General features: G+C 43.0%; 101 protein-coding genes (1 of these 101 running past the window's edge). 55 read left to right on the forward strand and 46 right to left on the reverse strand.

Annotated features, from left to right (window positions below; translation table 11 throughout):
* Positions 1-998 precede the first annotated feature (998 nt).
* Entirely contained in the window at positions 999-2,075 is a 1,077-nt protein-coding gene (gene aroC / locus WJR50_RS02425) for a chorismate synthase (RefSeq protein ID WP_341291621.1), read from the reverse strand.
* A gap of 72 nt (positions 2,076-2,147) precedes the next feature.
* Positions 2,148-3,593, reverse strand: a complete 1,446-nt coding sequence (locus tag WJR50_RS02430; protein WP_341291622.1) for a BatD family protein — start codon at positions 3,591-3,593, stop codon at positions 2,148-2,150.
* Positions 3,594-3,770: 177 nt separating this feature from the next.
* Here WJR50_RS02430 and WJR50_RS02435 point away from each other — a divergent pair, with 177 nt between their 5' ends.
* Positions 3,771-4,010 (forward strand): hypothetical protein, encoded by a 240-nt coding sequence (locus tag WJR50_RS02435; RefSeq protein WP_341291623.1) that lies wholly within the window; start codon positions 3,771-3,773, stop codon positions 4,008-4,010.
* 35 nt (positions 4,011-4,045) lie between these two features.
* Here WJR50_RS02435 and queG read toward each other — a convergent pair whose 3' ends face one another.
* Positions 4,046-4,993 carry a tRNA epoxyqueuosine(34) reductase QueG gene (gene queG / locus WJR50_RS02440; protein WP_341291624.1) on the reverse strand — a complete coding sequence of 316 codons (948 nt, stop codon included), beginning with the start codon at positions 4,991-4,993 and terminating at the stop codon, positions 4,046-4,048.
* Between the two features lie 180 nt (positions 4,994-5,173).
* On the opposite strand from queG, the gene WJR50_RS02445 reads away from it, so the two are divergent.
* Together WJR50_RS02445 and WJR50_RS02450 are read left to right on the forward strand one after the other, a co-directional pair.
* Positions 5,174-5,599 carry a hypothetical protein gene (locus WJR50_RS02445; RefSeq protein WP_341291625.1) on the forward strand — a complete coding sequence of 142 codons (426 nt, stop codon included), beginning with the start codon at positions 5,174-5,176 and terminating at the stop codon, positions 5,597-5,599.
* A gap of 171 nt (positions 5,600-5,770) precedes the next feature.
* On the forward strand, positions 5,771-6,337 hold the full coding sequence (locus WJR50_RS02450; RefSeq protein ID WP_341291626.1) for a DUF4136 domain-containing protein: 567 nt from the start codon (positions 5,771-5,773) through the stop codon (positions 6,335-6,337).
* A 66-nt stretch (positions 6,338-6,403) separates the two neighbouring features.
* Here the strand turns inward: WJR50_RS02450 and ruvB are convergent, their stop codons facing one another.
* Entirely contained in the window at positions 6,404-7,432 is a 1,029-nt protein-coding gene (gene ruvB, locus WJR50_RS02455) for a Holliday junction branch migration DNA helicase RuvB (protein WP_341291627.1), read from the reverse strand.
* A 226-nt stretch (positions 7,433-7,658) separates the two neighbouring features.
* Between ruvB and WJR50_RS02460 the strand changes: the two genes are divergently transcribed.
* The 3 genes from WJR50_RS02460 (at position 7,659) to WJR50_RS02470 (ending at position 10,675) form a co-directional block, all read left to right on the forward strand.
* Positions 7,659-8,717, forward strand: a complete 1,059-nt coding sequence (locus WJR50_RS02460; protein ID WP_341291628.1) for an FAD:protein FMN transferase — start codon at positions 7,659-7,661, stop codon at positions 8,715-8,717.
* Positions 8,718-8,850: 133 nt separating this feature from the next.
* A complete protein-coding gene (locus WJR50_RS02465; RefSeq protein ID WP_341291629.1) occupies positions 8,851-9,969 on the forward strand; it encodes an anhydro-N-acetylmuramic acid kinase in 1,119 nt (372 codons plus the stop codon).
* Positions 9,926-10,675 carry a porin family protein gene (locus WJR50_RS02470; RefSeq protein ID WP_341291630.1) on the forward strand — a complete coding sequence of 250 codons (750 nt, stop codon included), beginning with the start codon at positions 9,926-9,928 and terminating at the stop codon, positions 10,673-10,675. The genes WJR50_RS02465 and WJR50_RS02470 overlap by 44 nt, the downstream gene beginning before the upstream one ends.
* 33 nt (positions 10,676-10,708) lie before the next feature.
* Here the strand turns inward: WJR50_RS02470 and WJR50_RS02475 are convergent, their stop codons facing one another.
* From WJR50_RS02475 to WJR50_RS02485, 3 genes are all read right to left on the reverse strand, one after another.
* Positions 10,709-11,947 carry a M16 family metallopeptidase gene (locus WJR50_RS02475; RefSeq protein ID WP_341291631.1) on the reverse strand — a complete coding sequence of 413 codons (1,239 nt, stop codon included), beginning with the start codon at positions 11,945-11,947 and terminating at the stop codon, positions 10,709-10,711.
* A gap of 115 nt (positions 11,948-12,062) precedes the next feature.
* The gene (locus tag WJR50_RS02480; protein ID WP_341291632.1) at positions 12,063-13,178 is read right to left on the reverse strand and encodes an NAD(P)/FAD-dependent oxidoreductase; all 1,116 of its coding nucleotides are present in this window, start codon (positions 13,176-13,178) and stop codon (positions 12,063-12,065) included.
* 210 nt (positions 13,179-13,388) lie between these two features.
* Entirely contained in the window at positions 13,389-14,891 is a 1,503-nt protein-coding gene (locus tag WJR50_RS02485) for an SDR family oxidoreductase (protein WP_341291633.1), read from the reverse strand.
* A 251-nt stretch (positions 14,892-15,142) separates the two neighbouring features.
* Between WJR50_RS02485 and WJR50_RS02490 the strand changes: the two genes are divergently transcribed.
* Positions 15,143-16,210, forward strand: coding sequence for an SMP-30/gluconolactonase/LRE family protein (locus WJR50_RS02490; protein WP_341291634.1), 1,068 nt, complete (start codon positions 15,143-15,145; stop codon positions 16,208-16,210).
* 42 nt (positions 16,211-16,252) lie between these two features.
* Entirely contained in the window at positions 16,253-16,693 is a 441-nt protein-coding gene (locus WJR50_RS02495) for a universal stress protein (protein ID WP_341291635.1), read from the forward strand.
* Positions 16,694-16,709: 16 nt separating this feature from the next.
* Here WJR50_RS02495 and WJR50_RS02500 read toward each other — a convergent pair whose 3' ends face one another.
* Positions 16,710-17,303: a TetR/AcrR family transcriptional regulator gene (locus WJR50_RS02500; RefSeq protein ID WP_341291636.1), complete on the reverse strand. Its 594-nt coding sequence runs from the start codon at positions 17,301-17,303 to the stop codon at positions 16,710-16,712.
* Positions 17,304-17,521: 218 nt separating this feature from the next.
* On the opposite strand from WJR50_RS02500, the gene WJR50_RS02505 reads away from it, so the two are divergent.
* Both WJR50_RS02505 and WJR50_RS02510 read left to right on the forward strand, forming a co-directional pair.
* Positions 17,522-19,213, forward strand: a complete 1,692-nt coding sequence (locus WJR50_RS02505) for a hypothetical protein (protein WP_341291637.1) — start codon at positions 17,522-17,524, stop codon at positions 19,211-19,213.
* Positions 19,214-19,346: 133 nt separating this feature from the next.
* On the forward strand, positions 19,347-21,815 hold the full coding sequence (locus WJR50_RS02510) for an ABC transporter permease (protein ID WP_341291638.1): 2,469 nt from the start codon (positions 19,347-19,349) through the stop codon (positions 21,813-21,815).
* Positions 21,816-21,849: 34 nt separating this feature from the next.
* Here the strand turns inward: WJR50_RS02510 and WJR50_RS02515 are convergent, their stop codons facing one another.
* Entirely contained in the window at positions 21,850-24,099 is a 2,250-nt protein-coding gene (locus tag WJR50_RS02515) for a metallophosphoesterase family protein (protein ID WP_341291639.1), read from the reverse strand.
* Between the two features lie 139 nt (positions 24,100-24,238).
* On the opposite strand from WJR50_RS02515, the gene WJR50_RS02520 reads away from it, so the two are divergent.
* The 3 genes from WJR50_RS02520 to WJR50_RS02530 all read left to right on the forward strand — a co-directional run bounded on the left by WJR50_RS02520 (position 24,239) and on the right by WJR50_RS02530 (position 28,192).
* Entirely contained in the window at positions 24,239-25,744 is a 1,506-nt protein-coding gene (locus WJR50_RS02520; protein WP_341291640.1) for a xylulokinase, read from the forward strand.
* A gap of 50 nt (positions 25,745-25,794) precedes the next feature.
* Positions 25,795-27,126, forward strand: a complete 1,332-nt coding sequence (xylA, locus tag WJR50_RS02525; protein WP_341291641.1) for a xylose isomerase — start codon at positions 25,795-25,797, stop codon at positions 27,124-27,126.
* A gap of 88 nt (positions 27,127-27,214) precedes the next feature.
* Positions 27,215-28,192 carry an ROK family protein gene (locus WJR50_RS02530; RefSeq protein WP_341291642.1) on the forward strand — a complete coding sequence of 326 codons (978 nt, stop codon included), beginning with the start codon at positions 27,215-27,217 and terminating at the stop codon, positions 28,190-28,192.
* A gap of 1 nt (position 28,193) precedes the next feature.
* On the opposite strand, the gene WJR50_RS02535 is transcribed toward WJR50_RS02530, so the two are convergent.
* The 3 genes from WJR50_RS02535 to WJR50_RS02545 form a co-directional block, all read right to left on the reverse strand.
* On the reverse strand, positions 28,194-28,592 hold the full coding sequence (locus WJR50_RS02535; protein ID WP_341291643.1) for a YccF domain-containing protein: 399 nt from the start codon (positions 28,590-28,592) through the stop codon (positions 28,194-28,196).
* A gap of 257 nt (positions 28,593-28,849) precedes the next feature.
* Complete coding sequence (locus WJR50_RS02540) at positions 28,850-29,302, reverse strand: DUF2383 domain-containing protein (RefSeq protein ID WP_341291644.1); 453 nt, start codon at positions 29,300-29,302, stop codon at positions 28,850-28,852.
* Between the two features lie 778 nt (positions 29,303-30,080).
* Positions 30,081-30,389 (reverse strand): PepSY-like domain-containing protein, encoded by a 309-nt coding sequence (locus WJR50_RS02545; RefSeq protein ID WP_341291645.1) that lies wholly within the window; start codon positions 30,387-30,389, stop codon positions 30,081-30,083.
* A gap of 320 nt (positions 30,390-30,709) precedes the next feature.
* On the opposite strand from WJR50_RS02545, the gene WJR50_RS02550 reads away from it, so the two are divergent.
* Complete coding sequence (locus WJR50_RS02550) at positions 30,710-31,300, forward strand: carbonic anhydrase (protein WP_341291646.1); 591 nt, start codon at positions 30,710-30,712, stop codon at positions 31,298-31,300.
* 52 nt (positions 31,301-31,352) lie between these two features.
* Here WJR50_RS02550 and WJR50_RS02555 read toward each other — a convergent pair whose 3' ends face one another.
* Genes WJR50_RS02555 through WJR50_RS02575 form a run of 5 tightly spaced genes read right to left on the reverse strand, consistent with a single transcriptional unit; the run spans position 31,353 to position 35,362 of the window.
* Entirely contained in the window at positions 31,353-31,967 is a 615-nt protein-coding gene (locus tag WJR50_RS02555) for an HAD family hydrolase (RefSeq protein WP_341291647.1), read from the reverse strand.
* A gap of 46 nt (positions 31,968-32,013) precedes the next feature.
* The gene (locus WJR50_RS02560) at positions 32,014-32,793 is read right to left on the reverse strand and encodes a TIGR02757 family protein (protein ID WP_341291648.1); all 780 of its coding nucleotides are present in this window, start codon (positions 32,791-32,793) and stop codon (positions 32,014-32,016) included.
* A gap of 3 nt (positions 32,794-32,796) precedes the next feature.
* Complete coding sequence (locus WJR50_RS02565) at positions 32,797-33,405, reverse strand: hypothetical protein (protein WP_341291649.1); 609 nt, start codon at positions 33,403-33,405, stop codon at positions 32,797-32,799.
* Positions 33,406-33,465: 60 nt separating this feature from the next.
* Entirely contained in the window at positions 33,466-34,623 is a 1,158-nt protein-coding gene (locus tag WJR50_RS02570) for a septal ring lytic transglycosylase RlpA family protein (protein WP_341291650.1), read from the reverse strand.
* A complete protein-coding gene (locus WJR50_RS02575) occupies positions 34,613-35,362 on the reverse strand; it encodes a DUF4905 domain-containing protein (RefSeq protein ID WP_341291651.1) in 750 nt (249 codons plus the stop codon). The genes WJR50_RS02570 and WJR50_RS02575 overlap by 11 nt, the downstream gene beginning before the upstream one ends.
* Positions 35,363-35,480: 118 nt before the next feature.
* On the opposite strand from WJR50_RS02575, the gene WJR50_RS02580 reads away from it, so the two are divergent.
* Entirely contained in the window at positions 35,481-36,887 is a 1,407-nt protein-coding gene (locus WJR50_RS02580) for an NfeD family protein (RefSeq protein WP_341291652.1), read from the forward strand.
* A gap of 127 nt (positions 36,888-37,014) precedes the next feature.
* Complete coding sequence (locus WJR50_RS02585) at positions 37,015-39,384, forward strand: S9 family peptidase (protein ID WP_341291653.1); 2,370 nt, start codon at positions 37,015-37,017, stop codon at positions 39,382-39,384.
* Between the two features lie 70 nt (positions 39,385-39,454).
* On the opposite strand, the gene WJR50_RS02590 is transcribed toward WJR50_RS02585, so the two are convergent.
* Positions 39,455-39,637, reverse strand: a complete 183-nt coding sequence (locus WJR50_RS02590; RefSeq protein ID WP_341291654.1) for a hypothetical protein — start codon at positions 39,635-39,637, stop codon at positions 39,455-39,457.
* 147 nt (positions 39,638-39,784) lie between these two features.
* On the opposite strand from WJR50_RS02590, the gene WJR50_RS02595 reads away from it, so the two are divergent.
* Complete coding sequence (locus WJR50_RS02595; RefSeq protein WP_341291655.1) at positions 39,785-40,225, forward strand: peptidylprolyl isomerase; 441 nt, start codon at positions 39,785-39,787, stop codon at positions 40,223-40,225.
* Between the two features lie 42 nt (positions 40,226-40,267).
* Here WJR50_RS02595 and WJR50_RS02600 read toward each other — a convergent pair whose 3' ends face one another.
* Both WJR50_RS02600 and dusB read right to left on the reverse strand, forming a co-directional pair.
* The gene (locus WJR50_RS02600; RefSeq protein WP_341291656.1) at positions 40,268-41,173 is read right to left on the reverse strand and encodes a DMT family transporter; all 906 of its coding nucleotides are present in this window, start codon (positions 41,171-41,173) and stop codon (positions 40,268-40,270) included.
* Positions 41,170-42,180, reverse strand: coding sequence for a tRNA dihydrouridine synthase DusB (dusB, locus tag WJR50_RS02605; protein WP_341291657.1), 1,011 nt, complete (start codon positions 42,178-42,180; stop codon positions 41,170-41,172). The genes WJR50_RS02600 and dusB overlap by 4 nt, the downstream gene beginning before the upstream one ends.
* Before the next feature lie 242 nt (positions 42,181-42,422).
* Between dusB and WJR50_RS02610 the strand changes: the two genes are divergently transcribed.
* The 5 genes from WJR50_RS02610 (at position 42,423) to WJR50_RS02630 (ending at position 46,508) form a co-directional block, all read left to right on the forward strand.
* Positions 42,423-43,370 carry a CPBP family intramembrane glutamic endopeptidase gene (locus WJR50_RS02610; protein ID WP_341291658.1) on the forward strand — a complete coding sequence of 316 codons (948 nt, stop codon included), beginning with the start codon at positions 42,423-42,425 and terminating at the stop codon, positions 43,368-43,370.
* Entirely contained in the window at positions 43,360-43,572 is a 213-nt protein-coding gene (locus WJR50_RS02615) for a putative signal transducing protein (RefSeq protein ID WP_341291659.1), read from the forward strand. The genes WJR50_RS02610 and WJR50_RS02615 overlap by 11 nt, the downstream gene beginning before the upstream one ends.
* Positions 43,553-44,383, forward strand: coding sequence for a phosphatidate cytidylyltransferase (locus WJR50_RS02620; RefSeq protein ID WP_341291660.1), 831 nt, complete (start codon positions 43,553-43,555; stop codon positions 44,381-44,383). Before WJR50_RS02615 ends, WJR50_RS02620 begins: the two co-directional genes overlap by 20 nt.
* A gap of 87 nt (positions 44,384-44,470) precedes the next feature.
* Positions 44,471-45,745 (forward strand): Glu/Leu/Phe/Val family dehydrogenase, encoded by a 1,275-nt coding sequence (locus WJR50_RS02625; protein WP_341291661.1) that lies wholly within the window; start codon positions 44,471-44,473, stop codon positions 45,743-45,745.
* Between the two features lie 94 nt (positions 45,746-45,839).
* Positions 45,840-46,508, forward strand: coding sequence for a phosphatidylserine decarboxylase family protein (locus tag WJR50_RS02630; RefSeq protein WP_341291662.1), 669 nt, complete (start codon positions 45,840-45,842; stop codon positions 46,506-46,508).
* Positions 46,509-46,569: 61 nt separating this feature from the next.
* Here WJR50_RS02630 and WJR50_RS02635 read toward each other — a convergent pair whose 3' ends face one another.
* From WJR50_RS02635 to porX, 4 genes are read right to left on the reverse strand one after another with little or no spacing between them, the layout of a single operon-like run.
* Positions 46,570-47,730, reverse strand: a complete 1,161-nt coding sequence (locus WJR50_RS02635; protein ID WP_341291663.1) for a serine hydrolase domain-containing protein — start codon at positions 47,728-47,730, stop codon at positions 46,570-46,572.
* A 14-nt stretch (positions 47,731-47,744) separates the two neighbouring features.
* Positions 47,745-48,971 (reverse strand): alanine dehydrogenase, encoded by a 1,227-nt coding sequence (locus WJR50_RS02640; protein WP_341291664.1) that lies wholly within the window; start codon positions 48,969-48,971, stop codon positions 47,745-47,747.
* Entirely contained in the window at positions 48,964-49,401 is a 438-nt protein-coding gene (tsaE, locus tag WJR50_RS02645; RefSeq protein ID WP_341291665.1) for a tRNA (adenosine(37)-N6)-threonylcarbamoyltransferase complex ATPase subunit type 1 TsaE, read from the reverse strand. The genes WJR50_RS02640 and tsaE overlap by 8 nt, the downstream gene beginning before the upstream one ends.
* Positions 49,394-50,953: a T9SS response regulator signal transducer PorX gene (gene porX / locus WJR50_RS02650; protein WP_341291666.1), complete on the reverse strand. Its 1,560-nt coding sequence runs from the start codon at positions 50,951-50,953 to the stop codon at positions 49,394-49,396. The genes tsaE and porX overlap by 8 nt, the downstream gene beginning before the upstream one ends.
* A 145-nt stretch (positions 50,954-51,098) precedes the next feature.
* On the opposite strand from porX, the gene WJR50_RS02655 reads away from it, so the two are divergent.
* From WJR50_RS02655 to WJR50_RS02680, 6 genes are all read left to right on the forward strand, one after another.
* Positions 51,099-52,352 (forward strand): HD domain-containing protein, encoded by a 1,254-nt coding sequence (locus WJR50_RS02655; RefSeq protein ID WP_341291667.1) that lies wholly within the window; start codon positions 51,099-51,101, stop codon positions 52,350-52,352.
* Positions 52,353-52,369: 17 nt separating this feature from the next.
* A complete protein-coding gene (lpxD, locus tag WJR50_RS02660; RefSeq protein WP_341291842.1) occupies positions 52,370-53,419 on the forward strand; it encodes a UDP-3-O-(3-hydroxymyristoyl)glucosamine N-acyltransferase in 1,050 nt (349 codons plus the stop codon).
* Positions 53,420-53,425: 6 nt separating this feature from the next.
* Positions 53,426-54,820: a bifunctional UDP-3-O-[3-hydroxymyristoyl] N-acetylglucosamine deacetylase/3-hydroxyacyl-ACP dehydratase gene (locus tag WJR50_RS02665; protein ID WP_341291843.1), complete on the forward strand. Its 1,395-nt coding sequence runs from the start codon at positions 53,426-53,428 to the stop codon at positions 54,818-54,820.
* The gene (gene lpxA / locus WJR50_RS02670; RefSeq protein WP_341291668.1) at positions 54,817-55,596 is read left to right on the forward strand and encodes an acyl-ACP--UDP-N-acetylglucosamine O-acyltransferase; all 780 of its coding nucleotides are present in this window, start codon (positions 54,817-54,819) and stop codon (positions 55,594-55,596) included. The genes WJR50_RS02665 and lpxA overlap by 4 nt, the downstream gene beginning before the upstream one ends.
* A 64-nt stretch (positions 55,597-55,660) precedes the next feature.
* Positions 55,661-56,290 (forward strand): ABC transporter ATP-binding protein, encoded by a 630-nt coding sequence (locus WJR50_RS02675; protein ID WP_341291669.1) that lies wholly within the window; start codon positions 55,661-55,663, stop codon positions 56,288-56,290.
* 104 nt (positions 56,291-56,394) lie between these two features.
* Positions 56,395-56,877, forward strand: a complete 483-nt coding sequence (locus WJR50_RS02680; RefSeq protein ID WP_341291670.1) for a hypothetical protein — start codon at positions 56,395-56,397, stop codon at positions 56,875-56,877.
* A 50-nt stretch (positions 56,878-56,927) separates the two neighbouring features.
* On the opposite strand, the gene WJR50_RS02685 is transcribed toward WJR50_RS02680, so the two are convergent.
* Positions 56,928-59,324, reverse strand: coding sequence for an endonuclease MutS2 (locus WJR50_RS02685; protein WP_341291671.1), 2,397 nt, complete (start codon positions 59,322-59,324; stop codon positions 56,928-56,930).
* 814 nt (positions 59,325-60,138) lie between these two features.
* Between WJR50_RS02685 and WJR50_RS02690 the strand changes: the two genes are divergently transcribed.
* The 5 genes from WJR50_RS02690 (at position 60,139) to WJR50_RS02710 (ending at position 64,597) form a co-directional block, all read left to right on the forward strand.
* The gene (locus WJR50_RS02690) at positions 60,139-60,831 is read left to right on the forward strand and encodes a glycosyltransferase family 2 protein (RefSeq protein ID WP_341291672.1); all 693 of its coding nucleotides are present in this window, start codon (positions 60,139-60,141) and stop codon (positions 60,829-60,831) included.
* Positions 60,832-61,020: 189 nt separating this feature from the next.
* Complete coding sequence (locus WJR50_RS02695; RefSeq protein WP_341291673.1) at positions 61,021-61,323, forward strand: DUF4160 domain-containing protein; 303 nt, start codon at positions 61,021-61,023, stop codon at positions 61,321-61,323.
* Between the two features lie 2 nt (positions 61,324-61,325).
* Positions 61,326-61,631, forward strand: coding sequence for a DUF2442 domain-containing protein (locus WJR50_RS02700; protein WP_341291674.1), 306 nt, complete (start codon positions 61,326-61,328; stop codon positions 61,629-61,631).
* Positions 61,632-61,797: 166 nt separating this feature from the next.
* Entirely contained in the window at positions 61,798-63,270 is a 1,473-nt protein-coding gene (locus tag WJR50_RS02705) for a cellulose synthase family protein (protein WP_341291675.1), read from the forward strand.
* Positions 63,263-64,597 carry an MptA/MptB family glycosyltransferase gene (locus WJR50_RS02710; RefSeq protein ID WP_341291676.1) on the forward strand — a complete coding sequence of 445 codons (1,335 nt, stop codon included), beginning with the start codon at positions 63,263-63,265 and terminating at the stop codon, positions 64,595-64,597. Before WJR50_RS02705 ends, WJR50_RS02710 begins: the two co-directional genes overlap by 8 nt.
* Here the strand turns inward: WJR50_RS02710 and WJR50_RS02715 are convergent.
* From WJR50_RS02715 to fbaA, 3 genes are all read right to left on the reverse strand, one after another.
* Positions 64,564-64,767, reverse strand: a complete 204-nt coding sequence (locus WJR50_RS02715) for a hypothetical protein (protein WP_341291677.1) — start codon at positions 64,765-64,767, stop codon at positions 64,564-64,566. The genes WJR50_RS02710 and WJR50_RS02715 overlap by 34 nt on opposite strands.
* Positions 64,755-65,519 (reverse strand): hypothetical protein, encoded by a 765-nt coding sequence (locus WJR50_RS02720; protein ID WP_341291678.1) that lies wholly within the window; start codon positions 65,517-65,519, stop codon positions 64,755-64,757. Before WJR50_RS02720 ends, WJR50_RS02715 begins: the two co-directional genes overlap by 13 nt.
* 243 nt (positions 65,520-65,762) lie before the next feature.
* Positions 65,763-66,836 (reverse strand): class II fructose-bisphosphate aldolase, encoded by a 1,074-nt coding sequence (gene fbaA / locus WJR50_RS02725; protein ID WP_341291679.1) that lies wholly within the window; start codon positions 66,834-66,836, stop codon positions 65,763-65,765.
* Between the two features lie 260 nt (positions 66,837-67,096).
* Here fbaA and WJR50_RS02730 point away from each other — a divergent pair, with 260 nt between their 5' ends.
* From WJR50_RS02730 to WJR50_RS02750, 5 genes are read left to right on the forward strand one after another with little or no spacing between them, the layout of a single operon-like run.
* Positions 67,097-68,956, forward strand: a complete 1,860-nt coding sequence (locus WJR50_RS02730; RefSeq protein WP_341291680.1) for a DUF5060 domain-containing protein — start codon at positions 67,097-67,099, stop codon at positions 68,954-68,956.
* A 10-nt stretch (positions 68,957-68,966) separates the two neighbouring features.
* Positions 68,967-69,401 carry a rhodanese-like domain-containing protein gene (locus WJR50_RS02735; RefSeq protein WP_341291681.1) on the forward strand — a complete coding sequence of 145 codons (435 nt, stop codon included), beginning with the start codon at positions 68,967-68,969 and terminating at the stop codon, positions 69,399-69,401.
* The gene (locus WJR50_RS02740; protein ID WP_341291682.1) at positions 69,394-69,981 is read left to right on the forward strand and encodes a TIGR04282 family arsenosugar biosynthesis glycosyltransferase; all 588 of its coding nucleotides are present in this window, start codon (positions 69,394-69,396) and stop codon (positions 69,979-69,981) included. The genes WJR50_RS02735 and WJR50_RS02740 overlap by 8 nt, the downstream gene beginning before the upstream one ends.
* Before the next feature lie 24 nt (positions 69,982-70,005).
* Positions 70,006-70,539, forward strand: coding sequence for a macro domain-containing protein (locus tag WJR50_RS02745; RefSeq protein ID WP_341291683.1), 534 nt, complete (start codon positions 70,006-70,008; stop codon positions 70,537-70,539).
* Positions 70,536-71,429, forward strand: coding sequence for a hypothetical protein (locus WJR50_RS02750; RefSeq protein WP_341291684.1), 894 nt, complete (start codon positions 70,536-70,538; stop codon positions 71,427-71,429). Before WJR50_RS02745 ends, WJR50_RS02750 begins: the two co-directional genes overlap by 4 nt.
* Here WJR50_RS02750 and WJR50_RS02755 read toward each other — a convergent pair.
* Genes WJR50_RS02755 through WJR50_RS02765 form a run of 3 tightly spaced genes read right to left on the reverse strand, consistent with a single transcriptional unit; the run spans position 71,426 to position 72,709 of the window.
* Positions 71,426-71,908 carry an LEA type 2 family protein gene (locus tag WJR50_RS02755; protein ID WP_341291685.1) on the reverse strand — a complete coding sequence of 161 codons (483 nt, stop codon included), beginning with the start codon at positions 71,906-71,908 and terminating at the stop codon, positions 71,426-71,428. The genes WJR50_RS02750 and WJR50_RS02755 overlap by 4 nt on opposite strands.
* A complete protein-coding gene (locus tag WJR50_RS02760; protein WP_341291686.1) occupies positions 71,883-72,320 on the reverse strand; it encodes an acyl-CoA thioesterase in 438 nt (145 codons plus the stop codon). The genes WJR50_RS02755 and WJR50_RS02760 overlap by 26 nt, the downstream gene beginning before the upstream one ends.
* On the reverse strand, positions 72,320-72,709 hold the full coding sequence (locus WJR50_RS02765) for a carboxypeptidase regulatory-like domain-containing protein (RefSeq protein ID WP_341291687.1): 390 nt from the start codon (positions 72,707-72,709) through the stop codon (positions 72,320-72,322). The genes WJR50_RS02760 and WJR50_RS02765 overlap by 1 nt, the downstream gene beginning before the upstream one ends.
* A gap of 97 nt (positions 72,710-72,806) precedes the next feature.
* On the opposite strand from WJR50_RS02765, the gene WJR50_RS02770 reads away from it, so the two are divergent.
* Positions 72,807-74,135, forward strand: coding sequence for an N-acetylmuramoyl-L-alanine amidase (locus WJR50_RS02770; RefSeq protein WP_341291688.1), 1,329 nt, complete (start codon positions 72,807-72,809; stop codon positions 74,133-74,135).
* Here the strand turns inward: WJR50_RS02770 and WJR50_RS02775 are convergent.
* Positions 74,129-74,728 carry a hypothetical protein gene (locus WJR50_RS02775; RefSeq protein ID WP_341291689.1) on the reverse strand — a complete coding sequence of 200 codons (600 nt, stop codon included), beginning with the start codon at positions 74,726-74,728 and terminating at the stop codon, positions 74,129-74,131. The genes WJR50_RS02770 and WJR50_RS02775 overlap by 7 nt on opposite strands.
* Positions 74,729-74,844: 116 nt before the next feature.
* Complete coding sequence (yaaA, locus tag WJR50_RS02780; RefSeq protein ID WP_341291690.1) at positions 74,845-75,618, reverse strand: peroxide stress protein YaaA; 774 nt, start codon at positions 75,616-75,618, stop codon at positions 74,845-74,847.
* A 237-nt stretch (positions 75,619-75,855) separates the two neighbouring features.
* Between yaaA and WJR50_RS02785 the strand changes: the two genes are divergently transcribed.
* Entirely contained in the window at positions 75,856-76,344 is a 489-nt protein-coding gene (locus WJR50_RS02785) for a DUF2062 domain-containing protein (RefSeq protein WP_341291691.1), read from the forward strand.
* Positions 76,345-76,374: 30 nt separating this feature from the next.
* On the opposite strand, the gene WJR50_RS02790 is transcribed toward WJR50_RS02785, so the two are convergent.
* The gene (locus WJR50_RS02790; protein ID WP_341291692.1) at positions 76,375-81,690 is read right to left on the reverse strand and encodes a T9SS type B sorting domain-containing protein; all 5,316 of its coding nucleotides are present in this window, start codon (positions 81,688-81,690) and stop codon (positions 76,375-76,377) included.
* Positions 81,691-82,119: 429 nt separating this feature from the next.
* Here WJR50_RS02790 and WJR50_RS02795 point away from each other — a divergent pair, with 429 nt between their 5' ends.
* From WJR50_RS02795 to WJR50_RS02805, 3 genes are all read left to right on the forward strand, one after another.
* Entirely contained in the window at positions 82,120-83,154 is a 1,035-nt protein-coding gene (locus WJR50_RS02795) for a PorP/SprF family type IX secretion system membrane protein (protein WP_341291693.1), read from the forward strand.
* Between the two features lie 89 nt (positions 83,155-83,243).
* Positions 83,244-84,494, forward strand: coding sequence for a M48 family metallopeptidase (locus WJR50_RS02800; RefSeq protein ID WP_341291694.1), 1,251 nt, complete (start codon positions 83,244-83,246; stop codon positions 84,492-84,494).
* Positions 84,495-84,666: 172 nt separating this feature from the next.
* Positions 84,667-87,069, forward strand: a complete 2,403-nt coding sequence (locus WJR50_RS02805; protein WP_341291695.1) for an OmpA family protein — start codon at positions 84,667-84,669, stop codon at positions 87,067-87,069.
* A 61-nt stretch (positions 87,070-87,130) separates the two neighbouring features.
* Here the strand turns inward: WJR50_RS02805 and WJR50_RS02810 are convergent, their stop codons facing one another.
* Positions 87,131-88,153, reverse strand: a complete 1,023-nt coding sequence (locus WJR50_RS02810; RefSeq protein WP_341291696.1) for an NAD(P)H-dependent glycerol-3-phosphate dehydrogenase — start codon at positions 88,151-88,153, stop codon at positions 87,131-87,133.
* On the reverse strand, positions 88,150-89,910 hold the full coding sequence (locus WJR50_RS02815; RefSeq protein ID WP_341291697.1) for a 1-acyl-sn-glycerol-3-phosphate acyltransferase: 1,761 nt from the start codon (positions 89,908-89,910) through the stop codon (positions 88,150-88,152). Before WJR50_RS02815 ends, WJR50_RS02810 begins: the two co-directional genes overlap by 4 nt.
* A gap of 221 nt (positions 89,911-90,131) precedes the next feature.
* Between WJR50_RS02815 and WJR50_RS02820 the strand changes: the two genes are divergently transcribed.
* On the forward strand, positions 90,132-92,105 hold the full coding sequence (locus WJR50_RS02820) for an aconitate hydratase (protein ID WP_341291698.1): 1,974 nt from the start codon (positions 90,132-90,134) through the stop codon (positions 92,103-92,105).
* A 616-nt stretch (positions 92,106-92,721) separates the two neighbouring features.
* On the opposite strand, the gene WJR50_RS02825 is transcribed toward WJR50_RS02820, so the two are convergent.
* The 4 genes from WJR50_RS02825 to WJR50_RS02840 all read right to left on the reverse strand — a co-directional run bounded on the left by WJR50_RS02825 (position 92,722) and on the right by WJR50_RS02840 (position 98,374).
* Complete coding sequence (locus tag WJR50_RS02825) at positions 92,722-95,691, reverse strand: serine hydrolase domain-containing protein (protein WP_341291699.1); 2,970 nt, start codon at positions 95,689-95,691, stop codon at positions 92,722-92,724.
* 208 nt (positions 95,692-95,899) lie between these two features.
* Positions 95,900-96,172: a hypothetical protein gene (locus tag WJR50_RS02830; RefSeq protein WP_341291700.1), complete on the reverse strand. Its 273-nt coding sequence runs from the start codon at positions 96,170-96,172 to the stop codon at positions 95,900-95,902.
* 77 nt (positions 96,173-96,249) lie between these two features.
* Positions 96,250-97,317, reverse strand: a complete 1,068-nt coding sequence (locus tag WJR50_RS02835) for a mandelate racemase/muconate lactonizing enzyme family protein (protein ID WP_341291701.1) — start codon at positions 97,315-97,317, stop codon at positions 96,250-96,252.
* Positions 97,307-98,374, reverse strand: coding sequence for an N-acetyltransferase DgcN family protein (locus tag WJR50_RS02840; RefSeq protein WP_341291702.1), 1,068 nt, complete (start codon positions 98,372-98,374; stop codon positions 97,307-97,309). The genes WJR50_RS02835 and WJR50_RS02840 overlap by 11 nt, the downstream gene beginning before the upstream one ends.
* A 129-nt stretch (positions 98,375-98,503) precedes the next feature.
* Between WJR50_RS02840 and WJR50_RS02845 the strand changes: the two genes are divergently transcribed.
* The 3 genes from WJR50_RS02845 to WJR50_RS02855 all read left to right on the forward strand — a co-directional run bounded on the left by WJR50_RS02845 (position 98,504) and on the right by WJR50_RS02855 (position 101,118).
* Positions 98,504-99,283: a M15 family metallopeptidase gene (locus WJR50_RS02845; protein ID WP_341291703.1), complete on the forward strand. Its 780-nt coding sequence runs from the start codon at positions 98,504-98,506 to the stop codon at positions 99,281-99,283.
* 26 nt (positions 99,284-99,309) lie between these two features.
* Positions 99,310-100,455 (forward strand): OmpA family protein, encoded by a 1,146-nt coding sequence (locus WJR50_RS02850; RefSeq protein WP_341291704.1) that lies wholly within the window; start codon positions 99,310-99,312, stop codon positions 100,453-100,455.
* Positions 100,456-100,656: 201 nt separating this feature from the next.
* Positions 100,657-101,118: a hypothetical protein gene (locus WJR50_RS02855; RefSeq protein ID WP_341291705.1), complete on the forward strand. Its 462-nt coding sequence runs from the start codon at positions 100,657-100,659 to the stop codon at positions 101,116-101,118.
* Between the two features lie 50 nt (positions 101,119-101,168).
* Here WJR50_RS02855 and WJR50_RS02860 read toward each other — a convergent pair whose 3' ends face one another.
* The 3 genes from WJR50_RS02860 to WJR50_RS02870 form a co-directional block, all read right to left on the reverse strand.
* A complete protein-coding gene (locus WJR50_RS02860) occupies positions 101,169-101,726 on the reverse strand; it encodes a hypothetical protein (RefSeq protein ID WP_341291706.1) in 558 nt (185 codons plus the stop codon).
* A complete protein-coding gene (locus WJR50_RS02865) occupies positions 101,723-102,205 on the reverse strand; it encodes an RNA polymerase sigma factor (RefSeq protein WP_341291707.1) in 483 nt (160 codons plus the stop codon). The genes WJR50_RS02860 and WJR50_RS02865 overlap by 4 nt, the downstream gene beginning before the upstream one ends.
* Positions 102,206-102,353: 148 nt before the next feature.
* Positions 102,354-103,220, reverse strand: coding sequence for a TraB/GumN family protein (locus WJR50_RS02870; protein ID WP_341291708.1), 867 nt, complete (start codon positions 103,218-103,220; stop codon positions 102,354-102,356).
* 148 nt (positions 103,221-103,368) lie between these two features.
* Between WJR50_RS02870 and WJR50_RS02875 the strand changes: the two genes are divergently transcribed.
* Entirely contained in the window at positions 103,369-104,316 is a 948-nt protein-coding gene (locus WJR50_RS02875; protein ID WP_341291709.1) for a helix-turn-helix transcriptional regulator, read from the forward strand.
* 76 nt (positions 104,317-104,392) lie between these two features.
* Positions 104,393-104,776 carry a VOC family protein gene (locus tag WJR50_RS02880; protein WP_341291710.1) on the forward strand — a complete coding sequence of 128 codons (384 nt, stop codon included), beginning with the start codon at positions 104,393-104,395 and terminating at the stop codon, positions 104,774-104,776.
* 147 nt (positions 104,777-104,923) lie between these two features.
* On the opposite strand, the gene WJR50_RS02885 is transcribed toward WJR50_RS02880, so the two are convergent.
* The 3 genes from WJR50_RS02885 to WJR50_RS02895 all read right to left on the reverse strand — a co-directional run bounded on the left by WJR50_RS02885 (position 104,924) and on the right by WJR50_RS02895 (position 108,028).
* Positions 104,924-106,351 (reverse strand): M14 family zinc carboxypeptidase, encoded by a 1,428-nt coding sequence (locus tag WJR50_RS02885; protein ID WP_341291711.1) that lies wholly within the window; start codon positions 106,349-106,351, stop codon positions 104,924-104,926.
* Positions 106,352-106,439: 88 nt separating this feature from the next.
* Positions 106,440-106,856 carry a DUF427 domain-containing protein gene (locus WJR50_RS02890; RefSeq protein ID WP_341291712.1) on the reverse strand — a complete coding sequence of 139 codons (417 nt, stop codon included), beginning with the start codon at positions 106,854-106,856 and terminating at the stop codon, positions 106,440-106,442.
* A gap of 50 nt (positions 106,857-106,906) precedes the next feature.
* Positions 106,907-108,028, reverse strand: coding sequence for a T9SS type A sorting domain-containing protein (locus tag WJR50_RS02895; RefSeq protein ID WP_341291713.1), 1,122 nt, complete (start codon positions 108,026-108,028; stop codon positions 106,907-106,909).
* A gap of 160 nt (positions 108,029-108,188) precedes the next feature.
* On the opposite strand from WJR50_RS02895, the gene WJR50_RS02900 reads away from it, so the two are divergent.
* The 6 genes from WJR50_RS02900 to WJR50_RS02925 form a co-directional block, all read left to right on the forward strand.
* Positions 108,189-110,663, forward strand: a complete 2,475-nt coding sequence (locus tag WJR50_RS02900; RefSeq protein ID WP_341291714.1) for a zinc-dependent metalloprotease — start codon at positions 108,189-108,191, stop codon at positions 110,661-110,663.
* A 910-nt stretch (positions 110,664-111,573) separates the two neighbouring features.
* Positions 111,574-112,320: a DUF6733 family protein gene (locus WJR50_RS02905; RefSeq protein WP_341291715.1), complete on the forward strand. Its 747-nt coding sequence runs from the start codon at positions 111,574-111,576 to the stop codon at positions 112,318-112,320.
* Between the two features lie 151 nt (positions 112,321-112,471).
* On the forward strand, positions 112,472-112,891 hold the full coding sequence (locus WJR50_RS02910) for a DUF4385 domain-containing protein (RefSeq protein WP_341291716.1): 420 nt from the start codon (positions 112,472-112,474) through the stop codon (positions 112,889-112,891).
* 789 nt (positions 112,892-113,680) lie between these two features.
* Positions 113,681-114,016, forward strand: a complete 336-nt coding sequence (locus tag WJR50_RS02915) for a nucleotidyltransferase family protein (protein ID WP_341291717.1) — start codon at positions 113,681-113,683, stop codon at positions 114,014-114,016.
* Positions 113,985-114,311, forward strand: coding sequence for a HepT-like ribonuclease domain-containing protein (locus tag WJR50_RS02920; protein WP_341291718.1), 327 nt, complete (start codon positions 113,985-113,987; stop codon positions 114,309-114,311). The genes WJR50_RS02915 and WJR50_RS02920 overlap by 32 nt, the downstream gene beginning before the upstream one ends.
* Before the next feature lie 191 nt (positions 114,312-114,502).
* Positions 114,503-115,343: the 5' portion of a glycerophosphodiester phosphodiesterase family protein gene (locus WJR50_RS02925; protein WP_341291719.1), read on the forward strand. 11 nt of this gene lie beyond the right edge of the window; only the first 841 of its 852 coding nucleotides appear in the window; it begins with the start codon at positions 114,503-114,505; its stop codon lies off the right edge, out of view.

Genomic DNA, 115,343 nt, shown 5'->3' on the forward strand with positions numbered 1-115,343 from the left:
TTTGGGAGGCATGGCACTATGATCAGGATTGATAAGATCTTCGCTACAGCTACTTACAGAGAAAGCGAAAGAGGTAAGTAGTGCTAAAGTGAGGAGGCTGAATTTGTTGATATACTTTTTCATGACTTTGTGGGATTATAATTTTTGATAAATTTCTACTTGATGTTTTAGTCTCCGAAAAGCTTCCGAAGACAACATTTCAAAGGTAGGATAGAGGTGAAGTGGAAGCAATGGGTTGTCAGATTCGGAGCTTATACCGCACTAATTTGACTCAAAAATGACTGCCTTTGAGGTAGTATTGTACTAGTGGCAGTAGTTTTTTATAACTACTGTTTATATGTATTTATCTTCTCACATTTGAAGTGTTTATGCTTACATCAGCACAGAAAAAAAAGAGGCTAAATCATAAAAATAAACACTTTGATACACTTATAAGTAAATTAATAACTATGTAAAGTGTGTTATTTGAATAGTAATAATTTTATTGCTATTAGTGATATTACTTCTGAGAAGGAACTAAGAGGTGCTTACAGAAATTCAAGCAATTGGGTGGATTGATTGTAATCAAATGCTCAAAATCAGTGCACTGTTGCCAATTTTACCACTCTTGTTTACGTGAGTGAGTATTTGAATGATATGCACATGAAATTTGCAGCCTTTTTCCAGCAGCCATTGGTAATATTGAGAAAGGATTTTAAAATTATTTAAAAATTTCCCTCCAAAATTATCTGAAACAGTCCAGCTATGTATCCTAACATTTTCTGTTCAACTATTTGAGGATAGTATTTTTGAAGAGTTGGGCTGAATAAAATTCAAAAACAAAGAATTCAGGTAAGAGGAAAGTTGAAAAAATATTCAAAAAAATAGCAGTAATTTTTTAAAAAATTGTACTTAATCACTTGCATGAAAATGCTATGTACACAGAGGTATGATATTATATAAAGGTTACTTCAGCGAAGTATGAATCAGGGCTTTAATAAGCTCTTTTTGAGAAAAAATTAAAACCTGGTAGTTTGGTTAAGAAGGTAATAGTCTGCGATCACCAATGCGGCCATAGCTTCTACGATAGGCACTGCGCGAGGTACTACGCAGGGATCATGACGACCTTTGCCGGAGACGGTCACTGTTTCTCCCGCCTCATTCAGGCTTTCCTGATCCTGCATCAGGGTAGCTACCGGCTTAAAGGCTACCCGGAAGTAAATATCTTCTCCATTGGAAATACCCCCCTGAATACCGCCGGAGTGATTGGTACGGGTACGTACTTTTTCTCCTTCTTTGTAATATGCATCATTATGCTGAGAGCCATTCAGCGCTACGCCCTCAAAGCCACTGCCATATTCAAACCCTTTAACCGCATTGATGCCTAGCATTGCTTTACCCAGTTCGGCATGCAGCTTATCAAAGACAGGTTCGCCTAAGCCTACGGGTACCCCGGTAATCACACAACTGACAATACCTCCGATCGTATCGCGGTTTTTACGGGTAGTGTCTATCAGTTCAATCATCTGCTCAGCCGTGGCCGGGTCAGGGCAGCGGACAATATTTTCTTCACTACGGCTCAGATCCAACTCATGGTAGCTTTTTTCCAGGCGGAGCGTGCCTACCTGAGATACGTAAGCGCTTACTTCAATACCTTTATGTTGCAAAAATTGCTTGGCTACAGCTCCTGCGGCCACACGGGCAGCAGTTTCACGGGCAGAACTTCTGCCGCCACCACGATAATCACGGATGCCATATTTATTCTGGTAAGTGTAGTCGGCATGTGAGGGACGAAATTTGTCGGCGATATGGGTGTAATCTTTACTTCGCTGATCTTCGTTGGGGATAAGAATCATGAGCGGAGTACCGGTAGTTTTACCATCAAACACCCCCGACTGAATATGAAAAGTATCGCTCTCCTTACGTTGAGTAGTAATTTTAGATTGACCGGGCTTGCGGCGGTCCATATCTTTCTGGATCAAAGCTTCGTCTAATGGCATGCCAGCAGGGCAGCCATCTATGATAACCCCGATGGACTTACCGTGTGACTCACCAAAAGTTGTGATCTTAAATAAATTACCGAACGAATTTCCCATGCCGCGTCTGCTAAGTAGAATAGATATGAAATAATATGGCAAATGTAGCAGCTAAGCTTCTAAAGCCCAAAGCTATTTTTTAAAGACTATCACCACGGTGAGTACGAGCATGCCTAATATGAGCATATTGGCCAGGAGCTGTAGCCAACCATCATTGTCAAGGCTTCTCAGCCGGTTATCGGCCCGCGAAGCAGCATCGTAGAAGGTACCCACATCCTGAGAGCTGATATAGTCGTTCTTACGGCTTTTTCCGCTTACCTTTATGGCTATTTCGGAGCGGAGTGTATCGTAGCGTTCAGTAGACGTATTGAAAAATACCCAGTTGAAATAATTGCCTAGCTGATATTCTCCCGGCTCATTGGGCACGGCATAGTAAGAAAAAGCTTTGGAGCCTGCTACCCGATTGTTCCTGCGACTGATGTTTTGCTCAATGCTGGGCGCGTACACATCAAAATTATCGCCATTACGGATATCAGGCTTTTCAATAGCTGAAATATTACCTTCTCCTACAATTTTGAAGGTGTAGTTGAAGCTGTTTCCGGTAGTGAGCTCACGATCACTGATCTCTTCCTCCAAGCGATAATCCCCTACGGCCACACTTTCCATGAGCGGGTGAGAGGGTAGCGCTTTGACAAAAACCTTTTTGGGTTGACTATAAAAAGTTTTGAAATCTTCCTGACGGCGTCTGCCAAAAAAAGAAGGATTTTTAGCTACTCTGTACTTAATCATTTGCAAGCCCACCTCGGGAAAAGTAATAGCATCTCTGTTGAGCGGGTAGAAAGTAGCCTGATAAATTTTGTACTGCGTATAATTTTCTCCCCCGATTGAGACCGGCTTACCATTGATGTTTTCTATATTAAAATTTTCCTCCCAGGCATTAGAAGGCCTGATCTTTTTAAGAATGTCGGTGAGCTGTTTCCCCAGGTCATAGAACTGTAGAGGGGCCTGGTTTTTTTCAGAGACATAAAAGGCCAGGGTTGTCGTAAACCCTTCACCCAGGTAGACGGTATCCTTATCGGTAGAAAGCGCGAGGAAAGCATCATCCTTTACATCCACAAATTCCTGAGACTTATTATCTCTTTCAAAAAAGTTATCAAAAGGATCATTGAAGTCAAAAGGGTTATTGCCTCTGCTATTTTGGCTGGCTGGACCCACAGTAATGCTGGTCCCTGAAGAGCTTACCTGGGTATCATTGACATTCATCCGGAAGGGAGAGAGTTTGAACGTACCTTCACGGGTAGGAAGATAAGTTTGGGTAACACTTTGAGAAGATGATACCTGTCCGTTGACGATATTGGTAGAGGAGGAAGTAGAGATACCTGCTTTTTCAAAGCCGGGTATTTCCGGAAAATCGTCATAGCGACGCAGGCGATCGTCTTGTATTTTTACAGTAATGGTAAACTGTTCATTGACTCCAATTTCATTAGGGCCTAATGCTACGGAAACCTCCTGAGCCTCAGCCTGTAAAGCCGCAAAAAGTGTAGCTACAACTAATATTAGCACATATTTATATTCCATGCGTTGAAATAATTTGGACCACAAATCCGTTACATAATCAACTTGCAAATTAAGAAGCTGGTATATATATTTATAACACTTTTTATAGAATAATACGTATACACAACTTGCCGAAAATTTTATAAGTGAAATGGTTTTTTAAACTTATTTTATTTTTTAACCCAAACTGAATCGGATATGCAAATTAAAAACAAGCAGGTAAATCCCAAGAGAATACATGCCCAACTGGATTATGTAAAGCTCATACTTGCTAAAGTAAGCTTTGACCAGGCCTTGTTCAAAAAAGAACTCAAAAAAGCAATAGGAATTTTACTCCCTCACGAGGTAGGTAGCCTTAAGGAGTGGTGCTATCAGCGCTTCGGTCGTATGTATGCCTCTGTGCTGAATGAGTGCTTTACGGTAGGATATGCCGGATAATAGCTTTTATGCATTTTAAATATTCAGAGCCGCATTTACTGCGGCTTTTTTTTGTCTGCTACAAAACGGATATTTCTCTGTAAACCTTTGAATTTCGTTCTTTTCACTGCCGACTTCCTGAAGATTTTGCGAAATACATCTTCAGTTAGCTCTTCCCAATCCCTTTTACTCATGTTTTCAAGTTCAGGATGCGGTAAGAAGTCTGGCTCCTGATGAGGTCTTGCGTGCCGGTTCCAGGGGCATACATCCTGACAAATGTCGCAGCCAAATATCCAGTTGTCAAATTTACCTTGGGCTTCCTGAGGGATTTCTTCCTTAAGCTCAATGGTATAGTAAGAAATACACTTGCTTCCATCTACCACATAGGGGGTAGCAATAGCATCCGTAGGGCAGGCATCTATACAGCGGGTACAGGTACCACAATAATCTTTAATGGGGCCATCAGGTGCCAGGTCCAGGTCGGTGATCAGTTCAGCCAGGAAAAAGAAGCTTCCTCTTTGTTTGGTCAGCAGCAAACTGTTTTTACCTACCCAGCCTACACCACTTCGCTTAGCCCAGGCTCTTTCCATTACCGGTGCGGAGTCTACAAACACTCGTCCGTTGATTTCTCCAATCTCTTCCTGTAGTAGTTGTACAAGCGACTTCAATTTGTCTTTGATCACAAAATGATAATCTTTGCCATAAGCGTACTTAGAAATTTTATAATTATCGCTTTGACTCAGGTCCTGCTCCGGGTAGTAATTGTATAGCAAGGTGACCACTGAGCGGGCTCCCTCTACCAGTTGGGTAGGGTCCAGCCTTTTGTCAAAGTGGTTTTCCATATACTGCATTTGTCCATGCATACCTTGCTTTAGCCATGCTTCCAGGCGAGGAGCCTCTTCTTCCAGAAACTCAGCTTTGGCAATTCCACAGAAATCAAAGCCTAATGTTTTTGCTTTTGCTTTTACGATTTCTGCTCTTTTTTCAGCTAACTGAGATGACATGCAATTCTTGTTTAGCGGAGCAATGTAATTCCCAAATAGATAGTTCCACGAAAGAAAAACGACGATTCAGGGTAATAAAGTAGGGTGTATCGGATAATTTCTTTGAAAATTGGGAGCTAGGTGTAATTTAGAGTAATTTATATTATCAAACACATAAGTATTTTTTAGACATAAGCCCGTATGGAAACACAAGACCGACTTGATCTACAACAAGAGTTTAAACACTGCGACCTATACCTGGTAGAAAACAAACCTGTACTCATCATCAAAGCTACGGACACTTATATTCCAATTGAAGAATTCAAACAGGTATTTGCTAAAGCCTCTGACTTGGTAAAAGAGCACAAAGTTAAAAAAGTAATCTTTGACAAAAGAAGAATGAGAGTTTTCCATCAGCCCTCTATGGAGTGGTACTATAAAGATTGGAAAGAAGGATTGCTGGCAGAAGGCATGAAGACCCACAGAAAACTGCTTCCTGATGATGAGGTGTTTAAAAAAAGTGTGGAATTGGGCAAAGCCAAAATTAATGAAAAGTATCCGGAACTACGCTTAGACGAAATGGATATACGCTACTTTGATGATCTTCAGAAGGCTATTGATCAGTAAATACTTAAATTTTGCAGATAATAAATAGGTAAAAAATATACTTTCATAACGAATATAAGGAAAAAATATGGTCATTTTTGAGTAAAAATGCACTAAACGATAAACACTTGATGATATTGCATGTTATTATATTGTGTATTAACCAAATTTTTTTAACTAAAAAAAATAACAATGAAACGATTATCAATATTTTTAGCATGCATCTTTATCTCAGCCACTGCTTTTGCTCAGCAAAATGATGAGGTAATATCCAAAGAAAATGAAGCTGCTGAGTTGGATGGTAAAGAATCTTACAACTTTGGTAACAACTTTATGAACCTGGAAGATGAACAATGGTATACCTTCAGCACCTTGCATACCAGCATGGTACAGAATGCTATTGTACACGAATTTGATACCTACGGATACGAATTAAATACTGAAAATCCTGAATTATTAATTAACTACATGATCTTTGATCAGAAGTACAATGATAAGTATGGATATTATAAAGATCCTTATACGGTGGATCAAAATGTAGGTCAGGATAATATTCTCGCACAATTAGAAGACGGAAGTTTAGTAGTGAGTGTAATTGACCCGGATAATGGTAAAGCACTTTGGGTAGGATATGTACCTGATGCTGTTGAGCCAGGTGATAGTTTGAGGAAGCAGCAAATAGATATTAGAAATTCTGTGGCTAACATTTTAGAGGTATTTATCGCAGCCACTAATTTTGACGACACTGCGTCTTACTAAAAAGTAAGTTATTAGAAATTAAAGAGAGCCAGCTTGTTGAGTTAAGCTGGCTTTTTTATTGGCCCATCAGTCAAATAAAGTCTTTGTTCTGCCAGGAGGAATCAGCCTGAGGTGCTTATAAGCCAGTTCAGTAGCTTCCCTTCCCCTGGATGTGCGTTTGATATAGCCTTCTTTGATCAGAAATGGTTCATATACTTCCTCTATGGTTTCCGCTTCTTCACCGCAGGCAGTGGCAATGGTACTGATTCCTACCGGTCCTCCCTTAAATTTCTCAATGATGGTAGATAATATGCGATTGTCCATATCATCCAGCCCGTTTTGGTCAACATCCAGAGCAGAGAGAGCCATTTCTGCAATCGACTTAGTAATAATTCCTTCTCCCTTAATTTCGGCAAAGTCCCGCGTACGGCGTAGTAGTGTATTAGCTATACGGGGCGTGCCTCTGCTTCTACGAGCGATTTCAAAAGCCGCCTCCTCATGTATAGGGGTATTCAGAATACCGGCTGAGCGCTTTACAATGCTGAGCAAAAGTTCGGCGTCGTAGTACTCCAGGCGGGCATTGATACCAAACCGTGCTCTTAAAGGAGAAGTAAGCAGCCCCGAACGGGTAGTAGCGCCCACAAGAGTAAAAGGGCTCAGGCTGATTTGCACGGTTCGGGCATTGGGGCCCGAATCCAGCATGATGTCAATTTTAAAGTCTTCCATCGCCGAATAGAGATATTCCTCTACGATAGGGTTGAGGCGATGAATTTCATCAATGAAGAGTACATTGCCTTCCTCCAGGTTGGTCAGCAGACCTGCCAGGTCGCTGGGTTTATCCAGTACGGGACCGGAGGTAATTTTAATCTGGGAGCCAAGCTCCTGAGCAATGATATGGGAAAGCGTCGTTTTTCCCAGCCCGGGAGGCCCATGCAAAAGCACATGGTCTAGCTGATCTCCTCGTTTTTTTGCAGCCAGCACAAAAACTTTGAGGTTCTCAATAATCTTATGTTGGCCGGTAAAGTCTTCAAAGCTCAGCGGTCGCAGTGCCTTCTCCAGATCGCGTTCGCCAGGACTCAGATGATCGGCATCACCTTTTAAATAGTCTTCTCTCATCTTCTGTAGCGTGATATTATTCTACAATAATTAATCATGGCTTATTCAAGCAGCTTCTGTCAGAATAAACCAATTTAATGAATTACGCCAAAACCAAATCAGCAAAGTCTTAGGCTTTTTCCAATCATATATGGGGAATCCACAAATTAAATCTAATTTTGCGGCGTTTAAAAACTCTTATGCTACTGAATAACGTTTTGATGAGCAGAATAACTCATTCTTTGACATGAATTCTTATCAGAAAAAAAATATAATTTATTCCATTGTACTATTGGGGCTGGTGGGCATCGTCTGGCTTTTTCGGCAGGCCAATGATGATAAAGAAGCAACACGCCCCCAGGTATCCTTTAGTGGGCAAACCATGGGTACAGTATACAATATCAAGTATCTGGATGATGAGGAAAGAAGCTTCAAAAGTGGCGTTGATTCATTGCTGGAAGTATTTAATTCCTCGCTGAATCATTATTTACCCGACTCAGAAATTTCCCGCTTTAACCACGGCGATACTTCAGACGTGGATACTCCCGGAGTGGACACGCTTTATTTTGAACTTCCTTACTTTTACCCGGTACTCCAAAAAAGCCAGGAAATTGTAGAAGCAACGAATGGAGCTTTTGACCCTACGGTAGCGCCCCTGGTTAATGCCTGGGGGTTTGGCCCGGAGAGCGGTGACCTGCCTGATAGCTCGGCGGTAGACTCCCTTTTGAACCTGGTAGGCTTTGAGAAAATTCAGTTTACCGAGGAGTACGTCACCAAAACCCAGCCTGAGGTACAACTTAATTTCAGTGCGGTAGCCAAAGGTTATGGAGTAGATATTATTGCTAACTATCTCAGCAGCAAAGGTATTGAGAATATGATGGTAGATATCGGGGGTGAAATTGTGTGTAAAGGAGTAAATAGCCGGGGAGAGACCTGGCGTATCGGTATAGATGATCCTATCCAGAGCGGTAATATGACACATGCACTTGCGATTGAAAATCAGGCGATCGCTACCTCGGGCGACTATCGTAATTTTTATGTACGCGGTGGTAAAAAATATTCTCATACTATTGATCCCAAAACAGGCTATCAGGTAGATCATTCGGTGCTTAGTGTATCGGTGATTGCGGATCATTGTATTACTGCAGATGCCTATGCCACCGCTTTTATGGTGCTGGGGCTGGAAGAAAGCAAAAAAGTGCTGGAAGCTGATCCTTCTCTGGAGGCATTGATTATTTATGATGATGCAGGTACCATAAAAACTTTTCAGACTCAGGGAGTGGAAGAAAATTTGCTAGAACTATAAGTGCTTTGTAGCTTAAACCTTTTGTCCCTTATCCCAAGCAAACAAATTTATAGGTAGCTACCTAGTTGAGTAGCCAAATATCAAAATACAGGCTGGAAATGATAAGTGCAGCTTGTGTAAAAAAACAGATGTATTGAAAGCAAGAAAATATAAAGTAATAGGGCTAATGTCAGGTACCTCGCTGGATGGGCTGGACATTGCTTACTGTCATTTTGGATGTATTGATGGCGTATGGCAGTTTGAGGTAATTGCCGCCAACACCTTTGAATATGAAGAAGCCTGGAAGAAACGGCTGGAAAACATCACCCAGGTAAGTGGAGAAGCGCTTACACAAACGCATCAGGAGTTGGGTGTGTGGATGGGGGATGCAGTTAAGCGTTTTATGAAAAAGCATGAAGTAGACCCTGAGTTTATTGCCTCACACGGACACACAGTGTTTCACCAGCCAGAGAAAGGTTTTACCCTACAGATTGGGAGTAGCTATGCCATGCATGCGCAGAGTGGCAAGCCGGTGATCAGTAATTTCAGAGATATGGACCTGGCACTGGGAGGGCAAGGTGCGCCCCTGGTTCCCATTGGCGACCGCCTGTTGTTTCCTCATCATGCGTTTTGTCTAAACATCGGAGGTATTGCCAATGTCTCTGCTGAAGTAAACGAAAAACGCCTGGCCTATGACATCAGCCCAGCTAATATGGTGCTTAATTATTTTGCCCAGAAGCTGGGGCAGGCGTATGATAAAGGTGGAGAACTAGCCCGTGCAGGTAAAGTCAATGAGGCTATCGTCAACAGATTGAATGATCTGGCATATTACAAGGCTCCTTATCCTAAATCTCTGGGCTATGAGTGGGTGCTGGAAAATGTCATCAGTCCGATGGAGAAGGAAGATATTGCTACGGAAGATATGCTGGCCACGCTTACCCATCATGTAGCGCAGCAGATTGCTGCCAATGTACATCTCTTGATGGATAAGCAACAGGAAAAACAAAACATTTCTTCTGATCAAGAAGCAAGCCTGATGGCTACCGGAGGAGGAGCCTTCAATGATTATCTGATTGAATGTATCAGAGAGTATAGCAAAGGGAGGTTTACTGTCGTTTTACCTAATGAACTGATTATTTCTTTTAAAGAAGCACTGATTTTTGCTTTCTTGGGAGTCTTACGCTTACGTAACGAAGTGAATTGCTTAAGCTCGGTAACCGGGGCCTCTTATGATCACAGTGCAGGAACTATTTATGGTAACATACAAATATAAACTCGTCTTTTTTAGTCTGTTATTATGCTTAGGTCTACAGGCTCAAGCTCAGGACTCATTAGAGGTAAAACCAAAAAAATGGTCTAGGCTGAGTATTGGTACCCGGCATGGCGGAGGAATCTCTTTTCTTTTAGTTCCTAATGAAAGCCTTACAACCACTCCTGATAACCCTCGTCCGAGATTAAACCCTGTAATTGGCTATAGTGGTGGTTTGTCTGTACAATATTATGCCCAACCCAATTTTAGCCTACAGGTTGGAATCAACTATACAGAAAAGGGATGGGAGCAGGAATTCCTTGATCAGGAATTAGGCGATTATACAGATAGCCTGTTCTTTCGCCAATACCTCAATTACATTGATGTTCCCATCATGGCACATGGTTATGTCGGGCAGAGAAATGTCCGTATTTATCTGGAAGCGGGTGTTTTTCTTAGCTATCTGCTTTCTCATAGCACCGAAAGAGAAGCCAGTATCACCGATGAGCAAATAAGATATCGGTATCAGGAAGGAAGAGATAACCGTTTTAATGTTGGGATATCCGGAGGGGGTGGCTTTGAAATTGTGACAGCCGTAGGCATGTTTCAGCTAGGAGGGCGCTATAGTCTGGGCTTTACCTCTGTATTGGATAAGAACATCACTCCCGTACCTAATCCTCTGCTCATGAACTCCGTTATGATCACGCTGGGATATTATGTACAGTTTTAGGCAATAATTGGAGCTTAAAATCTTTACTATCTACTATACTTTCTTAGGCACAAAGCTCAGCACAGAAAGGTCCTTTTCCTGCAACATTTCCTGGGCCACTGCCTGTATTTTTTTAGCGTCTGTAGCCCCTATCTTTTCATAGAGGGTTTCCAGGGTTTCCATTTCATACTCATCCAGAATGCTACGGGCCATGGCTAGCATCAGACTTTGGTTGTTTTCACTGCTCATGGCAAGTTGCCCCATCAGCTGTTCTTTGGTACGGTGCAATTGCATGCTTCCCAGCGGAACCTCCCGTAGCTTTTTTAACTCTTTCATCACATAAGCAGTGGCTTTTTCCAGTTGCCGGGGCTCGGTGCCAAAGTAGATGGAAAACATTCCGGTATCGGTATACGACTGATATTCGGCATCTACCGCATAGACCAGCCCGTGCTTCTCACGCAAGGCCATATTTAATCGGGTATTCATGCTTGGCCCGCCCAGTAAATTGGTCAGCATAAAAAAGGTCAGGCTATCCTCGTGCTGTACAGGATAAGCATCACGGCCAATAGCACATTGCGCCTGAGTAAGTGTGCGTTCAACCTGTAGCTGCTTGGATACATATTTTTTGAAAGGCTTTCTGCTTCTGCTAGAATGCTGAACAGGTATGTCTTTCAGGTATTTTTCGGCCAGACGAATCACCTTTTTCATAGGCAAATTGCCGACACAGGAGAATACCAGTTTGTCGGTGTCCAAATTTTCCTGTACAAAGCTCTTAAAATCCTCTCGGTGGAAACGACGGATGCTTTCGCTGGTGCCTAAAATATTCATGCCCAGCGGGTGTTTGCCAAAAACTACTTCATCAAAATCATCCTGAATGGCATCTTCCGGTGAGTCGTAGTACATCGCCATCTCTTCCAGAATGACATTACGTTCGCGCTCAATCTGCTTTTCCGGAAAAACGGAGTCAAAAGTAATGTCAGTAAGGAGTTCAAAAGCATTATCAAAGTGGCGGTCCAGCACAGAAGCGTAGAAGCAGATTTTCTCTTTGGTTGTATAGGCATTAAGCTCACCACCCACTGAGTCCAGCCGGTTCAGGATATGGAAAGCCTTGCGTTTTTTGGTGCCTTTGAAAGCCATATGCTCCCAAAAGTGCGCAATACCATGCTGATCAGGTTTTTCATCGCGGCTACCGATATCCAGTACAAAGCCGCAGTGAACTACTTTACTATGGGTAATTTGTTTATGTGCTATTCTGATCCCGTTAGGAAGGGTATAAAGTTCGTATTCTGTCATAAATTGTTTAAGATCTTAGCTACCTAAGATACTTCATGTTCAAAGAGGGATGCTAAAATAACAGAATTGAGACTAATGTTAGTTTGGAAAGTGTGATCTTATTTTAGAATAATTATCAAAAGGGCGTTCCGTGCGTAGCACGCATGATCTGACGGGCCAGCAGCTTTACATTTGAAATCATTCCCACACCAATTTCTGAAATGAATGCGCTGCCGAAGAGGCGCTGCACATTTCTTCCAACCCAAAGACGTTGGGCAAAAAGTTTGCTCCAGACGCTGCTGTAGGCTTTTTCCAGCACTTCCCGTTCAAAATGACTGCTTTTGTAGTGTTCAATAATCAGTTCGGAAAGCAGTTTGGCAGAATGGATAGCTAACGCCATACCATTGCCACAGAGCGGCGTGATCAGTCCGGCAGTATCGCCCGACATCAAAATATGGTTTTCTACCGGAAGCTTGGGGGCAAAAGAGATTTCATTGATCACCTCCGGTTTGTCAAACAGAAACTCTGATTCCGTAAAAAGCCTTTTGAGATACGGATTTTCGTACAATACGGCCTTTTCCATCGCCTCTATGCTGCCATACTTCCTCAAATCCTGACGGCTTCCCAGGTAGCACATATTGTATTTGTCACCTTCTACCCGGCTGATGCCACAGTAACCTCCCCTGAAGTTGTGCAGCGCAATCATATCTTCAGGAAAATCTGCGTGTAAATGGTATTTGACACCGATATAAGGAGAACTTTGGGTAGTAAATTTGCGCTTCAATTGCTTGTCCAGTCGCGAGCGCTTACCGTAGGCACCGATTACCAGCCTGCTTTGTACCTGTTTTCCCTGTGGCAGTGAAATGTTGAAATGATGCTTTTCAAAAGAGACTTCCTGCACGGCAGTATCCACCAAGCAGGCTGCACCAGCCTCCACAGCTTTTTGATAAAGAAAATGATCCAGGGCGTAACGGCTGATGCCAAATCCACCCAGGTCTAAAGGCATGATACTGCTCTTTCCTGAAACCGAAGTGAGCATAAAATTTCGGATAGCAACGGGCTGCAACTCCTTAGGAAAGAGGCTATTTTTATCAAGAAAAGGCAGAACTTCATTAGAAATATACTCGCCACAGACCTTATGAAAAGGATAATGCTTTTTTTCAATAAGCTGCACTTCCAGACCGGAATGGGCGAGCAAAATGGCATTGACCAGTCCTGCCAAACCTCCTCCAATAATCGTTACGTCTTTCAAATTTTGGATAGTGTTATGGTTCTAGGTATTAGGGTGTTATAGTTAGTAGTTATGCATTTATTGTTTATCTGTGAAATAAGTGAGTGAATTTATTGAATAACGTAACTCTTTTTAGAAGCAGTAGTTCGCACCCTAACACCCTAACACCCTAACACCCTAACACCCTAACACCCTAACACCCTAACACCCTAACACCCTAACACCCTAACATCACGCAGAAACTTCTTCTTTTTTCTTTTCTTCTTCCCGCTCTTTCTGGGCAATCTCTCGTTGCTTTTCCTCAAAGTTGATAATGCGCTTAGCCATCCCCGGAAAGATAAAACCATGAAAAGGATAGACAGCCCACCAATATGCCCTTCCCGCCAGTCCGTGAGGTCGGTAGGTAGCAGTTTGGAGTAGATAGGATTGTCCTTCTTCCTCAATGACATCAAACTCCAGCCAGGCATCACCGGGCAGCTTCATTTCAGCGTAGAGCAACAACCTGCCTTCTTCTTTGTCGGCTACCAGCACCCGCCAAAAATCCAAGGCGTCGCCGGGAACAAGCTGGCTGGGACTGCGACGCCCTCTTCTCAGCCCTACGCCCCCTACCATCTGATCCAGAAAGCCTCTGATCTTCCAGAGAAAACCCAGATAATACCAGCCCCGATCTCCTCCTATGCTCCAGATGTTTTTGATAATCTGTTCTTTAGGTTTATCAAAAGAGACCTTACGCACATCGCGATACACACCGTATTCTGGCACCTTCACATGGTCCATAAGGTTAATTTTTATCTTTGAGCTGTTGAAAGAGTCTTTCCAGCTGGAGATGACTTCATTCTGGGCAATGCGGTTAAAAGCTCTTTCTACCGCCTCTCTGTAGGAAAGCAGCTCTATCTGGACGATATCTTCTATACCCTTGTGCTGAATAATAACTTGGTTTTTCATACTATCTACTAAACCACGAGCCAGCTTAAAGGAGGTACTGGTAACAAAGTAAAGCCACAAAGAAGAAATGCGGGGGGAAAGTACAGGTACAGAGATAATATAACGTTTTAAGTTTCTGACTTCAGCAAACTGTAGCATCATTTCTTTATAAGAAAGCACTTCAGGACCACCAATATCATAAACTTTATTGTAAGCCTCATTTCTCAATAATACTCCATCAAGGTATTGTAAGACGTTACGGAGGGCAATGGGTTGACTTTTGGTACTTACCCACTTGGGAGCAATCATGACAGGCAGCTTCTCTACCAGGTCGCGGATAATCTCAAAAGAAGCGCCTCCTGAGCCGATGATAATCCCTGCACGCAGCACAGTGGTAGGGATCTGGCTCTGCATCAGGATATCTTCCACATTTTTACGCGAACGCAGGTGTTTGGATAAATTATCATCATTTACAATACCGGAAAGATAGATGATCTGCCGGCAAGAGGTTTTTTTGATGTTATCTACAAAATTATGGGCAGCTTTGGCTTCCAGTTTTTCATAGTCGGCAGAGGCACCGATAGAGTGTACCAGATAATAAGCAGCGTCAAGGTCCTGAGGCATATCTTTAAGCGTTTCCTCTTTGAGCAGGTCAGCCTCAAAATAAGATATATTCTCCTGAAGGGATTTGTCCACCTTCATTCTCCGCTTGTCCCGTACCAGGCATACTACATCATGTCCATTACGAACTAATACCGGCAGCAGGCGCATACCAATATAGCCGTTTGCTCCTGTCAATAATATTTTCATGCTAATCGTCTTTGTAGTCAGAATTATATATCCTAATAACTCCCTGACATACAATCTGTTCAGAAGAAACTAATAGCGGGTTATGGTTCTTAGTCTTATGGTGCAATGGTATTATAGTTTTTGGAGAGTAGTTAAGTTATACTTTCCAAATAACTATGATACTATAACACCATCACACCCTAACACTATAGAACTGCTATTTGCCTAAAAGCGAATTAAATGTAGCTTTACTAACAAATAACTTTAACGCTATGCAAAAATACACCAACCTACTTTTTGGATTTATGCTCTTCGCAGCCTGTAATTCTTCTACGCAGGAGCAATCTGCTACCCAGGAAAAAGAAGAAGAGGCACAAGCTGAAGCTACCAGCTATCAGACTACCGGTTCTATTGAACGTATTTCAGAAAAGCTGAATGAGGTCGTTCCCCCCGATGCCCAACTGGAAATACTGGCAGAAGGCTATGAGTGGACAGAAGGGCCGGTCTGGATTCCTCAGGGCAATTATCTGCTGTACTCAGATATTCCACCCAATAGTATTTTTAAGTGGAAAGAAGGAGAAGGGGCATCTCTCTACTTAAAACCTTCAGGCTTTACCGGAGAAAATTTTGAAGGAAGAGAACCGGGTTCTAATGGGCTTATACTGGATGATCAGGGAAGACTGGTGCTCTGTCAGCATGGTGATCGCCGCATTGCCCGCATGACTGCGCCTCTGGATGAACCTGCTCCTCAATTTGAAACTATAGTAGATAGCTATCAGGGCAAGCGGCTAAACAGTCCTAATGACCTGGCTTATCTGAGCAATGGCGATTTGTATTTCACCGATCCTCCCTATGGCCTGCCAGGGGGGGCAGATAGTGAAGCCAAAGAGCTTGATTTTCAGGGCGTATATCGTTATTCTGAAGATAATAATGAGCTGGTTTTACTTACCGATGAGCTAAGTCGCCCGAATGGGATCGGCTTTTCTCCGAATGGAGAAACTTTGTATGTAGCCAATTCTGATCCCGAACGCGCCATCTGGATGGCTTATGATGTGAATGAGGAAGGTAATATTGAGAATGGTAGGGTATTTTATGATGCCACAGATAAGACTGGCGATGAGCCTGGCTTGCCCGATGGTTTTGCAGTTCACAGCGGTGGTTATCTTTTTGCTACCGGTCCGGGTGGTGTATGGGTCTTTTCTCCTGAAGGGGAACACTTAGGCACTCTCAAGACCGGGCAGGCTACGGCCAACTGCACTTTCAATGCTGACGAATCTGTGCTTTATATCACTGCCGACATGTATCTGATGCGTATCGTGCTGAAAGGAGAAGCTTCGTAAACAAGAGAAGCGGTTGTGAGAATTACTAATATGCTTAACAAAATGAAAAACATACTGGTAGCCGTAGATTTTGACGAGAGAACTTTTGGCCTGGTAGACTATGCTGCCGAACTGGCCATAAAATTTGATGCCAAAATATGGATTGTACACATTGCAGCACCGGAGCCGGACTTTGTAGGCTATGATGTTGGTCCGCAGTATATCAGGGATAGCCGCGCTGATACTTTGAAAGCCGAACATAAAAATCTGAAGTTACTTACGGATAAATTGCATCAGCAGAGCATAGAGGCTGATGCACTACTTATTTCTGGCCCTACTGTACAGATGATTTTAGACGAAGCTAAAAAGTTGAAGGCTGACCTCATCATCACTGGTTCTCATGACCATAGCTTTCTCTACAATGCTTTTGTGGGCAGTGTTTCTTTAGAGCTTTTTAAAAAGTCTAAGATCCCCCTCCTGACAGTGCCTTTAGATGATGATTAAATATTAGGGGCAGTTTTTAGCTGAAGCGGTCTATCAGGTTTTGGAAAAGCCTGTTGATGGGATAAGAAGGTCCGTGCATCAGGTAAGCCATCGTAATGCCGCTACGCATGGCTTCAAACTGCTGCATCGTATCCGTAGCACTGAGGTAACCAAGCTGCTCAAAGAAGTGAATCAGGAATTTACGATGATCGTCAAAAGCACTGATCAGTTGCTGGGCAGTCTCCTTTTTGAGGTCGGGCTGGAAAATAAGCGAGTGGTACAACTGCCAGAATTCACGTTCCTCTACCAAAGACTGGCGAAATTTCCGGATGATCTGTTCCAGTTTTTTGGAGGCTGTCAGGCTGTTCTGGAGTTGAAGGTCATCAGTACTTAGTATTCCTGTGATCTTGTGTAGGCTAAAGTCTACAATAGCCTGTAGTAAGCCATCTTTGCTTCCGAAGTGATAAAATAGCAGCCCATGCGATATATTGCATGTTCGGGCAATAGTTGCCGCTGTGGTGGTGTGGAATCCATTTTTTGCAAATAACTGCATTGCAGTAAGCATGATTTTCTCTTTGCTAATCTCAGCCAGCGATTTCTCCGGGCTTGTTTGAAAAACGGAATCAGACATAAGCAGTTGTTTTATGACGGTCCAGAAGGCAATAAGTGGTTGAAAATAGATAATTAAGCTCTTACTTTCCGCGTAATTCTACCCACTAACATACACCTGCCAGATTCGGCGATAATGCCAATGCTGAGATTAAACAAAACTACGGTTGGCAGTGCGATTTCATTTTGTAAATTGAGGGATTGCATAAAAACAACCTAAAACCATCATTCCTCTTAGAAATGAGCACTAAAGTCCCCTTTTCAAGATGCTTCGCAGTATGTAAAATCCTTATGGGTAGCTTGGCTATCCTGAACTTTTCTGCCTGCCAACCGACCGAAAAAGATAGCACTTATGATTCACGGCTTTTTGAAAAAGCTGCTTCAAATGCTGAGCAGGCCCATGAGGGTTTTGTGCGAAGTGATGCTTACATGAGAGCCTGGCTTGAGCATGCTGACCCCCGGACTAAACTTATTCCCCGTAACCTTTACGATGACAGTACGATCTGGAATGGTAAAGATGCAGCGGCAGACAATTACCCTTTTATGGTACTTACCAGCTTTTTTACCGACCGGAATTCATATCAGGGGGTGATGCGAGAGATGCTGGAAAACGAAATGGAGCTTACTTCACGGGTAGCATCCATGCCGGATACCTACTCATTTGTAAAGCAGGACTTTGAAGATGAGGAAGTAGCCATGGAAAGAATACTTTTTGGTACTTCTGAGTACATCAAAGATGGTTTGTTGCCTCTTACGGAATGGCTGGGTACAAGCCCCTGGTCGGAGCGTATGGTCAATATGCTCAGTGATATGGATGAATATGTAGACGTAGCCGGAGGGTTTGGCGACGAATATTTCGGAAGTGCGCCTGAAGCTGAGGTAAATGGTGAGTTGCTACAGGTCTTATCGCGTGTCTACTGGATGACAGGAGAGCAAAAGTTTCTGGACTGGGCCATACAGATTGGCGACTATTACCTATTGGGCGAAAAATATCCTCTGACGGGTTTTGACTATCTTCGCCTGCGTGACCACGGCTGTGAGCTGATCTCCGGCTTGTGTGAGTTATACGTTACATTGCATTTTGCCGATCAGGAAAAGAAAGACGAATACCAGGAAAAGCTGCATCGTCTTTTGGATTATATCTTGGCACATGGCAGAAATGAAGACGGCTTATTTTATAATGCGATCAATCCTCAGAATGATGCGGTGGTGGATGCGCAGGCTGCCGACACCTGGGGCTATACCCTGAACGGATACTATGCTGTTTATATGATAGACAGTGTGAAAGCTTATAAAGAAGCAGTAGACAAAGTTTTTGCCCACCTGGGTAAGTACCAGAATTTTGACTGGGAAAGAGGAAGTGCTGATGGCTATGCCGATGCCATAGAAAGCGCACTTAATCTCTACAACAGAATTCCTGATGAACGAGCCGCAGATTGGATAGACAGTGAGGTCCAAGTGATGTGGGCGATGCAGGATTCCAGCCATCGGGAGGGTACAGAGCAATGGAAAGGCTCAGGCATTATAGAAGGCTGGCATGGAGATGGTAATTTTGCCCGTACCACCATCATGCATAATCTATGGAAATCTCAGGGAACTTATGTGCAGCCTTGGAGTAAAGAAGTTAAACTAGGTGCAGTGCAGCAAGGCGATACATTGTTCATTGCATTATCTTCATCGGTCCCTTGGGAAGGTAAACTTTATTTTGATCAGGCCCGCCACAGCACTTCCATGAACTTACCAATAGACTGGCCTCGTATCAACCAGTTTCCTGAATGGTTTACGGTTGATGCGGAGGATACTTATCAATGGATAGATGTGCAGGCAGAAACTTCTGAAGCGGTAGATGGAGAAAGTCTTCTGGAAGGAGTGCCTCTCAGCTTATCGGCTGGTGAGAAAAAGTTTTTGATAGTGGTCCCAACAACTGACTAATCTTTTAAGGAGACTCAATCCAATGCATTCCCTGAGAACCTGCTAGGAGTATTTTTTATCATATTCCCCCAAAATGGGGGAGCAAAAGATTGTGAAAAAATGAGCAATTTGGGAAGGAGAAAATGTATGTCATATGTTCTGGAATTATCTGAAGATCGCTTACCGCCATTTGGTAAATCATAAAGTATTTACACTGATCAATATACTGGGCTTGGGCATCGGTATGAGTTGCTGCCTTTTTATTTACCTTTTTGTACAGCATGAGCTGAGTTATGATACCTTTCATCTTAAAAAAGACCGCCTGTACAGAATTGTCTACCATGCCAATAATGACTATGATTATGCCCGTGTTCCTCCTCCCTTAGCACCTCTGGTGCAGGAAAATCTTTCGGGAGTAGAAGCTACTGCCCGGGCCTACGGACGAGATATGAGTGTGAGCGTTCCTGATCCTAACGGTATGAGTGAGCAGCAGGATTATGAGGAGACCAATGTGTTCATGGTAGACTCTACCTTTTTCCCGCTTTTTGATTTAGACTTTATAGCAGGCAGTGAGCAGGAAAATCTTGCCCTGGCGCAGCGGCTTATTCTTACTGAAACTCTGGCTGCAAAATACTATGGTGAGCAATGGCGACAGAATCCACCGATCGGTCGTACCATTATGGTAGAAGGTATTCATCCTTATCAGATTGCTGCGGTAGTCAGCGATTTCCCCGAAAACTCACACCTGGATTTTAGTATGCTGCTGCCTTATAATGATATGTTTGCGCTGATGGATGATGAAAGAAGGGAAGGCATGCGAGATAATTTATCCAAAAATTGGGTAATCTCTCACTCCCATGCTTATGTGCTTCTGGAAAAAGGAGCAGATCCGCAGGAAGTCAATCAGGGGATGGCACAGCTGTTGGAAACTTATGCTCCTGAGCCCTTGCGCGTAGGGCAGAGCTTTACTTTGCAGGCTGTACCGGATATTTATCTCAATCCTGATATTTATCTTAATCCCGGGCCGGTCAGTGACATTACCAATATCTACACTTTCACTGGCATAGCCCTGATTACTTTGCTGATCGCTTGCTTTAACTTCATCAATCTTTCCACAGCACAATCGCTTAAGCGGAGCAAAGAGGTGGGCATGCGGAAAGTACTGGGAGCCCGCAAACCACAGTTGTTTTTGCAGTTTTTGGGTGAATCTCTATTGATCAGCTTTTTTGCTTTGATACTAGCCGGCCTGATCATTGGCAGTACATTACCCGAATTCAACAGCCTTACCCAGAAGAGTTTTACCTTTGCTGATCTGACCCATACGCCTGTGCTGCTTATTTTCATCGGCGTATTCCTGCTGACTGGCTTACTGGGAGGAAGTTATCCGGCATTTTATACCACCAACATCCAATTGGCAAGTGTGCTGAAAAACAAAGCGCCCTTGAGAGCTAGCTTTCAGCGCTTTTCTCTGAGGCAGGTATTGGTATTGATACAGTTTACTATATCCATTGCTTTGATCGCCGGGACAGTGATCATTTATCAGCAGCTTCGCTACCTGCAAAACCAGTCCATGGGATTTCAGAAAGAGGCTATGCTAACCCTGCCTTTGTACAGTACCAACATGAACAATGTGTTTGGAGCAGGAGGTGTAGATATGCGACAGAAAATGAACTCCTTTGAAGAAAGGCTGCTGAGCGACGCGAATATTGAGGCTGTAACTCTTTCATCCGGAGCTCTGGGCACTACTGTGGTTGCCCGCCGGGTAGAACCGGAAGGATTAGAAACCGAAGGACGTTTGTTTGTACCAACCCTGGCGGTAGATTATGATTTTAGTGAAACCTATGGTCTGGAATTAGTTGCCGGTCGGGATTTTGACATAGAAGCAGGTTCTGATCATATAGATGCTTTTGTTGTCAACGAAACTAGCGTCAGAAACTTTGAGTGGGGTAGTCCGGAAGAAGCTTTGGGCAAGCAAATTGACCTGGAAGGAAAGCAGGGCAATGTGATCGGGGTTGTCAAAGACTTCCATTATACCTCATTGCACAGTGCTATTGGTTCTCTGATACTGGGAGTAGACGTTCCGCTTTTTAATACATTTACCATCAAAGTGAATAGTGAAAATCTGAGCGAAACGGTAGCTTATGTTGAAGACCAGTGGCAGGAATTTTTTCCTCATAAGGCTTTTGAGTACGATTTTCTGGACGAGCAACTGGAACGAGCCTATCAGGCAGAAGACCGGTTGGGTGATATTATCGCTATTTTCGCCCTTCTTGCCATATTTGTATCCTGTCTCGGCTCTTACGGTCTGGCTTTACTGCTGGCTAAGCAGAAAGAAAAAGAAATCAGCATCCGCAAAGTTTTGGGTGCGGAGATCGCTCAAATTCTGGGCATGCTTACCAGAGGGTACTTTACGTTGATATTGCTGGCGAGTCTCCTGGCCGTGCCTCTGGCATACTGGGGTATGACCCACTGGCTGGAAAATTTTGCTTACCGCACCGAAATGAGTTGGTGGCTCTTTGGCATCGCCATACTGATGGTACTCATTCTGGCTGCCATCACCATTAGCTACCAGACCATCAAAGCGGCAGTGGCCAACCCTGTGCATGCGCTCAAGGATGAGTAGTTTACAACATAAGCCGGAGAAAATTGAACAGCACTTAAGATGTTCTGTCTTCCGGACCCATTTTCTTGGTGGTAAAAGTATACCTGTGTTCACCAGCGATGTGGGTGAAGGGCATGTATTTACCCAGCCACCACACGCTATCGTCTGGCATCAGGTCTACTGTCATGTTCCCGACTTTGCTAATCAGTTGAGGGGGAGCATTTTTTTCTAGTTGAAGGTCGTCAAAATAGATGCTAAACGGATAATCATGTCCATCATTGATAGTCCACACACCTAAATTAATTACAATCCGGTCGGCTTGGAGATCTGCAAACTTTTGCCCGTTCTGTTGCTCAAAGTCCCGGGCGATATTAAGGTTAGCCTGATGCCATTGATCAGAATCGCTATCCAGTTTGAGATGGATGGAATCTGTCAATTCTTTTTCCTCTTTGCTTTCCATACCTGTGTAAGCTGTTCCTGTCCAGTAAAGCAGGCTCATCCGTTTGAAAGACCGGGCAAAGGCTTCTACCCATACAAAGGCGCCGCACCAGCCTTGCAAGTCGCTATTTTTGCTATCCACCTTATATCTCAACTTAAGTAGAGGAGACTGATTCGCTTGCCATTGTACTGCCTGACAAATCCGGTTGATAGTCTGGGGCAGGCGGTCTTGCCCGGGGATATCGTAGCCTCTTTTGCGACTATGCAGATAGAGAGCATGAAAACCACTGTTGTTATACAAAGGGCGGACTTCGCAAATATTAGAGGGGTTAAGATCCTCTGTGTAGACAAAGCGGGGCGTCCAGCCTGTGAGTCCTTGCTCAAAACCTCCATTGGTTAAGCTAGGCTGGGCAGATAGTTGCCATTTGTTGGTGAGCCAGAGGGCATATTTTTCTTCGTCAAACTCAGGCAAAGCTTCCGGGTAGGGAAATTCTTCTTCGGTTACCGTCTTAAATTTCACTTTGGCTTCCTTGCCTTTAACCTCTACAATAGCTACGCCCTGACAAGGGCCTCCGGCAAAATCTTCCTCTCCAAAAGCCCGCGGACGATAGCCCGCCGCAGGCAGATTGATCATCTTCATCCCCTTATAGGTCACTGCTGTTTTAAAAGAAGCTTTGATAGGAATATGCACATGCCCACTGAAAATGTAATGCACATTTCCATGGTTAGCCAATATATCCAGCAAAGTGCGTTTAACCGTCACTGATTCAGCATAATTGATTAGCGGATTGATACCGATAGGATGGCTGGGCACGTGTTGAAAAAAGAAGGTAGGACTGTCTTTGTTTTTTTCCAGGTCTCTTTCCAGCCAGTCAAAATAATGCGGATGAGTCTCCCAGAAATTAGGGCGGAGCGGATCAGGCCAGACAATAAAGTGCCATTCACCCAGGTCAAATGAATAGAGCATTAGTTCCATCCCGTTCATAGCCTTTTGCGCAGCAAAGTAGTTGCTAAAAGCTTCCATATTATAGCCGGGTGTAAATACAGATTGGTAGCGGGTCTCATGGTTGCCAATGGCGTAGAGAACGGGCGTTTTTAGCTTGCTAAAGAACTCCTGCATCTGCACAAAATTTGCCATCTGCCCCTGGCTGTCCACGATATCACCTAGTACCAGGGCAAACTGTGGTTGACTGCTTAGCTCATTGACCCGCTCTACACAATCTTCCACCCAGGCATTGTGTATTTTCATCCGGGTGGGATGATTGCCTTCCTCTTTGGGGTCTCCGCCCTGAGGGTCTGCCATAATTACGAAGCTAAAATTACTATCTGCCTCATCTCCACCTACATCTTTCAGGTTAATGGTTCCTATTTCTTTGTCCAGCAGTAGGTTAGCAGTAGTTTTACTGTCATTAATATTTGCGTTAATTTCATTTTGCTTTACAAGCTCAGCCAGTGTAAAGCTGAACTCCTGTATACCTTCTATAAGAATTGTACTACTTTCCTGCGCATCTTTGAGCCATAATACTATCACGTCAGTTTGCATCATGCTGGCAGAAGAGCTAAAGCTTTGGTTTTCAGAAGAGAAATCATCTTCTCCCGGCTCAAAAAAGTACGATTTGATTCTGTCAACTTTGGCTCCTTTTACTTTTACTCTACCCTCAAGATTACTAAACTTATTTTCATCGTTTGCGCTGAATGCAAGTCGTACAGCTATCTCTTCTTCCTTCGTTATCGCGTCTTGAAGGGTATTTACAGATGGATAATGGCAGGGAGTAAGGGAGAAAGTATTTTTGTACAAGCCTTCACGAGCCAACAATAAAGAAGAGCTGCCAGCGCCAAGGTTCTTGATAAAATTTCTTCTTTTCATAACTTGAGATAAGGTTCTGGGTTCACCTATGTTCACAAAACACAGGGAAGCTTATTCATCTAAACTACATAATTCTCAGATTTTTTTAATAATCTTGTAAAGATTGTAATTTAGACAACTGACCTTACTTTTTGAGTTTATGACTGATAGTTCTGAAGGCTTTTTGCTAGGATATGATTTAGGAAGCTCTTCCATCAAAGCGAGTTTGGTGAGCGTTGCGGATGGAGAAGTGTTGGCGAGTGCTACTTCGCCTCAACAGGAAATGGCTATGGCTGCTCCTCAGGAGGGCTGGGCTGAACAAGATCCGGAAATGTGGTGGGAACACATGATTAAGGCTACCCAAGCCCTAAAAGCCAAACATGGAGCCGCACTGGCACAGGTAAAAGCCATTGGCATTTCTTACCAGATGCATGGGTTGGTGCTGATTGATAAAGCGCTTAAAGTGCTTCGTCCTTCTATTATCTGGTGTGATAGCCGGGCGGTGTCTATCGGCCGTCAGGCATTTGAAGCCTTGGGAGAAGAGTACAGTCTGGGGCACCTGCTTAACAGCCCTGGTAATTTTACCGCCTCCAAGATAAAGTGGGTAAAGGAAAATGAACCGGACGTTTACGCCCGTATCCATAAGATGATGCTCCCCGGAGATTATGCTGCTATGAAGCTGACCGGAGAAATTTGTACTACAGTATCAGGGCTTTCCGAGGGTATCATGTGGGATTTTCGCGAGCAATCTCTTGCCTCAAAGCTGCTTGAGCATTATGGTATCAATCCTGACTTTATTCCTGAAGTAGTGCCTACCTTTGCCGAGCAGGGTAAGGTAACTGCTGATGTGGCTGAACAATTAGGACTTCCTGTAGGGATTCCGGTCGCATACAGAGCAGGAGACCAGCCGAATAATGCGTTATCCCTCAATGTGCTGGAGCCAGGAGAAGTGGCTACCACTGCCGGAACATCAGGGGTGATTTATGGGGTCAGTGATCAGCTGGATTATGATCCACAGTCCAGAGTGAATACTTTTGCCCATGTAAACTATAGCAGGGAGCATCCCCGCTACGGAATACTGGCTTGTGTGAACGGAACCGGAATCCAGAACAGCTGGCTGAAAAATAATATGGTAGGAAACAATGCTGATTATGAAGCCATGAACCTGCTGGCTGCACAGGCACCCATAGGTTCTGCCGGAGTAACAATTTTGCCTTTTGGCAATGGGGCGGAGCGTACACTAGCTAATGCGGATATAGATGCGCACATCCATGGATTAAAATTTAACACCCACAGCCAAAGCCATATACTACGGGCTGCTCAGGAAGGAATCGTTTTCGCCCTGAAATACAGTTTTGATATTATGCAGGGCATGGGCATGCAGATCAAAAAAGTGAAAGCTGGCCGTGCCAATATGTTTCTCAGTCCGATCTTTCGTGAGGCTTTTGCCAATATTACCGGAGCAGAAGTAGAACTATACAATACAGACGGTGCTGCCGGGGCAGCAAGAGGGGCTGGTGTAGGAGCCGGGGTATACACTGACTTTAAGGCTGCTTTTACTGGTCTGAAACAAGTAGGAGAAGCCGCTCCTGAGCCAGATAAACAGTCTGCCTATCAGGAAGCATATGAACGTTGGTATACTTTGCTTCAGCAACATCTGGCATAGTCACGATGCTGAATTAAATATATTTTAAACTTAACATACAAGACACAACCATGACAAAGGGAGTACAGACATCCGAATTTTTTCCAGAGATTGGTAAAATCAACTATGAAGGCAGAGAGTCTGATCATATTTTTTCATATAAGTTTTATGATGAAGACCGTGTAGTAGGTAACAAAACCATGAAAGAGCATCTGCGCTTTGCAGTGGCTTACTGGCATAGCTTCTGCAACGAAAACAGTGATCCTTTTGGCTCAGGCACACGTGATTTCCCCTGGAATACGAGCAAAGACCCAATGGATAATGCCAAATACAAACTGGAAGCTGCTTTTGAGTTTTTTACCAAACTTGGAGTGCCTTATTACTGCTTCCATGATGTAGACATTGCCCCCGAAGGAGATACAGTAGCCAAATCTGAGAAGAATCTTCAGGAGATTGTAAAGATGGCCAAAGATTACCAAAAATCTACCGGCGTTAAACTACTTTGGGGTACGGCAAACCTGTTCTCTAACCCTCGCTACATGAACGGAGCTTCTACCAATCCTGATTTTGAAGTGGTATGCCATGCCGGAGCACAGGTAAAAGCAGCCTTAGAGGCTACCGTTGAACTAGGTGGTGAAAACTACGTATTCTGGGGTGGCCGGGAAGGATATGCCGCCCTGATCAATACCAATATGAAGCGTGAACTGGATCACATGGGGCATTTTCTGCGTATGGCCCGTGACTACGGTCGTAAAATCGGCTTCAAAGGAAATTATCTTATTGAACCCAAGCCAGCAGAACCTTCCAAACATCAGTATGACTTTGACTCAGCCACTGTCATCGGCTTTTTGAGAAGCCAGGGATTGGCCGATGATTTTAAAATCAATGTGGAGCAAAACCATGCGATTCTGGCAGGGCACTCTTTTGCACATGACCTGCAAACTGCTTCTGACGCCGGTATGCTGGGTAGTATTGATGCCAATATGGGAGATGTGCAGAATGGTTGGGATACCGATTACTTTCCTACCGACCTCTATGACAGTATCCATGCTATGATGATTGTTTTACAACAGGGCGGAATAGCTCCCGGAGGGCTTAACTTTGACGCTAAAGTACGCCGTACCTCTTCAGATTTGGAAGACCTGTTCATTGCCCATATTGCAGGAATGGATACCTTTGCCCGTGGTTTGTTGATCGCACATGACATTATGGAAAATTCTAATTTCCTGAAGATGAAAAAAGAGCGCTATGCCTCTTTTGATTCAGGAAAGGGTGCAGAATACGAAGCAGGCAAACTTAAGCTGGAAGATCTGCGTAACCTGGCTGAGCAGAATGGCGAGCCTAAGAAAACCAGCGGTAAAATTGAGCTTTACGAAACGATCATCAACAATTATATCAAGTAAATAAAGGTCACGTATCATTGTAATCAATATTACAGAATACTCCTGAAGTTTATAATCTCAGGTGTATTTTGTTTCAACGTATAAAGATATGAAAGAAGTAGCCCTCGGTATAGACATTGGTGGAACCAATACCAAATTTGGTTTCGTGGATAAAGAAGGTAATATGTATGGTGAGACATCTGTTTCTACCGTCAAAACGCCTCCTGGTGATGTTGATGCTTACCTTAAATATATACACGAAGAAGTAGAAGCGCTTCGCAGACAAATAGCCGAGAAACTAAATATTGTAGGAGTAGGCATAGGAGCTCCCAACGGGAACTACTTTACGGGTACCATAGAATATGCACCTAATCTTACTTTCAGAGGAATAGTGCCTTTGGTAAAGCTTTTTCAGCAATATTATAATGTGCCAATGGTTATGACCAATGATGCCAACGCTGCTGCTATCGGTGAAATGATTTATGGCGGTGCCAAAGGCATGAAGAACTTTATCATGATTACACTGGGCACCGGTTTGGGAAGTGGTTTTGTAGCAAATGGTGAATTAATTTATGGTAATGATGGCTTTGCCGGAGAAATGGGGCATTTGCTGCAAGATCCGGGAGGCCGTGTGTGCGGTTTGGGTCGTAGAGGCTGCCTGGAAGGTTATGTGTCTGCTACAGGCATTAAAAGGACGGTTTTTACACTTTTGGGAGAAATGAATGATGATAGCCCTTTACGAGATGTAACCTTTAATCAGTTAACTGCCAGCATGATTACTGATCTTGCAAAAAAAGGTGATCCAATCGCTCTTGCTGCTTTTGATCAAACTTGCAACTTATTGGGTCAAAAACTGGCCGATGTCACTGCCATTTTTAGTCCGGAGGCAATCTTTCTCTTAGGAGGTTTAGCCAAAGCGGGTAAGGAGTTGCTTTTTGACCCTACAAAAAAATACATGGAACACTATATGTTTCAAGTGTTTAAAGATAAGGTAAAACTTCTTCCTTCTGCGCTGGAACATAGAAACGCTGCTGTACTCGGTGCAAGCGCTCTTGCCTGGAAGGAGATGGGAATAAACGTAGATTAGTTTATTTGCGTAAGCCTTCAGCCGGACGCACACCACCGAATTCATATCCGAATGGGGTGAAACTTAATTTCATGAGTTTGAAATGCTGTAACCCAAAAGGAATGCCAATGATTGAAATGCAAAGAGCTAAGCCAAGTACCAGATGGGTAAGGGTTATCCAAATACCTCCCAGTAAAATCCATAGCACATTCAAGATAGTAGACACACCTGAACCTGTATCGGGTGTGTTTTTTATTTCATTGCCAAAAGGCCATAAACTAGCCCCTGCCAGTTTGAAAGATTGAATCCCAAAAGGAATACCAATTATAGTAATACATAGCAATATCCCGGCAATTAGATACTCGATAGCAATGGCAAATCCTCCCAGGACAATCCATAGTATGTTTCCAATAAAATTCATATCAGAAAGTAAGCGTTTGATGAATTACTAATGAATAAGCTGAAATAGCAATTTATTTCTCTAAGAACAGCTTATTAAGAAAAGTGTTAGTAAAAAGTATTCTTGTAAAAAAAAAGGGTAATAATGGGGATGATATGATAAACCTGAAGATGTTCAGGGTGTATCAGGCTTACTTTACAGGCACGTAATTAATACTGATAAGAGAATATAAGAAAAAAGCCAGTTCAAATTAAGTTGAGCTGGCTTCCTGGAATAATTTATAATGCTAGCTTGGCAGAAGTGCGTAAACTCTTCAGGTCATGCAACGCTAACTTAACAGATTCACGCTGTCCGATAATAAGATTCTTGGTAGACTCCTCAGCATCTGCCATTCCTTCTTCATACTTGGCTAAGCTATTTAGCTCGTGTCTCAAGCAATTCTCCAAAGTCTGATCAACTGTATTAAGTAGGATTAGTAAATCAGGCTGTGCAAAAGCTTCCTGAACATAATCAGGATCTTGGGGTCCAGTATGAGGCTCACCGCCCAAGAAACGAATCTCTTCGCGGGTAGACTTACGGAAGTTTTCTCTTTGTTCTGCCAGACACATGAATAAACCTTTTATGGAAGGGTCATCGATTTCTTCAGCAGCTTTATGATATCCTTTTTTCGCATCAATGCTTTTAGCAAGCAAGCTATTCAATCGGCTTAATGTTTCTAATTTTTTGCTCATCACTACGGAGATATTCAAGTTTATTAATAGTCTAAAAAATGTTTTTCGTTACTATATACGCAAAGTTAATACCTTTAGTACAACTATTTTTAAAAAAATAATAAATTTTTTTATTCTTTCTAACAAGGTGTTAAAATAATATTATTGTAAGCGGTTATATGACAAAAATAAAATGGCTTCCCAATTCTATTGCAACATTTTATGTTGAAAGCATCAAGTATTGTGCAATAGAATATTGTGATACGTCATAAATACTTTAATGGTAAACAAAATCAATATTTTATTTTGTTTTTAAACCTAATTATTTATACAATATTTTGAAAATTTTGTTCTAATCAAAACATACATAGCTAAAATTACTTTTTATTAGTTATATATATTAGTAAAAACGCTATGCTCCCTCGTAACCATGCTTGTAGAAAGTATTACCCAGGTGTGGGTTTAATGACCAAACCGGGACAACAATATTTATAAAATCCATTAACTCAACGGCTATAGCAAAAAGTAGATACATTGCCCAGATTAAGAAAAAGTTAATTCTTTGACATAAAAAAGTACATTTAGGCCTGACTTAGGAGTCAGGGATGAATTTCATTGCAAGCAGAAAAAGACTTGAATACTCATGCTTTTAACATTAGGAGAGGAGTAACGCATGCTTGTTATACTTTACATTTATTCGTATGAGACACAAAAGAAAAACCTGCCTTCTATGAAGACAGGTTTAGTACTTCCGGTCGTCAGCATCCGGAAGTGTGCGCATATGTATTAAACAAATAAACTACTGAACAATATTTCCATCAACATCAAATGTCAGGGTTCCATTTTGTGACCCATCACTAATAGTGAGTTCATACTGCTTACCCTGATCGGTGGATACCTCAAATACTTCTGATACTTCCCATTGAGCGTACTGCGACTCTTCAAAAGCAGTGCTTACTGCTTCTGGCAATTCTTCATACTTAATTTCTGTACGCTGGTCCTGCATAAAAACTACTTCGCTTCCTTCAATTAAAGGTTGTGCTGTAGTATTTAAGCTTGCGAAGGAAAAAGTACCCAATGCTGCTATAGCGATGATTGTGCGTTTCATATCAAAAAATTTTAAAAAGCATTTAAAAAAATTATAGTATTATTACCTAAATAAGTATGCCAAATGTGTTAAATGATTGTTTTTCAGTTATTTATCAGAATAATTGGAGGAGGGCTTTTCCATTTAGGAAGTAGTTTTTTTAAACATTTAATACTCAAATTGGGTAAATACTCTACACCCAGAGGGCTATTTCAAGCTATGGATTGCAGGCGAAATGTCTACAGTCAATCTCATGAAGATTCCAGATTTAAGAAATTTCCTTTATATTCAGCATTACAGATTTTTTTAATTTTTTTAACATACAAGAAACACATAACCTTATGACATCTACTATTGTATCTGCTGATGAAGCGCTCAATCAGCTTATGGAAGGTAATCAGCGTTTTGTAACTGAAAAGATGAAGCATCCGCATGAGGATAAAGACTATCGTTTGTCGCTATCAGGAGGGCAAAATCCTTTTGCTGTAATACTTGCCTGTGCTGATTCAAGGGTGACACCTGAAATATTATTTGACCAGGGGCTGGGTGATCTTTTTGTGATCAGAGTTGCCGGTAATGTGGCAAAAGAGAAAGTTATCGGAAGTATTGAATATGCAGTAGCTCATTTAGGCGTACGCCTAGTAATGGTACTAGGGCACCAAAACTGCGGCGCAGTAAATGCGAGTATAGGTGTGGCAGAATTTTCTAAAAATCTACAAGCCATTATTGACGAAATTAAGCCCGCAGTGTATATGGCTAAAAAGAATGGAGAAAAAGACTTGCTGAATAATGCAGTACGTATCAATGCACAACTTGTGGCCGCAAAACTTGCTGAGTCTCAACCTACACTACATGAAGCTGTTGAAAAAGAAAATTTAAAAATAGTTCCTGCTTATTACGAGCTTGAAAGTGGAAAAGTAGAAATTTTGTAAAGCTTATTTTAACATCACATCACATAAAAAAGCCAATTTAGTTTGGCTTTTTTTATAGAGGAATGCCTAGCTTCCCGAACTCAACAAAAAGAATTGTATCAGGTTTTAGGTGAATACCAGATATTCCGAGCCGCTTAGCCCCTTCAATATTTTCCTCTACATCATCAATGAAAACACACTCTTCAGGTGACAAAGTATTTCGTTCCAACAGTAATTTGTAAATAGCTGCTTCAGGCTTCAGCAGTTTCTCAGTTCCTGATACCACAATATCTTTGAAATAATGTAAAAACGCATACTTTTTTAAAGCTATCGGAAAAGTCTCGTGCGACCAATTGGTGATTGCATAGAGGTCAACCAGCTTATTTTGATGTAGTTTTTCCAGGACTCTTACGTTTTCTTTGATAGCTCCTCCCAGCATCTCTTCCCAGCGGTCAAAATAACAACGGATTGCTGCTTCATATTCGGGATAGGCAGTAATCCGTTCTTCAGTAGCTTCAGCAAAAGTACGGCCTCCGTCCTGCGCACGGTTCCAGTCCGAATGGCAGATTTCTTTTAGAAAAAAATCAATTTCCTTTTCGTCTTTGAGAATACTGCGGTACAGATATTTAGGATTCCAGTCAATCAACACGCCACCCAGATCAAAAATTACAGTGTTAATATTGGCCATAATGTTTGCTTTAAGAAGAATCAGTGAACTTTATATACGCGCAATGTTACTTCATTCGCTCCTCAATTCCCAGACCGAAAAGCGCAAAGTCATACTTCACCGGATCGTTGGGGTCAAACTGGCGAAGGTGCTGCGTTAACTCTACCGCTGTGAGCCAATCAGTCTGTTTTCTTCTGATAAGGCCTAATCTCCGGGCTACACGATCCACATGCAGATCGCAGGGACAAATGAGTTGGGCAGGCTTGATTTTTTGCCACAAGCCAAAGTCCACTCCCTTATCATCTTGGCGCACCATCCAGCGGAGATACATATTCAGGCGTTTGCAGGCTGAGTTTCTTGCCGGAGTGGCTATATGTTTGCGGGTGCGTAGAGGAAAATCAGGAAGGCTGAAAAAATGCTCATGAAAGTGAACAAGGCCTTTTGCTACATCAGAATCTTCAGGCTCAATAGCTACGGCAAAAGCATCCTCCAAAGAGTCATGCTGTTGATAATAATGATGCAGAAATTCTATGAAGTACAGAGCATCAGTAGCATTAAAGGTGCGGTGCTTGAAATCCACAAAAGGTTTTAAATCATTCTCCTGATGGTGCAAAATAAAGTCATGTGGCGCATGATCCATCAGGGCAAAAAACTCCTGACATTTGAGGATGATGGTTTTTCGCTGGCCCCAGGCAAGTACCGCTGCGATTAGTCCACTAATCTCAATATCCTGCTTTTTTTGATAAGCGTGCGGAATACTAATGGGGTCGTCTTCAATAAAAGCCGGACGGTTAAACTTTTCTGCTTTGGTTTCAAGCAGTTCATATAAGCCTGGAAATGTAGACAAAACTTAAATCGCAGGCTTGAACTGCAAGTCTGTAGCTTGTATGATCAATTTGCCTTCTTCTTTTTTCTCGTCAAACCAAAGTATGATCTTGTCAGCTTCCTGCTCTACCTTCCAGCTAAAAGACTTGATGGTTTTGAGGTGATGTAAAGTGCCTGTTTTGGCATTCAGAAATACCAGGTCAAAGTCAGGAAGTTGCTTTGGTGTAAGGGTATTCCATTTCTGTAAAAGTACTCCATCAAAGCAAGGCACCTGAAAGTTGCCAAAGTAATGCTCAGAAAACTCCTTAATGGCTTTGTTTGCTTTAAGCTTGTAATAAGCCGGACCAAACATAATTTCATCTTCAAACTTGCTCTCAATCTTCAGAGGGCCAATATGTGCAAAGGGACTCCATGTAGAGGTTCCCTCAGTAACCTGTGTATCCTGTTCATGCTCAGCCTTATCTTTCCAGATGGGAAGCATAGAAATAAGACGAGAGAGCAATGAAAACAAATGGATCATCCCGATACATGCGAATGAAAAGAGCAGAATGAAGGGGTACATCAAAGTAAAGAGACCTGTCCAGATGATATTCAGCAGGGATTTTTTCTCAGAATTTGGTTTGTTTGTCGGCATATTCAGTGTTTATAGTAATACAAAGAAAACCTAAAATAAACGGTTTAGTTCGTATTGAGCTTACTGGATATAAGTGATTTCTACCGGAAAGCGTTCATTTATGCCTCCCAACTTTTCGTAAGCAGCCTGAGAGATACGTATAGAGACCTTATTATTGACTCCGGTATTCGGCAGTTTCCCCACCACCCGGACGAATACTGAAAGGTTATTCATCTCATTACGGATTTGCATAATGGTGCCTACCGGAGCTGAACGGTGCAAAGCGAGAAATTTTTTGGTTTCAATACCGCCTTCAATCGCTGCGGCAAAGCCCATTTCACTTTTCTTTTCATATTCAGAGAGCGCTTTCTTTTCTGAAGCCCTGATAGCGCTTATGCGCTCTTTTTCCTGTTCTATTGCTTCACTACGTGTCAGGCGGCGGTCATATATTTCTTCATCTTCCTCATCTTCTTCTTCTTCTCCTCTTTCTTCTACATTGCTGACATTGTTGTCAGGGAGAGGGTCTGGAATGGTAGCTGCGTTCACGGTAGAAGCAGAGACAGCCAACTCCGGGGCGTCCAGCACCTCACGATCACGTATAATCAGCTTCTGCCCAAAGTCAATGCTTTCGTTGGCAAGTTTGTTTCGCTGTTTGAGTTCATCTACAGACACTCCGTAGGCGCGGGAAATGGCATACAAAGTTTCTCCCGGCTGCACAGTATGTGTAACATACTTTTTCTCATCAATATTAGTCTGAAGCGCTGCTGGCTCGCTATCTTCAATGTCATAGATGACAATAGGCTGGCCGATTGATAAGGTCTGGTTGCCTAGTGCGTTCCAGCGTTGAATTTCATCTACCGATACATCATGTTCTCTGGAGATGCGGAACAGTGTTTCTCCTTCTTTGACGGTATGAATAGTTTTTTTACCCTGATGTAGGCGGGGAAACAAAGGCAGGCGCAAACTGTCGCCGATACCTAAATTATCTATATTGATAGCAGTATTGATTTTTCGGATGGCATCCACCTCTGTGTTATACTTACGAGATAGGGCAAAGAGCGTCTCTCCCTGGTCAACTATGTGAACGATATACACCTCACCTTCAATACGTTCAATACCAACAGAATCTTCAAAAACCGAAGAAGAGATATTTGACAGGTGAAAAGAGGTACTCCACCCTTCATGAGAGACACCAAACATACTTACCAAAGTGAATACTACCCAGATCTTAAATTGCATAACTAACCAGCTCTCTTTTTCGCTTAATAAATATCAGTTGATCACAGATAATCATAAAAGTCCCCAGACCTATCTGGGAAAGCTGATCATCCAGTTTTTCGTGCAGTTGTAGTGTACCCTCTTCATCTACTACCAACAAATAATTAGCCAAAGACTTATTCTCCTGAATATAATAGCTGATATAAATCAGTTGCTGGTATTCAAGATACTCACAACCTCTAATGGCCTGAAGATTTAGATATTCCAGAACAAATTTACGGACTATCTCAAAGTAAGTATCATTCTCTGTGTAATGAAACGGATGACGGATATATTTATTTTCAACAGAAAATTTTTGTAGCTCCGTTAAAGCCTCTTCTTTAGAAAGTTTTTTTTCAGTATTATCCTGAAGAGAAAAACATTTATATAAAGTGTTATCCTTTTCCTTCTCATAACCATAGATTTTCTGATCTTTTATATCCATGACCTGCAAACTTTCACTTTCCCAAATCACTTGCTGACTGTTTACATCAAGAGCGAAGAAAGATTTCTTTTCGGGGTTTTCGGAATCTTCAAAAGTATGCAGTATAAGCGTATCCTGATCAGCTACACTCATTCCTATCCACCAGTTTTCCTCAAATTCCAGATGTTGCCATAGCATTTCTTTTCCTGTCATCTGATAAGCCGCAAAGCTCACCTGATGTGCTTCTTCATCCCTTAATTCCAGATAAAGATGATGGGCCTCATGGTCTGTCAGCATATTCCAGATCTTGGCTGAAAAAGAAATAGAAAATGCGGGAATCAACTTTTTTGGCAAGGTGATGGTTTTTTAGTTATTATGTATTCTCTTTTTTGCTGGTCTAGGATAATTCAAATTTATGATACTCAAAAGCAATCGCAAGTGGCCCGTCGCTTTTTTATGGAGCATGTTCGCCCTACTAAGCTCAACCGCTTACGCACAAACAGATACTACTGCACAAGGAATGCCACAGGTACTGGTGATGGAATTGCGCTCGGAAATTGATGCCCGGACCAATCGCTACGTAGAGCTGGCTTTTGAAAAAGCGGAGGAAATAGAGGCAGACTATATCGTAATTGACATGGATACTTACGGCGGTGCACTATACGATGCAGATGATATCCGTACCCGCATGCTGGAGGCTGAAGTGCCCGTGTATGTATTTATCAACAAAGATGCCGCCTCGGCAGGGGCATTAATTTCCATTGCCTGCGATAGTATTTATATGGCACCCGGGGCCAGCATAGGTGCAGCAACGGTAGTAAATGGAGGGACGGGTGAAGCTGCTCCTGATAAATATCAGTCCTATATGCGCTCTATCATGCGAGCGACCGCTGAGGCTACCGGACGTGATCCGCGCATTGCTGAGGCGATGGTAGATCAGGAACTTGAGGTAGATAGCATTTCAGATGCGGGAGAAGTGATTACCTTCTCTACCTCTGAGGCGATCAAATATGGTTTTTGTGAAGCTCAGGTCACAAGCATAGAAGAACTATTAGAGCGGAGCGGTTTGGAGGAAGGTGAATATACCCTCACCGTTTTTGAGAAAGGAGTTACCGAAGAGATTATTGCTTTTTTTCTCAACCCCTTCATTAGCGGAATATTGATTCTAATTATGCTGGGGGGTGTATATTTTGAGTTGCAGACTCCCGGAGTAGGCTTCCCTATACTGGCTGCCGTTGTGGCTTTGGTACTTTATCTTATTCCTCATTACCTCAATGGTCTGGCTGAAAACTGGGAAATCGCTGCCTTTTTTGTAGGAGCAGTACTTATCATTCTGGAGGTACTGGTCATACCGGGCTTTGGAGTAGCGGGTATTGCCGGACTTACGCTGACCATAGGTTCACTCATCCTGGTGATGCTCAACAATAATGATTTTGACTTTTTCTTTGTGGATTCAGGCGAAGTACTTAGTGCGGTAGCTACTACCCTGGCAGGTATGCTGGGAGGTATCATCCTGATGTTCTTTGGAGGAGTGCGTCTCACAGACTCAGCCGCTTTTAAAAGAGTATCTCTGGAAACTACCCAGTCACGGAGTGATGGCTATACTTCCAGCACCAGGGAAGGAACCTTTATTGGTAAAGAAGGAGAAGCTTATACCGTACTGCGACCTAGTGGAAAAGTCATGATAGAAGATGAACTCTACGACGCCTACACCCGTGGCGACTATATATCTCGTGGGGAGAAAATTGTAGTGGTGAGTGAAGAAGGCACTTCCTTACGGGTAAAGCTGGCGAAAGATGTACCTAAGGAAGGATTAAGCTGATCAATTTTATCATAGCTCTTGTGAGATCCTAAATTCAGGCAAAAATCAGAATTGAGTGTGAAACTTGAGCTTTTGCATTCTAAATTCTGCTGCCGTAATTTTCTGGCTTCATTTTAACCTGACCTTTATGAAAAAGCTGTTTATGCTACTTTTCTGTGTAGCTTCTCTTTATACCTATGCCCAGGAAAGTAGTTCTTCCCTTTCCATTCCCCAGATCATGCAGGGCGAAAAATTTGTGGGTTATCTTCCCGAAGACATTCATTGGGGAGCGGATAGCCGTACTGTTTATTTCTCCTGGAATCCTAAGCAGGATACACTTCGCAGTCAATACAAGATTACCTTATCTGACAGAAATCCACAACTGGTAAGTCTGGAAGAGCAAAAAAACATGCCTGCTTTTGGTGGTACCTACAATGAGGACAAAAGTCTCAAATTGTATGAAAAAAATGGTGATATCTTTTTGCTGGATATGAAAGAACAATCGGTTCGGCAAATTACCAATACGGTAGAAAGAGAATACAACCCGCAGTTTTCCGGTGATGAGAGTCAGGTCATCTTCACCAGAAGCAGTAACCTCTTTGCCTGGGATAGGGAGGACGGAAGTACGAGGCAGCTTACCAATATCATGAAAGGAAAGAAGGAAGAAGATAAAGAGCCTCTGGCTTATAAAAAGTGGCTGGAAAAAGATCAATTGGAGCATTTTGATATCCTGGAGGAACGTAAAGCCACAGAAGAACTGGAAGAGGAAAGACAGGAAAAGCTGAAGCCGGAGCGTCCACTGGAAATTTATACCGGAGAGAAAAACGTATCTGACCTGCAGATAAGTCCGGACATGCGCTTTGTAACCTACCGTTTAACCAAAGCAGCCGAAGATGACCGTACAAATGTACCTGATTATGTAACCGAATCTGGTTTTGTGCAGAATATTTCTGCTCGTGAGAAGGTAGGCGCACCACAGGATACTTACGAAATGGGTATCTACGATATCCAGAAAGACACTACCTATATGGTAGATACCAAACAAATTCCCGGTATATACGACAAACCGGCTTTTCTGGAAGAATACCACCAGGGAGATTCTGCTTACAGCGAGCAGTACGATGAGCCGAGAGATGTGATCATGCATGGACCTTTCTATGCGGAAGATGGTAAGGCGGTAGTAGTAGTGCGTGCGTTGGATAATAAAGATCGCTGGATCATGAGTCTTAATCCGGCAGATGCTTCTCTCAGGCTGCTGGACCGACAGCATGATGAAGCCTGGATAGCCGGACCAGGTATTCCCTGGTACATCTTCGGTGAAGATAATCTGGGATGGCTGGACAATGAAAATATTTGGTTTCAATCGGAGGAGAGTGGTTACTCGCACCTTTACAGCCTCAATGTCAATAGTGGAGAAAAGAAAGCCTTGACCAGCGGTGAGTTTGAAGTTACGGATGTACAACTGTCTAAAGACAAGAAAAACTTTTACTTGGTCACTAGTGAAGAAAGTCCGTTTGTACGTCACCTTTATCGTATGCCCGCCAGAGGCGGAAAAATGACAAAATTGACCAGTCAGTCAGGAAATCATGAAGTTTATCTTTCACCTGATGAAAAATACTGGGCCATTCGTTATTCTTATAGCAATCAGCCCTGGGAACTGTATCTGATGGAGAATAAGCCGGGAGCGGAAATGTCGCGTATTACCAACTCTACTACTGATGAGTTTGAGACGTACGACTGGCGGGAGCCGGAAATTATTCGTTTTACTGCTCGCGATGGGGTAGAAGTACCTGCCCGGGTGTACCGGCCAGAAAACCCTAATGGTGCGGGAGTAATCTTTGTACACGGAGCAGGCTATCTGCAAAATGTGCATCAGTGGTGGAGCAGCTATTTCCGTGAGTACATGTTTCACAACTTTCTTACTGATCTGGGCTATACGGTAATGGACATAGATTATCGGGGAAGTAGCGGTTACGGTCGTTACTGGCGCACTGCGATTTATCGCCACATGAGTGGCAAAGATCTGACTGATCAGATAGATGGAGCAGCCTATATGATAGAAAAGCTGGGCGTGGATGAAGATCGCCTGGGAATTTATGGAGGCTCATACGGTGGGTTTATTACCATTGCTGCGCTCTTTAAGCATCCCGGAGTATTTGCCAGCGGAGCAGCATTACGCTCTGTTACCGACTGGGCGCATTATAATCATTCTTACACTTCCAATATTCTAAATACGCCGGTGGAAGATAGTATCGCTTACGCTCGTTCCTCGCCCATTTATTTTGCTGATGGCCTGGAAGACCGCCTGCTGATGCTGCACGGCATGGTAGATGATAATGTGCACTACCAGGATGTAGTACGTCTTTCCCAGCGTTTGATAGAATTGGGCAAAGACAATTGGGACCTGGCAGTATTTCCTATGGAGCCCCACGGCTTCAAAGAGCCCAGCAGCTGGAGCGATGAGTACAAAAGAATCTTTAAGCTGTTTGAGGAGACGATAGGAGAGGAAGAGGAATAAAAAACACCAGCAAAACTAGATGCTACTGGTGTCAAGTTCATGTAATATCTCTAAAGCTTTTATAGAAAATTCAGCTTCCGCAGCCAACGCAGTCAATGGAAGAATCCATAGGCTTAGTGCCATTCAGCTTCATTTTCAGGTTATGAATCTTATCGCGGATTTCCATATCCTGAAACATATCGCCAGTTAATTGCTCTTCCAGGCTTGCGATTTCCTGCTCAAGCGTTTCTTTTGTGGTTTGGGTGCTTTCCATAATTAACGGTTTTTGTTTAGCTAACGCGCTGAAGCTATAAAGGTTTCGATGAATTCACAACTGCTTTTTCTTACAAAAAAGAAAATTGTTTTCAATAGCCCGTAAGGAATGCTTAAACTTGCTTCCTAATTAGCAAGTTATACAACTATGAAAACAGCAGAAATTCACACCAATAAGGGAGTTATGAAGGTGGAGTTTTATGACAAAGACGCACCTAAGACCGTTGAAAATTTTATCAAACTAAGCAAAGAGGGCTTTTATGATGGCCTCACTTTCCATCGGGTAATCCCTAATTTTGTCATCCAGGGAGGTTGCCCCAAAGGTACAGGTGCCGGCGGACCTGGCTATACCATTAAGTGCGAACTGAGTGGAGATAATCAGTATCATGACAAAGGAGTGCTTTCTATGGCCCATGCCGGGCGTGATACTGGTGGCTCACAGTTTTTTATCTGCCACAATCGCGAAAACACCAAGCACCTGGACAGACAGCACACTGCTTTCGGCAAAGTAGTAGAAGGTCTGGATGTGATAGAGAAAATCCGTAAAGACGATACAATTGAAAAAATTGTGGTTAACGAGCAGGCTTAGTGCCTGCTTTTCTTTTTTTTAGCAAAACTTTCGAGCGCTGCGCTACAGCCGATTGGCTACATACACTCCGCACAGAATAGCGCCCATTCCCAGGAAGTGATATGCTGACAAAGCTTCTCCATCCAATACTCCCCACACTACCGCTACAATAGGAATGATATAGGTAACCGAACTGGCAAATACAGCAGTCTGCATCTGTACCAATTTATTAAATAGTATCAGTGCCAAAGCAGTACCTATTACGCCTAAAGCTACCACTGCCAGCAGTGGCCAGAGTGCAGTTGGTGCTTGCACATGTGATGTAAACTGAGTAAAGCTTAGCAAATAAGCCAGTGCCAGAGGCCCTACGAATAGTAAGGAAACACTAGTGATTACTACAGGATGTATTTCAGGAGTGTAATTTTTGATGATATTCAGGTTCAGCCCATAGCAGATAGTGGCTCCTATTACCAAAAGCGCATAAAGATTGATTTCTCCGATGTTGTTTCCTGTTCCTCCCAGGATTAGAATAAGGGAGCCAATAAAGCCAATGCCGAGCCCTGTGCCATTCTTGGCATTAATAGCCTGACCAAAAAAAGCAGCCCCTAACAGCAATGTACAAAGAGGAGTGAGAGCGTTGAGAATACCAGTAAGTGAACTGCTAATAGAAGTTTGAGCTGTGGCGAATAAAAAAGCGGGAATAAAGCTTCCTACAAAACCAATAATCAGCAAAATCCATTTTTGCCTAGTGCTGAGTGCCAGTATTTTTGGCGCAGCTATCGGAAGTAAAAAAAGTGCCGCCGAAACAATACGTAAGGCGCCCACTTCTCCGGCAGAAAAGGCGGTTAGCCCTTTCTTAATAAGAATAAACGAACTTCCCCACACCAGCGCTAATACGCCCAGTATCAACCAGGGTAGCCACTGAGGTGCTATTTTTAGAGATTTTCTATATCGTAAAGCCTGCTTCATCCGGCTACGATTGCCTCCTGACGGAAATAGCCATCGTACTCTTCGGCCACATGGTCCAGCAGATCGCTGATTTCTGCAGCAGAATCAGATTCTACCAACTGCATACGGTATTGCTTAAACCCGTGAATTCCCTTGAAGTAATTGGTATAATGGCGACGCATTTCAAAGATTCCTTTGCGTTCGCCTTTCCACTCTACAGAAAACTCCAGATGCTTTTTAGCGGTAGCTACTCTTTCTTTCATCGTAGGTGGGGGTAGTTTATCTCCTGTCTGCAGAAAATGTTTGATTTCCCTAAAAATCCAGGGATATCCAATAGCGGCCCGGCCTATCATGATGCCATCTACACCATATTTATTCTTGTATTCCAAGGCTTTTTCAGGCGAATCAATATCGCCATTTCCAAAAATAGGAATATGGATATCAGGATGATTTTTTACTTCTGCAATATAATCCCAATTGGCTACGCCTTTGTACATCTGCTTACGGGTACGGCCGTGTATAGTCAGCGCCTGAATCCCTACATCCTGCAGCCGCTTGGCGGCTTCCAGTATTTTGATGGAATTGTCATCCCATCCCAGACGAGTTTTTACAGTCACAGGCAATTGGACTTGCTTTACTATTTCAGCCGTCATAGCCTGCATTTTGGGAAGGTCCAGCAATATGCCTGCTCCGGCACCTTTACAGGCTACTTTCTTTACGGGGCAGCCATAATTAATATCTACCACTTCCGGCCCTGCTTCTTCGGCAATGGCCGCTGCCTGACGCATAGGTTCTATTTTATCTCCGAAGATCTGTATACCGATAGGGCGCTCATAATCGTAGATGTCGAGCTTCTCTACACTTTTTTCAGCATCACGAATTAAGCCGTCAGCAGAAATAAACTCAGTGTACATCATATCGGCACCGTTTTCTTTACAGACCGCTCTGAAAGGAGGGTCGCTTACATCTTCCATCGGAGCCAATAACAGGGGGAAATCTCCAAGTTCTAAATTACCAATCCGTACCAAAGTTCTGTTTTTTTGGAATTACAAATAGTGGGCAAAGATAATAAGAAGTATTAGCTATATTTTCTCAAAATTATCTTAGTAAGTACAAAATTTAGGAAGTTAATGTTTCTTTTTGCCATTAAATGGTTAAATAAGAACTCCGAAAGAGAAATCCCGTAACTTTAAGGGCAAAAGAAGCAGATTTTATTATGGCGTACTGGGTGATTACCTTATCATCATAGCTACCAAGACTGATTGAGTGAATGAATAAAGAATTTGAAGCATACTATGCAGAACCTAAGCGGAGTGTAATTGCGTCTGTATTCCTCCTGATAGGCTTTATCATGCTCGGCCTTATTTTGGGCAATATACTAGGCATGCTGATTTCACTACCACTTTTTGATGCTGATTATCAAAGCATGGCTTCGGCATTTTTAGATCCTACCTCTTCGCCCAATTCCCGGCGGGCACTACTTATTGTACAGGCCTGCAGTTCCTTATTAGGGTTTATCTTATTTCCCCTGATTTTTTGGAAGCTTGTGGAGAAGAAATCTCTCTCTACTCTCTTTAGCGATCATTACCTGGAAATTACTCTGATCTTCGTGGTTGGACTGATTGTAATAAGCTTCATGCTGGCAAACTCGGTAGTGATAGAGTGGAATATGAATATTGATTTTGGTCAGTTCTCAGCTGCTTTTGAGGAATGGGCCAGTGCCAAAGAGGAGCAGCTCAAAGAGTTGACAGAATATCTTACGCGTTTTGAGTCCATAGGTGGACTGTTGGTGGGTTTGATAGTAATTGCGGTATTACCTGCTATTGGCGAAGAAATAGTATTCAGAGGAATAGGGCAACGCATGTTCCAGTCGCTGACCAAAAATCCACATGCTGGCATCTGGATTGCCGCTTTTCTGTTTAGCTTTATCCACCTTCAGTTTTACGGCTTTTTTCCGCGCTTTCTACTGGGAGCGCTATTTGGTTACATTTATTACTGGTCAGGAAATCTGTGGTATCCTATTTTTGCCCACTTTGTTAATAATGGTTTTACTCTGATTATGCTTTACCTGTATCAGCAAGATGCTACAGAGCTCAATGTGGAAGCCACCGAGTCAGTACCTATAGGCACTGCATTATTAGCCCTGGTAGTAACAATAGGCCTGCTATACTATTTTAGAAAAAGAGTTTCTCAGTTAAGCATTCAGCATGATGAATAGTAAGTGGCAAAAAGTGTATACTACTCATATGATGTACCGGGCAGAGATCGTAAAGGCAGTACTGGAAGATCATCATTTAAATCCGGTATTGGTTGATAAGCAGGATACTTCTTATCATTTTGGAACAATAGAGTTATATGTAGCCCCTGATGAAGTCATAAATGCTATGAAAATCATTGAAGATGATATCAGTTTTAAATAAATACAACAACATTACCCAAAGGATAGTCACTGCCGTAGTGGGCATTTTGATCATTATTTTTTCGGTGTACTTCAGCATGTGGAGTTACTTTGCGCTTTTCTTTGGTATTTGTGTGCTCACCCAGCTAGAATTTTACAAGCTTACTGGCTTAGATGGTATGCTCCCCCTCAAGTCTACCGGTACTTTTGCCGGTGCTCTGATTTATTGTATTAGCTTTTTTGTAGAAAGCGGTCTGTTAGAAGCCAAATATTATTTGGCAATCTTTCCGGTAATAGCGAGTATCTTTTTCATCAAATTGTATAAAAAATCAGACAAAAAACCTTTTACCAATATTGCTTATACACTATGTGGGATTTTTTATGTTGCCGTACCTTTTGCACTTCTCAACGTGATTGCTTTCTCTGGAGGAGCTTATAGCTTTCAGATCGTACTGGGTATCTTATCTCTATTTTGGGCCAGCGATTCCGGAGCATATTTTGCCGGGGTTAAGTACGGAAAGACACAACTTTTTGCCAGAGTTTCTCCTAAAAAATCCTGGGAAGGAAGCATAGGAGGGGCTATTACGGCCTTATTGACCGCTAGTTTACTTTCTTTTTTTTATCAGGATTTAGGAGCGTGGCAATGGCTGATTGTTGGCGCTATTATTGTAGTAGCAGGCACCTATGGTGATCTAGTAGAGTCGCTATTCAAAAGAAGTATTGCTATCAAAGACTCAGGAACAAAACTTCCCGGTCATGGAGGTTTTCTTGACCGTTTTGATGGCTTATTGATATCCTCTCACTTCATAATGCTTTTTTTGAAAATTTTTTAATATTAGTATGTTTTTTGCGGCTTGTGAAAACTATTGTCACAAAATGTTTCGTTAATTTTACAAAATATTTAATCATTTGTTTTTTGTATGACTTACGTTGAACCGGCTCCTATAAAGGATAAAGAGAATCCTTTTGAGTCTATGATGTCGAGATTCCACATTGCTTCACAAGCTTTGGGACTGAATGATGAAGTGTATAACGTGTTAAAAACTCCGGTAAAGCAGGTGATCGTTTCTTTACCTATTACCATGGACGATGGCTCTATCAGAGTTTTTGAAGGATACCGGGTAATTCACTCCAATATTTTAGGACCCTCCAAAGGAGGCGTTCGCTATGATATGGGAGTAAACCTGGATGAAGTAAAGGCTTTGGCAGCCTGGATGACCTGGAAGTGTGCGGTGGTTGATATTCCTTATGGAGGAGCTAAAGGCGGCATACGCTGCAATCCCCGACAAATGTCTTCCGGTGAGATTGAACGTTTAACCCGTGCCTATACCCAGGAAATGATCAATATCTTCGGTCCGGATCGAGATATTCCAGCACCTGATATGGGCACAGGACCCAATGAAATGGCCTGGCTGATGGATGAATACTCTCGGGCACATGGTATGACAGTAAATGCTGTGGTAACCGGCAAACCCTTGGTATTAGGAGGATCACTAGGACGTACAGAAGCTACCGGCCGTGGCGTGATGGTGTCTGCTTTTGCGGCGATGGAAAGATTGAAAATTAATCCCTACAAGGCTACAGTAGCAGTACAGGGCTTTGGCAATGTGGGTTCTTTTGCTGCCCTGCTGATGGAAGAACGTGGCTGTAAGGTAGTCGCTATCAGCGATGTAACCGGGGCTTATTACAATGCAGAAGGTATTGACATCAAAGAGGCACTTAACTATCGTACAGCTAATAACGGTACCTTGGAAGGCTTCAGAGGAGGAGATAAAATTGAGGGAGAAGAATTGCTGACCTTAGATGTAGACATCTTAGTACCGGCAGCAATGGAAGATGTAATTACGGTACGCAATGCTGAACGTATTCAGGCAAAGCTGATCGTAGAAGGAGCAAACGGCCCTACGTCTGCCAAAGCTGACGATATCATTAATACCAAAGGTGTGCTGGTGGTACCGGATATTATGGCCAATGCGGGTGGTGTAACTGTATCTTATTTTGAGTGGGTGCAGAACAGGTTGGGGTATAAATGGACCCGCGATAGAGTAAATCGCCGTTCAGACCGGATCATGAAAGATGCATTTGAACGTGTGTATCAGACAGCGATCAAATATGGGGTCTCAATGCGGATTGCAGCCTATATTGTGGCGATTGATAAAGTGGCGAACACTTACAAATATCGCGGAGGCTTTTAGTATTTTATTATTTAAGCATTGGTTTGATAAACAAATCCTCTTATTTAGCAGTATCATTTGTTGTAGTTAACTTAAGATACTTGTTATACTCTCTATGAAGATTCATAAAGAAGGGCGTACGTTATTGATAGTACTGCTAATCATTTTAGTAGCTGCTAACTTGCTGATTATCAACTTATTTCCAGGAAGGTTTGAGTTGCACAGAGCTACTATGATTGCCAGCGCAATCTTTTATCTGCTTATCCTTCAGTTTTTCAGGAACCCCAGGATAATTGTTCAAGGTAGTGATGAGCTGGTACTGGCTCCAGCTGACGGAAAAGTGGTAGTGATTGAGGAAGTAGATGAACATGAGTACTTTCAGGGTGCGCGTCGTTTGCAGATTTCTATCTTCATGTCACCGCTCAATGTGCATATCAACCGCAATCCGGTTTCTGGTGTCATCAAATACTTTAAATATCATGCTGGTCAGTATCTGGTAGCCTGGCACCCCAAGTCCAGTACGGATAATGAACGGACAACGGTAGTGGTTGAATTACAGAATGGTCTGGAGGTAATGGTAAGGCAGATTGCCGGAGCTATGGCCAGAAGGATCAAGTGGTATGTAGATGAGGGAGATATGATCAAGCAGGGAGAGGAGTTTGGCTTTATCAAATTCGGGTCCAGGGTAGATGTTTTTTTACCGGTAGGTTCCCTAGTAAAAGTGAATATCGGGGACAAGACCAAAGCCGGACGTACTGTAATCGCAGAGCTTCCCGATCGTTAAATAGGTGAAATAAAGCCAATTGTACAAAAAGAAAGTGGAGCTATAAACTCCACTTTTTGTTTTATAAGGCGTCAGTAACCAGCTTCATCATCTCTCCGATCTGGGGTGGATTGAGCCATCGGGTTACTACTACCAGATCATTTTCTTGATCTACTACAATAAAATTTCCGCCAAAACCCGCCGCATAATAGACAGACTCATTCACCCCTTCCCACTTACGTTCTCCTTTGTTGAGCCACCACATATAGCCATAGCTCTCATTAGCGGCAGAAGATTGTTGTAGGTCTTCCACCCAACTTTCAGAAATAAGCTGCTGTCCGTCCCACTTACCATTTCTAAGAAAAAGCAAACCAAAGCGAGCATGGTCCAGGGTATTGATAAAAAGACCTCCTCCCGAATGTCCGCCCCCACTTACTGATTGCATCTTGATACCATCTACATTGACAAAAGAGTTTTCATAACCAAACCACCGCCAGGTAGAAGAAGCACCGATCGGGTCCATGATTTTTTCCTTAAGCACCATAGGTAAAGGCTTTCTCCAAACCTGCAGTAAAGCATAAGCCAGTACGTTTACCCGCACATCATTGTATTCAAAGTTTGTTCCTGGCTCCAGCAATGAGCGGTTTTTCCACTCATCAATTCCACCATTTGTCGGAGGACGGTCGGCCCAGTCGTACATGCCAAATAAACTGCCTGACCAGTCAGAAGACTGATTGAGCAGATGTTTCCACTGAATTTTGCTGTTATGCTCTCCTTTAAAAGTTCCATCCCACACATATGCTTCCACAGGATCATCCACGCTTCCAATGAGCCCTTCATCCATGGCAAGCCCGGCAACAGTGGAAAGGTAGCTTTTGGTAACACTGAAAGTCATATCAATCCTTTCCACATCGCCCCATTGGGCTACAATGTACCCATCTTTAATAATTAAGCCTGCCGGGCCTCCTCTTTCTTTTACTGGGCCTGCCAGCGTATGGTAAGGTTCTCTTTCAAAGCCTTTAAGAATAGCAATACGTAAATCTCTGGCTCCTTCATATTCATGTTCCTGGGCAAATTTTACGGCTTCATTGAGTTGATCAGCATTGATGCCTGCCTCATCCGGTGATTTTTCTTCCCACTTATTTTGATCTGGATAATAAACTTGCTGAGCGTGCAGCGGCTCAAAGTATATAAATAATGAAAGCAGTAAGAGTACTGCCTGATAAGGTAGTTTAATGATCATATAGCGTATTTGGTTTAGAAGCGAGCAGCCATCAGCAGATTAAGATCACGAAATTTAAGATTAAACTTCTTCCCAATCGCAGCATTAGTCAGGCTACCATGATAGGTATAGACCCCACGCATAAACCAGCGGTGGTGAAAGATCATTTCATTGATACCGCCTACGTCAGCAGTTTGAAGGAGTATGGGAGTAAATATGTTACTAAAAGCAGTGGTGGCGGTGCGTGCTACGCGGGAGGCAATATTAGGTACACAATAATGAATGACATTATACTTACGGAAAACCGGGTTTTTGAGTGAAGTAAGTTTTGAAGTTTCAATACAACCTCCCTGGTCAATACTTACATCTATGATTACCGACTCTTCCTTCATATTGGCTACCATCTCTTCGGTAACAATCATACGGTTGGCTCCTTTTTCTGCCCGGACGGCCCCTATCACTACATCAGCATTCTCAAGTGATTCACCCAGCGTCGAAATGTCCATGGTTGAAGTATACACCTGGTGTCCCAAAGTGTGCTTGATCCGCCGAAGCTTATAAAGTTGGTTATCAAATACCTGAACCTGAGCCCCTAAGCCAATAGCAGCACGTGCGGCATATTCTCCCACTGTACCTGCCCCCAATATGACAACTTTGGTAGGCGGTACTCCGGTGATCCCCCCCAAAATCATCCCTTTTCCGTTGGCTACACTGCTCAGATAATGGGAGGCGATAGACATAACAGTATTACCGGCAATTTCACTCATGGCCCTAACTACCGGCATACCCCCCACTTTATCCTCTAAAAATTCAAAAGCGATGGCAGTGATCTTTTTCTTGTTGAGCGCCTGTATATATTCGGGAGTTTGGTTGCCCAACTGTAAAGCGGAAATAAGAGTAGAACCTGGTTTTATTATCTCAATTTCATCCAGGGTAGGAGGCTCTACTTTAAGGATGATATTAGCTTCCAGAGCCTCTTTGGCAGAATATACGATTCTGGCACCAGCCTCGCTGAACTCATTATCAGTAAACTTTGAGGAAGCGCCAGCTTTGGTTTCCACCACAATCTCATGCCCATTGCTGGTAAGCACTGCGATAGCTTCGGGGGTAAGCATCAGGCGGTTTTCCTGCATAGAGATTTCGCAGGGAATCCCCATGTTTAGGGATTTACTACCTTCCTTTACTTTAAGTAGTTGTTCCTGAGGATATAAGGCCTGCTCTTTGGCCAATTCTTTAAAACCCGATTTGTATTGGTCACCCATGTTTTGATAAATAGATTCTTCTGCTTTGATCAGCCTCTGCCTGCATATCTATACGAATAAATTCTTCAGGAAGCAAACCCTCAATGCGTTCGGGCCATTCTACAAAGCAATAATTTCCCGAGTAAAAATAGTCTTCTGTACCGATATCCCAGGCTTCTTCTTCATCTTTTATTCTATAGAAGTCGAAATGATAGAATGTTTGCCCTTTTGAATTTTGATATTCATTCACCAGCCCAAAGGTCGGACTTGATACGGTGTCGGTAACCTCCCAATTTTTACAAATAGCTTTGATCAGGGTTGTTTTGCCTACCCCCATCTCACCATAAAATAACCATACGCTCACACCTTCAGCCAGTTCTCTCAGCTTTCTTGCTGCTTTTTGAGCCTCTTCAGGCCGCTTAAGCACTATTTCTCCTAATACTTCAGGCATTTTTACTGTTAAGCGTAATTACCGGTACGATCATCTCCTCAAGTGAAACTCCCCCATGCTGAAATGTGTCGCGATAATAATTCACATAATAGTTATAATTGTTAGGATAGGCAAAGAAATAGTCCTGGGTAGCAAAAGCATAGGTAGTGGATACGTTCAGGCGGGGAAGAAAGAGACTTTCGGGTTTCTTCACCGCGTAAATTTTGTTGTTGTCAAAGTTGAGATTTTTGCCCTGCTTATACCGTAAGTTGGTATTAGTGTTACGGTCACCAATGATCTTGGCAGGATGTTTTACTCTTATGGTTCCATGGTCGGTAGCTACTACAATCTTTGCTTTCTCCCGGGCAATACGCTTAAACAGGTCCAGCAAAGGAGAGTGTAGAAACCATGAGCGGGTGATAGAACGATAAGCAGATTCATCAGGGGCCAGCTCACGGATCATTTCCAGGTCAGTACGGGCGTGAGAGAGCATATCCACAAAATTGTACACAATCACGTTAAGGTCATTATTTAACAGGTTGGGTACTGTATCCACCAGTTGCCTTCCCTGCTGTGTCTGGGTGATTTTATGGTAACTGCTTTTGATATTCAGGTGACGTTTTTTCAGTTGGCGCTTCAGAAACTCATGCTCATGATTATTTTTTCCTTCTTCCTTATCATCTCCCACCCAGATGTCGCCATGATATTTTTCCATGTCAGCGGGCAGCATACCTGAAAAAATAGCGTTTCGTGAGTAAGCTGTGGTAGTAGGCAGAATGGAGTAAAAAGTATCCTCCTCTTCCATATTGAAATGAGTCAGCACCGTTGATTCTATAACTTTCCACTGGTCGTAGCGAAGGTTATCAATAACAATAAAGAATACAGGCCTTTCATCATTGATATGGGGAAATACCTTTTTCTGCATCAACTGATGGGAGAGCATAGGCTTATCGGCATTCACATCATTAAGCCATGACTCATAATTGTCAATCACGAAGCGGGCAAAATTATTATTAGCGTCCTCCTTCTGCATGTCCAGTACTTCCGACATACTTTTTTCCTCAGTGTTATCAATTTCCAGTTCCCAGTACACCAGCTTTTTGTAAACCTCTACCCACTCCTCATGATTCATATCCTCGCCAAAGGCCATACTGAGATTACGAAATTCCTGCTGATAGGTCAGATTGGTCTTTTCAGTTACCAAACGCTTATTTTCCAGAATTTTCTTGACAGAGAGTAATATCTGATTTGGATTAAGCGGCTTGATAAGGTAATCGCTGATCTTAGCGCCGATCGCCTGCTCCATAATCATCTCTTCCTCACTCTTGGTAATCATCACTACCGGAATATTAGGTTTAGAGGATTTGATATAGTCCAGCACTTCCAGGCCGGTCATGCCCGGCATATTTTCGTCCAGAAAAACAATATCAAAGTGACGCTTCTCAAATGCCTCAATGGCATCTGCACCACTATTAACTGTAACGACTTCGTATCCTTTATTCTCCAGAAAAAGGGTATGGGGTTTAAGCAGGTCAATTTCGTCATCAGCCCACAAAATGCTATATCTTTGCATAAAAAATTCCTGTTTACTTAGCTTTTTAAACTTAACCTAAGGTAGTGAAGTTTTGAGATAAAATATTATTAGCTACTTACTTAGGTGAAGGAACGACAAAGTAGCAAAAAATCATGTTGAGAATATTTAAAAATATATAAAAAAGTTGAACAAGAGAAAAGTATTTAATGACCCGGTATATGGCTTTATCAACATTCCCTCTGATCTCATTTTTGATGTCATAGAACATCCATACTTTCAAAGATTACGAAGAATCAGGCAAATGGGTTTAGCTGATTTCGTTTATCCGGGAGCATTGCATACCCGTTTTCATCATGCGCTGGGTGCTATGCATCTAATGCAAAATACGCTGAGCAGCTTACGTAACAAAGGACAGGAAATCTCCGAAGATGAGTTTGAAGCTACATTGATCGCGATACTGCTTCATGATATAGGCCATGGACCTTTTTCGCATGCTCTGGAGTATGTGCTTATTCCGGGCGTAGGACATGAGCAGATGTCGGAGCTGATTATCAGACGTTTGTGTGATGTTTTTGGCGGAAATATGCCTCTGGCGTACCGCATATTTACTGATCAGTACGAGCGTAAATTTTTTCATCAGCTTGTCTCCAGCCAACTGGATATTGACCGGCTTGATTACCTTAAACGTGACTGTTTTTATACAGGAGTATCGGAGGGGGAGATTGGGGCAGACCGTATCATCAAGATGCTTGATGTGCGTGATGATGAAATCGTAGTGGAGGAAAAAGGTATTTATAGTATAGAGAACTTTCTGAATGCACGGCGCCTCATGTACTGGCAGGTATATTTGCATAAGGCCAGTGTAAGTGCTGAAAAAATGATGATCTCTACGATGAAGAGAAGTATAGATTTAGCAGCACAGAAAGTAGATGTTCAGGCTAGTCCCGGTTTGGCGTTTTTCCTCAACCAAAAAGTAACCCTACAAGAGCTTGAGCAGGATCATGATTGCCTGAAGCATTACATGGCTCTTGACGATATTGATATCTGGGCAGCTATCAAACAGTGGGTGCATCATCCTGACCGGGTATTATCCGAGCTTAGCAGCCGTATGCTGGAACGAAGACTCTTCAGAATAAAATTGAGCAATGAGGTGAGTACTGAGGCACAATTAGAAGAGCTGGGAAGAAACATCTTGAACAAATTAAAGATCTCAGAGGATGAATTAAAGTATTTTTTGGTACATGGGAGCATCAGTAATGCTGCTTATGTCTCGAGTGGTCAAAAAATCAATATAATAACGAAAGAGGGCAAGATTTTTGACATAGCACAGGCATCAGACTTGCCTAATATTAAGGCTATGAGCAAAATTGTCAAAAAATACTACCTATGCTGGCCCAAAGATGTAAATTTGCGCCGCGACAGCATAGTATATTCCTAATAAAACCTACTTAAATGATAGAATTTAGTATTGATTACATTGCCAACTTACTGAATGGGAAAGTGGAGGGAGATAGTTCTATCAAGATCAATCAGCTGGGGAAAATAGAAGATGCTGGTGCAGGAGCAATTTCCTTCCTTTCCAATCCCAAATATGAATCTTCTATCTACTCAACAAATGCAAGTGCAGTAATTGTTAATAAAGATTTTCATCCCAAGAAAGCCTTACATACCACGCTGGTACGTGTAGAGGATCCATATTTGGCCTTTACTGCTCTTCTTGAAGAGTATCATAAGTTGATCAACTTTCAGAAAAAAGGGGTAGAGCAGCCTGCTTACATCAATAGCACAGCAGAAGTAGGCCAGGACATTTATCGGGGCGCTTTCTCATACATTGGTGCAAACTGTAAGATTGGCGATCATGTCAAAATTTATCCTCATGCCTATATCGGTGATAATGTGCAGATAGGCGATCATACAATCATTCACAGCGGAGTCAAGATTTATCCCGGTTGTGTCGTAGGCTCACATTGTGTAATTCATGCAGGTGCGGTAATAGGAAGTGATGGTTTTGGATTTGCGCCTCAGTCTGATGGAACCTATAAAACCATTCCACAGGTAGGTAATGTTGTAGTAGGGCATCATGTGGATATTGGCGCTAATACTACAATAGATTGTGCTACTTTGGAGTCTACAAAGATAGGGAATGGAGTGAAGCTTGATAATCTGATCCAGATTGCCCACAATGTTGAAATAGGAGAAAATACTGTGATTGCCGCTCAGACAGGAGTTTCTGGCTCTACTAAAATTGGGAAAAACTGTGTGCTGGCAGGACAGGTAGGAATAGTAGGTCACTTAAAAGTTGGAGATAATAGCAAAGTAGGAGCGCAGGCAGGAGTAGGGAAATCTATGGCTCCTGGTAGTATAGAGCTAGGTAGCCCCAGCTTTGATCGTAATAAATACTTAAGAGTATATGCTGCCTTTAAGAACCTCCCGGATTTAGTTACTCGTATTCAACAACTAGAGAAAAAAGTATTAACTTTGTCCGGAAGCGAAAGCGAGGAATAATTAATGATGAATATTAGACAACACACAATTAAGAAGTCTATTACAGTATCTGGCGTAGGTTTGCATACCGGCGTAAGAGCCAATATGACTTTTCTGCCTGCCAAACCTAACCATGGCATTAAGTTTCAAAGAATTGACATTGAAGGTCATCCTATTGTAGATGCAGATGTTGATAATGTGGTAGACCTTTCCAGAGGAACTACTATTGAGCAGAGTGGAGCCCGTATCAATACTGTAGAGCATACTTTGGCTGCACTGGTGGGTATGGAGATAGATAATGTGCTTATTCAACTGGATGGGCCAGAGCCCCCTATCATGGATGGTAGCTCCAAAATGTTTATTGATGCATTGATGGAAGCAGGTACTGAAGAGCAAAGCGCTTTGCGTAACTTCTTTGAAGTGAAGGAGGGAATTTTTCATCGTGAGCCCGCTCGTAATGTGGAAATTGCTGCTCTCCCGCTGGATGATTACCGTCTGACGGTTATGATAGATTATAATTCACCCGTATTAGGGAGTCAGCATGCTTCGCTTAATGATATCAGTCAGTTTGCCAAAGAAATATCAGCCTGCCGTACTTTCTGCTTCCTGCATGAGTTGGAGATGCTCTATCAGAATAACCTGATTAAAGGTGGAGATCTTAACAATGCTATTGTGGTTGTAGATCGTAAAGTGGAGGAAGGTGAATTAGATCATTTGGCCGGACTTTTTAATAAGCCCAGGGTAGAGGTGAAAAGTGAGGGAATACTCAATAATGTAGAGCTACGCTATAAGAATGAACCTGCCAGACATAAACTATTAGATATGGTGGGTGATCTTGCCTTGGTAGGCAGACCTATCAAAGCGCAAATTCTGGCGGCTCGCCCCGGCCATGCTGCTAATGTTGCTTTTGCCAAGAAGCTTAAAAAAGCTATGAAGGAAAGCAGCAACAATGCTGTCCCTCAGTATGACCCTAAATTACCTCCTGTATTAAATATTAATCAGGTGAGCCAAATGTTACCTCACCGTTATCCCTTCCTGATGATAGATAAAATTTATTATCTGGATGATACGGTGGTGTGTGGGATCAAAAACGTAACCATGAATGAACCCTTCTTTGAAGGGCATTTTCCGGGAAACCCCGTCATGCCGGGCGTACTTCAGGTAGAAGCTATGGTGCAGACTGGTGGCATACTGGTTTTGAGCACTGTTCCCGACCCTGAAAATTACTGGACATACTTCCTGGCTATAGAAAGTTGCAGGTTTAGGAAGATGGTATTGCCTGGCGATGTACTTACGATTAAATGTGAATTACTGGCACCTATCAAAAGAGGAATCGCTAAAATGCGCGGAGAAGCCTATGTAGGCAGCACCCTCGTATGTGAAGCAACCATGTCAGCAAGTATAGTAAGAAAAGACTCATGAATCAGCCTTTAGCATATATTCATCCTGAAGCTAAAATAGCAAACAATGTTGTGATAGAGCCATTCAGCACTATCCACAAAGATGTTATAATAGAAGAAGGAACCTGGATTGGTCCTAACGTTACCATCATGGAAGGTGCCAGAATTGGTAAAAACTGTAAAATCTTTCCCGGAGCAGTTATCGCAGCTGTCCCTCAGGATTTAAAGTTTGCGGGTGAAAAGACCGTGGCTATCATTGGCGATAATACTACAGTGCGTGAGTGTGCTACCATCAACCGTGGCACTGTGGATAAGTACAAGACTGAAGTTGGCAAAAATTGTCTGATTATGGCCTATGTGCATTTAGGACATGATTGTACCATAGGAGATCATTGTATTTTGGGGAACACTACCCAACTTGCCGGACATGTACAAATAGATGATTATGCAATTTTTGGAGGTGCATGCGCGGTTCAACAATTTACCAAAATTGGAGCACATACCTATATTGGAGGCGGCTCTCTGGTAAGGAAAGATATTCCTCCATTTACCAAAGCTGCTCGCGAACCAGTAAGCTATGTAGGGATTAATTCCATAGGATTGCGAAGAAGAGGTTTCACTACTGAAGCTATCAGTGAAATTCAGAATATCTATCGTATTATCTATCTAAGTGGTTTGAATAATTCTTCCGCCTTATCTGAAATAGAGATGCAGATGGCTCCCTCCAAAGAGCGCGATGAGATTATTCAGTTCATCCAAACTTCTACCCGCGGAATTATGAAAGGGCCAACCGAATAGCTATTGACAATAATTACTTAGTTAGCCTTTAATCATTGATATTGAGTATGCCAAACCATTTCTGATGCAGATCAAGCTAAATAGTCTGGGAAAGAAATTTCAGCGAGAATGGATATTCAGAAATGTAAACCTTACCTTAAAACAAGGGGAGTCTTATGTGTTGATAGGCCCCAATGGCAGTGGTAAATCTACCCTTATGTTAATTTTAAGTGGCTTGCTATCTGCTTCTGAAGGGACAGTAGAATATAAAAAGGATAATGGTGAAAATCTTCCCGAAGAACAATTTTACCTGTCCCAGAGCATTGTAGCACCTTATGAAGAAGTAGTAGAAGAATTTACCCTTACAGAATTACTGGACTTTCACTTTGCTTTTAAGCCTTCTCTGGACAATATGTCTAGTGCAGATATTATTGAAGCCTTATATCTGACTACAGCCCGAAATAAGTATATCAAACAGTTTTCTTCCGGGATGAAGCAAAGGCTAAAGCTAGGACTAGCTTTTTACTCAAAAAGTAAAGTTTTGTTTTTAGACGAACCCTGCTCAAACTTAGATGCCCGTGGGATTGAGTGGTATCAGCAGGAAGTGAAAAAAATATTGCACGAACGGCTTATCGTGATCTGCTCTAATCAGTCCTACGAATATGAATTTGTTGATCAAAGGATCAATATTGAACAGTATAAGCGACATGCTTAGTTTGTAAGTTTCATATACATTATTTATGATAATCTATGTATAGTTTGTGCATATTGCAATAAATTAAGTGTTTAAGCGTGCATAATTCAGGAAAAACAATGATTATGAAATCCCTAAATAAACTTTGTGCATTTGCAGCTATCGTAAGCCTGCTGTTGGGTAGCGCCTGCGGCGAAGATACTCCCAATCCTACGCCTGATCCGGTTCCCGGAGAAGATATTGCCGGTACCTGGATAGTAGCTGAGCCCGGTGATGTAACCGGACCTGCGGCAGATCAGTTCTCAGACTTTTCTATCAACATCACAACTACTTCTTCACAGGTAAACTACACAACTACCGGAAACGGAGATGCATTGGTTTTTCCTGATCAGGGTACTTTTGCTGTAGAAGAAAGTGATAATTTTGAAAGTGGTGCGGAAGTAATGCGTGGCCCGGATAATGTGCCTACTACCATTACCCTTAGCGAAGGAGGTAATGTGCTTACGATGAACTTTACCATTGATATAAATACAGATGCTGCAGTTAATGGAAGAGTGGCCAGCATTAATGGAGATTATACCTTTGTGCTTCAGAAACAGCAGCAATAGCAGTATTGATTGTTTAAATAGAAGCCGCTTCAAAAGAGCGGCTTTTTTGTTTACCTCAGCTTTACTATAGTGACCCCTGCCCCGCCTCTTTCTACATGCTCATCATGTACCTGGGCTACTCCATTATGTCGATGCAGATAGTCTCTTACTACTTCCCTAAGAATACCGTTGCCTTTGCCGTGAATGATGCGTAACTCCTGCATCCCAAACATACTAGCATCATCAACAAAGCTCTCTAAAGTAGGTAAAGCTTCTTCAGCCCGCTTACCACGAATGTCTAAATTGGTGCTGAATTCAACCTGTTTTTTGTTGATATCCAAGGTGGATGTAGTGAAACTTTTGTTATCAGGAAGTACCTTTTTCAGTGATTTACGCGATACTTTTTCCAGACGATTCAACTTAATGTTGGATTTAAGAGAGCCAATCAATATCTCAGCCTGCTTACCTTTTACCTGAAGTACTTCGCCCAATGCGCCATTATCTTTCACACGTATTGCATCTCCTTTTCGGATTTCACCTTCTTCTCGCTCTATGGTTTGTGCTCGTTTGGGAGAAGATTTAGTCGGTTGTACCTTGTCTTTCAGCTCTTCCAGTTCCTTACGTGCCTGCTTGGTAGCTTCTTTCTCCGCTTTATTCTCCTTAATGGAGCGTATGGTTGCCTCTATCCGTTGATTGGTATCACGCAGCATAGCTTGCGCTTCCCGCTTGGCTTCATTGATGATCTGCTTTTTCTGATCATCTATATAAGACTTCAGTTCTTCGTACTCTTTAGAAAGTGTATTGAGTCGCTTTTCTTTAGCGTTAAGTTCCTGATTAAGGCTGTTAAACTTGTTCTTTTCACTTTCCAGTTCACTCAGCATCTTATCAAATTCTACCTTTTCTACACCAATATGCTCTTTGGCACGATCAAGTACTTTCTTTGGCAGACCTATCTTCTGGGCGATTTCCAGCGCGAAGGAACTACCGGGCTTACCAATTTCCAGTTGGAATAGTGGCTCCAGTTTTTCCGAATCAAAGCGCATGGCTCCGTTGACGACTCCTTCAGCTTCATCAGCAAACTGCTTTAAGTTGGTATAGTGAGTAGTAATAACACCGAAAGTTTGCAAGGCATTTAGCTCTTCCAGTATAGCTTCGGCTATGGCTCCGCCAAATTGCGGTTCGGTACCCGTACCAAACTCATCAATCAGCACCAGCGAACGCTTATCGGTAAACTTCAGGAAATGCTCCATATTGGTGAGGTGCGAACTGTAGGTACTCAGGTCATTTTCCAGCGACTGTTCATCACCAATGTCAATGAAGATGTTTTTGAAAACACCGGCTTTGGAGTGATCAGCCATAGGAACCAGCAGGCCACACTGCAGCATGTATTGCAGTAATGCCACGGTTTTGAGACAGACCGACTTACCTCCTGCGTTGGGTCCGGAGATGATAAGAATACGTTGCTCCTCATCCAAACGGATGTTGAGCGGGACAATATTTCTGCCCTGCTGCTCCAAAGTCATCTGTAGCAGAGGGTGGCGGGCATTGTACCAGTCCAGTTTGTTCTTCTTTTCTACTACCGGACAGGAAGAGTCAAAGCGAAGCGCAAATCTGGCCTTGGCACGGATGAAGTCTATCATGCCCAGGAAATTATAGGCACTCTTGAGCGCACGAATATGCGGACGTACTTCATCGGTAAGGCTGATTAATATTCTTACAATCTCCCGCCGCTCTCTATATTCCAGATCACGGATTTCGTTGTTAATTTCCAGCACTTCCGCTGGTTCCAGAAATACGGTTTGCCCGGTAGAAGACTCGTCATGCACAAAACCTTTGATACGGCGCTTGTATTCGGCCAGTACCGGGATCACCATCCTTCCCCCACGGACAGTAAGCGTAGCATCATCCGGTGTAAAGCCCTGCTGCCGGGCCTGCCTAAGAATCTGGTCAAGCACCTTACGCAAACGTACCTGCTCGCTCTGCAACATGCGGCGGATATCCTGCAATTCTTTACTGGCATTGTTTCGCATTTGCCCTTTCTCATCTATGATGCGACGGATGCTGTTGAGTAGATTACTGTCCAATGAGATAAAATCGCCCAGTTTCTTTAGTTCGGGATACTCATCTTCTTCATCTTCCTCAAAAAACTTCAGGCAACGGAATATGGTATCCAGTGAGAGCTGCAGGTCGTGGAACTCTTCTTCTATCAGGAAAGTGCCGGGCGTTTTGGCTTTGTCCAGATGTGCGTTGACATCTATAAAGTTGGAAGCAGGAAAAGGCTCCTCCTGCACCAGTATTTTTCTGAATTCCTCTGTTTGCGCCAGTAATTTGGTGATCATGGCGAAGTCGTCAGAGAAATTCATTTTATCTACATAAGCCGTACCCAGTGTACTGCTGCAATGGCTTTTGAGCAACTCTCGGACGCTGTCAAAGCCTATTTTGTCTTCTAAATTCTTGGGATATAACAAATGCTTACTTCCTTTATTTCTTCTTTTTGTGGACTTATCATTATCATAAACTTAAGGCAGAAATTTTAGTTCGTCTTAGGCGTGCTTGCTGGTGTCTAGCCTTAAATTCCTGCAAAGATAAAGCTTTTTTCAGCGAAATGATGGGGCATAGACAAGTAAGAGCCTATTTAAAGTTTTAAGCTTTTGTGCGCTGGCCTGAATATCCGGCGGGCGTGCAAAGGCATGTGTGAAGAAGCGTTTGGAGATTTCCGGCCTGGAGGGCTAGACTTTTTTGGTTACTTTTTGTGGCAATGACAAAAAGTAACAAAGCAGCTAACTTAAGGGTAAAATGAATTGATAATATAGCTATAAGAAAAGAATAGAAACTTCAAATGCCTTATAGACAAGTGACTGTTCTTTAATATCGCAACCATTAACTCTTGAAATTTACCTAAGACAGGAAAAAAATGCTGAAGTATGGTATCCAAATTCCTGCTTAGCTTTTAAAGAAGTGTTGACAAGCACTTTTATAAAAGTTGAAGTACTTTTTTAAAAAGTAGAGCTACTTTTCCGAAACATAGAGCAACAATTTTTAAAAGTAGCTGACTATTTTTAGGCCTTTATACATAAAAAAAGCCTGTCCGATAGTAAGTCCGGGCAGGCTCTTTTACTTTTACCCTTTAATTTGCACTGAATTTTTCATTGATAAGAATGTAAGACCTGAGGAAGAGGTAATAAAGTATAGAATACCCCATCTCTTTCTCAGTAAATCTGCAAGCGTCAGGCAGATGACAATGATGAATCTGTCTGTTAAGTTTATTGCGTACACTCCAATATGAATAAAGATATTAAGGTGATTATCCCGGCCTTCAATGAGCAAAACTCTATTGGGAAAGTGCTCAGGGATATTCCTAAAGACTGGGTGAGTGAGGTTATTGTGGTCAATAACAACTCAAAAGATGATACAGAGGAAGTAGCGAGGAAGGCAGGAGTAACGGTACTTAAAGAAGAACGACAGGGGTATGGCTATGCCTGTCTAAAAGGGATGGACTATGTGAAAGCGCAAAATCCTCAGCCAGATATCATCGTTTTTATGGATGCTGACTACTCCGACCATCCTGAGCAATTGCCAGAAGTTGTAAAGCCCATATTGGAAAAAGATATGGATTTGGTTATTGGCTCCAGAGCTTTGGGTGAAAAAGAAAAAGGGGCGATGACGCCTCAGCAGGTATTTGGTAATTGGCTGGCGACGCGTCTGCTCCGCTTATCTTACGGCGCTAATTTTACCGACCTTGGCCCCTTCCGAGCAGTGACATGGGAAGCATTGCAGCGTATCAATATGCAGGACAAAACCTACGGCTGGACGGTAGAGATGCAGCTAAAAGCCGCTAAGCTGGGTTTGCGTTGTACCGAAGTGCCGGTAAAATACCGGAGGCGGAGGGAGGGCGTGTCCAAAGTTTCCGGTACACTCAAAGGTACACTGGGAGCGGGTTACAAGATCATCTGGACGATCTTCAGGTATAGGTAAGTGCAACTATGACTGGCCTTAAGAAGTTATAAAGAAGAAGAATATGTTATCGGGCTATTTGCTTTTACCTATTGAAAGCTAAAAATGAAGGCAAGTCTGTTGATGAATCTTTTATACTACAAGGTCCATTTAAAGAATGAAAGTTGTCCTTATGTACATGTATAACTCAAGAAAAGCATAAAGGTAAGAATGCCAAAGTTGTATGAATACCTCGGAATTATCCTTTTCTTTTACTCCAATGAACATGAGCCTATTCATGTACATGCCAGAAGTGGTGAATATGAGAGTAAAGCTGAGATCATAATCGTAAATAAGGAGGTAAAAGAAGTGATTATTACTAATGTAAAAGGGAAAAAGCCAATCAAAGGGAAGGAGCTAAACAATTTAAAGGTGTTTCTCAAGCACTATGCAGATGCAATTGTAGAGAAATGGATAGATTACTTTGTGTATCATAAAGAAATTGATTTTGAAAAGATTACTAAAAAACTTTAGATATGAAGATCACAGAAAGGTATACAGGCGAAGGGAGCCAAATTGCTGTTAAAGAAGCGCATTATATTGGTGATTATGCAATCCGCCTAGCCTTTAGTGATGGGAATCAAAAACTGGTTGATTTTAAGCCATTTCTTGAAAAAGCTAAACACCCTTCTGTTCAGAAGTACTTAGATGAAAGTCGGTTCAAAAACTTTGAGATCAAGGGAGGTAATCTTGACTGGAATGATTTTGAGCTATGCTTTCCCATTGAAGACCTTTATAACAACACTGTAATGAAAGAAGAAGGTAAAACTGCATTAACTTAATGTGAAAGCATGTTATGAAATAAGGAGCCTTTTGCTGTTTTCTTTACAGAAAAAAGTATGGGAAACGAACAAAAAGATTTAGGCTCGGCTACTATATACTAATTAGCCGAGTGTGGAAAGTGAACCTAATAGTTAGAAGCATGCCTTCTTTTGAATAAATGATTTTATGGAAATCCTGATTGCGATAGGATATTTACTCTGCTTACTTTTTATCTTTCTTTTTAGCCTGGGGCAATTGCACCTGACTTGGCATTATCTGCGCCGATTGAAAGAGAAGAAGGCGGCTATTCCTTTGGACTTAGAGGAATGGCCTGCCGTTACCATCCAACTACCAATCTATAACGAACTTTATGTAGTAGAGCGTCTTATTGATGCGGTTGCTAAAATCAGCTATCCTCGGGATAAACTGGAGATACAGGTTTTGGATGATTCTACTGACGAAACGGTAAGGCTTATTGCTGCTAAACTAACTGTCTATCAAAAGCAAGGGATAAATATCCGGTATATTCGCCGACCGGAGCGCAAAGGCTTTAAAGCAGGGGCTTTAGCCTATGGACTGAAAAAAGCAAAGGGAGAATTTATTGCCATATTTGATGCTGACTTTTTACCTTCACCGGACTTTTTAAAGAAAACTATCCCCCACTTCGTCAATGAGAAAATTGGTATGGTACAAACCCGTTGGGGACATATCAATAAGGACTATTCTTTACTTACCCGCCTGCAAGCTTTTGGCCTGGATGGGCATTTTACCATAGAACAAGGGGGGCGAAGCCATGCCGGGAGTTTTATCAATTTTAATGGCACCGGAGGGGTATGGAGAAAAGCCTGTATTGTTGATGCTGGCGGTTGGTCAGATGATACGCTTACTGAAGATCTTGACCTGAGCTATCGGGCACAGATGAAGGGTTGGGAGTTCACCTATCTGGAAGAAGTAGAGGCTCCGGCAGAGTTGCCTATCCTGATGCCGGCTATTAAGTCGCAGCAGTTTCGCTGGAACAAAGGCGCAGCGGAGTGCGCCCGTAAGCATCTCAGCCATGTTTTTGAAAATCACCCTCAACGGAAAATAGGCTGGGTCAATCGCATACATGCGATCATGCACCTTTTTAACTCTTCGGTATTTCTGTTTCTATTGCTGGGGGCTATCCTCAGTGTGCCTATGCTATTCATCAAACAACAGCATCCCTATCTGAATACTTTCTTTAAAATGGGGGCGGTGTTTGTAATCGGCTTTTTCTCTATCGGAGTGTTTTACTGGATTGCTACTAGCCGAGTAATTAAAGAACGTAAGCTTCGGTATTTTGTCAAGCACTATCCTCTCTTCCTGGCCATTACGATGGGGCTTTCACTGCATAATGCACTGGCAGTAGCAGAAGGACTTTTAGGTTTTAAATCTCCATTTCTGCGAACGCCCAAATTCAACGTGACCAATGTAAAAGGGCAGTGGAAGAAAAATGTTTATCTACACCGTAAGCTAAGTCCGATAACCTGGCTGGAAGTATTGCTGGCTTTTTACTTTATATTTGGAAGCTTCTCCGCCTTTTTTGTCGCTGACTATGGCCTGTTGCTGTTCCACACTATGCTGGCTTTTGGTTTTGGAGCGGTAGCCCTCTATTCTTTTAAGGCAGCCCGATATGCCTGAGAAGCGTACAATACTGCTGTACTTACTAGCAGGCGTACTATTTGCCTGTATAGTATACATCACTTATGGGCTGGAGCGCTTTCAAACTTTTCCGCTGCTGCTCACTTATTCTCTGGCCTTCGCTGCCTATGCGGGTATATACAAATTGACAGCGAATGATAAACAACTGTGGGTAATGCTGGGAGTGAGTGGCCTGGTACGTATTGTTTTAATGCCTGCTATTCCTAATCTGTCAGATGATATTTACCGCTTCATCTGGGATGGAAGATTGTTGGTACAGGGCATACATCCTTTTGCTTATCTGCCTTCAGAAATTATACAGCAGGGACTGCATGAGCAGTTACAGGGTATTGACGAGAGCCTCTTTCAGCAGCTCAACTCGCCCGGTTACTTTTCTATTTATCCCCCGGTCAATCAGGCGGTTTTTGCGCTGGCGGCCTGGGTTTACCCGGATTCTATTTTGGGAAGCATCGTTCTGATCAGGATATGTATACTGCTGGCCGAGGCAGGAAGCATCAGCCTACTCTTCCAGTTCGCCCGGAGACAGGATCTTCCTATCAAAAGAACTTTGCTGTATGCCCTCAACCCACTTATCATCCTTGAGCTAAGTGGCAACTTACACTTTGAAGCCCTGATGATTTTTTTCCTGCTGCTAAGCTATTTCTTTCTGAGAAGAGTACACTGGTTGCCCAGCGCGATTAGCTTTGCTTTGGCTGTAGCCACCAAACTACTACCGCTGATTTTATTACCCCTTTATATGCGTCGTCTGGGACTAAAAAAAGCCATTTGGTTTTATATAGTCACTGGGTTATTCACACTGCTTTTGTTTATACCTCTACTCAACATGGAATTGCTCAGAGGCATAGGAGAGAGCATTGGGCTATATTTTCAGAAGTTTGAGTTCAATGCCAGTATCTACTATATCGTACGGGAATTTGGTTATGTGCTAAAGGGGTACAATATCATTGGCACCGCAGGAAAATGGCTGGCAGCCAGTACCTTTTTAGGCATTGTTCTTTTTTCGGTACTGGAACGTAAAGAAAAACTTCCGGCTGCCTGGATATGGATATGGCTCATTTATCTGGCCTTGTCTACTACCGTTCATCCCTGGTACATCGCTCCTCTGATTGCTTTCAGCCTATTTACGCATTACCGTTTTATGATCGTCTGGTCGTGGCTGATCTTTTTCTCCTATGCAGGCTATAGCGCAGAAGGCTTTGAGGAAGTGATGCTCATTACTGTACTAGAATACAGTTTGGTACTGCTGGTATTGGCCTACGAACTTTGGAAGCATTATTCCTTGAGAACCGAATCCTCAAGAGGGTAGGTAGTGCTAAGGGTAGAGTCTGAGGGAGGGACTTCATCCTTTTGCTGAAGCGTATCCTGCGGAGGAGCAGGGATTTGCCGCATGGATCTTAAGGCAAGAAAACCTACGACCCCTGCGGCAATAATACATACATAAAAAGCGATGAGTAATACTTTTCTCAATATGTCCATTTCTGGTTCCAGTTGTAACGCGAGAAACGATGTCTCAGCTCATCAGGACTATCTCTGAAGGATGAATAATACATCCAGGCGATAAGGCCGGAGATAAGCAATGAAAGGGTTACGGCATTGCTAAGGCCATCTACCAGAAAGCCTAGTAAAATCATTGTTACCATAAAACTCATGACGAACCAGTGGCAGGTCATATTCCAGAGGTCACGCTTTTTCCAGGAAGAGATGTAGCGGAATACATTCAATTCTCCTCCCCACTGGTGGACCAGCTTGTAGAAATGATCATCTACACGATAGAGCAGGATAGGGTCAAGGTCTGCGAGCGGGCGCTGTCGTTCTTCCAGTTCAAAGGTTTCTCCGGGAGCAACGATAACAAAGTCTTCCGCTACTTCCTCATCCGAAAGATGATAAGTACGCTGAAAGTTTTTAACCCTGGGTGCAAATTGCGTGTCTATAGGCCCGCGATACAAATGGCTGGGTAGCATACGCATATTATAAGCCATACAAACCTGCCGTATGTCATCTACATGAAATACTTCTCCTTCATATTTTTGGTTAAGCAAAGCCTGCCGCAGCCAATGTTCCTTTTCGGGTTCAATTGTATTGGTAAAAAGTCCCATGTGTTGCAGAGCCTGCTTCTCCTGCTTACTTTCCCTCCGAAGTATCTCTTGTAATTCAGCAATGGAGTTGTCATTCAAAAAACGCTGCTGGCGTTTGCTGTCAGCGTAGATCAATTCATCTTGAAGATTCATAGCGCAAAAAATTAGGTATAACAAGATTTTTCCTTCTAATAATTTAGGGATTATTTTTTTATAAGGAAATAGCAGACACGATAAATATTGCTATAACTTTCTGATATGCAGCATGCTAGGGATGGATGTGAGGGCACTCAGGAAGGGTGTTACGAAAGATGAGCAGACTTGATGAACATAAAAAAGCGCATACTGACTACCAGCATGCGCTTTTTTTAACTTTTAAAAAAGCGTGAGCCTATTCTATTCCATAGAATTGATGGCATTCAGGTCGTCAAAAGCCTGCTTTAGTCTTTTTACGATTGACTCTTCTCCTTTGCGTAACCAAACACGTGGATCGTAGAATTTTTTGTTAGGAGAATCATCGCCTTCAGGATTACCGATTTGTGCCTGTAGGTAAGCTTCTTTACTCTGATAGTAATCTTTGATACCTTCCCAGAAAGCCCACTGTACGTCAGTGTCAATATTCATTTTCACTACGCCATAGCCCACTGCCTCGCGAATCTCAGCCTGGGTAGATCCTGAGCCTCCGTGAAACACGAAGTTCACAGGCTGATCTTCAGCAGTAGCCATCTCTTTTTTGATGTACTCCTGTGAATTGAGAAGAATCTTGGGCGTTAATTTTACATTACCGGGTTTATAAACACCATGCACATTACCAAAAGCGGCAGCGATGGTGAAGTTATCACCTACTTCAGAGAGTTCTTTGTACGCATAAGCAACTTCTTCCGGCTGAGTATACAGTTTGGAAGCATCTACGTCGCTATTATCTACGCCATCTTCTTCACCGCCGGTTACGCCCAGTTCTATTTCTATAGACATGCCCAGTTTGTACATACGCTCATAATACTCCTTGCAGGTAGCAATATTTTCTTCCATGTGCTCCTCCGAAAGGTCCAACATGTGAGAGCTAAACAAAGGCCTGCCGTGCTGTTTGTGGTAGGCTTCTCCGGCATCCAGTAAGCCATCAATCCAGGGAAGCAGCTTCCTTGCTGAGTGGTCGGTGTGTAAAATGACCGTCACGCCGTATTTTTTAGCCAGCTCGTGTACATGCATGGCCCCGGAAATGGCGCCTGCGATAGAGGCTTGTTGTCCGTCATTGCTTAGCCCTTTGCCAGCATAAAAAGAGGCTCCGGAATTAGAAAATTGTATGATTACGGCAGAGTTTACTTCACGAGCAGTTTCCAGTACCGCATTGATGGTGTTGGTTCCGGTTACATTAACAGCGGGAAGCGCAAAGCCTTTCTCATTTGCATATCTGTAAAAACGCTTCAGATCTTCGCCGTATAATACGCCAGGTTTAAAAGTTTCTTTCATGTCTTTTGTTGATTATTTAACGTTGCCGTGCCATGCTTGAAAAGCCTGAACACACTTAATGGAACTTATGAAAAAAAAAGCGATTTGCCTTGAGCAATTTTCTCCGCTTACTTTATAGTTCTTCAAATTGATTTAAGAGTTGGCAATATAGAGAATTCCCAACTGCGATACATGGGAGTAAATGGTATTTTTGCAGAAATACCAGTCAGAAATAGAGAAAAATGCTTATTTTTTCGCCATTACTTGAATATTTTTCATTGATGAAACACAACCTACTTACTACTTCATTTGTTCTTTTTCTATCAGGGTCAGTATTTTTCTACGCTTGTCAGGGACCGGCAGATACAGAAGAAGAAACCACTACTTATCAAAAATGGCATCCTCTCACCCTCAGTTTTGAAGGCCCCCAGACCAGCGAACAGGCAGAGGATAATCCTTTTCTCAACTATCGGATGATGGTCAGTTTTAGCCATGAGGATAAAACCTATAAAGTTCCTGGCTACTACGCTGCTGATGGAAATGCCGCCGAGAGCAGTGCCGATAGCGGTAATGTCTGGCAGGCACATTTCACACCTGATGCCGAAGGTCTGTGGGAGTATGAGGTTTCTTTTCGTAAAGGCGATAGTATCGCTGTCAGTGATGATCCTCAGGCCGGAGAGGCAGTCGCTTTTGATGGCAGCAGCGGTAGTTTTGAAGTGATTCCTTCTGATAAAAGTGGAAATGATTTTCGTGCCAAAGGTAAATTACGGTACGTGGGGGAGCGCTATCTTCAGTTTGCTGAAAGCGGAGAATATTATCTCAAAGGAGGAACGGACAGCCCGGAAAACCTGTTGGGTTACGAAGGTTTTGACGGTACTTATTTTGGTGGGCAAGAAGGACAGCGGAGTGGAGAGGCCGCCGCTGACAAAGACCTGCACCGTTACGAAGATCATGTACAGGACTGGAACGAAGGTGACCCCAGTTGGCAGGGGGGGAAAGGTAAGGGGCTTATAGGCGCATATAATTATCTGGCAGAAAAAGGGATGAACTCTTCTTATTTCCTGACGCTCAACATCGGAGGAGATGGGAAAGATGTGTGGCCTTATACCAGTTATGATGAACGCTATCGCTTTGATTGTAGCAAACTTGCGCAGTGGGATAAAGTATTTTCTCATGCTGATAGCCTGGGCATTATGCTGCATATTGTGACGCAGGAGACTGAAAATGAACTGCTGCTGGATGGCGGAGATACCGGTACACAGCGCAAACTTTATTACCGCGAACTCATTGCCCGTTTTGCCCATCACCTGGCAGTGACCTGGAATATGGGAGAAGAAAATGGTTATGCGGATTTTACGCCGGAGGCTCAGGATGATGCCCAGCGCAAAGCGATGATCTCTTATATCAAGCAGACTGACCCTTACCAGAACTTTGTGGTACTGCACACCCATGCTGCACCTACTCCCCGCTACGAAATTCTGGATGCTTTACTGGGATTTGAGTATCTGGACGGCCCTTCTTTACAAATCAGCCCAACTAGCGATGTACATGAAGATACGAAGCATTGGATTGAGGCTTCGGGCGAAGCTGGTAAGCAATGGGTAGTCAATCTGGATGAGATCGGCCCGCATTATCACGGCGTTTTGCCTGATGATATTGATCCTGATCATGATACAGTGCGCTATGAATCTTTGTGGGGCAACCTGATGGCGGGTGGCGGAGGGGCAGAATGGTATTTTGGCTACCGCTGTCCTAATGATGATCTGAATGCCGAGACCTTTCGCACCAGAAATAATATCTGGGACCAGACTCGCTATGCGCTAAACTTTTTTCATGAGCATCTGCCTTTCTGGGAAATGCAGTCTGCCAACGAACTGGTGAATGCAGAGGAAACTTACTGCTTTGCCAAGCCCGGAGAAGTATATGCCATTTATGCTCGCAAGGGTGCGGATGTGCAGCTTGACCTGGAAGAAAATGAAGCTACCTTTACAGTGCAATGGTACAACCCAAAAACTGGAGAAGGTTTACTACAGGGTTCGCAAACTGAAATTAATGGTCCCGGGCAAATATCGTTGGGAAATCCCCCCTCTACTCCGGATGAAGACTGGGTAATCCTTGTAAAACGATCAGAAACACAATAAAAGATAAACCATGAGTAAAAAACACATCCTTTTCAGCCTGAGTGCGGGAGTAAGCCTGGTAGTCGCCACACTCTTTGTTTTGGCTACGCCTAAGAAACAAATTCCTGAACAGGAGGTTGATAAAGTACCGACTATCAAAGCTGAAAACTTAAAGGAACGCCTTCAGGACAAGGAAGATGAATTCATCCTTCTGGATACCCGCTCGGTGGAAGAGTATGAAACCGGACATCTTAAAGACGCACGTTTCGTCAACTTTGAGACTTTTCAGTTGAAAGAGGTTGAAGATATTCCCAAAGACAAGGAAATTATTGTGTATTGTCTTTCCGGTGGTCGTAGCAATCGGGTAGGTACACAGCTGCTGGAAGCCGGTTACGAAAATGTACATAACCTTGAGGGAGGTATGCGTAACTGGAAAGCTAAAGGTTACCCTGTTTTTTATGACTGAAGCATCACTGATTATTTTTGTAAAAAAACCTGAATTAGGCAAAGTCAAAACACGGCTGGCTGATAGCATAGGCGGAGAAAAAGCACTGGAAGTTTACCGCAAACTGCTGGAACGTACCTACGCGATCACCCAGTTGCTAAAACAAGATAAAATTGTCTACTATACCCCTGAGATTGTTTACCATGATATCTGGGAAGAGGAGCGTTATCTGAAAGCCTTACAATCAGAAGGAGATTTGGGAGTGCGCATGCTCCAGGCTTTTAAAGAAAGACTGGAATCTGGCTATAAAAAAGTATGTATTATTGGTAGTGACTGCTATGAGCTGACAACCAAGATTATTGAACAGGCTTTTGCTGAGTTGGAGCAGCACGATATAGTTGTGGGCCCCTCTACTGATGGAGGCTATTATTTGTTAGGTATGAAAAAGCCATACCCCAATCTTTTTCGCGATAAAGACTGGAGTACTTCCAAAGTATTGGAGCAAACCATAGAATCCATCAAAAAAGAAGGATTAAACTGTTATATTCTGCCGGAGCTGACAGACGTAGACGAAGAGAAAGACTTAGAAACGATGCGTTAAGTTGAACAGCAAAATTTTGAGGATATGGATACGCAATTTTCAGGAGTAAAAGTAGAAATCATTCAAGGAGATATCAGTAATCAGGAGGGGATAGATGCAGTAGTGAATGCTGCCAATGCGCAGCTTATGAGTGGAGGAGGAGTAGCGGGAGCTATCCATCGTGCAGCGGGTCCTGAACTGGAAAAAGCCTGTAGACCACTGGCACCCATCACACCCGGGGAAGCCGTAATCACCGATGCTTTTCAGCTGCCCAATCAAAAAGTAATTCACTGTTTGGGACCGGTATATGGAAGAGATAAACCTGAAGACCGCTTACTGGCCAATTGTTATGAAAATGCTCTGCAACTGGCAGACGATCATCAATTGAAATCAATCGCTTTTCCCGCTATTTCTACCGGAATTTTTGGTTATCCTCTGAAAGAAGCTGCTCAGGTGATGTTGCAGACCATTCAAAAAGTAGCGGTGCAGCTATCCTCTGTGCAGCATATTCGTATAGTCTTGTATGGCGACAATGATCGTCAGTTAGTAAAACAAACTTTAGAACAAATGCTACCATGAAAAGCGCAATAGACGAAAACATAAGCATGCTGTTACTTTTTCTGGCTGCCATGACCAGCCTGTATGCCTGTACCGGAAGCAATGCCAAGAGTACTGTAAGCGCAGCCCAATATTTTAATCAGGACTGGGCTATGGATGCCAAATGGGATCAGGGCGAAGCTGAGGTAGCCAAATATGAGGCACAAAGAGTGGTTTACGGCAAGCCGCGTGATTTTGAGTATGTCTATATTCTTGTTAAAGAAACCTTTAATAAAGAATTTAAAGTCAAAACAGATGATTACGACCGTAATGACCTGTTTGATGTGATGAAAATCAATAAGTTTTGTCGTATCCCAACAGACAATTACCCTTATCATTATCTCACCAGTATTTTTTATAAAAGAGAACAACCTTCTACTGTTTACAAACTGACTAATACCTCCCAAGAATGGTGTGGCAATACTTCCAAATATTTCTTAGATCAGGGCAGAAATTATGAGTTTGGCTACAATAGTTACTGGGATGGACAAGGCATCGGCCAGATGACTGTAGAAGGTAATATTATGTTTGAAGACCAGCTTTCACATTCCCTGCGGGCGCTAAACTTTCAGGATGGCCTGAGCTTTCAGCAATCCGTAGCTGAATCACAGGTAAATAGCAAAGCTACCGAGCCTAAGGTTTATGAGGCGACATTTAATGTGAGCAAAGCTAATGGCTTACAACTGAACACCGCCTACGATATGAGTCAAGTATCCGATGTCTGGAAAGTGGAGGTGCAATTGGATGAGGAAAAGACGAATATTTACTGGTTCAGCGGAAGCTACCCCAACATTCTGCTCAAGCAGGAAAGCTGGGATGGCCGCAAGCTAGAGTTGAAAGAGAGTTATATGGATGCTTACTGGAATAGCTAGAGATCTATCTTTACCTCATCCTCATGTTCAAAAGGCACTCTGAAGGGCAGCCCATTAACAGTCACACGGGCTCTTCCTTCGTAACGTACCTTTTTTGTAGCGCCATTAAGCATGCTGAGTGCAGTATTGAGTAAGTTCATATTGAGATCACCCAGCGAAAGGGTAACATCTATGGGTATTACAAACTCGCTATTGGGCATGGCAGTGATGTCAAACTCCTGACTGATGTCCTTCACCTTTTCTCCCTCCACAAACACGCTGACATCTACCTGCCGGATTTTGATCTTTTGCTTGTTAGGATTAAAAAAAATAGCATCTCCATTGATCTGAGCTTTGCTCAGACCCTGTACATCTATTTTAAAGTTTTTTACTCCATTAAAGTCGGGAGCTTCTGGTGTAGCGCAGGCAGTAGCAGTGATCACTAATACCATCATCCACAAAGTAAACTTACTGCTATACTGCTTCCAAAGCTGGTTCATAGGCAATTACTTTTTGTTTTTCTGATTCAGGAATCGGGGTTGACTTTCCGGTTTTGGTGTTAATGGCTACCAATATCATAGTAGAAGAGAAAAACAGTATGCTACCCTCCTTATTAGTAATCATATTTTCCACATGCATGCTGGAGTTGCCCAACTTAGTCGTTCTGATATGCGCTACTGGAGTCACCTCCGGTGTTACGGGAATTTTATAGTCCATGCTGGCATGAGCCAGTACCAGAGCCACCTCTTTCCATTCCTGCCGGATTACTTCTTTAAAATATCCCAATCGTGCCAGTTCCAGATAAGTCAGGTATACCGCATTGTTGGCATGGCCAAGCATGTCCATATCCGAGTATCTTACCTGTATTTCAAACTGGAATCGGTATTTATCTAAATCTGATAACGAAATCATTACTCAATGATGATAGTTACTTTGTTATTTCTTTTTTCGGTTAGCTGGTCAGTCTTAATACCCGCACCATAATTGTTCATATCGCCCTTTTCTACATTGATGTAATACTCCTGAGTGTCCAGTTCAGAAAATTTCACACGGCCTTTGTCATCAGTGTATTTGATACCCTGTACCGGGTTTTCTTCTTTCTGATAGTCTTCTTTATTGGTAAATATCTGCACTTCTGCCCCTTCTACACTATTGCCAAGATTGTCTCTTACCGTGATTTGCAAAGAAGTCTTAAAGATTTGAATGGGCTTGTCATCAGCCGCAGGTACGCCTGCTGAAGGTACTGACTGGCAACTCATCAAAAAGAAAACTACCAATAAATATGTCTTGGAGATCATCATTGTAAAAGTGTTTAATTTAATTAGTATTGGAATAATATTTTGAATACGACGTTAGCTAAGTTTAACTTAGATTTTTTTACCATAATCAACATACCGCATGGCATCAACTGCTTCCGGCTACTTACGGTTCGCTACACTACAAATATTATGCTTTTGTGGCATTTCTCTATCGGTATTTGCCCAAAATACTAAGAGTCTCAACACCAGACAAACTTCGGCCAATGCACCATATTACAGCCGACAGGAAGCTTACGTAGATTCAACAAAGCAGTATGTCATCCAACCTGACTTTAGCTTTACCGCTTTGGCGGTGAGCATTGAAGCTGAGCTGGATTTTGACGGAGCTTATATAATTGTGGATCAAGATACATTTTTCCTGCGAGAGGATGAGCACCAACCCGAAGAAGATAACTTCAAACAGTCCGTTTTGCTTATTTTGGACCGAGCCCAGCCCAGCTTTAGCTTTTATCCGGCAAGCATCAGCGGTAAAGTTTCTTTCTCTCTGCTCAATGCTGAGCAAGGAAGAAGCAAAGCCAATATGCGAATGCAGGAGCAAAAGAAGCAAGCGAAAGTAAAGCAAAATGGAGTTTGTGAATTGCCCGACTTAGTTCGTACCTCAGTTTGGCGCGAAGGACTTCCAGAACCTTCTTACACCAGGGTAGAAACTGATGTGGAACATGTGATTGTGCATCATTCGGCAGGTTCTAACACAAGTACGGATTATGTGAATACCGTTCGCAACATCTACTTATTCCATACTCAGGAAAGGGGCTGGTCGGATATTGGCTACAATTATCTGATTGCGCAGGATGGTACCATCTTCCAGGGAAGAAGTTTTACTAATGATGAAATTGAAAATGATGCTATCCGTGGGGCGCATTTCTGTGGACAAAACTCCGGAACTATGGGCATATGCATGCTGGGTAATTATAACACTGCCGTACCTACTGATACTTCTCTGACTTCTCTCGTGAGGCTGACTGGCTGGAAACTGCATAAAGAATCGCTTGACCCTTTGGTAAGCAGCAGCCATCCGGCTAATAGTAATCTGGGAGTAATCGCGGGGCATCGTAATGGCTGTGCCACAGAATGCCCGGGCGATAATCTATACGCGAGGCTTGACAATATCCGTCTGGAAGTGGAAGCCTACCTGGAATCAGGTTGTGAAGATGAGGAGGAAGCGTTGGTTTTCAATGTCTATCCGGTGCCGGCAGAAGAAAAAGTTAATTTTATATTGCCCTCAGAGCAAGTTCCGGAAGCGGTATGGATGATAGATGCTGCCGGAAAAAAGTTTTCGGTAAGTACTTATCTGGATCAGGAGGAAGGAAACTGGGTGGTAGACACCGGAACGCTGGCAGCGGGTATGTACATTTTACAAATCCAGGGAAACGATTTTGAGCAAAAGCGTAAGCTGCTCATTCATTGATGAAAAAGGGCTGAGACAAAATCATCATAGCTGTCGGCTTCCTGAAACTGACGGTCGGAGTAGATACTGGCCAGTACTTTCAGGTAACTGGGCTGACTATCAATCTGTACATGTTCAATGGCAATATTTCCAAACATCTGATTGGCCTGTACAGACTCTTGTGTTAGATCATCGGCACTGAGTGGTGGCTTCAGGTAGTACTTTTCAATAGTCTCCACATAACTTTCCCGGTCCAGAATTCGACGGTCAGCATTCACCAGGCGGTAGCCCATTTGTAATACTTTATCTCTAAAATAGTCAGTAAGGTGCTGAAAAGATTTCCTGCCTATTTTTTCATGATAAGTAATGGCAAAGCCATTGGCGTAGGCAGTATTGAACAGATGTACATCAATTTCTGAGGTGATATCTGTCTTTTTATAGTAGTAAGCTTTAGCAATTTCCTCAATAAGATCACTACGATCAGCACTGTCTTTCCATTCTCCATAAGCCTGCTGGGTAGGCTGACTACGCTTAAGTACCTCATGGACAGCAGTCACCTTGTCCGAGTCTTTTCCCGGAAATAACTTAGCAAACAGTTTGTCAAAGTAGGACATAGGCTGAGATTTGGATGATATTATTAATAACGAAAAAGTAGGGAAAAGTATTTAGAAAAAATAATAAGCAGAACGGTTTGAGGAACAAAAAGCCGTTCTGCCGGTCAAGTTAATATTTAACGGACAAACACCCACTCCTTTTCGGATGAAAGATTTTCGCTATACTCATAACCTGCCTCGGCAAAAGTTTTGAGCTTTTCCGGTGAATCAATGCGCTGCTGTATGATAAAGTTAGCCATCTTCCCTCTGGCTTTTTTAGCAAAAATGGCAACGGTTTTATATTTTCCATCTTTGTTTTCTTTAAACACTGGCGTAATGATCTCAGCATCCAGTTCGGCAGGCTTGATGGCCTTAAAATATTCATTAGAAGCCAGGTTAACCAGTACTTTCTTCTTCTGACTTTTCAATTGTTCATTAAGCTGCTCGGTTATCTTGTTTCCCCAAAACTGATATAAATCTTTTCCCTTAGGATTGCTTAGCTTGGTTTTCATTTCCAGGCGGTAAGGCTGTATCAGGTCAAGGGGACGCAGCAGACCGTAAAGGCCGGAAAGTATACATAGATGTTCCTGCGCAAATTTAAAGTCAGCTTTTTTATACTCCTGTATTTCTATGCCGGTGTACACATCTCCTTTGAAAGCCAAGAGAGCCTGACGTGCATTTTCTGGAGAAAAAGGAGTAGAGAAATGCTGGAAACGTTCGTGATTGAGCGTAGCGATATTCTCACTCACCGACATTAGTTTTTCAATGTCTTGCACAGATTTTTTGCGAAGCTCTTTTACCAACACACTGGACTCCTTGAGAAGAGAAGGTTCGGTATAATTAATTTTTGAAATGTCTATACTGTCATCAGCAAAGTCCTGTGTTTTGGAGGGTGAAAGTATACTTATCATGAGTGATTAAAGATGAATGTTTAGTGAATAATTAATGTCATAAAAAACTTGTATAAGCTCAGTGATGGATTTGAGATTATGTACGTTTTACATGAATAACAAATCTAAGCGGCAAAGTTTTAACGCACAAACCATTTAAGGCCCTTCAGCTTAGCTCAGTCATGATAAGCTTTCAACTTGATAAACAGATCAGAAAGCTTGTTTACATTTGCAAAATACGATTAGTGGAGAAGCATTATGATTACAAAATTAAAGCAGAACCGGGTAGGAAAAATGATTTTGGGTTTATTACGGCAGGGAATGTCAGCCAAAAAACTTTCCTTAACGATCAGCCTGGGGGTAGTGCTGGGTATCATTCCTGTATTTGGGTTTGTTACCGCAGTTTGTGCAGCTATCGCGGCCTGGTGGCGGCTCAATATTCCTTTAGCACTTGCGGTACTTTATGCGGTTATGCCCCTGCAAATTATACTTTTTGTCCCCTTTATCCGACTAGGGGAGTTGATTTTCGGCATTGAAAAACTGCTCCTTGCACCCAACAAAATAGTTGAACAGCTACAACTGGATACGGTAGGCTATATGCTACAGATATGGCATTCGGTATTAGGTGCTTTAGGAGCCTGGGGATTGGTTTCTGTCTTACTGGGATTTGCTCTTTACTACTTGTCTCTGGTTCTGATACTCCGCTTTAAAAAGAGAAAGCCGCTTCAGGGAGATTTACCATCCTGAAGCGGCAGGGCAATTTGGGTTAAAATTGCTTTATCTGATAATCGTCACACCTCCTCTTTCCTCCAGTACTTCACCCGTTTCATCCGTACTGGATTTATATTGAATGACATAGGGATAAGTGCCCAGAGGAGCATCTTTTCCATTATAAGTACCATCCCATTCAAAGTTAGGATTGTCAGACTGGAATACGAGTTCTCCCCAGCGGTTGTAAATCTTCACTTCAAAATCTTCGGCAGACACATACTTGGGATATACGAAGAAAGTACTGTTCACTCCATTCGGACGGAAGGCATTGGGTGCCACAATTCTGGGGCGGCAATCCTCAACTACTTCTACCGAATCAATGATGGAGCAGCCAAACTCATTAATCATCTCTACGATATAAGTACCTCCTATATCGGCCACCACATTGGTAGTGTTGACAAAATCCCCTTTGGGAGTAGTCCAGTAGATTTCAGGTGCAAAGCCTACTTCCAGCAATACGCTATTAATTTCAGGGTCAGTATCCTGTGGACAGATGGTACGGGTAGGACCTAGCTCAGCTTCAGGTAGTGGGTTACGGGTAATGCTGGCAACGGCCTCAGCGAAACAGCCTCCGGCAGTTTCTACTTCTACCCTATACTCACCTTCAGGCATATCCGAAAGTACAAGTAATGAGTCACCTGCTCCCGTAGGGCTGGGGTTGCTGGCCTGTATACGCGTGCCATCCGGACGGAACCAACGATATGTAAGACTGTCGGTACCATCAGTACGCACTGAAGCGAAAAGCGGTATAGCAGAGCCATCAGCACAGGCGTTACCATAGAGAATATTTACGGCGATAGGCTGACTTACCTGTACCGGAAGCTCATCATTAAATAAACATGCAGAATTATTACGTTCTCTGATGCTAAGGTTATAGCTGCCACTCTCGGTGACTGTAATAGTGCGTAGTGCGCCTACACTTTGTCCATTGAGCGTCCAGTTGTAGATGAGATCACGATTGGCTGCCTCTTCAGGTATAAAGTTGACAGTTAACTGCTTTTCTCCGGTCTGACAGCTGTTGTCAGGCGCAACTTCTACAATATCAAAATCAAACGGATCACCGAAGTTAACCTGTACCTCTTGTGTACCAGGGCAGAGGTCCGGTTGATTCAGATTGGTAACTTTGGCAGTATATACACCGGACTCAAACACTCCACTGTTTAGAGTAAGAATTGGGCTTTGGTTATTAGATACTGGAATCTCAGTACCATCAGGACGGAACCATCTGAATTGCCATGTCTCCCCTGAAGCTGGATTGTAGTCTACTTCAATCTGAGCCTGAGTACCGCAAACACTTACCGGGCTTTCCACAAACTCAAATTCTACTGAATCTTCGTTGATCGGTACATTGATATCAGTTTCTGTTTGTATACATCCTGCGGCACTTCTTACTTCCAGATTATAATCTCCTGAAGCAAGGCCTGTGATTAAAAACGTATTGCTGTCAGTGCCACCCGATATTGGTGTGATATTGTTACCTGAAAGAGTCCATGTTGCTTGATAAACAGATGTATTACCTTGATCATCAAGTGTAACTTCTATTGTACCCTCTTCATCATTACAGCCGGAATCGGTAGTACTCACATCTGTAATATCAAAGTCAGCATTTTGGTCTTCTATTCCTGCACTCGCATTGGTAATACAGCCCTGAGCATTGGTAACCGCCACAGTATAGGTTCCAGCAGCTAAACCAGTTGGGTTTTGTGCGGTACTTACTATTGCACCACTCGCATTAGTCCAGCTAAAAGTTAATCCGGTAGGATCCGCCCCATTCAGGTCTAAAGTAATGGAACCATCATTCACACCGCAATTAGAAGTAGGCTGAGGAGTAGCCGTTACTACCGGAGCCTGTTCAATGGTTACTACTACAGTATCCTGGATAAAACAGCCTTCAGGAGCGTCATCAGTAACGGTTACGGTATAGCGGAATACGCCAGGGTTAGGTGTAAGTTCGCTGACTTCTATTACCGGCTCATTGCTGGTGGCTACGGTCTGGTCATTGGCATCCAGGATGACCCACTCATAGCCGGGATCACCGGGGCTGGGAATTTCTACATCCAGCTCGCGGGTTTCGTTCTGGCAAAGCGTAAAGTCTTCCGGCAGGTTAATTTCCGGCCGGTTATCTACCACAAAGATCGTCCCTTCACTTTCGCAGCCATCGGCATTGGTTACGGTGACCGTATAATCGCCTCCTTCCGAAAGGCTCACGGTATTCTGATTAGGCAAATTACCGCCACCGGCGGCACCCACCTGCACCCAGGTAAAAGTATAATTAGCGATATCAGGCGTGTTAGGGTCAATAGCACTAACTTCTACATCACCATTACATAGGTTGATGCTTTCGGGCAACGTCACTTCTGCCGCCTGTCCTACGTCAAAGTTTTGGGTCATCACGGTATCCGCATCGCAAGGATTGGAAAGTGTCACTTCCGCGGTGTAAGTACCCAGGCTATCTATTACGAAGGTGAAATTCTGAGCAGTTCTCAAGGAATCGGGTAATCCAAAGGCAGTACCATCGCTGAGCAGAATCCGCCAGGAATAAGTTTCTATCACATCATCTCTACCCTGAGCAGAAAAGTTGATGTCATTACCGACGCAGGCATTATCTACCGTAATATTGGGTTCGGGGAAGGAGTTTCCTCCGGATTGTATATTATCAGGTAGTCCTAAACCGCTGGTTGCCCCGTTGGGCAACTGTACAGTGTTTCCTTCACTTACATCGCCGGTATTAGGATCAACGCTTACAGCAATGAGGGTAGATGAGCCTTCTTGTGCTAAATAAAGCTGACCGTCTGGCCCCCGCTGGATCGCGCCATAATTACCCGAAAAGTCAGGGTCACGTGTGATGGAAATAGACCCTTCAGTTACCGGGCGGTCAATCGTAGTAGTAAATAATCCATTATCAGTAGAGACGAGTAGCACTGTATTGTCTAAAGTGTCCGTAAAAAACTCTATGCCGTAAGGTTGGGCGTTCTGTCCGCTAAAGTCTACTTCTACCGGATCGGTGATTTCGCCGGTTTGCAGATCAATGTTAAAAAGCTCAACGCGATCAGGTAAAGCTACTGCCAGTACAGTTCCGCTGGAGTCGCCGCCAATCTTCATATAGCCACGCGCTTCTTCAGGGTCGCTCAAATCGTGTACTGAGCCTACCGAAGATAGCACCGGATTGCCAATTCCCTGTTCGGTAATAGGATAGGAGCGGAAGGTATTGTTGCCGTACTCATGGGCTACCAGCATAGCACTGCTGCCATTACCACCATAAATCACTACACGCTCGGTACTTTTGGCAAAGAGGAGATTGTTGGCAGAAACTACTGCTCTTTGTTTCAGATCTACAATAGAGTAGCGCAGTTCATAGGCTCCGCTTTCTACCGGAGTAGCGGTAAAAACATAGAAAACACCATCTGCACCAGGTACCTGTACCATACCTACCATGGTAGATTCGTTGCTAGGACTGATTTGTACAGGCTGACCATTAGGATCCGTTAAGGCTACATGATCTCCGGTAGCACGGTCTTTGAAGAAAACGGTTTGCCCGTCGGTATAGAAAAGTATATCTCCATTACCATCGGATACTGCGGCTACACCTTCAGGAGCGGTCTGCGCACCATCCCCAACAGGGGTGATTTGCCCATCATTGTCTTGTCCGTCACCATTGTCGTCTGGATTATCAGGATCATCATAGAGTGTGTTGAAATCAATTCCTGCACCATTGCCAAAATACCATACATTATAAGTCTGGTTTTCAACCTGATATTCTTTGACATTTGATTCGGCATAAGCAGTACAACCGGAACCATCAGAAACCAGTACCCAATAGACACCAGCCTCGTTAACTTCAATTTCGGAAGTAGTTTCGCCAGTACTCCAGTAATATTGGTAATTGCCACCTCCTCCGGTGCCTCCACCAATACCACCTCCGCCGCCGATTCCGCCACCACCACCCTGGCCGCCTTGTCCACCACTTTCTGGTTCAGCTTTCAGGATAGCTGTTTCACCAGGACAGATGGTGGTATCCTGCACCAGGGGAACCTGCAGATCAAATTGTTGTACATTTACTCCCCCTGAAACGACTACCGATGTATCAGGCCAGTAAGCAGTAGCAGTATAAGACCCGGCTTGTTCAGGTGTATACGCAGGAGAAAATCCGCTAAATCCCTGGCCATCAATATTCCAAACGATACTGTCTGGTTGAGGCGTTCCCTCAGGAAACTGGGGCATAAGCTGTACCGGGTTGTTGGCACATTGCCCTGCCTGAGTAACTCCGAAGTTATAATCAGGGGTAGCACCCGGCGAAGTTTGGGAAAAACGTCTGCCCCCAAGGTCGGCACCGTCCAATAGTCCCGTTTCATAAGTCAGTAAACTGGATGCACTGTCTGCAAAGTTGATGCTCCCCAGAAGAGACTGGCCACCTTCTTCATAAAGAAAGTACACACTACCATCCGGCCCCCGCTGTACCCCGTAGACAGGTGCTCCTCCCAGCCCCAGGGCTGGAGTAAGGGTCTGAATAGGAGGAGTGCCTCCGGTATATTGATACACATTACCTCCCGCACCATCTGAAATATAGAGGTTACTGCCATCAGCAGACCAGGCTACATCATAAGCGGGAATATTTCCACTGTTCACATAGCCAAATGATCCGCTGGCGGGATCAAAGCTCAGAATATGAAAGCCATTCTGCCCGGCTACAGCGAGCTGATTGGTGGCGGCATTGAAATCCAAACCGGTACTGGTACCAATATTAGAGGCACCGGCAGCTCCTGCCTGATAATTATTAACCGGGCCAATTCCGGTACCTGTTACTTCCGCATACTGATAAGTGGAAGTTCCATCAATTTTAGATACCAGCCAATAACTGTCACCGCTAGGGTTAGGAATGAGCGTGAGCGCTTCGGCATCAGTAAAACCATTAGCCAGGCTGGGGCCGTTGAAATTGGTGATTTGAGGGTAGCCGGGACCGGCAGTGCTCACCGTTACAGAGTAGTATACTACATCGCCGTCAGCATTTTTAACGAAGATGTAATATTCACCGGGACTTCCGGGGATAGGAGAAATTGTCACCTGCTGATCTCCATTGGCATCTCCCACCATAGGGAAAGAATTGCCCTGAGCATCATAAGCTACACTACCATCAGTATAAAAAAGAATTTCCCCACTCTGCGGGTCAGTTGCTACAGCGCTGCTGCCCTGCCCCAGAGCTTCCGCAGCCTGAGGGTCAGTTGCCAGTGAGTCATTAGAGAAATTGAAGCGGATACCTCCGTTACTACCGAAAATCCAGTTATTATCCGCTCTTCCCTGCGCATAAATTTTATGTGAGAGCAAGTTTATGCAGCAAAAAAAACAGCAAAGACTTACTCTTATCAGGAAGGTTCTGTTCAACATTTGGCCTTATCTTAATATATATGCGAAAATACGTGTATGCATGATAACGAAAAAACTATGGGTTTCATGTGCCATGTAAGCATTTTAGATGCATTAAAATATTATCTGTAATACAGCAAGTAAAAAAATATATTTTTAATCCTGCTCAGGTATTATTGTGTTGGTTGATGACTGTAACTCATTTTTTTGTCAAAAACACTGAATTCCAATACCTGTAATTTATTCAGAGCTTCACCTGAATAGCATGTATAGGCAAAAACTATCTTTGGCCCTAAGGGTTTAGGAGATTAATTGAGGCTTTTCTCACAATAATTGTTAATTTCCAACGCTTTTAGAAAAAGCGATATGCTGTAAACAAATAGGTTTTGAATGCAAAAGACTGTTACTAAGCTGCTCGTTGCTGTTAGTTTTATTTTTATAAGCGTCAGCAATATATATGCCCAGGATCCGCAATTTTCCCAATTTTACGCGGCTCCTCTGTACATGAACCCTGCTTTTGCCGGCTCTACGGAGTTAAGTAGGGTAGGGCTGAATTTTAGAAGTCAGTGGCCCTCTCTGCAGGCTAATTTTACTACGGCCTCCTTGTATTTTGACCATTTCTTTGAGGATTATAATAGTGGAGTAGGGGTAATCCTAAATGCTGACCGTGAAGGCCTGGCTGGATTACAATCTATTGATTTGGGCTTACAATATGCTTATCAGTTAAGAATTACCCGTGAACTTACCTTTCGCCCCGGCGTAGAAGTGGCCTTTTATAATCGTGATATCAATTTTGATCGCTTGGTTTTTGGAGATCAGCTGGATGAAAGCGGACTTATTTCTGATGTGACTGCCGAGCAGTTCAATACCGGTACAAGTAAGTTTTTTGTAGACTTAACACTGGGAGGACTTATTTTTAGTGAAAACTTTTATTTTGGGTATGCTGCTCACCATGTCAATACGCCTAATCAGTCATTGGTAGGGGAAGAAAGTCGCCTGCAAATGAAAAGTACCTTTCATGGAGGCTATCGCTTTTTGCTTCCTGCCGGATTCCGTAAGTATGGCTTTAATGATAAAGGACTTGAAAGAAGCCTGACACCAGCTTTTCAGTACAAAAGACAGGGCAATTTTGATCAGTTGGATTTAGGCATGTACCTGACTTATGAGCCGGTGGTATTTGGGTTATGGTATAGAGGCTTACCAGTAAGTCAACTGGAAGATTTTCCTAATAATGAATCTATCATTGCTTTAGTAGGGCTGATGGTTGGCGATCTGAACATTGGCTATAGTTTTGACTATACCGTATCAGGCTTAGGTATTCAAAGTGGTGGTGCCCATGAAATTTCTCTGGTCTATCACTTCTCTCTACGAGATCCCAGCAAGCCACCCAGAAGCATCATGAGCTTACCTTGTCCACGGTTCTAATAATCTGTTCCATTATTAGTGAAGACGTTTCAAGTATAATTTTCTGTTTTTCATGAAAATTTTTAAGCTTGTATGTTTGTTAGCAAAACATGGAAGCTTCTATTTTACTCGTCCTTATTATAGCAATAGTAGCGCTCAACTTTGTATTGGAGCAAGTACTGAATGCACTGAATCGTAAAAATAAAAAACATACCCTGCCCAAAGAACTGGAGGGAATTTACGATGAAGAAAAATATCATCAATCCCTGGCCTATCAGCGGGCCAATGACCGATTTCATACGCTTACTGCTTCCTTTAGCTTTATCATGTCAGTTGTTCTTTTGGCAACCGGCTTTTTTGGTTGGTTGGATATTCAGCTTCAACCCTATGTAGAAGATCCACTTTGGAGGGCTTTGGCTTATTTCGGAATTTTATTTCTGGCCTCTGACATTATTAATCTGCCTTTTCAGCTATATGGGACTTTTGTGATTGAAGAAAAATTTGGCTTCAACAAAATGAATCTCAAAACTTTCTGGCAGGATAAGCTTAAAGGCTATGTGCTTACCATAATATTAGGAGGCTTACTGGCAGGAGTGTTTCTGTATTTGGTAATGAATATTGGAAAAGATTTCTGGTGGTATTTCTGGGCGATTGCTGCAGGAGTGATGGTACTACTCAACATGTTTTACACCAGCATTTTTGTGCCGATGTTCAATAAGCTGACTCCTTTGGAAGAAGGAGAATTGAGAGAGGCAATAGAAGCTTATGGTAGAAAAGTGGATTTTCCCATCAAAAATGTATACGTGATAGATGGCTCTAAACGTTCGTCCAAATCCAATGCTTTCTTCTCCGGGATGGGTAAGCAGAAAAAAGTGGTACTTTATGACACTTTAATTGAAAATCATAGCATAGAAGAACTGGTAGCTGTCATTGCTCATGAGGTAGGCCATTACAAGAAGAAGCACATCATATCAGGCATGTTGTTTTCTGTCCTGCTGACTGGTTTTACACTCTTCGTCTTGTCTCTGCTTATTTTTAACGAACAGCTCTCTATTGCTTTGGGTGGCAGCGGATTGGCAATTCATCTAAATCTGATTGCTTTTGGTATTCTTTTTTCTCCTATCAGTACCATTACAGGCTTACTGATGAACGTATGGAGCAGAAAAAACGAATATGAAGCGGATGCCTACGCCACCACCACTTATGAGGGGAATGCATTAGCTACTGCTCTTAAAAAGCTATCTGTAAACAATATGAGTAATCTGCTACCACATCCCTGGTATGTATTTTTTCATTACTCTCATCCTCCTTTGCTGGCTCGTTTAAAGGCTATTACACGCTTGTCAGTTGTAAAATCTTGATAAGTATTCTCTAAAACACAGTGCGGCTTGCGCAAGATTAGCCCGTAAAACTTACACATTACAGGTTTAGTATTATTTCCGTTTTAGGTAGGTAGGTAAAATCTCTAGCTTTCGTTAGTGTTTTCTGTGCCTCAATGGGCACATTTACAGTCATAAACATTAACCGTTACACATGAAAGAAGTGTATTACCGCAAAGATGAGGCTAAGTTTGGCAGATCACTACACCAAACTGGAGGTAGAAAAAAGGCCTGGAATCACCCTAATATTGGTGTTTTATTGTTATTCGTTTGGAGTATTACGTGCTTTTCCCGTCTGGCAATGGCCCAGGGTTCGGATGGTGCGTTGGTAGATAGGGCTAACAAATTTTTTGAGCTTGCTAAAAACTATGAAGCTGCCCTCCCTCTGTACCAGCAGGCAGTAGACAATGGAGTCAATGAGCCCATGGTGTATTATCGTTTGGGTGTTTGCTATACATATGCTCCACAGCTTAATGAGCAGTACAAAGGATTGCCTTATCTGGAGAGTGCATTGAGTAGAAAAAGTGGCACCCAAATTCCGGAAGAGATTCACTTTTATCTGGGGCAGATGTATCATAGGGATATCCAGATTGATAAAGCTATCTCCCACTACGAGAAATATAAAAAGTCAATTGATCCCAATGACAAAGCAAAGCTTAAAGATGTTAACCGACAGCTTGAAGTATGTAAAAATGCTTTATTCCTGATCAGTGAAAATAAAGGCATCGTTATACACAGTTTTGAAGATGTTAATTCCACATTTACAGAGTATAATCCGCTTGTTACCGCTGATGAGAGCATGCTTGCCTACACCGGAGTACGCGAAGAAAGAGGTAAAGTGGTAGAAAAAATCTATACCTCTTATAAAAATGGAGGCAAGTGGTCTGCACCAGAAGCGCTGAATATCAATACTAAATATAATGTAGGTACTGCCGGAATCTCCGTAGATGGGCAGGAGATGCTGATCTTCGTAGGAGGAGAAAATAACACCGGAAGCATTTATACAATTTCTAAAGATGGTAAAGGCTGGACTTCTCCCGTGGATATTGGTACCCGTGTGAATTCCCGTTATTTGGAGTCTACTGCAAGTATCACTCCCGATGGTAAAGTGCTGTATTTTGCCAGTAACAGACCTGATGGTTTGGGAGGCATGGACATCTATAAATCCGAGCGTCAGGCTGATGGTAGCTGGGGTAAAGCAGAGAATCTTGGCCCTGAAATCAATACCATTTACAATGAGGATGCTCCATTTATCCATCCGGATAGTAAAACTTTGTTCTTTACTTCCGATGGGCACAATACTATGGGAGGGACCGATATCTTCAAGAGTTATATTATCGGTGGAAAATGGAGAGAGCCCGAGAATCTGGGCTATCCGATTAACACCCCCACCAATGACAACTACTTTACCTTGACAGCTAATGGTAAAATGGGCTACTTTTCTTCGGAGAGAAAAGGTGGAAAAGGTGGTCAGGATATTTATTATTTTGAAATGCCTGAGAATGAAGCCAATATTCCACTTACGCTGATCAAAGGAAGAATTTTGGCCGGAGAAGAGCTTAAAGCTGTTCCTACTCAGATCAAAGTAGTTGATGTAGAAGCCAATCAAAAGATTGATTATGTGTATAATCCAGATAAGAACACTGGCAATTATCTGATCATTTTACCTCCCGGTCGTAACTATGATCTGATCATTGAGTCGGAAGGTTATCTCCCCTACACTGTCAATGTGAATATTCCTAACCAGACATATTTCTATGAGTTGTATCAGGAGATTCATCTGAAACCCATCAAGCAATTTGATGTAATTGTAGGGCAGGAAGTGACGGTGAAAAACGCTTTCTATGATGTGAATGGAAAAAGTAAAACCACAGTACGTCAAGCGAATGAAGCTATGCTGGTTCAAAATGATAGTTTGGACCTGTATGATATGATGGAATCTATCATGGCAGCCAGTGATACAGCGGCTTACAATTATCTTCTTGACCTTATGTATGCTCAAAATCCTATAGATGATGTGAATTTTGATGCGGTAAAGAATGAGAAAATAGAATCTGCCGGAGTAGAGTATTATTACGATGAAACCGGAGAAGATAATCTGATTGCTAAAAAAGTAGGGAATGAAGTAATTTATTCTCTACCCACTTTTTATGTGACAGAAGAAGCAGTAAAACAAAAGAATAAGGAAAAAGTTACTTCCAATTATGACAAAAAACTGTTAGCTGATGTATATAAAATTTACTTTGGCGTTGGAGAAAGTAAATTAGCTGAAAAAGACAAGCAGCAGTTGGTAACTGTAATGGAAGCACTGAAAAAACACCCTGAACTAGGTGTGGAAATATCAGGCTATGCTTCCCCTGAAGGTGATGAAGAAACCAACCGCAAGCTTTCTAACGAAAGAGCCATAGATGTACTAAATTTCTTCAATCAGAGGGGGGTGGTGAGAAGAAGGATCGTAGCTAAAGGTTATGGTGCAACTGCTAACGAAAAATCCAGTCCGGAAGAAAGCAGGAGAGTAGAAGTGCGTCTGGTAGATATGCAGCAGTACCAACAGTAAGAAGACTATAACTAATTGACTTACTAATCAGTCCGGGTTTTCATAGCCCGGACTTTTTTGTTTACAGAAAGCCTACATCTTCAGTAAAAGGTATTTTCATCAGGCTATCCAGGGCTTTTTCTACCGGCAGGTCTTCAAAAAGAACTTTGTAAAGCATACGGGTGATCGGAGCACTTACATCATAATAATCTGCTAGCTGCTTGACAATCTTAGTGGTATTGACACCTTCGGCCAGTTCTTCCATCGTCTGCATAATCTCAGTCAGCGTTTCGCCCTGAGCCAGCCGATAGCCGACTGTATAATTACGGCTATGTTTACTAAAACAGGTAGCGACCAGATCGCCTACACCTGCCAGACCGATAAAAGCTTCTATATTTCCCCCCAAAGCTTTGCCCAGGTAGATCATTTCTACCATGCCCCGGCTGATCAGTAAGGCCCGAGAGTTTTCTCCTAAACCCAGTCCGCTTAATGCTCCGGAGGCAATGGCAATGATATTTTTCAGAATACCACACAATTCTATACCAATCAGATCATTGTTACCATATACCTGAAAGCGAGGATTGCGCAGGAGTTGCTGACCAATCTGAATGACCTCATCAAAATGGCTGGCCACTACAGTAGCTCCCGGCTGCCCTTCGGCCAATTCTTTAGCCAGGTTTGGTCCGGCCAGGCAGCCTACTCTTACCACTACACTTTCCTCCTGTATCACTTCGCTCATTGTCCTTACACTTTCTCGGGTCAGGGGTTTGGGAGCATCATGATCCACATCCAGCCCTTTTGTACCATGAATCAGGATGTGATAGGGCTTCAGATAAGGAGAAAGGTCACTGATAGAGTCCCGAAATCCTGAAGAAGACACAATAGGAAAGATAACCTGACATTCTTTGGCTAGCTGTTCAAGGTCGTTGGTAGGATGCACATTCTCATGCAGCGAATAATTTCCTCTTCGTTTCATAGCATGCATTTCATCCACTACTTCATTTCTTCGGGCATATAACAGTACCGGAACATTTTCAGCCAGTATATTAGCGATCACTGTTCCAAAGCTGCCTGCTCCTACTACACCTACATATTGCTTACTCATTCTTCAATAAATTGCTTTTTGGAATGCGGTTGCGTAAAGAATTGCTCTAGCCCATAGCCTTCCATGCGGTTATGATAATAAAAAAGTGTGTTCAGATCGTGGGTAATGATATTTCCTTCTTTGTTCTTGAGTAGCGGTCTTCGCGAATGGTACAATCCTACATTGTCTATGCCATGTGTGATGGCAAGATCAACGTCCTGTTTGAGGTGAGGTGCTATGTCTACTTTACCAGCCTTGTGGAGTCGAAAAATTTCTTCTCTAAGTTTGCTAAACGTTTTTTGAAAATCTTCATAGGCAATGATCAGTTCCTCTTCAGGAACCCTTAAGAAATTATACAAATCCAGGTAAGGATATTTTTGCCTGATCATTTCAAAAGCGGTAAAGGCAACCAGATGGCTGGAAAATACCCGGTTGTTGATATGATATGACTTCAATATCGCTTCACCCAGCATACGGGTATATTCACTTTCTCTTTGAATATCCCGTGTAATTTTTCCTCCGCTGCAAAAGTACTCCCGCATACTGATCATTCTGCCATGTTTATCCAGGCTACGTCCTTCTTCATCTACCAGATTACCCATCAGGTCCATGGGCTTGCCAAAACTAACCGAAATATCTGAGCCTTCCGTAAAAAATTGGAAAAGGAATTTAATGATTTTAGAAGAGGTAGAATATTCATCTGACTCAATATAATAACGCTCCTGTCCTTCTATGCTCAAATGATCACGGATAAGGCTGGGCGCTTCCAGTACAAAATGATAGTTGAGTACTACTGGGACTACAAATATTTTTTCTGCTTCTTCTCCATTTTTTTCGCTTTGCTCATAATTGAGCCTTTGCGCTTCCATGGCTGTACCCAGCAAGCCTAACTTAAGTTTATCTTCCACCTTACCCGATCGGGAGCGGGTGCCTCCCGGAAAAAATAAACTATGGCATCCCCAGCGGATAGCCTGCCGGGAGTAGGCTTTGAGCGTTTCAATATAAATCTTATTCTTCTTTCTTCGGTCTACTTTATAAGCGCCCAGGCTGTTCATAAAATATGCGAAGATATTGATATTAAAGAGGTTAAGCCCGGCTCCGTAAATAAAAGGAGGAAGTCCCAACTCATGGATGACCCAACCAATGAGGATAGAGTCCAGATTACTGAAATGCGTAGGCACCATGATGATGGTACCCTTCTGGGCAAGTTCTCTTAACAATTCTACTTCGCCTACAATATTAATTTTATCTCGCAGAGAATACTGATTGCTGTAAAACGAACGGAACCCTTTGACACGGGAGGCATTTAACAAGCGGGCAAAGCCAAAGGTAACGATGTTGCGTGCCAGCCGGTAAGATGAAGGCTTGAAAGTACTGGAGATTTCATGGGCATAACGGGAGACTATATCTCTGAGAATTTCTTTAGCCTGTTCAAGTTGTTTTTTATGAAAGCTGTTTCCGTTGGTATGCTGAGCGGAGATATCTACCAGCTTACTTTTTATTTTCTTCCAGAAGGCCTCTTCATCTTCAGGATCTACCGCCCAGGGATTTTGCCGGATGCGCAAACGCTCACGATACAATGTCGTTTCCAACTCATCCACCAGATCTTCCAGCTTAGGCGCTTCTTCCAGCAAACGTTCCATACTGCTCTGAATGACTTCCTCAATAAACTTATCCTGCTGGCGGCTTAGCTGTACAACCGGCCAGTGCTTGCGGGTGGGGAGGATAGGCTCATATCCACTAATCGTTCTTTTACTTCTGGAAAATAATCGTATCATGCAGCGAAAGATAAAAAAATTAAGAGGTAGAAATCTTTACTTAATATAAGAAAATGCTAATAACCTGGGAGCAAAACTCCTAAATCTTGGCCTTATCTACATTATTCTCCCTCATATATATTAAAACAGTTGGGCGATGATGCTGTTTCTATACATATAATACTTCCTTTTTTTGCCGACTCAGGCAATTATATTTTTACCATTTTTTAAACCAAAAGATTATGTCTTCCCCTCTTAATGTAGCACAAAAACTGATTGAATCTCATCTGGTAGAAGGCGAAATGAAGCCGGGAAAAGAAATTGGAATCAAGATAGACCAGACCCTGACCCAGGATGCAACTGGTACGCTGGTAATGCTGGAACTAGAATCTATGGGTGTAGATCGTGCTCAAACCGATGTATCCGTGCAATATGTAGATCACAATCTCCTGCAAACTGACTTTAAAAATGCTGACGACCATATATTTCTAAAGTCTGCTGCCTCTAAATTCGGTATATGGTACAGCCGTCCTGGTAATGGAGTGAGCCATCCGGTACATATGGAGCGTTTCGGTGTACCCGGCAAAACGATGGTAGGTTCCGACAGTCATACACCGGCAGGAGGTGCTTTGGGCATGCTGGCTCTCGGAGCAGGTGGCCTGGATGTAGCCTTTGCTATTGCTGGCGAGCCACTTTATTTTAAAATGCCTAAAGTTTTGGGCGTAAAGTTAACCGGAAAATTGCCCGATTGGGTAAGTGCCAAAGATGTAGTGCTGGAAATGCTCCGCCGCTATGATGTGAAAGGTTGTCGGGGAATGATTGTAGAATACTATGGTCCGGGTCTGGATTCTCTAAGGGCTATGGATCGGCATGTGATCGCCAATATGGGTACGGAACTGGGTGCTACTACCACTGTTTTTCCTTCGGATGAAGAAGTGAAACGCTTCCTGAAATCTCAGGAACGTGAAGACGTCTGGACTGAGCTTAAACCTGATGAGGGAGCGAAATATGACGAACATGAAGAAATTATATTGGATGAGCTGGTTCCGCTGATTGCCTGCCCCAGCAGCCCGGGAAATGTGGTAGAAGTAAGGGAAGTGGAAGGTAAACCGGTACACCAGGTAGTGATTGGATCATCAGCCAATCCGGGCTTCCGTGACTTCTGGGTAGTAAGCGAAATGGTCAAAGGCAAGACGACGCATGCCGATGTTTCTTTTGATGTCAATCCTACCTCGCGGCAGATGATTGAAAACCTTTCCGCCAATGATGCTTTCAAAAATCTTATCCATGCTGGCGCTCGCTTCCATCAGGCAGGTTGTATGGGGTGTATCGGTATGGGCCAGGCTCCTGCCACAGGTAAAATCAGCTTACGTACGATGCCGAGAAATTTTCCGGGACGTTCCGGTACGATGGATGATCAGGTGTATCTCTGTAGCCCTGAGACCGCCGCAGCTTCAGCACTGACAGGAAAAATTACTGATCCGCGTGATCTGGAGAAAATCTATGACATGAAGTATCCGAAATATGTGCCTGCCGAAAAAGAAATTATCAATACTGATTTATTGGTAGAGCCTTCTGAGAACGGTCATGTAGTAGAACTGGAGAAAGGGCCCAATGTAAAATCTCTACCAGATTTTGAGGAGTTGCAAAATGCGTATCAAGTACCTGTGCTGCTCAAGATGGAAGATAACATCAGTACGGATGAGATTTTAAGAGCCGGAGCAGAGGTACTGCCCTTTCGTAGTAACATTCCTGAGATCAGCAAATGGTCGTTTTCCATTATTGATGATACTTTTTACGATAGGGCCAAGGAAGCACAGAAAGAATATGGAGGACATATAGTAGTAGCAGGAGAAAACTATGCTCAGGGTTCCAGCCGGGAGCATGCTGCCTTAGCGCCTCGTTACCTGGGACAGGTGGCTGCCATTGCCAAAAGCTATGCCCGTATCGGCTGGCAGAATCTTGTCAACTTTGGTATTGTTCCTCTGGAATTTGTCAACAACGAAGACTACAATAAAATTGAGCAGGGTGATGTGCTGAAATTAGAGGGCTTAAGGAAAGCGCTGGAATCTGGTGAGCATGTCAAGCTGGTGAATGAAACAAAAGGCGAAGAAATAGAGCTAACCTATCAGCTGAGTGACAGGCAGGTGAAGGTGATACTGGCCGGAGGTGTAATCAATTATTTCCGCATTAAAAATGTAGAGCAGGAAGCCTAAAGGCAACTAATATCTTATTTACAAGCTTCGCTATTTAGTTAATGGCGGAGCTTTTTTATTGCTTTCAACTATGAGAAGTTGAAGAAAGCTATGCTCGAGAACTGATGGAAGAGAAGGTAACCAAAAAGAAAGTGTAAGCACTGATATTCCTTTTGCATTACCTTCCCCAACATTATATAAACCCAGGCTAGAAATCTTGTAAAATCCTAGCTCCTTTACTATTGCTCAATTATCTAGCGGAAGATAATGTCATTTTTCTTAGCTCTGTCCGGATATGAGTCCAGGTATCATTATAAGATGTAGCGTAAGAAATGGTGTGATGAATGCCTTTAGGCATTGCATCTACTGCTATCAAATTCAGATTGCTTCTCTTAGGCTTTTTGAATAGGTAAATCATAGCTCATGTTCGTTTTATGTAAAAACCTTACACAAATATAATAGGAAAAATAAATTAATTAAATATTTATATATATTTTTTAACTATTTAAATATGTATCACTAAATGGTATAATTATTAATACTTAAATGTTTATTATTAATATAGGCAAAACAAAAGAGTATAAAAAAAGCCTCATAAGAGGCTAAAGGTGTTCATTATAAGAAAAAACTTACATGACTATTTCAGGGGAGGCTTTTCCATAGCATCATACAATACCTGCTGAATGTTGGTGCGGGTGTTCAGCTGATAAAGACGAGTGTTTTCACGGGTAGGATGTACACGATTTGACATAAAAACGTATAGCAGGTTAGATTCAGGGTCGGCCCAGGTAAAAGTACCAGTAAAGCCTGAGTGGCCAAAACTAGAGGGGCTGGCATCTTTTGCTACATTATTGTTTTCTCCTCTGTATTCCAGGTTGGGTTTGTCAAAGCCCAAGCCTCTCCGGTTATCATTTTCCGGAAACTGATAGCGGGTAAATTCTTCAAGCGTTTCTTCACTGATATATCGCTTACCTCCGTATTCCCCTTTATCCATATACATCTGCATCAGCTTGGCCAGATCGTTGGCATTGGAGAAAAGGCCCGCATTGGCAGATACACCTCCCATCATGATAGCCCCCTCATCGTGTACACTGCCATGTATGGCTTCATGACGAAAAAGAAAATCATGTTCAGTAGGGACTATACTTTCTTTTGGAAATTCTTCCATAGGATTGTAAGTCAAGGTAGTAGCTCCAAGAGGGGTATAAAAATTTTCGTCGATATAAGTGAGGTAATCTTCACCACTCAGTTCTTCTACGATAGTGGGGAGCAGGTAAAATAAGAGTCCTGAGTACAGATACTTTTTCTCCTCTTCCAACGGAGATTTCTTGATAGCCTTGAAGATTTTCTTCTTGTAGTTGCGGTGTAGCCAAAGGTTATCGGTGATTTTGACAGGAAAGCGGCGTGAGGAATCCTCTTTGAAAGTAAACCATCTATAGCTGCCATTATTCCGCAACGTATTTTCCCAGTAGGCTATCCAGGATTTAAAGCGTGCCTGATGTGCCAGGATATCCCGAAAAGGGACCTCCGCTTTGTTAGAACCTCTAAAATAGGGCAGGTAATCATCAATGCTGGCATCTATATCAAATTTGCCTTCATCGTGCAGCTTCATGATCGCTGGCAGGGCAGAAGATATTTTGGAAATAGAAGCCAGATCATATAGGTCGGTTTTCTCTACTTGAATAGTATCAAAGTAGGAGTGGAGACCATAAGCTTTGTAAAATACCACCTTCTTTTCTTTGGCTACCAGTACTTGTCCGCCGGGAATGGCTTTCATATTAATTGCCTCCCACATCAATGAGTCTATGCCTGCCTGTAAAACCTCCGAGTTCATACCCGCATCTTCGGGTAGGGTATAGTTGAAGCGGATGTTTCCGGTAACATCAATCCCCTCACCTAATGCAAATTTATTACCTACACTAACGGGCAGACGGCCGCTGGCACTCACGCCTCCAAAAATCAACTGGGCGGCAAGTTCTTGTGCATCAGTATTGTCCTGATAAGTTATGATGAGGCCATCAGCCTGCTCTATATTGTTGAGTTTGCCCAGTACATAAGGATTTTTGAATACGGAAACAATAGCATTATCCATCTTAGCCATATCACTGAGCAATTGCATAACAGGAGCGGAGAATTTGATGCTATTCCGAGGATATTTAGAGTCATCATGTACGCCAGCAATAACTAAGTCATAATTTTTTAAACTAGCTTTCACCTCATTCACCTGCTGGCTACTGGCTTTTTCGTCCAGTATGAAACTGCGTACCTTGGTGTAGTTATTCAGCATCTTCTGAAAAGGCGTAACCCGGCTGGCGCCAAAAGATACCGAAGCAATTTTTAGGGTATCCAGCCGCTGGATAGGCATCAGTTCATTTTTATTGCTCAGCACGGTGAGTGCTGCTTCCATCAGCTTACGATTGAGCAGTTTGCTGGTGGGCGTATTCATTTCGGTAGCAATATTCTCAACCACTACCGGCTCATAATTATCCAAACCTACCCACTGCTTGACCGCCAGCATTTTGCGGCAGCGCAAGTCAATTTCTTCCTGAGAAATCAGTCCCTGATCAATGGCCTTTTTGATCTCAGTAATGGCTTTAGGTACATTTTCGGTAAATTCCAGAACATCATTACCGGCCAGGATAGCGTCTTTATCTACTACGCCCTGTTCGTTACCAGCGGTTACGCCTTTCATGTTCATGGCATCCGTCACGATCAGTCCTTCAAAGCCTAATTCCTCTTTAAGCAACTCTGTAACGATAGGCTTGGAGAGGGTAGAAGGCAAGCCTATCGTAGGATCAAGTGAAGGGATATTGAGGTGAGCCACCATGATGCCTCCTACACCACTTTCAATAATTTTGCGGAAAGGATAAAGCTCCAAAGAGTCCAGTCTCTCCCGGCTGTGGTTGATCTGGGGCAAAGCATAATGAGAGTCAGTATCGGTGTCGCCATGACCGGGAAAGTGCTTGGCGGTGGTCAGGATATGTTCATCCTGCATACCTTTCATATAGGCAATTCCTTTGTCAGCTACATTATACTTATCTTCCCCGAAGGAACGAAAGTTAATGACTGGATTTCCGGGGTTGTTGTTGACATCCACAACCGGAGCAAAGTTCACATGCATACCGCTGCGCTTAAACTGGCGAGCAATATCTTTACCCATTTGATAGAGCATGTTATCATCCTGAATAGCTCCTAAAGTCATCTGGAAGGGATAATTGATGGTACTGTCCAGACGCATACCAATGCCCCATTCCGCGTCCATCGCTATAAGCAAAGGCACATCAGAAGCAGCCTGTAAATTATTGATCATGCGGGCCTGTCTTCCCGGTCCACCCTGGAAGAAAATAAAGCCGCCAATCTTCTGCTCTCTGACGAGCGTTTGTAGCTCCTGCATATGGGTAGCGTCGCGGTTGGAGTAAGCAGCAGCGACAATTAACTGGGCGATACGTTCTTCCTGAGAAAGGGAGTTAAATACAGAGTCTACCCAGGGGCTATGGGTATATTGTAAGAATGGAGGTGTGGACTGCGAAGTTTCCTGTGCCTGCACAGAAGCAAAGGCAGTCAGAATAGCCATACATCCGAGTAGTAAAAGTCTTTTCAAATTCATGCGTTATAAAATCAGGGTTCTTGTGGCTAACAAAATTTTCCGCTAAAATAACGAATAAAAGATGGGTTTATTAAAAAAGCCTGGCATAAGCCAAGGCTAGCGTTCTTTTCGGAGGGCTAAAGAAGTAATAAAGCTCAAGCTTTTTCATAAAAGCTAGTGTATGGAGTGTTTAATTTTTCAAATGCTAGTACATAAAGGACGCAAGATACTATTGAAGTGCTAGGTTAGGTTTGTTTTCTTTAGGAATGTTATCTGATTCCAGCCTCTGAGCGATATAGGTAGCTTTAGTCACTATATTAAAACCATCTTTAGGATGAAGAATACTTGACCATTGCTGCCCATACTCAGGTATACGCAAAGGGCTGGTATTACTAACACTTACTATTACATCCTTATCAAAATCTGCATAAAATATTTGGCTACAACTGCAGGCTAAAAAGATAAACAGGGCTAGGCTGGAGAAGAACTTGAAAATTTTCATGCAATCAATTTTACCCATTGGTAAAACAGATACGCAAAATGTAACCCTCTAACTCAAAGCTTTCCTAAAGAATTTTTCTATACCTTCTCCACGCCTAAGCCAGGCTTATCGGTAACCGACATCACTCCGTCTTTCAGCACAAAACCGCCTTTCACGACATCACGCGCCAGGTCAAAGCTGCCATCCAGGTCAATGTACTTGGTGTTGGCAGAAGAAAAGGCAGCATGCAGAGCAGCCGAGATACTGATGATACTTTCGTCATTACAGCCCCACATCAGGTCTATATCCGCTCCCCCAGCAATGGCCGCGATTTCTTTGGCACAACTGATTCCTCCGCATTTCATCAGCTTAATGTTAAAAATTCCTCCGGCAGTAGGTTTGGACGCCAGCATCAACGCATCATGAGGATTTTTGACCGTTTCATCCAGGGCTACCATTTTTTTGACTACGGTAGGTAATTTTTTGTACTCTTCCACAGCATCAGCTGGCAATGGCTGCTCAATCAGTTCCAGATCCAGGGAAAGGGTTTTGTAGTAAAAATCTTCCAGCTGCATTTTGGTATAGCCCTGATTGGCATCCACCCTAAGGACAATGTCTTTTTTGAAATGTTCCTTAAGCTTTTGTAGCCGGGCGATATCTTCTTCTAAAGAAACCCCGGTCTTGACCTTTATATACTTAAACCCTCTGCCTACATACTCCTTGGCTTCTTCTAAGGTTTCTTCTACTCCCTTAATGCCAATGGTGATAGAAGTGGGCAGAGAGCTGTGTTTTTGTCCCAGATATTTAACCAGAGGAATATCCAGATATTTGGTGAATAAGTCATGAAGGGCAATATCCAATGTAGCCTGCACTCCGGGGTATTGCGGAAAATGCTGGTTGACTTCATAGCAGAGCTGCTGCATTTCGCGGATGTCACGTCCGATGAGCCAGTCAAAGTTATGCTCACGCAGCAGTCTGGCAGTATCATTGACATCCTCACCTACTACGTACTTACTGGGGTTGGCCGCACCAAGTCCACTCATTCCATTATCCAGTATGATCTCTACGATACAATTGTCTACCGAATCAACAGATTTGTACGAAATGCTGTAAGGACGAGTCAGTTCAAGGTTCTCCTTGCTTATCTTGATATCTTTAATCTTCATAACTACCAATCATTTTCTGGATGAGAGGAACGGTAGCTTCTAGTCCTTCCTGCAAAGGAATGATCACGGGTATACCAAACTGCTCCTCATATTGTTTTTTGTAATCCCTGGCTTGATCTGGGCTAAGGTTTTGCTCATTAATGGTAATGGCAAAAACTTTGGAGCCATACATTTCTATCAGCTTAATTTCTTTTTCTATTGCTGGTATTTCCAGTTGCTCATCGTCAAAATGGTGGAAATACTTTCTGCCGGGAGCATGTTGTAAAATGACATGCTTTGCTTCTCCTGACAGTAAAAATTCTGAGCCACCCGGGCCACTGGGGTTACAAAGAGAGCTTTGACCCTCCAGTAGAATCACATCTGGTTTTACCGCTTCCCAGCAGCGAACAATGGCATCTTCCAACTCGCCAGAGATAAAATCATTAAAGGTAGAATCAAAGATAAATCCAAATTGACTACCCTGCATCCAGCCGGTTTGTCCGGTATAAATCATTTCTGTTTGGATATCAGCTTGCTGTAAGGCATGCATCAACAGACGGGTAGTAGTGCGTTTTCCCAGATTACAATCTGTACCCAAAATGGCGATCTTAGGACATTTTACATTTTTAACACGTCCGGTCCAGAACTTCAGTTCATGGCGAGGCTTGGGTTTGCGGATATCGGTAATTGTGACCTTATGCTCCTCAGCCAGGGTGATCAGTTCCGGGATATCGCTCATAAATTCGTGCAGTCCACTGACGATAGACATGCCAGTGCGAATCGCTTCTTTGACCGTATCCAGCATACCATCAGGAATGAGGCCTCCCTTTCCCGCTACACCTACCAGACAGAACTGTGCTTCCTGGGCAGAAGTATTCAGGAAAGTTTGGAGGTTTTCAAAAACAGGTATGCCGCGACGCTTGCCATCTACCACTTCTCCGGCATCTTTGCCGCTGTGCAGATGATCAACCACTGCCAGTATCCTATATTTTGAAGTATCTCTGATGAGACCGTGAGCTGTTTTGGCACGAGGGGTATCCAGGTAACCCTGGGTAATGATGATTGCGTTTCCTTCCATAAATGCTTGTGTAGTATATTAGCGGCATAGATAATAAAATATGCTTAAAAATCAGATGAGGCTAAATGATTATTTTGTGCTTTGACACACTTTAGTAGTTTTGAAGCTTTAATCTTATGCAGAAGCAAAATGAGAGTACTTAACTATTGTCTGGAAGTAGGGTTGTGCGTGAGCATATTTACCGCCTGCCAACAACCGTCAAAAGAAGAAGTTGACAATCAGGATTTGGATAGTCTGGAAGCGCAAACGGAAACAATCATGGAAGCAGATACGATAGATAGCATGGAAAAAGCATCTTTAGATACTTTAGAAGAGAGTTTAATAGCCCAGGGGCTGGTCAAGCTCAGGGAAATGGACTCCAGCATCGTAGTGCATTTGCGTTATAGCACGACTGATAATTTCGTGGGGGTAGATGTATACGGAGATTTTGATGAAGCTTATATGCAGCCCGAACCTGCACAAATGTTGGCCCAGGCAAATCACTACCTTAAAGAGATCAATCCTGAATATACGCTCTACATTTATGACGCAGTACGTCCCCGTTCGGTGCAGCAAATTTTGTGGGATACGCTGGATAGGCCGGTAGAAGAAAAGCATAAATATGTAGCCAATCCTCAGGAAGGCTCAATCCACAATTACGGAGCGGCAGTGGACCTCACCATTGCCGATGCCAATGGGCTGCCCATTGATATGGGAACTGACTTTGACTATTTCGGCGTAAAGGCTTATCCGATTCATGAAAAAGAAATGATGGCTCAGGGGGAGCTTAGCGAAGCGCAGGTAGCCAATCGCAGACTGCTACGCGATGTGATGACCAGAGCCGGATTCTCCACCATCACCAGCGAATGGTGGCATTTCAACGCCATGTCCAGGGCTGAGGCTGACAGCCGGTACGGCATTGTGGAATAATCTTTTGTATGTTTCGTTAAAAAAGTATGTTCAGGTGCAGTATCATAGGGTTGATGTTATTTGCCTCCTTATCCTGTCTGGCACAGATAAGTGTCGATACATCCTATACTGCGGAAAGCCTGGTACATGAAGTATTTGTAGGAGAGCTTAGCGAAGTGAAAACGATTAGCTACCGTGGCTCCTATCAGTCTATCGGACTTTTTGAAACCGAATATCCGGACTTCCCTTTGGCAAAAGGTATTATCCTTTCTACCGGAAAAGCAAAAAACGCCATTGGCCCCAATGGCTCTCCCAATCGGAGCACAGCATTTTATAAGGAAGGTGATGAGCATCTGGATAAGCTTAGCGCCAGAACAACCCATGATGCTACAGTGCTGGAATTTACATTTCTACCCGAACACAATACTATCGCTTTTGAATACATCTTTGCCTCCGATGAGTATCCTGAATATGTAGGCAAAGGCTTCAATGATGTATTTGCCTTTATACTTACTGACATCAGAGCGCGGAAGGAAGAGAATTTAGCCATCGTACCCCACACCCAGTTGCCGGTACATATTGATAATATCAATGCCCGGCGCAATGCTGAATGGTTTATTGACAATACAGATCGCAGAACCGCCCCCTGGCACGACATACTGGAATATGACGGTATGACAAAATTATTGACTGCCCAGGCCAGGGTAGTTCCCGGACGCTATTACCGTATCAAATTAGCCATTGCCGATGTAGATGATGCCATGCTGGACTCCAGCGTCATTCTGAAAGAAAAATCTTTTCGGAGCTTTGATCAACCTATTCAGGCAGAAGCAGATTCAAATGTTGTAGCTTCTGCCATACCGCCCAGCATTGTCCTATTTGACTGGGACAGCAGTGAGCTTACGGAAGAAGCGAAAAAACAATTACATGATTTTGCAGGGCAGGTATTGACGCATTCTCCCCAAGCCATTCGTGTAATAGGCCATACCGATGCTTTGGGTAGTAATGATTATAATGAAAAGCTGGCCAGAAAAAGAGTGCAGGCAGTAGTAAATTACCTGGCGACATTGGGCTTAAAAGGAAAGGTAAGTCTATACCGGCAAAGCAAAGGTGAAAATGAGCCGGTTGCTTCCAACGCTGAGGAAAAAGGTCGTTCTCAGAATCGTCGTGTAGAGGTTAGGGCAGAAAATTGAAGAAAACTTATAGAAAATTTCCAATCTTAATATTTTAAGTAGATACACTTAATTGTTTTTTCTGCGCTTAAACTGTTTTTTGTGAATTTATAAGTAAAAGCTTTGAATCTTACCTGAGATGAATAGTAGTATAAAATATGATTTTTCTAATGATTTATTTGAATGAACTTTGATGGGTTAAAAACCAAATTTATTCAATCTATGAAAAAGAATGTTTTATCTCTGATGTTGCTGTCATTCATGGCAGTGTCTCTCTTCTCATGCAGCAAAGATGACGAGGATTTTGATGTTCAGGTAGGAATTATTGGCGAGTGGTCATTAGCATCTGCTGATATTTTGATAGAAGGAAAAAGCATGCAGGAATATGCCAAAGATGCTGGAATTTCTGAAGAACAACTTGAGTTTTTTGATTTTAGCGAATTTGAAAGCGAAACAAAGTTTGACTTTCAGGAGAATGGCGTATTAGTAATGAAGGATAGTGAAGGTGAAATGAATAGCTCGTGGTCAGCAGACAAAAAAACACTTACCATCACTGAAGGTGATTACGATATAGTGTATAATGTAAAGTCTTTATCTGATACCAAAGCGGTACTTTCTTATAAGGATGAATCGCATGTGTATGGTGATTTTAACATTGAGTCTATACTTACTCTAAAAAAATGATCATTATTTGATTAGAACAGAGAAACCACGCTCGCAAAAGCGTGGTTTTTTTATGGCTTCTCTGATGATGAAAGGGCTTCAAGCGACAGACTGATTTTTTTGATACTAAGCATCCATTTTCTAATCTCCACCCCACTTCTGATCATTATACTCAGACCAAGAAGCACAAGGATGAGTAGGAATTTCTCAGAAGTCAAAGGTACTCTCAGCAGCAGGAAAGCAATGATACTGCTGAAAAAGAGCACAGAAAAGGCTGCCGAGAACTGTATCTGTATCCAGAGACGCTTTACGATCTTCTGTAATGACTTTTGTAAATTCTGCCCTTTTTGATTAAGACTTAAACTTCGGTAAAGCCAAAGGTTATTGACAATGCCTATGCTTACTGCACACAGAAAGAGCAAATTGACCCATAGGCTGTTTTTTTCCGGGTCCAGGCCAGTAAAGAAAACGACCAATACAATAAAAAAGGCTGTAGATTCAATAAGTACTTTTCTTTGGGCTTTTGCCGAAACAGAAGAAGATCGCTGTCTGATCATCTGCTGAATCTGTTCAGTACTTTTGCCTGCTTGTTCTGAGTGCCATTGGTTTTTAAGATCATCCAGGTTCATGCGTTTTTGGGATTTAGAAGTTGACTTAATTTTGCTTTGATACGATTGAGTTTTACCCCTATATAATTGACAGAGATGCCGATGATGTCTGCCATTTCTTCATAAGCATAATCATCCAGATAGAGTGTAATGATAGCTTTTTCGCCTTCATTAAGTAAGGCAATGGCCCGGTACAGTTTCTCCTTCTCAGGATGCTCAGCCGGGGCTTCCCGCACTGCCTCATCATGCTTAGTCAGAGGTATCGTACTTTTCATGAGCGAAGGTTTACGGTAGCGAGCGATAGCTGTACTCAGTGCTACCTTGTACATCCAGCTTGACACCCGAGCTTCTCCTCTGAAGGAAGGCCAGGATTTCCATAGCTGATAGAGAATTTCCTGAAACAGATCTTCTCTATCTTCAGGAGTATCTCTGTAGATGCGGCAAACCTTATGGATGATGCCCTGATGCTGACTGATGATATGGGTGAAGTCTTCTTTCAATACTGATTTTTGCTGAGTAAGTAGCAAAAAGAGACTTTCTTCTTACAGTAGATGTTAAAAAAATTACCTGAAAGCTCTTGTATGGGTGTACTAAAAAGAAAAACCAGCCTGAAAAAGCTGGTTTTGTGATGTGAGAATCAATATTTTTTTACTGAACAGCATTGACTGTATATCCTGCCTCTTTCAGTAATTTGATAACCCCTTTCGGTCCGCCCAGGTGGCCCGCACCTACCGCAAAGAAACTGGCTTTTTCTTTTGCCATTTCTTCTATCAGCGGTAACCATTTCTGATTGCGATCATCCAGTAAAGCTTCTTCAGCACCTTCCATATCCGCCATACTATCATGCACCATTTGGTAAAGTCCCTGAATATCCTGTTGGTTGTATTTGTTCAGCATACTTTCAATTTCATCCACGCTCTCATCGTACTCCCGGATAGTTTTTACCAGATAGTCAGATTGTTCCTTGAGCGGAATAGCATCAAATACTGCAATCTGATCGGCTATTGTTTCCAGGCCATACACTTCCATTTCCTGCTGCTGGGCGGCCTGTACCAGCTTCATCTCATAAGAACCTGGCTGACAGTCTAGTATAGGAATCATAATCACTGAGCTAAGCAGCATAGGTTTCATCTTACTCATGGCTTGCATAGGCACACCCACAGAATCTTGTAGGTATTCTGACACCATATTATAATCATCTTCACTCAGCAGGCTTTGCAGTGTAGTGCCATCCTGCATCATAGAAGCGGCCATCATCTCCTGCATTATGCCTGGCTCATCCATGTCTAGCTCCAGTACCAACTGCTCGCTTGCGTCCAGCGCTTCCTGCATTTTAGGTGTAATTTTGATGTCGCCTGGGCACATCAGGTGAATAGTGCCATAGAGATAAGAGGGTTTTTCCAGACCTTTGCCACTGATCTGCCAGAGTAGAGACTTGTTGTTCTGCGCAGAAGCATTCCATGCTGTAAGTGCAAAAAGGCCTATGAAACTAAGTATTTGGGTCAATTTTTTCATATTCATTTAAAGGTTATGTTATGTACTGATCGGTTAGTATACAAAACTATGAGATTATTACATCTGCGTCGCGAAAATATGGTGGAAAACTCACGGTATCCTTGTCCAGGATTTTTAATTTTAGGCAGATCTTTTTTAACGCTTGCTTATGAACCGCATTGATCGCCTCACTGCCATGCTTATCCAGCTACAAAGCCAACGGGTCACCAAAGCTCAGGAACTGGCCGATCGTTTTGACATCAGCCTTCGCACGGTGTACCGCGATGTACGGGCTTTGGAAGAAGCTGGTGTTCCCATAGGTTCAGAAGCGGGTATTGGCTATTTTCTGGCAGATGGTTATCGTTTGCCTCCGGTCATGTTTAGTCCAGAAGAAGCACGAGCATTGCTCACTGCCCATCATTTTATCAACACTTTTACGGATGTAGGTGTACAACAGGCCTACGAGAGTGCGCTATTCAAAATTAAGTCCGTACTGTCTACCCAGGAGCAGGACATGCTGGAAGACCTACAGGACAAAGTGAAAGTAGTAGCTCCTCCTGCCCGTTCGGATCATCCTGACGATATACATCTGAGTAAACTACAGCAGGCGCTGATGCAAAGGCAGGTAATAGAAATGGAATATTTCTCCCCGGCTAGTGGCGTATTTACCAAGCGAAGTATTGAACCAATTGGCTTAGTATACTATGGAGATGCCTGGCATGTGATCGCTTTCTGTCAGCTTCGGCAGGACTATCGTGATTTTCGGCTGGACCGGATGAGTAAGGTCAATGTGCTGAGTCAGCACTATCATTTGCGCGACCGTATTTCGCTGGAGCAATACCTCAAAGAGCAGAGCCAGACGACTGATGCGAGGCTCATGAAAGTGTATTTTGATCAGAGAATAGCTCGTTATACCACACAAACCCGCTATGCACAAGGTTTCATACAGGAAGAAAAAAATGAACATGGCAGCGAAATGTGGTTTATGGTAGGCTCTGAACAGTACTTTGCCCGCTGGCTACTCACTTATACCAGCCATGTTTGCATTATTGAACCGGAGAGCCTCAAGCAAACCATGAAAAAACTGATAGAAGAGCTTCAACATCATTTTTTATAAAATCTGCAAACCCTACTGACATAGGGTTGTCACCCTGCCCTCATAAGTTTGTGCCATCACCAAAATTCACAGACTTATGCAAATGTGCACCGGAATCATTACCCGCAAAATTCAGGAGAGCAAAGCTTTCTACGAGTATTATTTTGGCTTTGAGACCATCTATGAAGTTGAGTGGTTTGTCTTACTCAGAAAAGGTCCTTACGAGTTGTCTTTCATGCAGCCGGAAATTCCCGGGCAACATCGTTTGTTTAATCCTCCTTATACTCAGGGGGCATGGCTGGCAATGGAAGTAGAAGATGTGGATGCTGAATACCAGCGCTTGCTGGAAGCCAAAGCGCCGGTCATTACCGAGCCTCAAAACGAAAAATGGGGAGATCGTCATTTTGTAGTAGAAGACCCTAACGGTATGGGTGTAGATATATACATGCGCCTGCCGGCTGAGGAAGGGCAGGAAATGTAGAAAAGGTATCATAATAAACACTTATCACCCTTTGTATCCCAAACCTCTGTGTTCTTTGCGTGAAAAAAAGCTTCCTCAGGTTTCACGCAAAGAGCGCAGCGCAAAGAGTAGATAGTACGAGCGAAGAATGCTGAGAGATTTACTTCCTTAAAGCTTTCTTAAAAAACCATTCACGACAGCGTACTGAGGCTCACCATCTTTTTCCAGAATGAAATTAGGGCGATTGCGCAGTTTCAAGCTATGGTCAGGTTCAGAGTAGCGGCTGGTAACATCCAGAATAAGTTGCTTACGAACTTCTTCCTGCCCTGATAAATCCGATACTCTTACCGTTGTGTAGCCTTCTCTCATTAATTTTTTTGCATCCAGTTTTTGTACTGCGGTTAAGTCGGGTTGTACTTCTTCATATACTTTGCCGGGTACGGCTACCATACCTTCCGCGTCAAACTCTTCGTAGCCATAAAAAGTAGACATGTCGCCCAACTCTTGTATACTTCCAATGGGGAAGAAATCATTGATGTTTTCAAATTCAATCTCAATGTGGTTGATCCCCACATCTATAGTATATAGCTTATCATTTATTTCCTTCTGTACATTGCGTACGATGAGGTCGTAGAGGTAACGTTCGTTTTCAGGAATTTCCCAATACCTCTCCCTATCATATTGCTTGTAGCTTTCAGTAGCGATAGAATGAAGGGCAGTGACGAGCAGCATAAAGTTGAGTTTGCGAATCTGCTGCTTCTCAGGATCATCAGGATAACCACCTGATTCAATAAGCACGGTGCTGGTCCCCCACTTTTGAATGTTATCACCAAAAGCACGGGGTTCAAAGTCGTCATTATAGCGGGCAACATGCCCTTCTACATAATGTTGTAAGGCTTCATTAAGCTGTACGATCATCTGCATGGCGCGCTCTCGCACGGGGTTGACGTCTTTGGCATAATTATAAGCCGGAGGCAGGAAAGAAATGGTAGCAGCCTCTTCATTCACCCCGGCAGTGTAATAAGTACTCTGATCGTGCAGGTTAAAGCCAAAGTCAGCATCCAAGCTGTCACGAATGTTTTTGAGGATTTGTGACTCGGGAGATTGCAGGCGAAGCGCATCGCGGTTCATATCAACGCCCAGTGCATTGCGACGCTCAAACTCTTCCGCTCCATCAGGATTAAGCATGGGGATGAAGTGTACAGTCACATTTTGTAAGATCGTACTCCGGATATCTTCAAACCTGCGATCATCGGCAGTAAAAAAATTAAACAAATCCAGTCCTGCCATAGTCGCAGTGGACTCATCGCCATGCATCTGTGACCAGAGAAGTACCTGTGTTTCTCCCTGTCCAAAAGAAACATCGTAAATAGCTCTGCCTTCAATAGACTCTCCGAGCTTAGTCACGCTGAATCCCGGCTGTTCCCGTAGCCTAAGCAGAATAGGTTCAAGATCGCTGTGGGTGAAACGTCTCGTTTGAATAGCTTCTTCTTTATATTTATTGTAGGCATCATATACCTGCTGGTAGACTGGCTTCTGGGCACAACTCACCTGACAAAAGATCAGAGAAAACACAATGAGAATCAGATACTTCATATACAAAAATTTCTGCCAAACCTAGCTTTAAATGCTGAAAAGGGCAAGCGCTTGTATTTTCAGTTTGTCAGCAAGCAGAAGAAAAGGATTAGGCATCAATATGTTCTATGATCTGTACCTGTGATTGATCAAAGGCAATATGTTCTTTCAGCATTTTACTTCTGTCCAGAGGTTGGCTGTAGTGCCAGGCTACATTTTCCATTGGGGTACCGGTAAAATTGACGTCAAAATATTCGGTATCGCCTTTCAGCGGGCAATGGGTAGATTTTTCAGTTCTGTGTAGTGCATCCATCTGCACATCATCTTTAGGAAAGTAAAATACCGGATCGTAGAGGTCAAAGCCGACTTCCTGTACTTTTAGCACCTTATTGGATTTGGCAATTTCTTTCCCCTGAATAGTAGCGGTAACCGTCTTATCTATTGGTTTGACACGCATGAAGTGGCGTGCATCATTGGGATCATGGATAGCTTCCTTGATCAGTGTTACTTTTTCTGTATCGCTCATAGTCTTTTAATATGAGCAACTGCTAAAGGGAGGTAAATTGTTTTGGAATCTTACCGCTTCATGAAACGAATTGTCTTTTTGAGGTTGCCATTTTGCAGGGTAAGGAAATATACACCCTGACTGGCTGAAGTGATGTCATATTTGCTTTCACCCATGGCTATCGGCTCCTGCATGATCTCTTGTCCCAGGATATTATAGATACCTACCGTGCCTCCCAGCCAGCGATCATCGTTAACCTCCAGGGTAAACTCCCCGGGAGTAGGATTAGGGAAGATATTGACCTTAGGTTTACTTACTTCCTCCTGCGTGGCAGTAATATAATTGTTTGCCTGCGTATTATTCAGCGTATCCATCACGTGCAGGGTAAAGTCACGGGTGATATAGCCTATGTTGGTCCACTCCCCATCTACCTCACGCCATTCATTGACGCGTAATGCCACTGCGAACTTACCCCCCAGGTTAGGAGCGTCCCATACCAATGCATCATCATTAAAATACATGTCGGGGGTGTCTCCATCAGAAGAAACTGGCTGAGGGGCAAAGCGGAGATCAAACTCATGCGGCAGGCGATAGCCACTCACTGTTTCGTCCACATTCTGCATAGGCGTAATCAGTTCAAAGCTCAGGCTGTCACCATCTGCATCCGTAGGTTCTAAGGGCAGGCTGTAGATAGATTTGGCATAGGCAAGGGGAGCAATCGTGCTTCCCAGTTGAGGAGTACTATTACATCCCTGCAGCGCGTCTATATTGAGCAGTGTTTCCGTATAGAAAGGAGTTGTCACCGAGTTGCGCATATTTGCCACATCAGCATTACGGTTAGATTCTTTAAGGTAAATGGTATATTCTCCCGGACCGGGAAAAGTATGGCTTACAGACAATGAGCTTTTTCTATAAAGTTGACCATCTACCTGATATGTAGTTTCTTCTAGATCCAGATAACCAAGCATGATAGGTTCACCATGACCCACATACAGCTCACCCGGCCCAAATTCTACATCAGAACCAGTATGCTCATAAAGATTGATCTCAATCTCATAAGTATAAGTCTGACAGTTGGTGGCTGTGGCGGTAATCTCACCTCCGATCAGGTGAGTGGCTTTCATAACTACCGGAATATTCAGTAAGATGAAAGTGAATATTGCAGAATAAAATATTTTGTATACTTGCTTCATGAAATTTCCTGATTGTGTTTGACATTCCTTCCCTTAGAATTCTATATTTACCTTTCTTTCCCTTTTCCCTCTATAACTATTAGACACAACAAACTGGCAAAGGGTTTAAAGGGTATTGGAGATATTTTTCATTAAAGCTAAGCCTTAATTTACCTAACCTATGAAACAATACTTACTATTGTGCCTGGCGCTTTGTGGCCTTGCCTTCACCTCCTTCGCTGCCGATGATGAGACCATCAGCGAGAAAACCAAAGACATGGAAAAGTATGAAGGCTATTTTACCTTCTACTGGGATGAAGACGAGGGCAAAATCTGGCTGGAGATCGATAAATTTGATACCGACTTCCTCTATTACAACTCATTATCTGCCGGAGCAGGTTCCAATGACATCGGGCTGGACCGGGGACGCCTCAACCGCTCCCAGGTGATGCAGTTCCGCCGCAGCGGACCCAAAATCCTCTTTGTGGAGCCTAATCAGGACTACCGGGCCATTACCGACAATCCTGATGAGAAGCGTGCGGTGAAAGAATCCTTTGCCGAAGCCGTGATGTATGGCTTTAAAGTGGAAGCGGAAGAAGACGACAAAGTGCTGGTAGATGCTACCGACTTCTTTCTTGATGATGCGGTAGGCGTGAAAGACATGATCAAGCGCAGCAAGCAGGGAAGCTTTAGCCTGGACAAATCCCGCTCGGCTTTTTACCTGCCACTCACCAAGAATTTTCCTAAAAACACGGAATTTGAAGTTACCCTGACCTTTACCGGTTCTGATGCCGGGGCTTATCTGCGTTCGGTCAGCCCCAATCCTGATGCTTTTACCGTACGTCAGCACCATTCTTTTGTAGAGCTGCCCGATGATGATTACGAACCCCGTAAGTTTGATCCGCGGGCGGGCTATGGCTCCATTCAGTACATGGATTATGCTACTGATGTGGACCAACCCATCATGCAGCGCTTTATCCGCCGCCACCGCTTGCAGAAAAAAGATCCCAGTGCGGAGGTCAGCGAAGCGGTTGAGCCTATCATTTACTATCTGGACCCCGGTGCACCCGAGCCGATACGTTCGGCCCTCATGGATGGCATTCGCTGGTGGAACCAGGCTTTTGAAGCGGCCGGGTATAAGGATGCTTTTCAGGTAAAACTGCTGCCCGAAGATGCCGACCCTATGGATATCCGCTACAATTATGTGCAGTGGGTGCACCGTTCTACCCGCGGCTGGTCTTACGGAAGCAGCGTTTACGATCCACGTACCGGAGAAATCATCAAAGGAAAGGTGACACTCGGTTCTTTGCGTGTCCGTCAGGATTTTCTGATTGCCTCTGGTCTGATAGCGGCTTATGAAGAAGGGGAAGAAGTCTCTGAGGAGATGATGGAGATGGCTTTGCAACGTATCCGCCAGCTGGGAGCCCATGAAGTAGGGCATACGCTGGGCCTTTCGCATAACTATGCCTCTACTTATGAAGGCCGACATTCGGTGATGGACTATCCTCACCCTCTGGTGAAGATCAAAAACAGAAATGAGCTGGACCTTTCTGATGCCTATACCAATGAGATCGGGGCCTGGGATGAGGTAGCCATCACTTATGGCTATCAGGATTTCCCCGAAGGAGTAGATGAGGAAGAAGGGCTGAACGACATTATCCAGCAGTCTATCAGCGATAAGCTTTTGTTTATCTCTGACCGGGATGCCCGGGCGGAAAGCGGTGCGCATCCTTACGCCCACCTCTGGGACAATGGTACGGATGCCGATGAAGAGCTGAAAAGAGTGATGCAGGTACGGAGAATCGCCCTCAAAAATATTTCTGAAAAGAAAATACCCTTCGGACAGCCTATGGCGACCCTGGAAGAAGTGCTGGTGCCTATGTACATGTTTCACCGCTATCAGGTAGAAGCTACTTCCAAACTGATTGGCGGACTGAATTACACCTACGCTGTGCGGGGAGATGGACAAATGCCCCTGCAAGTAGTAGACGGGGATAAACAGCGTGCTGCCATTGCTGCCCTGCTGGAAACAATTCATCCGGGGGCACTGGTGATCCCTGAAGAGGTGCTGGAACTGATTCCTCCCTATCCTCTGGGCTATGATGAAAACGAGCGGGAAGTTTTCAAGTCACGTACCGGACTTACTTTTGATCCCATAGGCGCGGCAGAGTCGGCAGCCAACTTTACATTAGGCCTCATGCTGAATCATGAGCGTGTAACGCGTATGATAGACCTGTCTTCCCGCTATGATGATGTTCCCGGCTTTACCGAAATGGCGGATGAACTGATTGAAGCTACTATCAACACACCTAAACAGGATGGATATCCCGGAGAGGTTCAACGCTTGGTAGATAGGCTGGTGCTGGATCATTTGATCAAGCTTGCCTCCAATGCCAATGCTTCCGGTCAGGCCCGGGCTATCGCTACGCTTAAGGTGAATGATATAAAACGCATGATGGAAATTAAATTGAGAAATGGAGTGGATGAAAATACAGAAGCACAATATGTCTTTGCACTGGCACAGATTCGTCGCTTTGAGAACGATCCCGAAGATGTGAAAATAACCGATCCTCTCTCTGCTCCTGACGGTTCTCCTATTGGTCAGGATGCCCTGAATGCCATCGGCAGTGGTATGGAAGACTGGTGTGGGCACTAAATATTCTCTGATCTACCCTCATGGCAATATGTATGCAAGCTGCCAAGCTGCTAAGGGGGTGTTTCTGATTTGAATATTTTCAAAATATTAAGGCTTCTACTGATAAAGCCTATCAACCTCTGAGTTGATAGGCTTTTTTCATTTTATTCTGTATTTTCCTTTTGTGGCAAATTATTCTATAAGTAAAATAGAGTAATCTTCATGTCTAAGCACATTTTTCTCAGCAAACACTTACTCTTTCCCTTGATATTTATTGATAGAAGATATTTTAGGATCATTTTTTACATGATATTTTTAAATATTCATAAATATAAGGCTTAATTATGGTGATTATTTAAATAAACAAAATATTTAATTGAAAATATTTCTTTTTACTATATTTTGTATTTATTTAGCGATTACATTCTGAAATATGATGCATCATGTCAATATTATTTGATTATTTTTAATAAAACAGTAAAAACATTTTGAACTACACAAAACAGCATATGAAATATTTGTACCTCTAATTTTATGTCAAGGCCAGCACACTGGTATCTTTTGTGAAGGTTGCCAGGGGCCAAATGCTATCCATATATTGCTTTGCCGATAAACAGATTCAAAGCCTTAAAAAATCAGGCCATAGTCTACTGCAACTACGATTATCATCTTATCTGAATGCGAATAAAAAGCGCATCCGGACGCCATTGTCGCCGCTTTCATTTATAGATGGGTACAAGGAGATGGTCTGGGCATTACGATTCCGTTATTTAGTATACCCTTAGGGTTCGGAACTCAATTTTCGGCGTGATGCTAACATCCTGCCCGTTAGGGGGATGTCCGGACTTCAACGATCAATCTCTGTAAAGGAGCTAGCTAGAGTACTACATATCTTGCAACAATCAATTTATCAAATCCAAACCGTAAAATCATGAACAAAACCGCCTTACTTACAATTATCAGTTGTTTTTTCCTATTCGCACTACCCCTTTCTTCCTTTGCACAGGATGAAGATGAAAGCAAACTTTCAGTAGGTGTAGCACTCAACTTAGATGCTTTTTTTGGTTTTTATCCTTCGTTAGTAGGAGGGTATGAATTGAACGATAACCTGGACTTCACCTTCTACGGCATCCAATGGGGAGCTGGGACAGGAAGTGCTTGGGGCAACTGGACCGAATTTGGTGTGGGACTTAACTACTCACTTGGTAACCTGGACATTAACCCGCAACTAGGGTTTACAATGGGTTCATTACTTTCCAGTGGTGCCGCCCAACCCGGAGTTATTGGAGACGGTATAGTTCCTAACCTCACCATGAACTATGGGGATGATATGTTTGAAGGACAATTTTACCTGGGATACTACGGTGCACTCAGAGATGAAACAGCAGCGGGTCAATCCACTAATAACTATATGCACTACTGGTTGAATGCAGGAGTGAAAGCAGGTACTTTTATGTCAGTGGGTGCCCATTATGAAGAGCTTTTCCTTTCAGGAGGTTCTATTAACGAAGGAGGTAGTCTTGAGAGCGCTGATGGCTACCGCTGGTTAGGCCCCTATCTGCAATTTGCTAAAGGAGATGCAGGGCTGAGATTCTCTTTTGGTGGAGATCTTACCGATGATGAGGATTCATTCTCTTTGAATGACTTCTATAAAATGGCCTTTTTCATGAACTTCTAGTTTTATTCCTGATATCAATTACAGGCTTATATCCACAGGGCTGCTTCTTCATCAGAAGCAGCTTTTTTTGATTCCTGTGCAGGCCCAACAAAAGCATGCATTGACAACAACTGTCAAAAATAAGAGTTATGTCAGAAACAGATGTGTCGCCATGCCCTTTGATTATTCCCTTGATTTTGAGAACACAGACTTCCGCAAGCAGCCTCATCGCTACCGGGTGGGCAAAGGGGAGCAGGGCGTATTGATGGTAGAGCCTTACAAGTCAGAAATACTGCCTCACTGGCGCTTTAAGACAACCGACATTGCCCGCACCTCTTCCGAGAAGATTTACCAGCTGTTTCTGGATTACCTGGAAGCGGGGGATTTTGTAGGGGCCGACATGGCTCGCAAGTTTCTGCAGATGGGCTACACCCGTTCCCGCCGTTATGCCAACCACAAAAGTGGCCGCAAGTACAAAAGCAATCCTCAGAAAGCGACTGACGAAGCAGCGGAGAAAGAAGCCCGCAAAGAAATATTGCCCCGCGAAGAAGATCCGGTAAAAGCCCGGTCGGCCGCTATCTTCAAAGCCTAATGGGAGGAGGCTAAGGCGCATGGACAATACCAGAAGATGCTGAAGGCACATAAAGAAAAGTATGGCTAAGCAAAGCTTGTAGGCTAGGCTACCCTTCATGCTCAGGAAGATTATGCTGCACCTGCTTTTCCTGAGGTGTAGGGGAGATGTAAGCTTTTCCGTTTCTAAAGCAGGGCTTTTGGCTGTTCATTTGCCTTATAAACAGCACTTAGCAAAGCATTTAACTGCTCAAATGTCACCAATCCTGATGAAATCATAGCATTTAAGTATTCAAATGGAGTGCTCCCTACAGAATTCAGAGCATTTGAACGTTCAAATGCTTCAAATCTTCCCGGATTCAGGGCATTTCATTGTTCAAATGGGATGATTCAGACTGAAATCAAAGCATTTAAACATTCAAATGGCATTTATGCTGAGATTTACTAGTATTTTCAGCAATGAAATTGAGTATTCGTTGCTAAATTTATAATCTTACTTTTCTGTCTCTTTGTTTTTCTTCGCTGAAAAAAACTGGTGGAAGAGGTAAGGTTTAGACAAAAACCAAAAGGTAAATGATTTTAATCAATAGCCACTTGTGTTTCGCAAACTCTTCTGTCATCTCGTTAGAGATCTTTACCGAAGTGCAGTCCATTAATAGCTTCAGATATATTAAAGTTTTAGACTTTGACAAACCTTCCACTTCAGTTACTAGTGCCGAACGTAGAAATTTAATATTGAAAGTTTGTGAGACGCCCAGTCAGGTACACAAACTCTGGCGGAGAACTTCCATAAAATGTTTATCTTGAGCCTATGAAAATAAAGGAAGAGATACAGCAAAAAGCGAATGCGTTTCTACAGATATGCCAGTCGCATCATGTGGCTTCGCTGTATGTATTTGGCTCATCTTTTACTGATAAGTTTGATGAAGCTTCCAGTGACGTAGACCTGCTGGTGGAAATTGATGAACCTGATCCTGTGCTAAGAGGAGAACAGTTGATGTCATTGTGGGATCAACTTGAGACTTTTTTCCAACGCAAAGTGGATTTGCTTACCTACTCCTCTGTTAAAAACCCAGTCTTAAAGAAAAATATTGAGGCTACCAAACTGCTGATTTATGACGGAAGAGGGCAGAAAGTACTTGTCTGATATTCTAATAGCTATCAATCTGATTGAGCAGTTTACAAAAGATACTCCTGATTTTGAAACCTATCAGGCTGACCTGAAAACCCAGAGTGCTATAGAGAGACAACTGGCAATTGTTGGAGAGGCTTTAAATAAATTCAGAAGAACCGTACCCGAAGTAAATATCAAGCATGCTCAACAGATTATTGCCTTTAGGAATCGGCTCGTTCACGCCTATGATAGTATTGATAACGCAATAGTTTGGGCAATTTTGCAAAACCATTTACCCAAATTAAAGGAAGAGATAGCAAAAAAGTAGATTGCTATCATCAAAACCATTTTTATTCCCATTCGCCCGTATTCGTACCTTGCTCTCGTCTGAGTGCAATGGAAGGTTCGCCATTAAAAAACACCCCTGCTGTGCTTCTTAACATTAAAACAACAGCGAAAAAAGGCTGATCTCTCATAAAAGCCTTACATTTCTGCTTCATCCTAAACCTATCCACCTACATGAAAAAAGTTTTTCTGTTCCTCCTGACGTATGTCCTCGTACTGACATCCTTCGGGCAGGAAGTCGCTACGCAAAATGATTTTGAACAGCTCAAAGCTGACTTTTTAAACCCTCATTCATCCCGCATATTAGTGGCCTCGCATCGGGCAGTGCATCATGAATATCCTGAAAACTCCATTCCCGCGGTGCAGCAGGCCATTGAGCAAGGCGTAGACATCATAGAAATAGATGTAAAAGTGAGTGAGGACGGCATGGCCTTCCTGATGCACGACCGTACTATAGACAGAACTACTACGGGCAAAGGCGATCCCGAAAAAATGAGCTGGAAGGAACTGCAAAAGCTTTCGCTGGTGCACGATGGAAAAGTAACTCCCTACAAAATCCCAACGCTGGAAGAAATTCTGCTGCTCAGCAAGGGCAAAATCCTGGTAGACCTGGACCTCAAGACCAGCGAGATTGATCAGGTGATTGAAATTGTGGAGAAAACCGGCACCGAAGGCAATGTCTTCTTTTTTGACAGCGAATATGAAGTACTGAAAAAGGTGCAGGAGGCTAACCCAGACTTTATGATCATGCCCCGCGCCTACTCCCTGCCCATGGCCGACTCTGCCCTACAGCTTTTCTCTCCCGAAGTGGTGCACATTGATTTCTCCTTTTATGATGACAAAACCGTAGAGCTGATCAAGTCGCACGACGCAAGGGTTTGGATCAACGCGCTGGGTGACCCTGACGATGCGCTACAGGCGGGAAAGGCAGAAGAGACCTTGGAGAAGTTGCTGGAATACGGAGCCAACATCATTCAGACCGATTATCCAGTAGAATGGATGCAGCACCTATCTT

This window comes from Catalinimonas locisalis, from assembly GCF_038039535.1.
Classification (GTDB): domain Bacteria; phylum Bacteroidota; class Bacteroidia; order Cytophagales; family Cyclobacteriaceae; genus Catalinimonas.

Bases quoted from the DNA above. Each gene is read 5' to 3' on its own strand.
- aroC (WP_341291621.1), bottom strand. From the start codon at position 2,075: ATGGGAAATTCGTTCGGTAATTTATTTAAGATCACAACTTTTGGTGAG.
- WJR50_RS02430 (WP_341291622.1), bottom strand. From the start codon at position 3,593: ATGGAATATAAATATGTGCTAATATTAGTTGTAGCTACACTTTTTGCG.
- WJR50_RS02435 (WP_341291623.1), top strand. From the start codon at position 3,771: ATGCAAATTAAAAACAAGCAGGTAAATCCCAAGAGAATACATGCCCAA.
- queG (WP_341291624.1), bottom strand. From the start codon at position 4,993: ATGTCATCTCAGTTAGCTGAAAAAAGAGCAGAAATCGTAAAAGCAAAA.
- WJR50_RS02445 (WP_341291625.1), top strand. From the start codon at position 5,174: ATGGAAACACAAGACCGACTTGATCTACAACAAGAGTTTAAACACTGC.
- WJR50_RS02450 (WP_341291626.1), top strand. From the start codon at position 5,771: ATGAAACGATTATCAATATTTTTAGCATGCATCTTTATCTCAGCCACT.
- ruvB (WP_341291627.1), bottom strand. From the start codon at position 7,432: ATGAGAGAAGACTATTTAAAAGGTGATGCCGATCATCTGAGTCCTGGC.
- WJR50_RS02460 (WP_341291628.1), top strand. From the start codon at position 7,659: ATGAATTCTTATCAGAAAAAAAATATAATTTATTCCATTGTACTATTG.
- WJR50_RS02470 (WP_341291630.1), top strand. From the start codon at position 9,926: ATGATCACAGTGCAGGAACTATTTATGGTAACATACAAATATAAACTC.
- WJR50_RS02475 (WP_341291631.1), bottom strand. From the start codon at position 11,947: ATGACAGAATACGAACTTTATACCCTTCCTAACGGGATCAGAATAGCA.
- WJR50_RS02485 (WP_341291633.1), bottom strand. From the start codon at position 14,891: ATGAAAATATTATTGACAGGAGCAAACGGCTATATTGGTATGCGCCTG.
- WJR50_RS02490 (WP_341291634.1), top strand. From the start codon at position 15,143: ATGCAAAAATACACCAACCTACTTTTTGGATTTATGCTCTTCGCAGCC.
- WJR50_RS02495 (WP_341291635.1), top strand. From the start codon at position 16,253: ATGAAAAACATACTGGTAGCCGTAGATTTTGACGAGAGAACTTTTGGC.
- WJR50_RS02500 (WP_341291636.1), bottom strand. From the start codon at position 17,303: ATGTCTGATTCCGTTTTTCAAACAAGCCCGGAGAAATCGCTGGCTGAG.
- WJR50_RS02505 (WP_341291637.1), top strand. From the start codon at position 17,522: ATGAGCACTAAAGTCCCCTTTTCAAGATGCTTCGCAGTATGTAAAATC.
- WJR50_RS02510 (WP_341291638.1), top strand. From the start codon at position 19,347: ATGTTCTGGAATTATCTGAAGATCGCTTACCGCCATTTGGTAAATCAT.
- WJR50_RS02515 (WP_341291639.1), bottom strand. From the start codon at position 24,099: ATGAAAAGAAGAAATTTTATCAAGAACCTTGGCGCTGGCAGCTCTTCT.
- WJR50_RS02520 (WP_341291640.1), top strand. From the start codon at position 24,239: ATGACTGATAGTTCTGAAGGCTTTTTGCTAGGATATGATTTAGGAAGC.
- xylA (WP_341291641.1), top strand. From the start codon at position 25,795: ATGACAAAGGGAGTACAGACATCCGAATTTTTTCCAGAGATTGGTAAA.
- WJR50_RS02530 (WP_341291642.1), top strand. From the start codon at position 27,215: ATGAAAGAAGTAGCCCTCGGTATAGACATTGGTGGAACCAATACCAAA.
- WJR50_RS02535 (WP_341291643.1), bottom strand. From the start codon at position 28,592: ATGAATTTTATTGGAAACATACTATGGATTGTCCTGGGAGGATTTGCC.
- WJR50_RS02540 (WP_341291644.1), bottom strand. From the start codon at position 29,302: ATGAGCAAAAAATTAGAAACATTAAGCCGATTGAATAGCTTGCTTGCT.
- WJR50_RS02545 (WP_341291645.1), bottom strand. From the start codon at position 30,389: ATGAAACGCACAATCATCGCTATAGCAGCATTGGGTACTTTTTCCTTC.
- WJR50_RS02550 (WP_341291646.1), top strand. From the start codon at position 30,710: ATGACATCTACTATTGTATCTGCTGATGAAGCGCTCAATCAGCTTATG.
- WJR50_RS02555 (WP_341291647.1), bottom strand. From the start codon at position 31,967: ATGGCCAATATTAACACTGTAATTTTTGATCTGGGTGGCGTGTTGATT.
- WJR50_RS02565 (WP_341291649.1), bottom strand. From the start codon at position 33,405: ATGCCGACAAACAAACCAAATTCTGAGAAAAAATCCCTGCTGAATATC.
- WJR50_RS02570 (WP_341291650.1), bottom strand. From the start codon at position 34,623: ATGCAATTTAAGATCTGGGTAGTATTCACTTTGGTAAGTATGTTTGGT.
- WJR50_RS02575 (WP_341291651.1), bottom strand. From the start codon at position 35,362: ATGCTGACAGACCATGAGGCCCATCATCTTTATCTGGAATTAAGGGAT.
- WJR50_RS02580 (WP_341291652.1), top strand. From the start codon at position 35,481: ATGATACTCAAAAGCAATCGCAAGTGGCCCGTCGCTTTTTTATGGAGC.
- WJR50_RS02585 (WP_341291653.1), top strand. From the start codon at position 37,015: ATGAAAAAGCTGTTTATGCTACTTTTCTGTGTAGCTTCTCTTTATACC.
- WJR50_RS02590 (WP_341291654.1), bottom strand. From the start codon at position 39,637: ATGGAAAGCACCCAAACCACAAAAGAAACGCTTGAGCAGGAAATCGCA.
- WJR50_RS02595 (WP_341291655.1), top strand. From the start codon at position 39,785: ATGAAAACAGCAGAAATTCACACCAATAAGGGAGTTATGAAGGTGGAG.
- WJR50_RS02600 (WP_341291656.1), bottom strand. From the start codon at position 41,173: ATGAAGCAGGCTTTACGATATAGAAAATCTCTAAAAATAGCACCTCAG.
- WJR50_RS02610 (WP_341291658.1), top strand. From the start codon at position 42,423: ATGAATAAAGAATTTGAAGCATACTATGCAGAACCTAAGCGGAGTGTA.
- WJR50_RS02615 (WP_341291659.1), top strand. From the start codon at position 43,360: ATGATGAATAGTAAGTGGCAAAAAGTGTATACTACTCATATGATGTAC.
- WJR50_RS02620 (WP_341291660.1), top strand. From the start codon at position 43,553: ATGATATCAGTTTTAAATAAATACAACAACATTACCCAAAGGATAGTC.
- WJR50_RS02625 (WP_341291661.1), top strand. From the start codon at position 44,471: ATGACTTACGTTGAACCGGCTCCTATAAAGGATAAAGAGAATCCTTTT.
- WJR50_RS02630 (WP_341291662.1), top strand. From the start codon at position 45,840: ATGAAGATTCATAAAGAAGGGCGTACGTTATTGATAGTACTGCTAATC.
- WJR50_RS02635 (WP_341291663.1), bottom strand. From the start codon at position 47,730: ATGATCATTAAACTACCTTATCAGGCAGTACTCTTACTGCTTTCATTA.
- WJR50_RS02640 (WP_341291664.1), bottom strand. From the start codon at position 48,971: ATGGGTGACCAATACAAATCGGGTTTTAAAGAATTGGCCAAAGAGCAG.
- tsaE (WP_341291665.1), bottom strand. From the start codon at position 49,401: ATGCCTGAAGTATTAGGAGAAATAGTGCTTAAGCGGCCTGAAGAGGCT.
- porX (WP_341291666.1), bottom strand. From the start codon at position 50,953: ATGCAAAGATATAGCATTTTGTGGGCTGATGACGAAATTGACCTGCTT.
- WJR50_RS02665 (WP_341291843.1), top strand. From the start codon at position 53,426: ATGAATATTAGACAACACACAATTAAGAAGTCTATTACAGTATCTGGC.
- lpxA (WP_341291668.1), top strand. From the start codon at position 54,817: ATGAATCAGCCTTTAGCATATATTCATCCTGAAGCTAAAATAGCAAAC.
- WJR50_RS02675 (WP_341291669.1), top strand. From the start codon at position 55,661: ATGCAGATCAAGCTAAATAGTCTGGGAAAGAAATTTCAGCGAGAATGG.
- WJR50_RS02680 (WP_341291670.1), top strand. From the start codon at position 56,395: ATGAAATCCCTAAATAAACTTTGTGCATTTGCAGCTATCGTAAGCCTG.
- WJR50_RS02690 (WP_341291672.1), top strand. From the start codon at position 60,139: ATGAATAAAGATATTAAGGTGATTATCCCGGCCTTCAATGAGCAAAAC.
- WJR50_RS02695 (WP_341291673.1), top strand. From the start codon at position 61,021: ATGCCAAAGTTGTATGAATACCTCGGAATTATCCTTTTCTTTTACTCC.
- WJR50_RS02700 (WP_341291674.1), top strand. From the start codon at position 61,326: ATGAAGATCACAGAAAGGTATACAGGCGAAGGGAGCCAAATTGCTGTT.
- WJR50_RS02705 (WP_341291675.1), top strand. From the start codon at position 61,798: ATGGAAATCCTGATTGCGATAGGATATTTACTCTGCTTACTTTTTATC.
- WJR50_RS02710 (WP_341291676.1), top strand. From the start codon at position 63,263: ATGCCTGAGAAGCGTACAATACTGCTGTACTTACTAGCAGGCGTACTA.
- WJR50_RS02715 (WP_341291677.1), bottom strand. From the start codon at position 64,767: ATGGACATATTGAGAAAAGTATTACTCATCGCTTTTTATGTATGTATT.
- WJR50_RS02720 (WP_341291678.1), bottom strand. From the start codon at position 65,519: ATGAATCTTCAAGATGAATTGATCTACGCTGACAGCAAACGCCAGCAG.
- fbaA (WP_341291679.1), bottom strand. From the start codon at position 66,836: ATGAAAGAAACTTTTAAACCTGGCGTATTATACGGCGAAGATCTGAAG.
- WJR50_RS02730 (WP_341291680.1), top strand. From the start codon at position 67,097: ATGAAACACAACCTACTTACTACTTCATTTGTTCTTTTTCTATCAGGG.
- WJR50_RS02735 (WP_341291681.1), top strand. From the start codon at position 68,967: ATGAGTAAAAAACACATCCTTTTCAGCCTGAGTGCGGGAGTAAGCCTG.
- WJR50_RS02740 (WP_341291682.1), top strand. From the start codon at position 69,394: ATGACTGAAGCATCACTGATTATTTTTGTAAAAAAACCTGAATTAGGC.
- WJR50_RS02745 (WP_341291683.1), top strand. From the start codon at position 70,006: ATGGATACGCAATTTTCAGGAGTAAAAGTAGAAATCATTCAAGGAGAT.
- WJR50_RS02750 (WP_341291684.1), top strand. From the start codon at position 70,536: ATGAAAAGCGCAATAGACGAAAACATAAGCATGCTGTTACTTTTTCTG.
- WJR50_RS02755 (WP_341291685.1), bottom strand. From the start codon at position 71,908: ATGAACCAGCTTTGGAAGCAGTATAGCAGTAAGTTTACTTTGTGGATG.
- WJR50_RS02760 (WP_341291686.1), bottom strand. From the start codon at position 72,320: ATGATTTCGTTATCAGATTTAGATAAATACCGATTCCAGTTTGAAATA.
- WJR50_RS02765 (WP_341291687.1), bottom strand. From the start codon at position 72,709: ATGATGATCTCCAAGACATATTTATTGGTAGTTTTCTTTTTGATGAGT.
- WJR50_RS02770 (WP_341291688.1), top strand. From the start codon at position 72,807: ATGGCATCAACTGCTTCCGGCTACTTACGGTTCGCTACACTACAAATA.
- WJR50_RS02775 (WP_341291689.1), bottom strand. From the start codon at position 74,728: ATGTCCTACTTTGACAAACTGTTTGCTAAGTTATTTCCGGGAAAAGAC.
- yaaA (WP_341291690.1), bottom strand. From the start codon at position 75,618: ATGATAAGTATACTTTCACCCTCCAAAACACAGGACTTTGCTGATGAC.
- WJR50_RS02785 (WP_341291691.1), top strand. From the start codon at position 75,856: ATGATTACAAAATTAAAGCAGAACCGGGTAGGAAAAATGATTTTGGGT.
- WJR50_RS02795 (WP_341291693.1), top strand. From the start codon at position 82,120: ATGCAAAAGACTGTTACTAAGCTGCTCGTTGCTGTTAGTTTTATTTTT.
- WJR50_RS02800 (WP_341291694.1), top strand. From the start codon at position 83,244: ATGGAAGCTTCTATTTTACTCGTCCTTATTATAGCAATAGTAGCGCTC.
- WJR50_RS02805 (WP_341291695.1), top strand. From the start codon at position 84,667: ATGAAAGAAGTGTATTACCGCAAAGATGAGGCTAAGTTTGGCAGATCA.
- WJR50_RS02810 (WP_341291696.1), bottom strand. From the start codon at position 88,153: ATGAGTAAGCAATATGTAGGTGTAGTAGGAGCAGGCAGCTTTGGAACA.
- WJR50_RS02815 (WP_341291697.1), bottom strand. From the start codon at position 89,910: ATGATACGATTATTTTCCAGAAGTAAAAGAACGATTAGTGGATATGAG.
- WJR50_RS02820 (WP_341291698.1), top strand. From the start codon at position 90,132: ATGTCTTCCCCTCTTAATGTAGCACAAAAACTGATTGAATCTCATCTG.
- WJR50_RS02825 (WP_341291699.1), bottom strand. From the start codon at position 95,691: ATGAATTTGAAAAGACTTTTACTACTCGGATGTATGGCTATTCTGACT.
- WJR50_RS02830 (WP_341291700.1), bottom strand. From the start codon at position 96,172: ATGAAAATTTTCAAGTTCTTCTCCAGCCTAGCCCTGTTTATCTTTTTA.
- WJR50_RS02835 (WP_341291701.1), bottom strand. From the start codon at position 97,317: ATGAAGATTAAAGATATCAAGATAAGCAAGGAGAACCTTGAACTGACT.
- WJR50_RS02840 (WP_341291702.1), bottom strand. From the start codon at position 98,374: ATGGAAGGAAACGCAATCATCATTACCCAGGGTTACCTGGATACCCCT.
- WJR50_RS02845 (WP_341291703.1), top strand. From the start codon at position 98,504: ATGAGAGTACTTAACTATTGTCTGGAAGTAGGGTTGTGCGTGAGCATA.
- WJR50_RS02850 (WP_341291704.1), top strand. From the start codon at position 99,310: ATGTTCAGGTGCAGTATCATAGGGTTGATGTTATTTGCCTCCTTATCC.
- WJR50_RS02855 (WP_341291705.1), top strand. From the start codon at position 100,657: ATGAAAAAGAATGTTTTATCTCTGATGTTGCTGTCATTCATGGCAGTG.
- WJR50_RS02860 (WP_341291706.1), bottom strand. From the start codon at position 101,726: ATGAACCTGGATGATCTTAAAAACCAATGGCACTCAGAACAAGCAGGC.
- WJR50_RS02870 (WP_341291708.1), bottom strand. From the start codon at position 103,220: ATGAAAAAATTGACCCAAATACTTAGTTTCATAGGCCTTTTTGCACTT.
- WJR50_RS02875 (WP_341291709.1), top strand. From the start codon at position 103,369: ATGAACCGCATTGATCGCCTCACTGCCATGCTTATCCAGCTACAAAGC.
- WJR50_RS02880 (WP_341291710.1), top strand. From the start codon at position 104,393: ATGCAAATGTGCACCGGAATCATTACCCGCAAAATTCAGGAGAGCAAA.
- WJR50_RS02885 (WP_341291711.1), bottom strand. From the start codon at position 106,351: ATGAAGTATCTGATTCTCATTGTGTTTTCTCTGATCTTTTGTCAGGTG.
- WJR50_RS02890 (WP_341291712.1), bottom strand. From the start codon at position 106,856: ATGAGCGATACAGAAAAAGTAACACTGATCAAGGAAGCTATCCATGAT.
- WJR50_RS02895 (WP_341291713.1), bottom strand. From the start codon at position 108,028: ATGAAGCAAGTATACAAAATATTTTATTCTGCAATATTCACTTTCATC.
- WJR50_RS02900 (WP_341291714.1), top strand. From the start codon at position 108,189: ATGAAACAATACTTACTATTGTGCCTGGCGCTTTGTGGCCTTGCCTTC.
- WJR50_RS02905 (WP_341291715.1), top strand. From the start codon at position 111,574: ATGAACAAAACCGCCTTACTTACAATTATCAGTTGTTTTTTCCTATTC.
- WJR50_RS02910 (WP_341291716.1), top strand. From the start codon at position 112,472: ATGCCCTTTGATTATTCCCTTGATTTTGAGAACACAGACTTCCGCAAG.
- WJR50_RS02915 (WP_341291717.1), top strand. From the start codon at position 113,681: ATGAAAATAAAGGAAGAGATACAGCAAAAAGCGAATGCGTTTCTACAG.
- WJR50_RS02920 (WP_341291718.1), top strand. From the start codon at position 113,985: ATGACGGAAGAGGGCAGAAAGTACTTGTCTGATATTCTAATAGCTATC.